Consider the following 90,222-nt stretch of genomic DNA (forward strand, 5'->3'; position numbering starts at 1 on the left):
TTATAATTGCTGTCCAAAAATTGTTTGCTAAAACAAAGTTTGGTACTTTGGTATCAATAAAAATGTCTATGATGATGAGGTCAAAATTCAATGTATTTTCATCTAAAAAATCAACAGCATCTTGACAAAATATCTTAAGATTTTGATCTGTTTTTAAGCTGAATTCTTCTTTAGCTAAATCAATAACTACAGGATCAATATCTACTCCGTAAATCTGTTTTTTATAGTTGAAATCTTTTCGTAATGTTTCAATAACACTTCCGCCACCAAGACCTAAAACCAAAATATTCTCTACGGTTTTTAGTTGGATTTGCTTTAATCCAAATTTCAAAATTTGCTGTAAACTACCGTAAGAATAGTTAGCATTTTTAGTATTTAAATGCTTTTTTCCGTTGTACCAAGTAATTTCTAAAGTATCGCTATACTTAGATTTTATTTTTTTAGTAATCGGGTAGAAGTAGCTTAAAAGTCTTTTCATTACTGGTAAAAGTAGCTTTTTTGCTTCAAATAAAAAACATTTACAAACGACAACAAACGATTACATTCGACATTAAATAGGTAACAACCGAATAAAATTTGCAAGCTGTCTGATCTTTGCACTGTCGAAACATAAGAACTCGATAGTATTAACTGTTTAACATTAAAAATTAAAATTATGAACGCATTAAAAAACAAAGTACAGTTGATTGGTAGATTAGGACAAGATCCAGAAATTGTAACCTTTAACGACGGAAACAAAATGGCTAAATTTAGTCTTGCAACAGATGATAGCTACAAAGACAAAAATGGTAACAAAGTAGAACGTGCGTATTGGCACAATATAGTTGTTAAAAACGGTTTAGTAAAAGTAGTTGAAGATTACGTTACTAAAGGTCAAGAAATAGCTATAGAAGGTAAATTAACTAACCGTACTTGGGAAGATAAAGAAGGTAATAAACGTTATGTTACAGAAGTAATATGTAACGAGTTATTAATGCTCAGCAAATAAGATTTAGATATTATATCAAATAAAAAAGGCTCGCTTAAAGCGAGCCTTTTTTATTGTTATTATTCTTTCCAGAATTCTTCAATTTCTTCTAAAGATTTTCCTTTAGTCTCTGGTATAAATTTATAAGTTAAAAATATAATCACTAGGATAAACGCGATAAATATAAAGTATGGCATTGATCCATTCCAAGGAGCGCTATTGTTAGCTTCACTTTCCATCACCATAGGGAATGATTGAGAGACTAAATAATTTGCAGCCCATTGTGCTGCTACAGCAACAGACATAGCTACACTACGGATTTTATTAGGAAACATTTCAGATAAAATAACCCATACAATTGGACCCATAGACATAGCAAAAGAGCCTATAAAAATTAAAACTCCTAATAAAGATATAAAGCCTACTGCATCTTGCTGTAATGATACTCCTAAAAGTAAAAATCCTAGAATCATACCTATAGAACCAATATACAATAAAGGTTTTCTACCAAACTTATCTACCGTAAACATAGCGATAAAGGTGAATACAAGATTTACAAATGCTAATAATATTTGTTGAGCTAAAACATCTTCTTTACCAAACCCAAGAGCTTTTTCAAAAATATCTGCACCATAATATAATACAGCGTTAATACCTGTAAATTGTTGTAAGACAGATAACGCTGTACCAATAACTATTATAGCTAAAATCCCTTTAGAAAAATAATTAACTTTTACTTTATTTTCAGTTTTTTCAAAAGAGTTTTTTATTTCAACAATTTCTTTTTTAGCTTCTTCTACACCATGTATTTTATTTAAAATTTGTAACGCAGCACTATCATTTCCTTTTAATGCTAACCAACGTGGGCTTTTAGGTACAAAGAATAATAGTATTAAAAATAAACCACTTGGGATTAATTCTGACCAAAACATACGTCGCCAACCAAAATCTATATTTTCGGCTTCTGTTAAATTATTTCCAATAAAATAGGTTGCTAAAAACACTACAAAAAAACCAACAACTATGGCTAATTGGTAATAAGTAACCATTTTACCTCTAATGTTACTTGGTGCTATTTCTGCAATATACATAGGTGCATTCATAGAAGCTATACCAATACCTAAACCTCCAATAATTCTAAAAATTACTAATAAGGTTACAGATTCTTCAAAAAATGACGGTAAACCTGATCCCCATGCAGAAATTGTAAATAGTATTGCAGAGATAATTAAAGAATACTTACGTCCTAGTTTAATGCTTAAAGGTCCAGCTACAATTGCTCCTACAAAACAACCTAAAAGGGCACTACCAACAACCCAACCTTTCATAGCTGCGTCTAATTCAAAATACTTACTTAAGTAAAATTGTGCGCCATTAATAACTCCTGTGTCATAACCAAATAGTAATCCACCTAAAGCAGAAACTATTGTGATTAGTAATAAGAAAACTTTTTTATTCATTTTAATCTATTAGTGTTAGTTAGTATCTTTTTTTAAAAACTGAAAAGTAATAAAAACAGGTAAATGATCTGAAGGATATTTTAAATCCCAATTATCACTTAAAACTGCATATTTTTTGACTAAAATAGATGATTTTGATACAAAAATATAATCTATCCTTCTTTTAACAGTTTTATCAAAATTAAATCCATTAAAACTACCTTCTGGTCCAAATGCTAATTTGGCAATATTTTTACTATCATCTAAAATAGATGTGATTGTTTGTATAGGTTTACTATCAGGCTCTAAGTTAAAATCTCCCATTAATAAAACTGGATAGTTTTTTGTGTTTAATGTGTTTATTTTATTAAGAATTAATGCCGCGCTTTTTTGTCTAGCAACTTCACCTACATGATCAAAATGTGTGTTAAATACCCAAAACGTTTCTTTTGTTTTTTTATGTTGAAATAAAGCATAAGTACAAATACGGTTACAAACTGCATCCCAACCCATACTTACTTTCTCTGGAGTTTCAGACAACCAAAATGTTGAAGATTGAAGCACTTTTAACTCCTTCTTTTTATAAAAAATTGCAGAAAACTCGCCTTCATTTTTACCATCATCTCTACCAACACCAACAAAGCTGTAATCTGTCAACAAACTATCTAAATTTTTCATTTGATTTGGCATAGCTTCTTGAACACCTAAAACATCAGGCTCATAAAACTTGATTTGATTCACCATGAATGGCTTACGGTTTGTCCAACTGTTTTTGCCCTCTTTTGGGTAATCTAATTTTATGTTGTAGCTCATTATTTTCAGGTCTTGAGATAAGACCGAAAATGAAGTTAAAACAACTAAAAGTGTTATAAAATTTTTCATCTTTATTCTACATAAATAGTTTCAGTTTGTTCCGAAATACCATTTTCATTATATGCTTCAATGGTAAAATAATACGGTGTATCTCTATCCAAACAGCGCATAAAATGCGTGTTGGTATCATATACTTGCCAAGATTGATACAATTTATCTGGTGCAATCCCCCAACGTATGTTATACCCTTGCGCGTCTTCAACTTTATCCCAAGAGAATGAAATGTCTCTACGGTCTTTTTCGCGATTAATTTTGAAGTTAGACACCTTGTTTGGTGCTTCACCTAAGCCTAAACCAAAAACTCTAACTTCTGACATGGCAAAGTTGTTTCCTGGTACTTTGATGTTATTATATCTAACGTATTTTGCTTTTACAGGTTCGTCTAAAACTAGGTAAGCGTTTGGTGCGTCAATATCTGTTTTACTTCTATCTACAACTGTTTTCCAATTTTTACCATCTATTGAAGTTTCAATAGTAAATTGATGCTTTAATCCTTCAACACGTGTGTAAATTCCTGTTTCGTGATCGTGGTAATTTAGCTGAATGGCGTGTACAGTTCCTTCATTTAACAATTCTATTGTGATCCATTGCTTATCATCATTAGCTTCGGCAACCCAAAAGGTTTTTGGGTTTTCGTCGGTTAAAACTTTTGAAGTTATTTGTCCTTCAGCATTGGTTTCCGTTGGAATTTCTTTCACTTCAACTTCATCATCATTAGACGTAAATTTCATTATTTGTTGAAGTGATGATGATACCGTTACATTTCCTTTGTAGGATAACAGCATCCAACCGTTATGCTCGCCAGCTTTTGTTGGGTGATTAGCACCATAACGTGGATAATCGCCATAAGAGGTATTGCTGTACATTAAACCGTCTTCGTCAAAATAGGTAGGGAACATGCATAAACGACGTTCCCATTGCGCATTAGATGCCAACGCCATCGTCGCAAAATGCCAGTATTGACCGTTGGTTTGCTTTACTGTAATACCGTGTCCTGCACCATTGGTAAATCCGCCAGGTTTAAAACTCATCGGATTATTTTTCATATAGGTGAAAGGTCCAAGTGGCGAATCGCCAACATACACACCATCTGCATAGACATTAAATTGCGTACCTGGTGCTGCATATTGTAAATAGTACTTTCCGTTGTGTTTAGTCATTGACGCGCCTTCCATATAACCTTCTTTTAAAGTTGGATGAAAGTTGTTTTCACCAAAACGTTCCCAACCGTGCTTTTCTTCATCTAAATTTATTAGCTCTTTTCTAACACCAGTTTCTAAGAAACGGTCGTCTTTATTCAACATTTTTACACGAATAGGATGCACGTTAGAACTTCCCCAATACAAATACGATTTACCGTCATCATCTATAAACAACTCAGAATCTTGTATGTTATTTGAAATAGATGCAGTTGGTGACCATAATCCTTTTTTAGGATCGTCGGTATATAAAATACTTCCGTAACCAGCAGGATCGCCAGCAAAATAAACTAAGGAATCTTTATAATTGAAAGCTGTTGGTGCATTGCTGCCTTCAAAAAACCATTGCTGTGGTTTGATAAATTTCCAGTTAACTAAATCTGTGGAATGCCAATAGCCAAACGAACGCGTGACGAACATATAATATTCGCCTTTAAACTCTATAACCGCCGGATCTGCACCAGAACGATAAGATTGGTTTCTGGCAGAATTGTAAACCATATAGGTATAATCAATATCTAACGGATTGATGTAGGTTTGCGTGGTATCTATTACTGTTGTTTCAGTTTTATTATCTTCTGAAACAATAGTATTTTCTTGTTTTTGTTTACAAGATACCATTGCTATAATTAGGAATGCGAGTTGTATGCTATGTTTTAATTTCATCTGTTAATTTTTATTGTTTTTCAATCGTCAGATGGAACATCTTATTAATATGTTCACTAAGTGACTTGAGATTAATCAGAGATGTTTCATTTTAATGATGATGATATTTTGATCCTGTGTTACCTCTTAATCTGTCAAATTGCTTGTAAGCATTATCTACACGTTGCTTTGGCGCCTTTTCAAATTCTTTTTCGGTAACTTTATATTGTTCTTGTAATTCGGCTAAACGTGTTCTTAATTTGGTTTCAATCTCGTCGTAATTTTTGTCATCGATAAGATTAGTTAACTCTTTTGGATCGTTTTGTAAATCATATAATTCCCACTCATCAATGTCGTCATACACGTGAATTAATTTATAACGATTGGTACGTACACCATACATCTTTTTTACCATATGGAATGCTGGATAATCGTAATAATGGTAGTAAACCGCATCTCTAAAATCTTTGTCGTTTTCAGTACCATCTAATAAACCTGCAAAGGATTTTCCTTGCATATCATTAGGAATGTCAACATCTGCAAAATCTAAAAAGGTTTCAGCAAAGTCTAGGTTTTGGGTTAAGCCTTCAACAACAGTTCCTGGTTTAATTTTTTCAGGATATTGAATTAATAATGGCATTTTTAAAGATTCTTCATACATAAACCGCTTATCAAACCATCCTTTTTCACCTAAATAAAAACCTTGGTCAGACGTGTACACAACAATGGTGTTTTCGGTTAAATCATTAGCATCTAAATAATCTAATATCTTCCCAATACCTTCATCTACCGAAGCTATCGTTGATAAATATTCTTGCAGATAACGTTGCCCTTTCCATTCCGCTAATGCCTTTCCTGATAAATTAGCATCGTGAAAGGCATCATTTTTTGGTTGATAGGCTTTATCCCAAGCAGCACGTTGCTCTGGTGTCATTCGCTCAAAATCGGTTTTCCAAGGGTTCCAAGCCAATTCTGGACTGCCTTTTTCTTTGGTCATTTTAAGGTCGTGACCTTCGTACATATCACGATAAATGGTTTGCAATTGCTGTTTTGATGCTGTTGAATTTTCGTGCTTTGTAAAATACGTATCAGGTAACGGAAATTGAACCGAATCGTACTTATTAACGTGACGTAACGCTGGCATCCAATTACGATGTGGCGCTTTGTGATGCACCATTAAAAAGAAAGGTTGGTCGCTGTTTTTCTTTTCATCTATGTAATCAATCGCGTAATCTGTAATTAAGTCGGTTGCATAACCTTTAACTACAGTGGTATCTGGTAACTTGGTTGTCCAATGCGCAGTAGTATCAATATGTTTTTTGTTGATGTGAATCGTATCTTGAATCTTAATAAACTGCGGATTGTAATAGTTACCTTGGTCGTTTAAAATATTCCAATGATCAAAACCTTCAGGATAACCGTGTAAATGCCATTTACCGACAATTGCAGTATTGTAACCTGCTTCTTTTAGTAATTTTGGAAGCGTTTGTTGTGAGCCATCAAAACGGTCGCCATTCATTCTAAATCCATTAATATGACTATGCTTTCCTGTTAACACTACAGCACGACTTGGTCCGCAAATAGAATTGGTACAAAAGTTATTTTTGAAAATTGCACCGTTTTTTGCCAATCTATCAATGTTTGGTGTTGGTGCCAGTTGACCAATAGGATGACCATACGCACTAATGGCTTGCGCAGCGTGGTCGTCTGCCATAATGTAAATGATGTTTGGTCTTGTTATGTTCTCGACTGTGCTCGAACTGACATCCTTTTTATGTTTATCTTTACAAGATAGGAGTGTCAATAAAAAAAATGATAGTATAAAAATAAACAGAGCATTACCAATACTCTTGTTCTCGATACATTTCGACTTTTGGGTCGAAATACTCGAACTGACGATTTTAAACGTATTCAAAAAATGCATTACTTTTTAGTTTTTATAATTTTAGTTTGAATGATTTCATCGTTAATTACTGTACGCTCTAAAAAGTTGAACACAATATCTAACTCTTCATAAGGAATTCTTGAAATTTCGTGACGTGCTTCTTTAACAATATTGAAATAAAAAGACGTTTCAAATTCCTCTAATTTATCAGCAATAATTTTAGAACCATCTAGCATTATATAACCGTCTTTTGTTGGTGCGCAATAATGGTGTGGCGCATTTCCGTAAGGTACCAATTGGTCTTTTGTACCGTGATACAACACAGTTGGCACAGCGTTTTCTGGTGTCATATAACTTGCATCTACAATAGCACCAGCGCACGAAAAAGCACCAGCAAATTTTACATTGCTGTAATCTTCAGCATTATCTACAAAATACTCGCGCATAAAAACTGCATTTAGGATACCTTCAGCACCAGCGCTACTACCACCAGCAATGATTTTTGTAGTATCGATTTGAAGTTTATTAGCGTGTTCAATTACATATTTTGCAGCATCCATATAATCGATAGCAGCTTGTTTAAAGGTCTCAAGCTTTTCGTCTTTTGTACAATCGCAACCAAAACCTGTTTTTGTACCTTTTCTTAGCAAACGGTACGAAATGGAAATACCAATGTAATTCTGCTCTTTGGCTGCATATTTTACTAAATTTTCATCGTCTATATATTCTCTATGACCACCTGAAAATCCACCACCATGCATCCAAAGCAATACAGGTAACGTGTCTGTTTTTTTGATGTTTTCTGGTGTGTAAACGTCTAGTTTTAATGTGTCTTTTCCTTTGATCGAGTAGGTGTAAGTCGCTTTGTTTTGTGCCGAAATTGTTAACACAAAAAAGAAAATAAATACTTTTATTACTAATTTCATTTAGTCTAGTTTTTCAATTAAAATACCGCTAATTACAGGTAAACCTTCAATAGCGTTGAGTTTTAAAGTTAATCCTTTTTTTGTTTGAATAGTTGCCTGAAGTGTTATACCATATTTTTCTGGATAAGCTTGAGCCAAATTCAATTGTTCTTCTATTAATGTATCGTTAATATACACATCAAAAATGCGCTGTGTTCTAGTATTTCTTGAAGTTACTTCTGAAAGGTTATAAATATTTTCAGTTGGTTTAATTTGTGGCTCTACGAAGTATAATTTCACCTTATAGTTACCTTCAGGAACGTCCAGTTGATATTCTGTGCAACCTTCCAATAAGGTTTGAAATAATGGTTCTGCATCGGTGTTCTTAATGTTATGTGGCAGACCTTGATTTTTATCTTTGGTCATCCCAAAAGCTGAACCATTTTTATACCCAAACCATCCTTTTTTATACGCTTGGTCTGGTACAAATGTGATGTTTTGTGTTTTATCATAAAAGTTGAAATGCGCACCTAAATTAATACCGAAACGTTTGAAGTTTTTAAAGTCATAAGCTTCAATACGATTAACTTTTATTGTTTTTTCTTCGGAAATAGTTTCAGTTGAAACTCTAATAGAATTATTTCCATTTTTGAAAGACATATCAATAGAAACAACACCGTTTTCAACTTTAAAATCGCCTAAATTTTGACCATTCAAACTGATATTGACGTCATTTTGATTGGAATATATTTGAATGGGAAATAGTTCCTCTTCAATCAAAGTCATTCCTTCTAAATCATCTGTTGCGATATGTATGAATGGTTTTTTATCGTCTAAAACAGATTTGTACCAATAGTAAATGTCTTTTGGTGTTCGGTCGTATTGCACAAGTCCTTTTTGGTTGACGTGCGGAATGGCATCACCACGAAATTCTGAACCAAAATCGGCAAAATTCCACGCTGTCATTCCTGTCATAAATGGTCTGTCTGTAATCTGTTTGTAATACGATTGATGCAGTTTTGCTTGATAATTGGTGGAAAAATCGAACTTTTTGGGTGTTTTGGTAAAAATTCTAACATCTGCACCAGGACCATATTCCGATAACAATAACGAACGTTTTGGATAACGTTGATGTTGTTGGTCCAAGAATTTACCTAAATCTTCAATCTGCCCATCATACCAACCAAAGTACAGATTCCAACCAAACAGCATTGGTAAATCTGCTATGCCAGTATCATTATAAACTTCGTTTAAATGACCAGCCATAACTGTAATATGGTTTGGCGCCAATTTTCGAGTTAAATCTTCTAGCTGGTTGGCCAATTTTAAAGTTGTGGTTTTTAATGCTTCTTTTTCTTTATCCGATGATTTTTTATCGAATGCTAAACGCAGAAAAATTTCGTTCATATATCCAAACATTACTACACTTGGGTAATTGTAATATTGTTTGATGTGCTCGTTTTGCATTGTATTTGAGACCTCAAAAAAGGTTTCAGAATCGGTCACTTTATTTACTATTGGTATTTCAGTCCATACCAAAATACCAAGTTCGTCACAAAGTTTGTATAATTCTCTAGAATGCGGATAATGTGCAAAACGTATCACATTTGCACCCATATTTTTAATGAGATGAATATCTTGTTTTTGTAATTCTATTGGTACGGCATTACCATAATCTTTATAATCTTGATGACGATTAACACCAATTAATTTTATTGGTTTTCCGTTAAGAAAAAAGCCTTTTTCAGGATCTACAGTTGCCCAACGAAAGCCTAAATTAGATTGTTTTTGGTCTAAAATGGTTCCGTTTTTATCACTTAAGGTTAGCTGTAATTTGTATAAATACGGATTGTCTGGCGACCATAATTTGGGGTTTTTAATTTCAGGAAACGTGACCTTAAAGGTTTCGGTTTTATTGGATTTTAAAGTTAATCCTTGATGTTCTTCTCTAACACGATTTCCTTCAGCATCTAAAATTTCAAGATATAAATGTGCATCGGTTTTGGTTTCAAAATTATCTATTAATACGTCAACTTTTACACCTGCTTTGTCGTTGGAAACGTTGTAATAATTGACATTAAAACCATCGGATGCAAAATCCTTTAAACTAAAATGCTGTTTTGGGACTTTTATCAATTCCACATTACGATAAATACCACCATAAAAGGTGAAATCTGCATCTAACGGCGGAATGTTGTCGTTGTGAGCATTATCGACTTCAACTTCAATTAAATTATAAGCATCAAAGTTTAAAAGCGATGTGATTTCAACGTTAAACGCTGTGTAACCACCTTTGTGATTGGTTGCTTTTTTTCCATTAATAAAAACAGTAGTTTCCTGATTTACAGCATTAAATTTTAGATAGAAAATCTGGTCTTTATCTTGAGAAGACACATAGATTTGCTTTTTGTAATAGCCTAAACCACGACGGTAACCAGACTCGTCATCAAAAGCATCTTTATCATTCCACGTATGTGGAATATTTACGGTTTGCCAATGGATTTTATCCTCGGAATATTGCCAACCCGAATTGATGATTTTAGATTGTGCGTGACTTAAAAAAAGGGAAGCCACACACGCCATTAAAACTAGGGAAAACGTCTTATATTTTATGTGTGGCATAATAATTAGCTATTAATCTAAAAGTTTGAATGAATTTTTTAATGCAACATCAGAGTTTGTTCCGATAGCAACTTGGAATTCACCAGGTTCTGCAACAAAATCTAAATTAGAGTTGTAGAATTTTAAGTCTTCAACCGAAATTTTAAAAGTAACTGTTACAGTTTCGCCCTTTTTTATGAATACTTTTTGGAAGCCTTTAAGCTCTTTTACAGGTCTTGTTACACTACCAACTAAGTCTCTTATGTATAACTGTGCTACTTCTTTTCCGTCGTAGTCACCAGTATTTGTAATATCTACCGAAACATTAATTGTATCGTTTTGAGACATCGATGTTTTATCTAGTTTAAGCTCACCATACTCAAAAGTAGTGTAGCTTAATCCGTAACCAAATGGATATAAAGGTTCGTTACGAACATCTAAATAATTGGTTTTGAATTTTTCAAAATGACCTTCGTCGTTTCCTAATGGACGACCTGTATTTTTGTGATTATAGAATAACGGAACTTGACCAACATTTCTTGGGAATGTTGCCGTTAATTTTCCTGAAGGGTTAACATCACCAAACAACACATCTGAAATGGATAAACCAGCTTCGCTACCAGGAAACCAAACATTAAGGATTGCCGGAACGGTTTCACTCTCTTCAACTAACGTTAAAGGTCTACCTGTAAACAGTACTAAAACAACAGGTTTTCCTGTTTTTAATAAGGCTTGTAATAAATCTTTTTGTACTTGTGGAATGCCTAAATCTGTACGACTACTACTTTCGCCACTAAACTCAGCAGACTCACCAATAGTAGCTACAATAACATCAGATTTTTTAGCGATTGCTAAAGCCTCATTAAGCATTTGCTGATCAGTTCTTCCATCTCTTGGGATATCTTTACCAAACATTGTAGCGCGCTTTTCTAAGTCTAAATCGTAATCTACGTTACTTCCTTTGGCATATAACAAATTAACATCGTTACCAACGGTTTGTTGTAAACCGTCCCAAACCGAAATGGAACTTTGATGATCTGTAGATACAGACCAAGTACCAGCCATATTACTATTAGCTTTTGCTAACGGACCAATAACAGCAATAGTACCAGACTTTTTTAATGGTAAAAGCTGATTGTCGTTTTTTAATAATACTGAAGATTCTGCACCAACAAGACGTGCGTAATCTCTATTTTTTTGTGTGTAGGTTTCGTTTTTAGCACGTTCTTCACTGCAATATTTGTAAGGATCGTCAAATAAACCTAATTGGTATTTTGCGGTTAACACACGTGCAACAGCAGTATCAATATCTTCCATAGAAATTCTACCTTGGTCTAACGCACCTTTTAAAGCATGCGTAAAAGAGGCTTTAATATTTGGCGAATCACCAGCCATATCCATATCTAATCCAGCTTTTAATGCTAGCGAGGTTACATCGTATTCGTCACCCATTCCGTGTGCACGCATTTCGTAAATACCAGTATAATCAGACACTACAAAACCATCAAATCCCCAATCATCACGAAGTAAATCTGTTAATAACCATTTGTTTCCTGTTGCAGGAACACCATCAATCTCGTTAAACGATGCCATTACAGAGCCAACACCTTCGTCTACAGCAGCTTTGTAAGGCGCTAAATATTCATTATACATTCGAATACGACTCATATCTACTGTATTGTAATCTCTACCTGCTTCTGGCGCACCATATAATGCAAAGTGTTTTACACAAGACATTAAGGTATTATTTGCAGCCATATCATCTTGCTGATAACCACGAACCATAGCGCGAGCAATAGCGCTACCTAAAAACGGATCTTCACCATTTCCTTCGGAAACGCGTCCCCAACGTGGATCGCGAGAAATGTCTACCATTGGCGAAAAGGTCCAGTTAATACCGTTTGCACTAGCTTCATTTGCTGCAATTTGTGCTGTTTTTTCAATCATGTCCATATCCCAAGAGGCAGATAAACCTAACGGAATTGGGAATGTGGTTTTAAAACCGTGAATTACATCCATTCCGAAAATAAGCGGAATACCAAGTCGGCTTTTTTCTACTGCAATTTTCTGAACGTCATAAATATTTTTTGGATCTTTAATATTGAAAAGACCACCAATTTTTCCGTCTTCAATCTTTTTTACAACATCAGTACTTTTTGAAGCACCTGTTGTAATTGGACCTGTAGCAGGAAGGTTTAATTGACCAATTTTTTCATCTAAAGTCATTAACCCAATGATAGAATCTACTTTAGTTTGATAAGGGTTATCGTTTTTTGTCGATGTTGTTTTTTTGCTATTGGTATTGCACGATATAGCAGTTAATAACCCAAAACCTATTGCTAAGGATTTTATGTTAGTAAGTTTAAGCGTTGTCATTATTTATTTTTTTGATTTAGAGAAAAGCCATGTTAATAATTCAGGTTCTGCAAAAGCAGGATCCCAACTGTTGTGATTTGCATCTGAGTATAAAGTGAAATTCGGTTTTCCGCCATTTTCTAGAATAGTATTAACCATTTTTATTGAACCTTTTGGGTCTACAACATCATCATTTGCACCATGAAACACCCATAAATCTACTTTTGTTGCGTAGTTTTTAGTTAGTTCGGCATTACCGTCACCGCAAATAGCGATAGCAGCAGCGAACATGTCTGGTTGTCTTGATAGAATTTCGAATGTTCCCATGCCTCCCATAGATAATCCGCCAACATAAACTTTGTCTGTATTTACATAGTCTTTGCTGGTAACTTCTTGCATTAAATCTATAACCAATTGCATTGGTTTTGTAGCTTCTTTATCTTTAGGAAACACTAATTTTATTGGAAAAGATGACCGATCTACATCTGCATTAGACCAGTAACTATCTTTTGGACATTGCGGAAAAATCACTATTGCAGGAAATGCACCACGATTGGTTTTGTCTGCAAATAATTTACTTCCGTGTGCTAACTGTCTTTGGTTATCATTTCCACGTTCGCCAGCACCATGAAGAAATAATACAACAGGATATTGCTTGTCTTCTGAAAAATTTTCAGGGTACATAATGCGGTACTTAAGCGTGTCTTCGCCTTTAATATGAACCTTTTCCTTATAAAGATCTTTTTGTGCAAATGCTAGTGATGTAATTAGTAGCAGACAAAAAGTAATTTGTGTTTTAATGTGTTTCATTCTTAGTGAGTTTAATAGGTGAATCCTAGTGTGTCTAATCCGTTTTGTACGTCTTCGTTTTGCATAAATAAATTCCATAGTAAACCTGTACGGTAATTTTCTATCATGATGATTTGCGGACCTTGGTCTATTGCCAAGTAGCGCTCTGTTACCCAATTATATTGCGGGCTAAATGCATCATAAAAACCAGCTGGTCCCATTAATTCATTTTCATAGAAATAATGCATTGCTGCTAAGGATTTTTCTGGTGTATATGGAATAGAGCTTATTGCTGCAGTTGGCGAAATTGTACCGTTATCATTTTCTGGTTCGTGAGCAGAATACCCTACAGAACCATCAGAATTACGTGTATAACTTGCTGTTAATCCCCAACAATCTGGACCATAGTCTGCAAAATTATTTGGATTACTAACACAATGCTGATAATTAATATTGGTGTGATTAACATTTAAATCCCAATAATTAGCATATTGATCGTTTAAGCCAGTTGGATTAAGTCCTAAATACGAATAATGTGCCCAAAATAAAGGACCAGTACCAGTGCCAGCATGATCTAAAATTAATGGAATACTATATTGACTTGATGATGATACTATATTACCATTACTTGCCCAACCTTGATGGTACACATCTGCTGAAATTGGATAATCAGGCGATGCTGCACCAAGGATAAATGCTATTAATGTTTCGTTATAGCCTTTTAATTCTAAGTTTATGGCGAACTCATCTGATGGACTCCAATGCCATAATAATTTGTTTTGGTTGTTGGTGTACCAATCCCACTCGACACCTTTCCAAAGTGTATCAGCTTGACTGGCTAAAGCTTGTTCTTCGGTAGTTCCGTTTTTAAAATATTCTTTCACACAAATTAAGCCTTGTACAAAAAATGCTGTTTCAACAATATCTCCTCCATTATCCTGTGTGCTAAATGGTATTGTAGCGCCAGAAGCATCATCTATCCAATGTGACCAAGCTCCGTGAAAACGATCTGCATTTTCGAAGAAGTTTAGTATTTGTGTTAAGCGCTGTACGCCTTCAGTTTGAGAAATATAACCACGTTCTATGCCAACTAAAATAACCATAAGACCAAAACCGCTTCCTCCAGTTGTAATTACATTTTGACTGTCTGACGGATTGTTAGGATGGTAACGCTCTTTTGCTGCTCCAGAATTTGAGCCTGCAAAATCCCAAAAATACTTGAAGGTTTCTTGCTGGGTTAAATCCAGAATTTCTTCATCAGTTAAGGGATCTATTACCACAGGATCGTCGTCATTTGGGTTGTAGGGTTCTTGATAGCCAGGACCATCATCGTTACCACAACTTAGAAAAAACATAATTAAAACTAGTAAACTAAAATTTTTCATCTAATTCTTGTTTTCGTGTTTAAAACCTAATTTTTTTAATCCTGTTTGTACATCGTTATTTTTCATAAATAATTTCCAGAATAAACCTGTTCTGTGATTTTCTATCATTACCGGAATTGGACCTTGATCGATTGCTAAATATCTTGGTAAATACCATTTATGCTCAAAACTAAAAGCATCATAAGGACCATATTTTCCAATCAAACTATCGTGGTTTTTATAAAGGTTTTTTAGCATTTGCATGCTCTCTTTTGGTGTGTAAGGAAAAGAGGACAACGCAGCTGTTGGTGATACAACACCAAGATCGTCTCCTGGTCTGTGACCAGCGTAACCTTTTACTGAATAGCTTGAGGTAAATCCCCAAATATCTTTACCGTAACCTTTATAGTTTTTTGGATTATCTATAGCGTATTTATAATGAATTTTTGCGTGATTTTGGGTTAATTTCCAATAATCACCAAATTGATCTGTTAAGCCTTTAGGGTTTAAGCCTAAGTAAGAGTAATGTGCCCAAAATAGCGGACCTATTGGTGCGTCGCTATGTTCAAAATAGTCTAAAACTAATTCTTCATCGTAATATGAATCTTTAGAAACGATAGCACCGTTTCTTGCCCAACCTTTTTCGTAAACTTCTTTTGATATTGGATGTGTTGGTGAGGCAGCAGCAAGTACATACATAATTAAGCATTCGTTATAACCACCGACAGGAAAATTCATATCCCAACCGTATTCTGGTGACCAATGCCAATACAATACGTCTTCGCCTCCTTTGGTGTACCAACTCCACTCAACATCTTTCCAAAGTTTATCTATTTTGGCTACTAATTCTTGCTCTTGTTTGTTTCCGTCTTTAAAATACTCTGAAACTGTAAGTAACCCTTGAATTAGAAAAGCTGTTTCTACCAAATCGCCACCATTGTCTTTTTTTCCAAATGGGTAAACTTTACCAGTTTCACCATCTATCCAATGAGACCATGCACCATGAAAACGGTCTGCGTTTTCAAGAAAGTTAACGATTTTAGTATATCTTTTAAAAGCTTGTTCTCTTGTAATCCAACCGCGTTCTACACCAACTAAAATAGCCATAAGACCAAAGCCAGTTCCTCCTGTTGTTACTGTGTTTTTAGGTGAGCTTGAGTAATTTTCATCTAAATGAATACGCTCTCTAGCCATCCCAGAATTAGGTTCGGCACCATCCCAAAAGTAATTGAATGTTTGATATTGAATAGTGTCTAATAGTTGATTTTCGGTTAATTCAACTTTAGTATTATTAGCTAAAGCTAACTCAGAGTTTTCTTTGTTTTTGGTATTGTTTTTACAGCTAAAAATTGATAATAGTATAGCTGTCAAAACAAGGATATTATTTTGAAGGTTTAATCTCATTATAAAAAATTAAGATAAACTTTAGCTGCATTTACGCGATTATAAATACAGCTAAAGAGTGAAAAAATAGACTAATCTAAAATGTTAATGTTTGCTATTAATTAATCTACGGTTACAACATGGCTTGTATTTCAGCCTGAGTAAGTGCTACGTTGTATAAGCGTAATTCATCCATTGGGCTAGAATCAGACAAGTGATTCCAATAGCTAAATGTTGGGCCACCTGCACCAATAGTTAAATAATCACAGTTAGTCCAGTCAATTGTGCTAGAAAGTGTATTTGTATTAACTAATACACCATTAAAGTACATTTTACATTCTGATTCTGAAACAGTAACGGCAACATGTACCCATTCTCCTGTAGCTACATTTATAACACCACCATCGTTCCAACTATCCCCAGTGCCAACACCAATATTTGCTTTAATGCGTTGTTCTGTGGCATTTCCTTCTCTGAATATTCTAAAACCTTGATTTCGGTCTGTAGCGTCATCACCAACAACAAGTATCCCAGAACGTGTTGGTTCTCCAGATACTTTGTACCAAAATGTCGTACTAAATTGATTAGTAAAACCATTATCGTCTTCAAATAGGCCTTGTGTTGGGAATGTTAAGTAAGCATCTGTGGTTCCTTTGTAAGCTTGACCTGAGTAGCCTTCAGAAATAATTTCAGGACTACCTATTATAGTTGGATCGGTTTCACTTATTAGTTCTGTGTATAGACCTTCAAAAAAAGGCATATAAAATGTTTCGCTATTTAGAATAGGAGTATACGTGTTGTCTAAAATAAAAGTAATACTATCTGTAGCACTGTTACCTACAGTATCTGTAACGATTAGCTCTATGGTGTGAGATCCTAATTGCATATTTTCAAACAAAAATATTTCGTTAAATATTCTGTAATCTAAAAAGCTACTTATTGATTTAAACATGCTACCATCTATCATAATTGTAACATTACTAATTTCAATATCATCTTGAGCAGTAATCTCTATACTTAGGTTTGCTTCATTATCTGTAAAAGGGATAATTACATTTCCGTTAGGAGATATAATTTCTGCTGTTGGTATTTCTGTATCAGGACCTGGATCTACTTCTGTTATTGGATCTATACCTTCATAACATGACGCAGTAAGCGCTAAGGTTAAAAAGGCTAAAATATATGTGCTTAGTTTTTTCATAATTTAGTGTTTTATTCAAGAGGTAATAAGTCTACTTGTGCTTGTGGATATGGTAAATACTCGTCGTCAGCAGTAAAAGTTCTTCCTTCGTAGCTTAATTCGTCATATCTATTTAATCTTATCATATCAAAGTATCTGATTCCCCATTCCATTGCTAATTCTGCAAATTTTTCGTCAATGACATCGTCTGTAGTTACTCCAGATAGAGCAGGCATATTTACTCTTGCTCTAACGCTATTTACAGCTTCGTCTGCCGTCATTACTGTTCCTGTAGCACCTTGGGTTAATGCTTCTGCATACATTAATAAGATTTCTGCATATCTAATAGCAATTAGGTTTTTACTAGAACCGTAGCTGTTTCTTCCAGGTGTTAATTGAGTAGAAGGAAGGTAATGTTTACCACTAGCAAACATTGCTCTTGGGTAGTCGTTAAAAATGTCTCCAGAAGGAGTTGTGTTAGATACATAGTTTGGAAGCGTTGCGTATGCTGGGTCTTCCATGATTTCGTCAATACCTCTTGGTGTGAAGCATACACTAGTTACTAATCTAGTTTGATCACCTCTATCAAGCATAAATTTGATAAATTTTAAACTTGGCTCATAAAATCCCCAACCTCCAGATGCAGTTTCTACAACTGGTGTCCAGCTAGAAGGACCAAAAGGCGCAAAAAGATGATTGTTAACATCTCCAGAATCGGTATTGTAATCTGAGAATTGTAATTCGAATAAGTTTTCGTTGCAAAGTTTTCCTGGTTTTTTAAATAATTCGTAATAATCTGGGAATAAAGAGAATTTGTTTGAGCTAATAATTTCTTCTGTAGCTTCTGCAACTCCTTGGTAATCTTCCATTTCTAGATTAGCTAAAGCTTTTACTGCTAATGCAGTATACTTTGTTACACCACCAGGAACATCTTCACGTTCGTTAGGTCTTGCATCTGGTAGATAAGGAATAGCTTCATCCATTAAATCTGATACGTACTGCATAACTTCCATTTTAGAATCAATTCCGTTATCAATATCTATTTGAGGATCTGCAGGGTTTTGGATAATATAAATATTACCCCAAAGACGCGACATTTGTAAGTGTTGGAAACCACTAAGTACTTTAGTTTCTGCAACATATTGGTTTGCTAGGTCTACATATGAGCCTGTAGCTAAATCACCGTATCTTTGTATTATTTCGCCAGCATTAAGTACGTCTACAATATCTCCGTAGAAGTTTTTCCAAACTTGGTTATACATCCAGAATCCATTATCATAATTGTATAAATCTGTTTCTGCAAATAAAGGTTGATCACCAAGTCCGCCAGCATTAACATCATCACCTCTAACACCAACTAATAATGGGTCTTCCCAACCTCTTGTGTAAGTTGTAGAGTATGCACCAATTAATGGTAAAATCATATCACTAGATATAGTATAATCTAAATCGTCTGTGGCTACTTGACCTTCAATTTCTTCTAATTTGTCATTACAATTGAAGAAAGTAAACCCAACTGCTAACAATAAAGTTAGTTGTTTAAAGTTTTGTTTTAAATTTTTCATAAAGCTTTTCTTTTTTAAATTTTTACGTTAACTCCAACGGTGTACACTGCAGGTACAGGATATGTTTGTCTATCTACACCATTTGCTACTTCAGGATTAAACCCATTGTAATTAAAGAAAGTAAATGGTCTGTCTGCAGTAAAGTAAACTCTTGTTTCTGGCATATTATCGCCTAGTAATGTTCCTGATTTTATAGTATAAGCTAATTGAATGTTTTGGATACGGAAGTAAGCACCATCTTCTATGAAAAATGAACTTAATTTTTGGTTCCAAGCTCTTCTTCTTCCTGCTGCAGAAGGGTATGAGTTTGTTGTACCTTCTCCGTGCCATCTATTGATAGCAAAATCTGCATCCATATTAGTATCGTTTGTAAAAATTACTTCACCTCTTTTTCTGTTTAGTATTTGGTTACCAGATTGACCTTGCATGTCTATTGATAAATCAAAGTTTTTGTAAGATACTTTTAGATTTGCCCCATAATTGAATGTAGGTAGATAAGAGCCTATGTTTACTCTATCATTATCGTCTATAACACCATCGTTATTTTGGTCTACATATTTAAAGTCTCCTGGTACTAATCCATTATCTACAGCAACAGGATCATTAGCAACTTCTGTGTCGTTTTGGTATACTCCAGCAACTTCTAATCCGAAGAAGTAGTTTACAGGTTCTCCTACCTCAATTCTTTGTCTAAATTCTGCACTACCAGTATCTATATAACCACGACCGTTATCTAGTTTAGTTACTTCGTTATCTAAAGTTGCGATGTTACCACCGATTGAGAATTTCCAGTTATCATTGATAGTTTGATTCCAATTAGCAGCAAATTCAAAACCTTTGTTTCTCATTTCTCCAATATTATCTCTTACAAAGTTACCAGTAATCGGTACTTCTCTTGATGCTACTAAATCTTTAATGTCTCTTATGTAATAATCAGCTTCAAGACTTAATCTACTATTAAATAATCTAGCACTAATACCTATATTGGTTTCTTCCATAATCTCTCTTTTAAGATTTTGAAAAGTTGTACTACCAATTATACCATTAGTTTGTGTATCGTCTATTGCTGTAACGATTGTGTTTATTGTGTTTGTTCCTGAGCTTCCTGATAAAGAACCGTTAGATAATTGTCCCCATGTAGCTCTTAATTTTAAGAAGTTTATAAAATTACTATCGTTTAAGAATTTTTCTTTTGAAACTACCCAGCCTAAACCAAATTGAGGAGTTGTTTTCCAAATTTCTCTTGGAAATCTTGAGTCTCCTTCACGTCTTACGGTTGCGTTAAATAAATATTTATCATCAAAACCGTATTCTAGTCTACCTAAATAAGACATGTAATAAAATCTGCTAGCACTTTCAAAAACTCTACCGTTAAAAGAATCTGGGTCTGCAAAGTTTAAATACCAAGAACTTTCAAAATCTACAGCGCTAATATCTTCTCCAGTTGCAGAGAAACTGTTAGAATGTAAATCTCTATATGATGTACCAGCTATTGCTTTTACAGAATGCTTTCCAAATGTGTCTGAGTAAGTTAAAAGATTGTCCCACATTTGGTTAGATGTTGTTAAATTAGCTCTTCTAATACTTGAAACTTGTCTTTGAGATTGACCAGATATGAAGTAAGGTAATCTTACATTTCTTTCTAATATTGTTGAATAATCATTGTAATAGGTTGTTTTAAACGATAATTTGTCAGGAATAAGGTAATACTCTGCATAGATGCTTGTAAGTAGTTTTCTTATTCTTAATTGATTATCATTAAACGTCATAGCCGGAAATGGGTTTTGTGATCCTCTATAACCAAGTAAAGTAGCGTCTGAAAAAGGTATTGGGTCTGCAGCTGTGTTTGCATAATCATATTTTGGTAAAATAGGTACTGCAAAATAAGCTTGAAACCATGCTCCGTTTTCTGGATTATATTTAGTAGCATTACTAAACGCACTATTTACTCCTACTTTAAAACGATCTGATACGTCTATGTCTATATTACCTTGAATATTAAAACGTTCGTATTCGTTTTTCATGTCTAAAATACCTTCTTGGGCAAAATAACTTGTGTTTATACCGTAGTTAGAGTTCTCTCCACCACCTGTAATACCTAAACTATGGTTTGTAATTGGTGCATCTCTTAAAACTTCTCTGTACCAATCTGTGTTTATGTTAGGGATGTTAGGATTAACACGACTTCTACCAAAACGTTGTATAGCATTTTCTACATATTGTATATCTGCAGCAGATCCAGACTCATAAACCATAGTTACAAACTGTTCTGCGTTAGCCATTTTTAATACGTTTTGTGCATGTTGAATACCTGTATATCCATTATAAGTAATAACAGGTTTGCTACCTTTTTTACCGCCTTTAGTTTTAATAATTATAACACCATTACTACCTCTTTGACCAAAGATTGCTGTAGAAGACACGTCTTTTAAAACAGAAACAGATTCTATTTGGCTATTATCTAAAAAGTCAATGTTATCATACCAGTTTCCATCAACTACGTAAAGCGGATTTTGGCTACCGTTTAAAGTGTTAATACCACGAATTCTTACATTAGGAGAATCTCCTGGTGATCCTGCACTTGTAATTTGCACACCAGGTACTTTACCTTGTAAAGATTGCATTACGTTACTGTTAGGTGTTTTTTCAATAACCTCTGAGTCTACAGTTGTTATTGCTCCGGTTAAATCTGATTTTTTTTGTGAACCATATCCTATAATAACAACTTCTTCTAAGTCTGAAACTTGAGTTTCTAAAGCTATGTTTAAAGTGTTTTGGTTTGCAACAGTTATTTCTACTGTTTTAAAGCCTATGTAACTAAATTCTATTACATCACCTTGTTTGGCGCTAATTGTATAATTACCGTCAAAGTCTGTACTTGTTCCTGTACTAGTGCCTTTAATTAGGACATTAGCACTAGGTATAGGCAATCCGTCTTCCATACTGGTTACAGTACCTGTAATAGTTCTGTCTTGTGCATATAAAGTAATGCCAAGAAGGAAGAAGAATAAAACGCTAATCTTTGTTCTCATTTACTTTTAGTTTTTAAATGTTAGTGAAGTAAAATTAACAGCTATTTAACTAAATCTTTTATTTGGAAATACATTTTGATTACGTCATGATTGTAAAAATGTTAAAAACACAGGTATGACGTACTGTTAAACTATTAAAAAATTAGCAAATACGCAACTAAAACGTTATAGTGACGTAGTTTTGACGTATGTTAAAAATGACTTATTTTGTTAAAAAAAGTACTAATTAAAACTGTGTAAATATTCGGTAAGAGAGTCTTCTTTATCTAGTTTTAGTTTTCTTTTAAGACGATATCTATGCGTTTCTACACCTCGTGTAGATATGTTCATTAGAGGTGCAATTTCTTTTGTGGTTAGATTCATTTTGATGTACGCTGAAAGCTTTAAATCTTTAGGGGATAATTTTGGATGTTTTTCTTTTAACTGATTGAAAAACTTTTTGTGTACTTGGTTAAAATTATATTCAAATATTTCCCATTGATCTTTGTTGCCAATGGTTTGATCTATTTTTTTCTGGATTCTTCTGTTAATTAATTTATTGCTAAACTGCCCTTCGTTAATTTGAAGATCTTTTTTTATTTCTAGTAAAGCTTCGTTCTTTTTAACTAGTGCAATTGCGGTATTTGCTAGTTGTTTGCTCTTTAATTGAATTTCGCTTTCTAAAGCTTCATTTTTAATTTCTACTAATTTGCGTTCGTTTTCTATGTTTTTTTCTCTTAATAAGTGCTGTTGTTCTTTTTTTAATTCAATTTCAAGTCTTCTTTGTTCTTTATACATTTTACGCTTGTGTAAAAAATAAAAAATAGCCGTAAGGATTAATGCTGCAATAAAGTATAGTATAAATCCAAGACTAGATTTATACCAAGGAGGAAGTACGTGTAATTTTAATGATTTTACATCAGATGTTTGTCCAGATTTATTAGTGGTTCTAAAAAGCACTCCAAAATCACCATTTTTTAGATTAGATAGTACCAGGTTTTCATTATCTACTTTTTCCCATTTATTTGGATCTGTAGTAAGGCTATATTCAAAACTATGGCTAGTTGAACCAGGTGATGATATAGTAATATTGATATTACCATTGTTGGGTATGTCTATAACTTTATTATCTAAACTCACATAAGTATCATTAACTTTTATTTGCTCTATAGCTGGAGTTTTTGGTGATTGAGCAGAAAAGTTATGATTAGGATTAAACATTAAAAAACCATCGTTAAGATTTAATGTGTATGTTGAGTCGTTTAATTTTGATACGTTTTCATAACCTAAGATAATACGGTTGTCATAGTAGTTTCTTGTTAAAATTTCTTTTACAGAATTATCTTCATCTAGTTTAATAATTCCGTTATTGTTTTTAAAAAATATACTGTTTGTTGACGCTTCTGAAATTACATCTGAGTTTTTGCCTATCTTTTCATTTAAAAAAGGATATGGTACTATGCTATCTAATAAGGGCTCGTATTTTTTCCAACCATTATTTGTCTTGAAACAAATGGTGTTTTTAAGTTTATAAACTCTTACGTTATAATCTGTTTCTAAACCTTTATGATTATAGTCTACAACTTTTGTTATTGAATCATGATTAGTATTAAAAACAACTTTACTTAATCCTTTATAAGCATTTGCAGCCCATGCTTGTTGTTTGTTTTCGTATTCTAAAAACCGTATAGGATTAGTCGTTTTGCCTAAATGGTTAACTTGCCATTTATTATTCTCTTTTTTAAATTTAACTAAACCTCCATAGGTACCTTGGGTATATATGTCTGTATCTGGTATTTTTTTTAAAGTCCAACCACCAGTGAAGTTAGAGATGAGTTCAATTTTGTCTTTTGTAACTAAATATGTGCCGTTATTGTGACCACAAAATAGTTGACCATCAATTATTTTTAAATCCCAAACTTGTCCTTGTGTACCTTCAATAAATTTAAGATTATGGTCTTGGTCTAGATAATAAAGACCAGTATTACTTCCTATATAGATGGTGTTATTAAAATTTATAACATCATAAACAGCTCCTAATTTACCCGTTACATCATTGTAATAAGAGATATTGTTTTTTAAGTTAATTTTAGAAAGACCATTATCTAAACACAGCCAAATGTTTTCATTTTTTTCAATTAAAATGCTTAAAACAGTATTGTTAGCAAGTCCATTTTCTTTGTTTATATTATAAACAACTTCACCATTATGATTGGTTATATAAAGTCCATTTTTGATAGTTCCAAAAACTAAATATCCGTTATCAAGCTGTCCAAAACGATTAAGTTGATATTTTTTTAAAGTTTCGTTTATGGGTAAGTTTAATGGTTCTAACTTTTTATTTTTAATAATAAAACAACCTTTTAAATCTGTTGTAAGTAGTAATTGATTTTTATATTTAGAAATAGATATTATTCTATCTCCTGCTATAATATCACTTTGTATAAAAGGAGTTAGTTGTAACTGGTTATTAAGTATAAACACACCTTTGTTTAAAGTTGAAACATATAAAGTGTTATTAACTATACTGCAAGAAATAACTGTAGATGGTAAATTAATTTTGGTGATTTTATCATTTTCATAAACGTAAATATTTTGAAATGATCTAAAAACGATCTTATCGTTGTAATCTATTATCTGCCAAAACTCTTCACTTGTTGATTTAGTTTTATTTAGTAAATGTGATAATGAATGATAGATAATTTGACCTTTGTCATTGTAAGTCCAATATCCAAATTCTTCATAAGAACCAGTGTAAATCTTGTCTTTTACCGCTAAAACAGATCTTATAGTTGTTTTATTAGGTAACGATTTAATTTTCCAATTTAATCCATTATAAATTAAAAGTCCGTTGTTGTTAGCAACATAAATTTTACCGTCATCTCCTTTAGATATTCCCCAATTTTGGTTACTTGCATTATATTTTGAAAGTGAATAATTTTCAAAATATGGTGTAAATTGAGCGTTAGCAAAAGGACTTACCAGAATACAAATAAAGACTAAAAGTGTTTTTAATTTCATTTTAAAAACTTATTTTTTATTTAAGATCAGATATACAGGAAAATGGTCGCTGTAACCGCCTTTATAATTTTTACCAACATAAGTTCGATAAGGACTACCTTTATACTTACCGTCATATTGTTTTAAAAAATCTGCATCATAAATATCTGCTTTTACGTAGCGCAGTGTTTTGGGTTTTCTTTCAAAAAAATTGTGCGTAATTATAATCTGATCAAATAAATTCCACTCAAAATTATGACTTGTTGTACCTCTATCAATAGATAATAATGTATCCATCGGGTTAAATAAACCTATATTATCTACCAACTGTTTTACGCTATTACTAAAAGGATCATCATTAAAATCTCCCATTACTACAATTTTAGGATTGTCATAATCTTCTTGTAGTCTTAAAATAATAGCTTGTACTTGTTCTGATGCTTTAATACGTTTAAATTCTGTAGCAACATCACCAGTTCTTCTTGATGGCCAATGGTTGACTATAAAATGTATTTTTTCACCAAAAAACAAACCAGATACTAATAAGATATCTCTTGTGTAGTCGGGTAATCCATCTTCATCGGTTAAAGTAAAGGTGAAAATTTCAGAATGTAAAACCTCAAACTTTTTACTATCGTAAATAAATGCTACGTCTATACCACGCTCATCTTGACTATCATAATGTACAAATTGATAAGGATACTCTTTAAGATGTTTTGAAGCAATTAAATCCTTTAATACAGCATCATTTTCTACTTCTGCTAAACCAATAATTGCTGGATGACTGTTGGTTTCTTTTCTACCTATGTTAGAAATAGCATAACCAATTTTACGTAGCTTATTTTTATAACGTTTAACTGTCCAGCGCTTTTTAGAAGTAGGAATAAAATCATCATCACGAGTAAATTCATCATCATAAATATCAAAAAGATTTTCGATATTATAAAAAGCAACAGTTTGTTTATTAGTTTTAGATTTAAATATATTAAACTTCAAAAGGGTAGAATTTTAAAAGTCTAAAAATAGCAAATTTATTGTGGCTACAATTATGTAAATTTGCAATATAAATATTTATATGCTAGAGAAAAAAGACATAGAATTAGAAAGCGCCGTATTAATTGGTGTAGTAACAAGAGAACAAGACGAAGCACAATCTAAAGAATACTTAGATGAACTAGAGTTTTTAACCTATACAGCAGGCGGAGAAGTAAAAAAACGTTTTACCCAAAAAATGGAGATGCCTAATCCCAAAACATTTATTGGTACAGGTAAAATGGAAGAGGTAAAGCAGTTTATTGATGATAATGAAATTGGGACAGCCATTTTTGATGACGAGTTAAGCGCAGCACAAGAACGCAATATTAGTAAGATTTTAGGTGTTAAAGTATTAGACCGTACCAACTTAATCTTAGATATTTTTGCACAACGTGCTCAAACCAGTTATGCACGTACGCAGGTAGAATTAGCACAATGCGAATACTTGTTACCAAGACTTAAAGGAATGTGGACACACCTTGAGCGTCAAAAAGGAGGTATTGGTATGCGTGGACCAGGTGAAACCGAGATTGAAACCGATAGACGTATTGTACGTGATAAAATAGCATTGTTAAAGGCTAAAATAAAGACTATTGATAAGCAAATGGCTGTGCAACGTGGTAACCGTGGTAAAATGGTGCGTGTAGCTTTAGTTGGTTATACAAACGTAGGTAAATCTACTTTGATGAACACCATTAGTAAATCTGAAGTCTTTGCAGAAAACAAACTATTTGCAACTTTAGATACTACAGTTAGAAAAGTTGTAATTCAGAATTTACCATTTTTATTAACCGATACTGTAGGTTTTATACGTAAGCTGCCAACACAATTGGTAGAAAGTTTTAAAAGTACGTTAGATGAAGTGCGTGAAGCAGATTTATTGCTTCATGTTGTAGATATTTCGCATCCAAATTTTGAAGAGCATATTGCTTCTGTAAATAAAATTTTAGGTGAAATTGATAGCGCAGACAAACCTACAATTATGGTGTTTAATAAGATTGATGCTTATAAGGCAGAACCATTTGATGAAACCGATTTAACTGCTGAACGTACCACAGATCATTATAGTTTAGCTGAATGGAAAAGGACTTGGATGAATAGAGTAGGAGAAGACAATGCTTTATTTATCTCTGCGCTAAACAAGAAAAACTTAGAAGAATTTAAAAAGCGTGTATATAATGAAGTAAGAGAAATACACGTTACACGTTTTCCTTATAATCACTTCTTGTATCCGGATTACGATTATGAAAATTTAGGAGAAGAAGAGTAAAATAACTTGGGCGTTACTCACTTTTGTTTTTAATGACAAAAGTGCGTCGGGCTTTCGCTAGTCGCAATCAAAGATGTGCTCCAACAATAGCTCAATCCCTAACGCATAAAAAAAGTGCTTCCTTTTTGGGAAGCACTTTTTTTATATCTAAATCTAGAGTGTTTATTATAGTTTATAGTTTAAACCAAATAACCAGTAAGATTGTAAATCATTATCTGCATTATCTAAACTTACACCTTGGTAAGCTGCAGCTTCTTGTTTGTTACTTCTTAAGCCAAAGTCAAAACCAACACCTATGTTTTTCCATAATGTATACCCAAAACTGTTAATCCATGTCCAGTTAGAGTAGTCACCGCTTTTATAGCTAGCAAAACCAGAGAAGTTAGATTTAAAGTTTACTTTACCAATTTGTCTAGTATAGTCTGCTACAAACTTAGCTCCTAAAGAAGATTCAAAAACAGTACCTTCATCAGCAAAAACAAAGTTGTAGTTTAATGGATGTATTACAACTACTAAGTTTTCTATTGGTGTCCAAGTTGCACCAACACCAAGGTCTAAATAACCAGGGTTGTTAAAATTGTTTAAAAGTGTTGTTCTGTATTCTCCTAATCCAGAAATTGCCCATTTATCATTTAATTTTCTACCGTAAAGCGAAGTAATGTTAAAAACGTCTGTGTTTTCTCTAAACTTATCGCTATCTGTAGGATCGTCTTTATCATCTAATTTTACCCAACCTAAGTTTACGTTTAAGTTGTTACGCCAGAAAAACTTCTCTTCAATTAAATTAGCATAACCATTTACAGTAAAACCAATATTACCAGAACTGTTGTTAGGTGCTGCTTGAGCATACCAATTGTTAAATTCAGAGATGCTTCCTCCAATGGTACCAAAAGCGCCAACTCTCCAACCAGGTAAAGCATCTATTTGAGCCTGTATAGCATCTGCTTCTGCTTGAAACTTATCAGCTTGTGCTTGTTTTTCAGCTTTTTCAGCTTTTAATTCTTCTTTTGTTTGAGCATTTACGGAAACGATTCCTAAAAATAAAGCCCCAATAAGTAATACTTTTTTCATTTCTAATTATTTTAGTTTTTAATAAAACGGATGCAAAGGTAAGTTTTACTTTTGATTTATATGAAATTACCAAAACAGATTAATAGTCTGTTATTCAGTAATTTAAATAATTAACAAAGTTATTAACGCTTAAATAATGGCACAGAAGAACATGCTTCTCCGTACATTATAGATTTGGCATGTTTTTTAAGCTTAGAAGTAAGCATAGTGTAAGCGTTTACGGGTACTGGCTTATTACTACAGCCTTTTATAATTACCGGTTTATCTTTATAAATAGCGGTGTCTATTTGATTGATTTTATCTTGATAAATTGAAGTTTCTAATTCCTCTAAAGTTCCAATATGGCACTTTTCGACAAAAGGCTCTAAATTAACGACCAACAACATAAATGCCCAATCGGGTATTATAGCATCTGTACTACAAGTTATTGCTACGTACTGGTTTTTATATTGAGACCAGTTATATGCTTTTACTTGTTCTCTAAAATCTTTTTCTCTAAGGACTAACCCTTCATAAAGCCAATCTTTAATGTCAAAAACTACACGTTTACCAGATGGATAATAATCTTCTAGATCTATTACTTGCAGCTTGCTATTGGCTACGCGGTTTATGATTTCGTCTGCCATTTTGATTGCTTTTATAGCATTCCTAATTCTAGTTTTGCTTCTTCACTCATTAAGTCTTGTGACCATGGTGGATCAAAAGTTATTTCTACTTCGGCGTCTTTAATATCGTTAAGAGATTTTACTTTTTCTTCTACTTCAAGAGGTAAAGTTTCTGCAACTGGACAGTTTGGTGTTGTTAAGGTCATTAGGATTTTTACTTCGTAATCTTCGTTTACTAATACATCGTAAATTAATCCTAATTCGTAAATATCTACTGGTATTTCTGGATCGTAAATGGTTTTTAAAACCTTAACTATTTTTTCTCCTAATTCGGCTGTATCTATAGTACTCATTTTCTTTTTCTTTTGTTTTTCCGCGAAAGCGAAATTATTTTAATTGTGTTTGATAAGCAATTGCATACATTTTTAGTTGCTTTATCATACTAACTAATCCGTTTGCTCTTGTAGGCGATAGGTGTTCTTTTAATCCAATTTTATCAATAAAATCGGTATCTGCTTCGATAATATCTTTTGGGTGTTGGTTTGAGAACACACGAATTAAAATAGCAATAATCCCTTTGGTAATTATAGCGTCGCTATCTGCAGTAAAGGCAACTTTATCTTCGTCCATTTGAGCATGTACCCATACTTTACTTTGACAACCTTTAATTATATGATCGTCGGTTTTGTATTGTTCGTCAATTAATGGTAAAGTTTTACCAAGGTCTATCATGTATTGGTAGCGCTCTTCCCAATCTTCGAACATTGAAAATTCGTCTATGATGTCTTCTTGAATTTCTTTTATACTAGGCATAAGTCTTTTCTGTCTTTTTCTGTTACAAAATTAATGAATATTCTTCTATTGTAAGCCTTGACTTGTCGTTAAACCGTTCTTAATTTTTTGGCACTAAGTTTAAAAGATAGTTAACTAGTTCTGCAATTTCTTTTGGAGGATTACCTGCATCAAAAGATTGAGAACCGTATGTTTTTTCTCCAACATAAATTTTTAAGCTAGCAATTGCAGCACCATCATATTGATGTGCTTTGCTTGGAGCTTCAAATTCATTAATTTTTGTAATGCCAAAATTACTAGCTAAGTTGGTTAAAGTTTCCCAATTCTTAGTCGTGCAATCTTTTGTTTTTTCTTTAGACGTGCGGGATAATTGATATGTAATTTTATCTTTATTAGCTTTTATCATTAAATACCCGCCTCTTGTAACTGCAGAATATTCAAATGACGAAATGTCTAATTGTGTTGTTTTAGCGTTTGTTGATATTTCTGTGTTACTTTCAGCTAAATTAGATGGTATATTTTTAGAAGCGTTACAAGCGTTTAAAAATAAGGTCAAAAATATAAGAATATAGGTTTTCATCTTCATTGAAATTTATTATTTACTATAATAATACAAAAAAGACGCCAATTTTTAACTTAACATCATCTTTGCTTTTTTTACAGCAGTTACTAAAGCGTCTATTTCTTCTTTAGTATTATAGAATGCAAACGAAGCTCTTACTGTACCTGGTATTTTATAAAAATCCATTATTGGCTGTGTACAATGATGACCAGTACGAACAGCAATACCCATTTTATCTAATAATGTACCAACATCATATGGATGAATACCATCTAAGTTAAAAGATATTACAGATGTTTTATTTTTAGAAGTTCCGTAGATTTTTAATCCTTCAATTTCTAAAAGCCTTTTAGTACCGTACTCTAAAAGTTTATGCTCGTAATTAGCAATATTATTAAAGTCAATGGTATTCATGTAATCTATTGCGGCTCCAAAAGCAATGCCTCCGCAAATATTTGGTGTTCCTGCTTCGAATTTATGAGGTAAACCAGCGTATGTTGTTTTTTCAAAAGTAACTTGGTCAATCATTTCTCCACCACCTTGATAAGGCGGAAGTTTTTTTAACCATTCTTCTTTACCATAAAGCATACCAACGCCTGTTGGTCCACACATTTTGTGAGCTGAGGTTACATAAAAATCTACATCTAATGCTTGTACATCTGGTTTTATGTGTGGACAAGCTTGCGCACCATCTATTAAAACAGCAGCGCCAACTTGATGCGCTTTTTCAATAATTGTTTCAATTGGATTAATGGTGCCTAATGCGTTAGATATATGATTAACGAAGACTAATTTTGTGCTTTTAGAAAGTAGATTAGTGTAGGCTTGCATATCTAATTCACCTTCATTAGTCATAGGAATCACTTTAAGTGTAGCTCCTGTTTTTTCGCAAAGCATTTGCCAAGGAACAATGTTGCTATGATGTTCTAATGCAGAGACTAAAAGTTCATCTTTTTCATTTAAAAGTGAAGCAAAGCCACTAGCAATTAAATTAATGCTGTGTGTTGTGCCAGAGGTTAAAATAATCTCGTAAGCATATTTAGCATTAAAATGATTTTGAATAGTCTTACGTGCGGCCTCATATTTATCTGTGGCTTCTTGACTTAATGTGTGTACACCGCGATGTATATTAGCGTTATAATTAGAATAATAATCTACTATTACATCTATAACTTGTTGTGGTGTTTGCGACGTTGCAGCATTATCAAAATACACTAAAGGTTTACCATTTACTTGTCTATTAAGTATAGGAAAATCTTGTCTTATTTTATTTATTTCTAACATGCTACAAATTTACTACTTGTAACGCTTAAAATGGAATTTTTATAATTTATTTAGTGATTATTTTTTGAAATATGTATATCTATATTCTCCATCATTAAAAGTAGATAAATTACCATATTCATCATACTTAGGATTACGATAGATTATCGATAATGGGTTGGCTTTGTAACCGTTTTCTTTAACAACTTCGTAGGTTAATGTTCCTTTACTATTATAGTCTTGGCTTATTTGATAATATCCGTTGTTTTTTAAAAATAGAATTTTCCCTTCATTAAATTTAGAGTAATCGTAGGTGTTTCTAAATTTTATATCTTCTTCATTATCGTACAATAAACTGGTTTGTATAAGCCTTTTTTTGTTATCGTATTTGTATGTTGTTATTTCGCTTTTAAAGTTATAGTTGTGTTTACTTTTATCTGTAGTAGCTTTTATAAGTAATTGGTCTTTATACTCGTATGTAATTGGATCTAAAATATAATAATCAGGAATGTTTTTAGTGTCTAATACTTCGTAATGAATGATATTTTGGTCATTGTTTAAGGTGTATTTAGAGTTTATTATACCGTTTTCTTCTTCATACTTTGTCTCTAATATTGTTGTTTTATTTGGATACTTATATTCTTTGGTTAGTTTTTTATCAGCATCGTATACATTGTTATATACTTTAACCAATAAACCATCTTCATTAAATTGTAACTGAAATGAGTTGTTAAGTGTTGCGGTTTCTATATTTCCTACTAAATTGAAATGTTCTAATTTGTATTTTAAAACTATTGGATTTAAAGGAGCTTCTTTAATTAAAGGATTGTTTTGCGCTATTACTAGAGAAGTGATGATTAGACAAATAAATGTGCTTAGATATTTCATGATATTGTTTTTGTCAAATTTAAGTGAAGAGAATATCATATAACATTAGGCAATTGTCGTATTTTTAAATTGTTGTATAAAAAAAGCAGCTATTTAATAGCTGCTTTTTTTTATAAATCAAATCCAATATTGACGCCTAATTTAAGGGCAATAAGTTTTGTTATTCTTTGTTTAAGTTCTGGTATTTTTACCGAACTTAATACGTTGTTACTAAATGCAAACATTAATAATCCTCTGGCTTCTTTTTCAGGAATACCTCTAGATTTTAAATAGAATAAAGCGCTTTCGTCTAACTGACCAATTGTACAACCGTGAGAGCATTTTACATCGTCTGCAAAAATTTCTAATTGTGGTTTGGTGTTAATTGTAGCTTTATCGCTAACTAAAATATTGTTGTTAGATTGAAAAGCATTTGTTTTTTGTGCTTCTTTTTCAACAACTACTTTACCATTAAATACGCCGGTTGCGTTATCGTCAAAAATACCTTTGTAATCTTGGTGACTTTCGCAATTTGGTTCTATATGATGTACTAATGTATTATGATCAACATGTTGTTTTTCACCAATAATTGTTACTCCTTTTAATGTAGAATCTATACGCTCTCCGTTTTGATAATAATTAAGGTTATTTCTGGTTAATTTACCACCAAAACTAAAGGTGTGAACAGAAGCAAAACTTTCTTGCTTTTGCTCTACAAAAGTGTTGTCTATTAAAGAAGCATTTAGATTATCATTTTGAATTTTATAATAATCAACAATTGCGCGTTTGTTGGTAAATATTTCTGTAACACTATTGGTTAATACAGGATTGTCTGTAAGACTTTGATGACGTTCTATAATTTGTACATGACTATTCTCGTCAACTACAATTAAGTTACGAGGTTGAAGCATAAGTGCAGACTCGTTACCTGTAGAAAAATGTACAATTTGAATAGGTTTGTTAACTACTTTGTTTTTTGGGACGTGAATAAACGCGCCTTCTTGAGAAAATGCTGTGTTTAAAGATGATAAGCCATCTTTTTCTGCTACTTTGTTAAAGTAATTTTCTATAACCAATTGGTATTTTGGTTTTGTTAATGCAGCAGACATTAAACAAACATCTAGACCTTCGTGTGTAGTTTGAGATAAATGAGATGAGTATTTACCGTCGATAAAAACAATCTTGTAAGTATCTATATCGTGAATAAAATATTGTTTTATATCACTATATTCTATAGCGTTTTCTTGTTTAGGGAATACGCTATAGTCATGTTTTAATATGCTGTTTAAAGATGTGTACTTCCAAGCTTCATCTTTTTTTGTAGGAAAGCCTTTATCTTCGAAAAGTTTTATAGCTTCTGTACGAATATCATGTATTTTAGTATCAACGTCTACATGGTCTTCAAAAGCCATGAAAGATGAAACTAATTTTTCTTTTAAACTCATTTGTTAAGTTTTCAGTATTCAGTCTTCAACGCATTTTAAATGCTGCTTAAAGCTGTATTATTCTACATAATTTTAATTTGCTAGAAAGTGCTTATGCACCAACTTCTTCTTTAATCCAATCGTAACCTTTTTCTTCTAGCTCGTGTGCTAATTCTTTAGTTCCAGATTTAACAATACGTCCATTTAATAGCACGTGTACATAATCTGGTACGATGTAATCTAATAAGCGTTGGTAGTGCGTAATTACTACAACAGCGTTATCTTTGTTTTTTAATTTATTTACACCGTTTGCAACAATACGTAAAGCGTCAATATCTAAACCAGAATCAGTTTCGTCAAGAATAGCTAATTTTGGTTCTAACATTGCCATTTGGAAAATTTCGTTACGCTTTTTTTCTCCTCCAGAAAACCCTTCGTTTAAAGAACGAGATAAGAATTTACGATCTATTTCTAGTAATTCTGATTTTTCACGAATTAGCTTTAACATCTCGTTAGCTGGCATATCTTCTAGCCCTTTTGCTTTTCTAGATTCGTTTATAGCAGTTTTCATAAAGTTGGTTACCGAAACTCCAGGAATTTCTACTGGATATTGAAACGATAAAAATACACCTTTATGTGCGCGCTCTTCTGCTGCAAGCTCGTTAATGTTTTCTCCTTCTAAAAAGATATCTCCATCCTCAACTTCGTAATCTTCTTTACCAGCAATTACAGAAGCTAATGTACTTTTACCAGAACCGTTTGGTCCCATAATGGCGTGTACTTCACCTGGTTTTACTTCTAGGTTAATACCTTTTAATATAGATTTGTCTTCTACGCTTGCGTGTAAGTTATTTATCTTTAACATACTGTTTATTTTCCTAATTTAATAACGTCGTTTTTATTCGGGTCTAGTGCTTTAACACTATGTATTTTTTCTATTTTTAGTTTGTATGGCCAGCCTTCTTCATTTTTATCTTTTGGGATAATTTGTGCCTCTACATCTGCTATAACCATATCTGTAGCTTCTTTTTTGTAAGGCTCTGCTTCTTTATTTAAAGCTTTAGATTTTTCATCTAAAATAACACCGTAAATATCATTTTTTACTTGAAAAACTGCTGCGTCTGCATAATATACAAACTCTCCAACTAATCTTTTGGTTTCAACTTTTTTATCTGTTGAAGTGGTTTCGGTGTGTTTCTTTTCGTCTTTACAGCCAAAAGCTAATATGATAGTACAAATAAGAATTATTTTTTTCATTTTTTACTATTGAATTGGTTCTGGTGCTGGATTTAAACTGTTATAATCTTTTGTTGAATGTTGTATAATAACACGTGCTCCTTTTTCTTTTGCAAATGTTTCAAAAACTTCCATTGATGCTAAAGTTTGATCAACATCATGATTAAAGATTGGTACTCTAGAGTTTTCTCTGCTTTCTTCCATGTGGTACATGTCTCCTGTAAGCATTAATGGTCCTTCTTGTTCTAAATCTACAAATAAAGACTGGTGACCTGGCGTATGACCTGGAGTTGATACTATTACAACTCTTCCGTCACCAAAAACATCATAATTACCATTTATTTTCTTTAAAGCTTTTAAGTTTTTTATCGCGTTAAAGTTGTCTGGACTTTGTTTTTTTTGTTCTTCGCTAGTTACAAAGTTATACTCGTTTTCTTGAACGATCCAAATGGCGTTTGGTAATTTAGATGCAGATCCAGAATGGTCAAAATGTGTATGCGATAGGGCAATATATTTTACATCATTGGTTGATAAGCCTATTGACTTTAGTTGTTCTTCAATTCCTGTTTTTCTACTTACAGTAAAAGCGCCTTCTGGAGTTGTAAATGGTTCTTTTCCTATTAAATCTTCAGATAATCCTGCGTCCCATAATAAGTTACCGTCTGGATGCTGAATTAAATAAAATGCATCTGCAAAGGTTTTTGATTGTCCTTTATAAGCATCATCTTGAGAAAAAATTTCAAGCATGTTAACTTGAACAGTACCACCATCAAACATAAACATTTTGATAGGCTCTTTTTTAACCTCTGTTTCTGTTTGCTCTACATTAGTTTCTTTTTTATCTTTTTTACAAGCAATAAATAAAGAAAGGGTAATAAGAAGAATGATTAGTTTTTTCATAGTTAAAAATTGATTATCCTACAGAACCTTCTAATGAAATTTCTAAAAGTTTTTGCGCTTCTACAGCAAACTCCATAGGTAATTTATTTAATACTTCTTTACTAAAACCGTTGACGATTAAAGCAATTGCTTTTTCGGTATCAATACCACGTTGATTACAATAAAAGATTTGATCTTCTCCAATCTTACTTGTTGTAGCTTCGTGTTCTATTTGTGCCGATTTATTTTTTGCTTCAATGTATGGGAATGTATGTGCGCCACACTCGTTACCCATTAGCAAACTATCACACTGTGAGAAGTTACGTGCATTTTCTGCGCGACCTGCTATTTGTACTAATCCGCGGTAAGAGTTTTGAGATTTACCTGCAGAAATCCCTTTAGAAATAATTGTAGATTTTGTGTTTTTACCAAGATGGATCATCTTAGTTCCTGTATCTGCTTGTTGGAAATTATTAGTTACTGCAATAGAGTAAAACTCACCAACAGAGTTGTCTCCTTTTAATACGCAGCTTGGGTACTTCCAAGTTACAGCACTACCTGTTTCTACCTGAGTCCAAGAAATTTTTGCGTTTTTCTCACATAAACCACGTTTGGTTACAAAGTTATAAACACCACCTTTTCCTTTGGCATTTCCAGGAAACCAGTTTTGTACGGTACTGTATTTTATTTCGGCATCATCTAATGCTATAAGCTCTACAACTGCAGCGTGTAATTGGTTTTCGTCACGACTTGGTGCTGTACAACCTTCAAGATAGCTTACATAACTACCTTGATCTGCTACAACTAATGTACGCTCAAACTGTCCTGTTCCTGCTTGATTAATACGGAAGTAGGTAGATAATTCCATTGGGCATCTTACACCTTTAGGGATGTAGCAAAAACTACCATCACTAAATACAGCGCTATTTAATGCCGCATAAAAATTATCTTTTTTAGGCACAACGGTACCAATATATTTTTTTACTAAATCAGGATATTCGCGAATAGCTTCAGAGATAGAACAGAAAATAATACCTTTTTCTGCTAATGTCTTTTTAAATGTAGTTGCAACAGAAACAGAGTCTACAACAACATCCATAGCAACACCTGCTAATTTTTTTTGTTCGTCTAAAGAAATTCCAAGTTTATTAAAAGTGTCTAATAATTCTGGATCTACTTCGTCTAAACTATCGTATTTAGGTTTGTTGTTTGGAGCCGAGTAATAAGAAATAGCTTGAAAATCTGGTTTTTCGTAATGTACGTTTGCCCATTCTGGTTCTACCATTTCTTTCCAAGTTTTAAAGGCATCAAGACGCCACTCGGTCATCCATTCTGGTTCTTCCTTTTTAACCGAAATGGCACGAACAATGTCTTCGTTTAAACCAACAGGAAAGGTGTCAGATTCAATATCTGTGTAAAAACCGTATTCGTATTCTTTAGTTTTTAATTCTTCTCTTAAATCGTCTTCAGTATATTTTGACATAGTAATTTTTGTCTTCTTTTTTTAAAGTGAAAAACTTTCTCCGCAACCGCAAGTACGGTTGGCATTAGGGTTATTAAACACAAATCCAGTTCCGTTTAATCCTCCTGAATATTCTAAAGTGGTACCTATTAGGTATAAAAAACTTTTTTTGTCAACAATAATTTTAACCTCATTATCTTCAAAAACTTTATCTTCTTCTGCTTTGGTTTTGTCAAACTTTAAATCGTAAGATAAACCAGAGCAACCACCACTTTTTACACCAACTCTTATGTAGTCAGTGCTAGGATTAAAGCCATCATCATTCATTAATTCGATGACTTTCTTTTTTGCTGTATCAGAAACTTTTATCATACCTGTTTATTAGAGTTTATCTAAATAGAATGCAAAGATACAATTTAAGTCTCTGTTTACCATATTTAGTAACATTATATTAATAAATAGGCAGATTGATTTTTCTTATTGAGGAAGAAATGCGGGATTGTTTATAAATGAAGGGTCAGAAAGTGATAACAAGAAAGCTTTTAAGTTGTTCTTGTCTTCTTCTGAAAGTTGAACGCCACCTTGCTCTACTTTTTTCATTAAAGGATCAATAGTTGAAGAATTTTGAAGACCGCTACTGTAGTGTTCTATAACATCGTCTAATGTTAGAAATCTACCGTCGTGCATATATGGTGGAGTGTAAGCTAAATTACGTAGTGTTGGTGACCTAAACTTACCATTATCATTAGGGTTGCCTGTAACTGCACCCAAGCCTAAGTCTGTAAAAGTAGCATCTAGACCATTGTTATGAAATTGATTGTCTGTCCAAAGCGGATTGTTAGGGTTGCCATGACAATGGAAACAATCACCACGTTCTTCATCCATAAACACATTTAAACCTTCTTGTTCTTGAGCAGTTAAGGTGGCTTCTCCATTTAGAAATTTATCAAATTTGGAATTACCAGAAATTAAAGTACGCTCAAATTGTGCAATTGCTTTTGTCACTAAGTCTTTTGTGATAGTTGAAGTACCAAACGCTTGGTTGAATAAATTTGGATATTCTGGATGGTTGTTAAGTCTGTCTTCTACATCACTCCATGAAGGATTTTCTAGCTCAATTGGATTGGTAACAGGTTCTAATGCTTGATGTTCTAGTCCTAATGCGCGTCCGTCCCAAAAGTATTTGTCATCAAAATTCCATGCTAAGTTAATTAAAGGCATACTATTGCGATTACCAAAATTTCCTGAAACACCTATGCTAAATTTATTAGAGTCTGAAAATCCATTTTGTGGCATATGACAACTTGCACAAGCTTTTGTATTATCTACAGAAAGAATACGATCGTAAAATAAGCGTTTTCCTAAAGAAACACCTTCTTCTGTCATTGGATTGTCAAAAGGAATAATTGGATCTATTAACAATTGGTCAAAATGTTGCGGTACTTCTAATTGATAAGGTATAGGTATATAAGCATCATTATTGTTTGTTATGTCTTCAGATTTTGAACACGAACAAATAATAATTGTTAATAGGCAATATGTAATCCAATATTTCATTAATATTTATTGTATAATTTCACCTAAGCTAAATACAGATAATACATTTTCTTGCATCATTTTTTGTGCAGTATAATTAGGCATTAGTGGTGTGTCTAATACGTTTAAATCCCAAGTGTTTGGATTGGTAAAAAATTGGGCAATATTCATTTTAACTTCAATTGTTGCATTGTTTGAAATAGTGAATGACTCTGAAAATATTATTGTTGCAAAATTTTGCTCAAAAACACCTTCGCTTACTCTTGCAGTTCCATTATGATAGTTAAAAGGTGCAGGGTTAGTTGTGTTAACATTATACATGCCATCAAATTGTAAAAAGTGATAACCGCCACCAAGCATGTCTGGCCAATTCCAAGAAGCAGTATTTAAATCTGGATAAGCACCGTTTATATTATCTTGTTCGTTAAATCCCCAAATAAATTTAAGTTGATAATTACCTAGTGGAACGGCATTGGTTTCTGGAGAGAAATCATATGTATCTTCGTTTGATAAATCTGTAAATTTATAACCATCAAATACATAATTAAGGTTGTTGTCGGTATTAATTAATTCAATACGAGAGATAAGGTATCTTACTCTGTCAATGTTTATTACTTCTCCGTTTTCGTTTGTAAGGTCTAAGTTTTCAAAGTTAGAGCTATCTAATGATTGGTCATTCCAATTGTGTGTAAATTTAAAACTAACACTAGCATTTGTTTCTGCTACAGCATTGTCGTCTGCATCTTCGCTACATGCAGTTAGAGTTAAAAATAAAGCTATTAATGTTGCTAATTTTTTCATTTAATTTAATGTTGTTATAATTAAGTCTTCAAAACCTTTGTTTTCTGGTATGTCAATATCGTTACTGCTAGAGACGCCAACAACTACAATTTTACCATTGTCTAATTGAGTAATTCCATGTCCGTAATCTATATTGCTTCCTCCAATTGATGTTTGCCAATTTAAATCACCATTAGAATTAGTTTTAAAAACCCAAACGTCGTTTTGTCCATTATTTTGGGTGAGTTGTCCTGTGCCACTTCTAGAGCTTCCGCAGTAAAGATATCCGTTTTCTAAATCAGAAATAACAGCCCGACCAACATCAAAACTTTCTCCTCCATAGTTGGTTTCTTGTAAAAGTTGACCAGAATCATCAATTATAATAGACCATACATCTGCCGCACCTAAACTGTTTGAGATATCTGCATCTTCACTTCTTGTGTCACCAACAATTAGATAATTACCATTATTTGTTTTTATTATCTTACGTGCTTCGTCTATTTGAGAGCCACCATAATTTTTTTTCCATTCTAAAATACCTTGACTATTTATTTTGATAACCCAAAAATCGTAAGAACCGATGTTGTTTGTAACGTCAAAATCGGTGCTGTCTGAGGATCCTATAATAATAAAGCCATTATCTTCTGTTTGTATCGTGTCGTAAGGCGTATCTGAGAAAGAACCACCAAAATATTTACTCCATTGGAGGTTGCCTGTTTCATCTATTTTTAAAGCCCAATAGTCGCCGCCAGCATGTAAGGTTTGATTGCTTCTGGTGTTACCTTCTCCTCCAGAAGCAGTAACGTCTAAAACACCTGTTAAAAAATAACCGTTGTCATTTGTTTGTATTATTGATAATCCGTAATCTAAACCAGAATAGCCATAAGTTTTTTCCCATTCAATATTGCCTTGAGGATCTGTTTTAAATACCCAAAAATCTTGTTGACCAGCATTATTACTTACGTCTCCATCGTTGCTAAAAGTGTATCCTATTACAATAAATCCACCATCGTTAGTTTGGATAATATCATTAGCTTTTTCATCATTACTACCTCCGTAAGTTTTGTTCCATAGTAAATTGTTGTTAGCGTCAAATTTTAATAACCATGCATCATAACTTTCGTCAGATTTGTTTGTAATATCGCCATTTACAGATTGTGTATATCCAACAACAGCGTATCCGCCATCAGATGTTTTTATTACTGCTTCTGCGCTATCATTTTTTGAACCGCCAAAAGTTGATATGTTTTCTATGCTACCTGTTGTTGTCACTTCTGGAGTTTCTTGTTCTTGTTGAGGTTGAGGTGTGTCATCTTCAGTTTTACAAGAAGTTAAAACTAATGCTAAAGCAATTATGATTAGATAAATATATTTCATTTAATTACTTTTTCTAACAATTAAAAGTCCAGCATCAATATCTCCTATTATTATATTTTCACTCTCAAAATAAGGATATACACTCCATGCGCCATTAAAATCAGGATTATCATCTGCAGGGTAAGTATCAAAAAAACCAGTTTCTACAAGAGCGTTGGATGCTGCAGACACATTACTAATGTCTAATACTCTTAGACCTGCACGATAGTTGGCTAAATAATATTCGTTTCCTTTTACATAGCCGTTATGATCAATTGCAGGAGTTGGTCCAAAATATGTTGAAGATAATGAAGGGTTATCTAAATCGTTAAAGTCAAAAACTAAAGTCTTTGTGTTAAAGCCATAGGTAATTTCGTCTACCTCATCACCTAAAATAAAATAGGCTTGATCCTCTGTAAACCAGCCTTGATGTGCATAAGCTGTTTGAGGATAAGATATACTGCTTATTTGAGTGATGTTAGACTTATCTGTAACGTCTAAAATTACAACTTGATCTGTATTGCCATTACTACCTATGTATATTTGATGTCCAGTATAGTCGCTGTCTGGTCCGTTATAAGTTACAACTTGCGCATCATGAGAGTAGCCTGCTGAGTTATATTCCCCTAAGTATGTCGGGTTTAAAGGGTCAGTAATGTCTACAAATATAGGACCTCCATTATTATTGGTACATCCAACAAGGTATGCTACACCTTCCTCTTCATTAATGACTATGTTGTGACAGCTATCTACACCATTAAAGGTTGTATCTGCAGTAAATGTTACTGGTGTAGAAGTAAGGTTTCTTAGCCTAGTAAGATCAAAGACCTGCATCCCATGCGTGCCTGCATTATCTGCAACAATAAAAGCGTAGTTATTATAAGTTTTAACATCTCTCCATATACTTGAAGTTGTGTTTGTTTCAAGTCTACCTAAAAATATAGGGTTTGTTGCATCAGTAACATCTATAAATGCTGTGCTGTTAGTTAAAGCGGCTATTGCATATTCTTTTTGGGTTGATGGGTCTGTCCATCCCCAAATATCATTACCTCTTGCTGCAGTAGATCCGCTTAAAGTTAGAACATCTATTTCTCCCATTAAATCAAAGCCATTACAGGGATAATTTCCTGCTAATCCATCAATACAGGGTGATTGAGAGCTTTGTGTACTGTTGTTAGGCTGTGTTGAGGTGAGCTCTTCATTTTCTGAACAGCTAAGGTTTAATAAAAGAAAAACTATTAAACTTAATGTTTTGTAATAGTGTTTTATTTTAAGCTTAAAGTTGTTCATTTTGTTATTTATTGATTATCAATTTTTTAGATGTCCTATCGTTTATTCTGACAATATAAATCCCATTGTTATAATTGTCTGTTGGTAAAACGAAGTTTCTGGCATTGATATTGTTTTTATCAAATACCTTTTTACCAAGTACATTAAATATTTGAACAGTCATTATTTTTTTTGTGCTGTTACTTGTTAATTTACTTTTACCCTTCGTTGGGTTAGGAGACATTGAAAAATTATTAGTAATTTCAAATTCTTTAGTATTTAATGCATTCTCACTTTCTCTAACCACAAATAAGCCTCTTTCTATATCACTAATAATGATATTACCGCTTGCGAAATAAGGGTAGATACTCCACGCACCATTAAAAGCTGTGCTGTTACTAGATGGGTAAGTATCAAAATAACCAATTTCTGTCATGGAGTTAGAAGTTGTGTTTACTGTTGAAATATCTACTACACGCATGCCAGCACGATAATTTGCTAAGTAAAACTTGTTACCTTTAATGTAACCATTATGATCTATTGCATCTGAAGGTCCATAATATGTTGATAATAATGATGGGTTATCTAAATCATTAACATCAAACACTAAAGTTCGTGTGTTGTTTCCAAAATTCATTTCGTCTGTTTCGTCTCCAAAAATGAAATATTTATGATCTTCTGTAAACCAACCTTGATGTGCATAACCTGGACTTGGATATGTAATTTCTGAAATAAACTGCGGATTGCTTTTGTCTGTAACATCTAAAAACACAACTTTATCATTAGATCCTCCATTACTAGCTGCTAAAATTTGTCTGCCTATATAACTAGAAACTCCAGTAACATTACTAGCGTTTGTGTCTGGTCCATTATAAGTTATAACTTGTGCGTCATGTGTATATCCGCTTGCGGCGTAACTACCACTAATAGTTGGTGAGCTAGGGTTAGAAATGTCTACAAATATAGGTCCGCCACTAACTGCGTTACAACCTACCAGATAAGCGGTTGCGTCATCTTCATTGATAACTATATTATGACAGCTGCCAATGTTAATTCCGTTATCGCCACTAAATACTACAACTCCACCATCATTTATAGCACTAGTAAATGTTAAATCCGGATTTGGACCATTTCTTAAATTGGTTAAATCAAAAACTTGCATGCCATGATTACCTACACCATCAGCAACAATATAAGCATGATTATCATATACTTTTACATCTCGCCAATAGGATGTGTTTCCGTTAGCGGTTTCAACTCTGCCTAAAAAAATTGGATTAATTGGGTCTGAAACATCAACAAAAGCAGTGCTATTTGTTGTGCTAATAATAGCATATTCTTTTCCGTCTAACGGATCTGTCCATCCCCAAATATCACTACCTTCTTCTGTACCTAATGTGGTTGCTAAGACAGAAATTGGTACTCTAGATAGCAAGTCGTAACCGTTGCAAGGGTAAGATGTAGTTACACCTTCCAATGTGTGTATGGCAAATCCATTTTCACATGGAGATTGTGCATGAGCTAAACAAATAAAAAGACTAAAAGCTAAAAATGGTAATTTTTTTAAATAATTCATTTAGGTTAAGTTCTGATATAGAGATTTTAGCAAATTTAACAGAAATACTAATAATTAAGTAAAATTTGTAGTTAATTTAGATTTATGCTAACTATTAATTATAACAATTAATCTTACTTTTTACCTACCTTTTAAAATAGCCTTAGTATTTTTGCACTATGATAGAAGATAAAAATCAACAACGTACAGATTTAGGTCAAATAGGAGAATTTGGCTTGATAGACCATTTAGCTAAAAATTTTGAAATCAAACAATCATCAACTATTAAAGGAATTGGCGATGACGCTGCTGTTTTAGATTTTAAAGGAGATAAAGTTGTAGTATCAACAGATTTTTTAGTTGAAGGTGTGCATTTTGATTTATCCTACATGCCTTTAAAGCACCTAGGTTACAAATCAGTTATGGTTAATTTATCTGATATTTATGCAATGAATGCACAAGCTTCTCAAGTTACTGTGTCTATTGCGGTTTCTAATAGGTTTCCGTTAGAGGCTATAGAAGAGCTTTACGCAGGTATACAAACAGCTTGCAATATTTATGACGTAGATTTAGTAGGAGGAGACACTACAAGTTCTACATCTGGATTAGTTATTTCTGTTACAGCAATAGGTCATGTAGATAAAGATAATGAGGTATATCGTAGTGGTGCTAAACCAAACGATTTACTTGTGGTTACCGGAGATTTAGGTGCTGCTTATTTAGGACTTCAAGTTTTAGAACGCGAAAAAGAAGTGTTTAAAGTAAACCCTCAAAATCAACCAGATTTAGATCAGTATACTTATTTGGTAGAAAGACAACTTAAACCAGAAGCAAGAAAGGATATTGTTAAGTTATTAAAGGATTTAGATGTAAAACCTACATCTATGATTGATATTAGTGATGGTTTATCTTCAGAAATACTTCATATATGTAAAAATAGTGACGTAGGTTGTGATCTATACGAAACCAAAATACCTTTAGATCCTCAAGTTATATCTACGTGTGAAGAATTTAATATCGATAGTACTACAATAGCTTTAAACGGAGGTGAGGATTATGAGCTTTTAATGACGATAAGCCAAGAAGATTTCCCGAAAATAAAAGCAAATCCAAATTTAACTGTCATTGGTTATATTACTGAAAAAAATGCAGGTGCACATTTAGTTACAAGAGCAGATCAAAAGATTGAGTTACAAGCTCAAGGATGGAAAAGTTTTAAATCTACAGAAGATTAAGACGTCATTTTAATTTGAGGGTAATCAATCCTTTGTCTAGATAACCTAATTAGTTTGTTGTTATGTATTCGTTTTAAAACGGAATTAATTTCTTTAAATTTAGGAGTTAATTCTGTTAAGTCACCGTTGCTATTAGTGGTCATTTCTTTTTTACAATTGCAACATTTGTACTCTTTAACATGATAGGTGATGTTTTTACTCACCTGAAAGTTGTGTCCAAAAATAGCGCAGTATAGACTACTGCGATTAGTTGTTTGGTTGTCTACTTTTCTCATCGGTATATGTTTGTTTTAGATAGCTTTGGGGCTAAAAGATTAAAAATGTAGTAGTTAACATTTCGAATGTAAATAATAAAATCTAAAACACCGACAAAAAGTTATGTTTTTTCGATGAAATGCACTATTTCTTGTAAGAAATCACTTTCATTTTCAATATAAGACATATGTCCGCCTTCTAAAATGCTAATATTTAGAAGATTAATAGGTTTTAAAGATTCAAGATTTTCTAAGCTTAAAATTGGGTCGTTTTTACCGGCAATAATTAGTTTTTTACAGTTAAGTTGTTTTAAAACTTCGGTTCTATCTTTTCTTAGCTTCATACCTTCTTGAGTGGCAATATAACCTTGCAAAGGTGTTTTTAAAGCTTCTGTTTTTAAGGCTTCAATGTCTTCACTAAATAATTCTCTATTTTTTTCGTAAAATAAATTACTAATAGACATACTAACCAAGCTTTCGTAGTTTCTCTTTGCTGCTTTTATAGCTCGTGTTCTAGTATCATAACGTAACAGGCTATCAGCAAATGGTGTCGAGTTCATTAAGCATAACCCATTAATGTATTCTGGATGTTTTTCGGCGAAAGCCAAAGCAACGTAACCGCCTAAAGAATGACCTATTACTGTAAAGTTTTTAATATTTAATTGGGTAATCAATGCGTGTATCATGTCTGCATTATCTTCCATAGTATGAATATAACCCAAGCAATCGGTTTGACCATGACCTAATAAATCTACAGTTATTATTCTGTTAGTATATTTTAATGTGTCAACTAAAGCATTCCACATGGTGCTGTTTTCTAAAAAACCATGGATTAATACTATTGTATCACCTTGACCAATATCGTTATAAGAAACCGTAATGTTTTTGTAGGTTGTTGTCATAGTTTGCAAATATAAGTTAAGAGCGTAAAAAGTAGCTCAAGGATTTATTATATTTGAAGACTTTCAACTTAAAATTTTTAAAATGAAAATTAATAAAATCACTTTCATTTTTGCCTTTTTTACATGTTTGTCTTTACAAGCTCAAATCGAAGAAAAGCAATTAGATAAATTAGTAGAAAAAACTTTAAAAACCTTTGATGTTCCTGGTATTTCTGTTGGGATTTTAAAAGATGGAAAAGTGGTTTACGCAAAAGGACATGGTGTTAGAGCATTGTCTAACCAAAAAGAAATGAATGAAAACACCTTAGTCGGTATTGCGTCAAACAGTAAAGGGTTTACCTGTTTTGCATTAGCAATTATGGTAGACCAAGGTAAATTAAGTTGGGACGATAAAGTTACAAAACACATTCCTGAATTTAGACTATACGATGCTTGGGTAACCCAAAATTTTACGGTTAGAGATTTGGTTACGCACAGAAGTGGACTAGGTTTAGGTGCAGGAGATTTAATGTTTTTTCCAGAAAACGACCATTTTGATGTGCAAAAAGTAATTGATAATTTAAAGTATATCGAGCCAAGTACCTCGTTTAGAAGTACGTTTGAATACAATAACAATATGTTTATCGTTGCTGGTGAAGTTTTAAAACGTGTAAGCGGATTATCTTGGGAAGATTTTATAGAAACTAAAATATTAAAACCTGTTGGGATGACTAACAGTAAAGCTGCTTACAGTCGCGTGACCGATAAGTCTAATATAATCGAAGCGCATACGATGGCTGATGGTAAATTAGAAGAAATTCCGCATGATTGGGATGATACTGCTAATGCTGCTGGTGGAATTGTAAGTAACGTTACCGATATGCTAACTTGGGCAAAATTTTTAATGAATGATGCTGTAACCGAAAACGGAACACGATTATTAAGTAAAGATCAATTACACGAGCTTTGGCAACTACAAACACCATTAAAAGTTAGAGCCAATGACAGTTACAATTCTAATTTTAGAGGGTATGGTTTAGGTTGGTTTGTAACCGATGTAAAAGGCGGATATAAACAAGTGTATCACACTGGCGGGTTATTAGGAACAGTGACCCAATTTACTATCATACCAGAACTAAATTTAGGAATTGTTGTCTTAACTAATCAAATGAATGGTTCTGCATTTACCACTATAACCAACACCATTAAAGACACGTATTTAGGTTACGAAGACAGACACTGGTTAGACAAATTAGGGCAAAGCAATGAAGATTGGTATAAGTACAACGATAGTATTAAAACCGAAGTGTTTAATAAAGTTGAAATGATGAAATCAAGCCCAATCATACCTAAACCAGAACAAATTACAGGTACATTTACCGATGCTTGGTTTGGTGATATGGTAATTAAAAAAGAAGGTGAAAATTTAAGAATTTCAGCTATAAATTCTAAAACTATTAAAGGTGAATTATTACCATATAACGCCACAACATTTGTTGTAAAATGGGATAATCGTAGTTATGATGCCGATTGCTTTATGCAATTTACTTTTGATGAAAAAGGAAAAGCACAAAGCGCTACCCTAAAACCAATTGCACCAATTACAGATTTTAGTTACGATTTTGAAGATTTGTTTTTAAAGAGAACGAAGTAGTTAATTCTTCAAATTTTTAATCACAGAAAACGCTTTATCTACCACGTGATCTTCAACCAATATAGTAAACTCATTGGTAGTAGAAACTACTTCGTAAATTGGGATGTTTTCCCAAGCCAAGCGCTTAAAAATTTGATAATACAAACCAGATACTTTAGAGTTGTCTTTAGGTAATCTTACACTAATAGCAGATAAACCTTCTTGCAGTCCTATTTGAATTTCATCTTTAAAACGTTTTAAAACTTGCTTGTTTTCTGAGCTAGAAATAATAATGTTACTCTCGTAAATTCCTCTAGTAAACGCATAAAAAATATCTTTATTTGTTTCGACTTGTTCTAAAATTTTGGTGTGACATTGTATTAAGGTTTCCGAGTTTTGAAACGTAAAATCACTAAGGTTAGAACGTACCGTAATATCACCAAGTTTTTGAAGCGTCGTTTTTAGTTTTAAAGAATGACGTAAATTATTTGGTGTATTGTAACGTCTTAATGCCATCATAATAGCGCCAGACTTTACGGGTTTTCTTAGCATATTGCTAATAGGTTCGCGTAGCTCTTCTGCTAAAGCAGAATAATTTATAATACTGCGTGTTAAAGCTTCTTCTAAAAATGGTTGAGCAATTAAGATATCTTCAACGCAAGATGAAATAGTTTTCATGATGTTAATTATTTAACAATTTGTGTAAAAGTAGTATAATTTTTTCATTTTTAAGGCTATTGCTAAGGTTAATAGTAGTTTAGCAGTCTAAATAATAAAAAAATGTTAGTATTAAAATTTGGCGGTACATCTGTAGGTAGTGTAGAAAGCATGATTAATGTAAAAAACATTATTAATGATGGTAAGAAAAAAGTGGTTGTATTATCTGCAATGTCTGGCACAACAAATGCGTTGGTTAATATTTCTGAGCTATTGAAGCAAAATAATGCCGAAGAAGCAGTAGTGTTACTTGATCAATTACATCAAACTTATAAAAATACTATAGATCAATTAATAACTAATCCAACATTTAATGCAGAAGTTAATGCGTATGTATCTAATATTTTTGAGGTTTTAACTCAAAATACCAATAATGAATATAATCGCTTAACATACAATACATTTGTAGCACAAGGTGAAAGATTATCAACCTATATCTTTACTAGATATTTACATCAAGAAGGTATAGATGCTTGTTTGATTTCGGCATTAGATTTTATGCGAATTGATAAAACTAACGAGCCTGATAATTTTTATATTCAACAAAATTTAAACCGCATCCTTTTTGAGAATTCCGAATCTCAAATCTATATCACACAAGGTTTTATTTGTCGTGATGCAGATGGTAATATTGCTAATTTACAACGTGGCGGAAGCGATTACACCGCAACTATAATTGGTGCAATATTAAAAGCTGAAGAAGTACAAATTTGGACCGATATTGATGGGTTTCATAATAACGATCCGCGTTTTGTAGAAAACACAACAGCAATCTCTAATTTGTCTTTTGACGAGTCTGCTGAGTTGGCATATTTTGGAGCCAAAATTCTGCATCCGCAAACGGTAATGCCAGTTAGTGCTTTTGATATACCTGTGCGATTAAAAAATACCATGTCGCCAAATGCACACGGTACATTAATTACTAACCAAGTACATGGCGAAGGTATTAAGGCAATAGCTGCAAAAGATGGCATTACGGCAATCAAAATTAAGTCGGCAAGAATGTTATTAGCGCACGGATTTTTAAAGAAAGTTTTTGAAATTTTTGAGCGTTACGAAACGTCTATAGATATGATTACCACGTCTGAAATTGCAGTATCATTAACTATAGACAACACTACCTATTTACAAGACATTGTAAATGAGCTTAATGCTTTTGCGCATGTTGAGGTAGACGATTTTATGAGTATTGTATGTTTGGTAGGAAACGCAATTGTTTATCATCCTGATACACCTAATCTGTTTCAAATTTTACAAGATGTTAATGTAAGAATGATTTCTTACGGCGGAAGCAATAATAATATCTCACTATTAATTAATACTAGCGATAAAGTAGAAACCCTTAAAAAACTACAACGCTATGTCTTTGAAAATAACCAAGTTTTAGTTTAAGTTGATTTAAAAAAAAACGAGCTTTTGGGCTCGTTTTTTATGGGTTTTTATATTTTAAATAGTTTGTTTTCTTGTGATAATTTCAACACTTCATAAATACTAGTATCTATGTCAGTTGGAAGTTTGTCACGAAGAACAGGTGCTATATATTGACAATTTATTTCATTAATGATAGTGGTCATTAAATTCAAAATTTGGTTTCCATGTACTGTCTCTATTTGGTCATGAATGATGAAATGTAGCGATTCAATGTCTAAAGAATCGGCAAATTGAATATATGCTAAATCAAACGCTGCAATCTGCCCTTTCTTTTTGCCTGTTCCTAAATTTCCACTAATACTAGTTATATTTAGTTCATAACCTTTTTCGGTTTTTTCTGAACTCATAACAAATTGTTCCCCATATAACTTATTAGAAATTGAAGAAAAATATTTATTAAATTCAGAAATTCGTTCTTGAATTAAACCATCTTTATCAGTAATAGATTTATCTATCTCACTTAATTGAGTAGAAATGTCGTCTAATTTATCCATTGAGTTTTTCCATAATCTTTTTAGCTCTTCAAGATTACCTTTTTTCTCATATGCTACATTTAGATTTGTAATTATTGTTTGAAGTTCTGAAACAGCACCAGATTTTTTTAGTTTAGTTGTAAATTTTTCCTCATTTATTAATAATTCTTGTAGTTCTCTCCTCTTTAATATAATTGACTCATTTAAAACTGGAAGTTCTTCAGTTATGAAATTAATTTTTTCTAAAAGCATTGAATTATGGAAATTCAATGTTTCTTCAAATGATTTTTGAATAGAAGGGTTTAGAATTTTTGCTTCTTTATACAGAAATTGAATTTGATATACATCAATATTTGAATATTCTTTTTCAAGTTCAGCTTTACTCTCTTCAATAAGTTCCTTGCGTATTTCGATTTGACTTATTTCAGTAGAAATTTTATTGATTTGAGATTTAATTAAATTTAAAGAAGATAAGTCACCATCATAATTTTCATTAATGTTGAAATTTTCTTTTGTAATTTCTAAATCGGAAATAGTACGATTAATTACAGTTAGTGACTGTTCAATTTGTGAAAGGTTACTTTCTTTTCTCAACCTTTTTTGTAAATTTTCTTCAATCTTTTTTTGAGATAGCAATCGTTGTTTTTTGTCAGCATCATCTAAGTCAATACCTAGCCAAAAAAGATATAGAGGTTCATACTCATCTGCGGTTGTGTTAAAGTGTAGAACTTTTACAGCATTGACTAATCTGTTTTTCTCATCTCTAATATTCTTTGCAATAAGTTGTCTGAAAGTCGGTTTTGGTTTATCAGAATCAAAAATTAACTCCTTTAATTTTATTTTAAAATTCTCATCATTAAACTGTTCTCCATTAATTTCTTGAATTTTGTCTTTTCTTGTTAAAAAATTTCTACGAATAGTAATTTCCCTTGAATTATCGACATCTAAATCTTCTTTTAAAATTAAGGTGATAATTATATTATTGTTTTTAAGAAAGTTTTCAATGATATTGTTTCCTTTATTTTTAAATTCTTGGTCTTGGTATATATTTTTCCCTTTGCCGCCTAGACAAAAGTCTATTAGACGAATTGCAGTTGTTTTTCCAACATTGTTGCCAGACTCTTGCTCATTATCAGTATTAGTTTCATCAACTATTAAATTTATCCCTTTATGAAATGGAACTTCTCTTATGACGTTTTTGTCATTTTCTATTTTTAAAAGTTTTAGAAACATTTTTTAATTTTTCCTTTGTCGATGTCAACTACACCATTTAAATATAACCAATCTAAACTAAGAGTGAATATGTTCATTGAAACCGTTTGACTATTTTGAATACCACGATATAACTCTAGAAAATCAAATTTTTCATTTCTAGAATTTGTTAGTTCACTAATTATTAATGAACCGATAAAGTATAAAGAATGTTCTGGATTTATGTCTTTATTTAAAATCATATAGGCTCTTCTAAAATTTTACAACGAACAAATGCATCAACGATTATAATCTTCATGCCAATATTAACAGCTTCAAAAGGAATGTCTTCCTTTGCATTTGGACTTTTTTCGAATAATTCCCATAAATAGTTTTCGACAAGCTCAATTAGTTTGTCTGCATTTTCTCGAACCTTTTCAATAGTCGAAACTTTTCCGAGAATTTCTCCTTTAGCTCTTAAATAAAGGTTATTGATATTTTGTAAAAGTAATTCTTTTTTAAAAGAACCTTGTTTTTCAATTTCTGAATAAATTTTATTCAATTTTCCATGATAAACTTTATACTGTTCAAGAATTGGTCTGTAAACTATAACATTATTATAATCGACTTTTTTATCTGGGCTGTAAGTGTTTGTTGAAGTTAATGTTTCAACATTATCTAGGCTTATAGAGCTGATATGATTAATAACTACAGCTAAAGAGGATGGATATTTGTTTAAAATATCAGTTGTTCCAATTTTTTTTAAAATATCCTTTTCATGATTTTGTTTCATTAGTTTCAAAGATGAAACTGTGTGTTTTAAAACATCATTAGTTGCGATATGATGATTTGCACATAACAAAATTAAATTGTCGTAGCTGGCTCTTTCCTTATCTGTCATGTTTGGGTCATATCGTTCACCTCCTTTTTCTGCTCCAGAGATATGACATATATTAGATAAATTTGTATCGTTTTCAGGACTTGTAAAAGTAGTGGTACACCCTGGAAATGCACATTGATTTCCAGATAAACTATACAGTCTTTTGGTAGTCAGTTGGCTATAATTTCTTGGTCCTTTTCCCACTCAGCAAATATAGGATTTTAATATTCTAGTTTAGAATATGAAAACAAAATGAAATTAAAAAATCAAATTTTCAGTTTAACGATGATTTTTAAACGAATATAGAATAAAAATTCAAACTCACAAAAAAAAGCGAACCATTTGGTTCGCTTTTTTAATCTCATTCAAAGACTATTATTTATTCATAATCTCCTCAATTTCATCTGCTTCAATTGGGATATTTCTCATTAAGTTAAAAGGTTCTCCAGTTTCTTGGATAACTACATCGTCTTCTAGTCTAATACCAAAACCTTCATCAGGTATATAAATACCTGGCTCTACAGTAAAGACCATGTTAGCTTGCATAGGCTCGGTTAAAATACCGTAATCATGTGTGTCTAATCCCATGTGGTGAGACGTACCGTGCATAAAGTATTTTTTGTAAGCTGGCCAATCTGGGTTTTCGTTTTGTACATCGGCTTTATCTAATAAACCTAAACCTATTAACTCGCTAGTCATTAATTTACCAACTTCTACGTGGTAATCTGCCCAAATGGTTCCTGGTGTAAGTAGTTTTGTAGCTTCTTTTTTTACACGGTTAACAGCGTTGTAAACTTCTTTTTGGCGTGCTGTAAATTTACCAGATACAGGTATAGTACGTGACATGTCACTACTGTAATTAGCATATTCTGCACCAACATCTAATAGGATTAAATCACCTGCTTTACACTCTTGATTATTTTCAATGTAGTGTAATACGTTAGCATTGTTTCCAGATGCAACAATTGGTGTGTAAGCAAAACCACGAGAGCGATTGTTTAAAAACTCATGCATAAACTCGGCTTCAATGTTAAATTCCATAACACCAGGTTTTACAAACTCTAAAATACGTCTAAAACCTTTTTCGGTAATGTTACAAGCGTTTTGTATTAAGTCAATTTCAATTTGATCTTTTACAGAGCGTAAACGTTGTAAAATCGGGTTGCTTTTTGCTACACGATGTGCAGGAAAACGGTCTTTAAGTTTTTTTGTAAAACGATCTTCGCGTGTTTCGGTTTCAACATTAGCACGGTAATGCTCGTTAGTATTAATGTAAACAGTATCGCATTGCGTCATGATTTCGAATAAAATTTTATCTAAATCTTGTAACCAGTATACGGTTTTGATACCGCTAGTTTCAAACGCTTTTTCTTTGGTTAATTTTTCGCCTTCCCAAACAGCAATATGGTCGTTAGTTTCTTTTAAAAATAAGATTTCGCGATGTTTTGGGTTTGGGCAATCAGGAAAAATAACAAGTATACTTTCTTCTTGATCTACGCCGCTTAAATAAAAAAGATCTCGGTTTTGCTGAAACGGTAACGTGCTATCTGCACCAATTGGATAAATATCGTTAGAGTTAAAAACTGCTAAACTGCTAGGAAGCATTTTTGCAGCAAAATTTTTACGATTTTTTATAAAAAGTTCTTTCTCTATTTTATGGTATTTCATTGTGATATTGTTTTACTTTCCGCGAAAGCGAAAAGTTATTATCTATTTATTTACTTCAAAAATAAGAAGATTAATTATCTTTAAAGAAAAATATACTAACTATGAAACTTAAACTTCTGTTAATCTTAACAGCACTTTTTACTTTTAGTGTTGAAGCACAACAAAACTTAACGACTTCAAGAGAGGTACAACAAGCTTTAATTAATAAAAAAGAACTTGTAAACGCTTCTTTAGTTAAAAATGTACCTTTTGAAAATATTGGACCTACAGTTATGAGTGGTCGCGTGGTAGATTTGGCTGTAAATCCAGAAAATCCAACCGAATTTTATGTTGGTTACGCATCTGGTGGCGTTTGGCACACTACAAATAATGGTACGTCTTTTACACCTATTTTAGACAATGCGCAAACCCAAAATGTTGGTGATATTGCTGTAGATTGGAACACTAGAACTATTTGGGTAGGAACTGGGGAAAACAATGCCTCACGATCGTCTTACGCTGGTATAGGAATACTTAAATCTACTGATAACGGAAAATCTTGGCAACATGTTGGTTTACCAAACTCGCAACACGTTGGACGTATATTAATTAATCCTAATAATCCAGAAGAAGTGGTTGTTGGTGTAACGGGTAGTTTGTATTCTAAAAGCGTAGATAGAGGTGTTTACAAAACTAAAGATGGAGGTAAAACATGGACCAAAACATTATATATAGATGATGTTAGCGGAATTATTGACATGCAACATGCTCCAAACGATTATAATATCATGTTTGCTTCGTCTTGGACTAAGGATAGAAAAGCTTGGAATTTTGATGGAAGCGGAAATAACTCGGCAATATATAAAAGTACCGATGCAGGTGAAACTTGGCAAAAAGTATCTACAGAAAAAAGTAGTTTTCCTACTGGGAATGGTGTTGGTCGAATAGGATTAGCAGTTTACGACAGTAATATTGTTTATGCTATACATGATAGTCAATTTAGAAGACCATCTGAAGGTGAAAAAGATGAAAGTAACGGATTGCAGAAAGACGATTTTAAATCGATGACTACAGATGTGTTTTTAAAATTAGAAGATAAAAAGTTGAATAATTTTTTAAAGACTAACGGATTTCAAGAAAAATACAGAGCAGAAAACGTTAAACAAATGGTGCGCAGCGGTAATGTAAAACCTGCAGATATAGCAACATATCTAGAAGATGCAAACTCTATGTTGTTTGATACGCCTGTTATTGGCGCAGAAGTATATAAAAGTACTGATGGAGGAATAACTTGGAGTAAAACTCACGATGATTATATAGACGATTTATATTATAGTTACGGATACTATTTTGGACATATTTATGTATCGCCTGCTAATAAAGAACATCTATATATTTATGGTGTGCCTATTTTAAAATCTAAGGATGGTGGTAAAACATTTACTTCGATTTCTGCAGAAAATGTACATGCAGATCATCATGCGCTTTGGATTAATCCAAAGAATCCAAATCATTTAATTAATGGTAACGATGGTGGAGTAAATATTACATATGATGATGGTGATACTTGGATAAAAAATAACTCACCATCCGTTGGGCAATTTTATGCTATTAATGTAGATAATCAAACACCATATAATGTATATGGAGGTTTGCAGGATAATGGTGTATGGAAAGGTGCAAACAACGCACCAGAAGACAGAAGTTGGCAACAATATGGACAATATCCTTGGGAAATGATTATGGGAGGAGATGGTATGCAAATTGAAATTGATAACCGTAATCCAAATATTGTTTATACAGGTTATCAGTTTGGGAATTATTACCGTCTAAATCTAGATACCGAAGAGCAAACTTACATACAACCAAAGCATCAATTAGGCGAAAGCCCTTATCGTTTTAACTGGCAAACTCCGATACAGCTATCAAGTCATAATCAGGATATTTTGTATCTAGGAGGTAATAAATTAATGCGTTCTTTAGATCAAGGAAATACTTGGGAAGCTATTAGCGACGATTTAACTAAAGGTGGTAAAAAAGGAAACGTAGCCTATGGCACATTAACTAGTATTAGTGAATCACCATTTCAATTTGGGTTAATTTATGCAGGTAGCGATGATGGTTTACTTCATATAACAAAAAATGGAGGAGCATCTTGGCAAAATATTTCTACATCTTTTCCTAAAGATCTATGGGTAAGTCGTGTTATAGCATCTTCGCATAAAAAAGAACGTGTTTATGCTACATTAAACGGTTACCGTTGGGATGATTTTTCAGTCTATATTTATAGATCTGATGATTATGGTCAAACATGGAAAAATATTTCTTCAAACGTACCAATGTCTCCAGTAAACGTGATTAAAGAAGATCCAGTAAATCAAAATATATTGTATTTAGGAACCGATAACGGTGCATATGTATCTTTTAATAAAGGTGAAACTTGGCAAGCGTTTTCTAAAGGTTTACCAGCAGTTGCTGTACATGATTTAGTGATTCATGAAGACACTAATGATTTGTTGTTGGCAACACACGGAAGAAGTATTTATAAAACCAATGTGGCTAATCTTCAAAAATATGATGATGTTGAAAGTGCATCTCAAAACATTTCAATTTTTGATATAAATAATATTAGATATTCTGGACGTTGGGGAAGTAGTTGGAATAAATGGGCTAAACCGTTTGAACCAAAAGTAGTTGTCGAGTTTTATAGTAATAATTCAGGTCAAGCAGATTTTAATATAGTAACAGAAAAAGGTACAGTTCTACATAGTGACAATGTTAAATTAAATAAAGGATTTAATTATGTAGATTATGGTTTAGAGATTACAGAAAAAGCAAAGAAAAAGCTTTTAAAGGAGAACACTTCTCTTGTTATTAATAAAGCTAAAAACGGAAAATTTTATTTGCCTAAAGGTAAGTATTTTGTAAAAATCAATAATACATCTAAAACGTTTGAAGTAAAGTAAAACTCAGGTTAATTAAACTCATTCTAAATAGCGTAAATAAAGCTTTTAATTTGTTATAAATTGCTCTGAGGCTTATCTTTGTAAAAAGAAAAAATAACCATATACACAATGAGCGGAATTTTAAATTCTTCAATAGGAAGAAAGGTTGCTATGGCACTTTCGGCATTCTTTCTTATGATTTTTATTCTTCAACACTTCGCAATCAATATCTTATCTGTTTTTAGCCCAGATACGTTTAATGAAGTATCACACTTCATGGGTACGTTTTGGTTAATACAGTTTGTATTGCAGCCTGTTTTAATTTTTGGGGTAGTTTTTCACTTCATCATGGGATTTGTTTTAGAAATTAAAAATAAGAAAGCACGTCAAATTAGCTATGCTAAAAACAATGGTAGTGCAAATTCTACTTGGATGAGTAGAAATATGATCTGGAGCGGAGGCTTCATTTTAGTATTCTTAATTATTCACTTTATCGATTTTTGGTTTCCAGAAATCAATACTAAGTATATTGTTGGTGATATGTCTGGAACATTACCTAATGGTGAGTTTAGATATTACGAAGAGTTAGTGCATAAATTTGAACCAATCTGGAGAGTTGCTTTATACTGTCTAGGTTTTGTATTCTTAGCACTGCATTTACTTCACGGTTTTAACTCGGCATTTCAGTCGGTTGGAGCTAACAATAAATATACAAAAGGATTAAAAGGTTTTGGTAAAGCCTATGCTATATTAATTCCGCTAGGATTTATTTTTATCGCATTATTTCACCATTTTAATCACTAAAAAATAGTTGACTATGAGTTTAGATTCAAAAGTACCTAAGGGTCCAATTGCAGACAAATGGACTAATCATAAAAATAATATTAATTTAGTTAACCCAGCTAACAAGCGTCTTATTGATGTTATTGTTGTTGGTACTGGATTAGCTGGTGGATCTGCTGCTGCTACTTTAGCAGAGTTAGGTTATAACGTAAAAGCATTTTGCTTTCAAGATTCACCAAGACGTGCGCACTCTATTGCAGCACAAGGTGGTATTAACGCTGCCAAAAATTATCAAGGAGATGGTGACTCTAACTATCGTTTATTTTACGATACTGTAAAAGGAGGAGATTACCGTTCTAGAGAAGCAAACGTATACCGTTTAGCAGAAGTTTCTGCAAATATCATTGACCAATGTGTAGCTCAAGGAGTACCTTTTGCTCGTGAATATGGTGGATTATTAGACAACCGTTCTTTTGGTGGAGTGTTAGTATCTCGTACATTTTACGCAGCAGGACAAACAGGTCAGCAATTATTATTAGGAGCTTACTCTGCAATGAACCGTCAAATAGGACGTGGAAAAATAAAAATGTACAACCGTCATGAAATGCTAGATGTAGTAATTGTAGACGGTAAAGCAAGAGGTATCATTACTCGTAATTTAGTTACAGGTGAAATCGAGCGTCACTCAGCTCACGCAGTAGTTTTAGGTACTGGTGGATACGGTAATGTATTTTTCTTATCAACAAATGCAATGGGTAGTAACGTAACAGCAGCTTGGAAAGCACATAAACGCGGTGCATACTTTGCAAACCCATGCTATACTCAAATACATCCAACCTGTATTCCTGTTTCAGGTGATCATCAGTCTAAGCTAACGTTAATGTCAGAATCATTACGTAATGATGGACGTATCTGGGTACCAAAAAATATAGAAGATGTAAAAGCAATTAGAGAAGGACGATTAAAACCAACAGAAATTGCTGAAGAAAATAGAGATTATTACCTAGAGCGTCGTTACCCAGCATTTGGTAACCTTGTACCTCGTGATGTTGCCTCTCGTGCAGCTAAAGAACGTTGTGATGCAGGTTATGGTGTAAACGCAACAGGAGAAGCAGTGTACTTAGATTTTGCTTCTGCAATAACACGTTACGGTAAAGAGCAAGCACACGTTAAAGGATTAGACGAAAACGATGCTGCTTTAGTAAAAAAATTAGGGCAAGAAGTTATCAAAACTAAATATGGTAACTTATTCCAGATGTACGAAAAAATTGTAGATCAAAATCCATACGAAACACCAATGATGATTTATCCTGCAGTACACTATACAATGGGTGGACTTTGGGTAGACTATAATTTACAAACAACAGTACCAGGATTATATGCAATTGGTGAAGCTAATTTCTCTGATCACGGAGCTAACCGTTTAGGTGCATCTGCATTAATGCAAGGATTAGCAGATGGTTACTTTGTATTGCCTTATACAATTGGTGATTATTTAGCAGACGATATTAGAACAGGACCTATATCTACAGAATCTAAAGAATTTGAAGAAGCAGAAAAAAACGTACGAGAGCGTATAGAGTTTTTTGTGAATAATGAAGGAAAGCACTCTGTAGATTATTTCCACAAGAAATTAGGAAAAATCATGTGGAATAAAGTAGGAATGGCACGTAACGTAAAAGGACTAACTGAAGCTATTTCAGAAATTAAAGCCTTACGTGAAGAATTTTGGAAAGAAGTTAAAGTACCAGGAACTGCTAACGAATTTAATGAAGAGTTAGCTAAAGCTGGTCGTGTAGCAGATTTCTTAGAGTTAGGAGAGTTATTTGCTAAAGATGCGTTACACCGTGAAGAATCTTGTGGTGGACACTTTAGAGAAGACTTTGTTGAAGAAAGTGGAGAACAAAAAGGTGAGGCAAAACGTGATGACGAAAACTTTGCTTATGTTGCTGCTTGGGAATACAAAGGGCAACCAAGTGAGGCTCAACTACATAAAGAAGAATTAGAATTTAACGATATTGAGTTAAAACAAAGAAGTTATAAATAGATTAAGTATTGAGGTAAGAGATGTTAGACACAGATTTAAACGCTCAATACTCAATACTCAATACTAAAATCTGAATATATGAATTTAACATTAAAAATATGGCGTCAAAAAAACGCCAACGATAAAGGAAAAATGGTTGACTATCAGGTCAGCGATATTTCTCCAGATATGTCTTTTTTAGAAATGTTAGACGTATTAAACGAACAGTTGATTAACAAAGGTGAAGAGCCTGTAGCGTTTGATCATGACTGTCGTGAAGGTATTTGCGGTATGTGTTCTTTATATATTAATGGAGAAGCACATGGACCAGATAGAGGCGTAACAACATGCCAATTACACATGCGTATGTTTAAAGATGGTGACACAATCTTTATAGAGCCATTTAGAGCAAAAGCATTCCCTGTAATTAAAGATTTAGTTGTAGATAGAAGTGCTTTTGATCGTATACAGCACGCAGGTGGATTTATCTCTGTAAATACATCTGGTAATACTATAGATGCTAATGCTATACCTGTAAATAAACATGATGCAGACGATGCATTTTCTGCAGCAACATGTATTGGTTGCGGTGCATGTGTAGCTAGCTGTAAAAACTCTAGTGCAATGCTTTTTGTTGGTGCTAAGGTGTCTCAGTTTGCTTTATTACCACAAGGACAAGTAGAAGCTACAGACCGTGTTATGAACATGGTAAAGCAAATGGATGAAGAAGGGTTTGGTAACTGTACAAATACAGGAGCATGTGAGGTAGAGTGTCCTAAAGGAATCTCTTTAGAAAATATAGCTCGTATGAATAGCGAATACTTAAAAGCAAGTCTTAAAGGTTAATTTATAACCTAAAACAAGATATATTTTGTAAAATCTCAAGAGGCTAGCTTCTTGAGATTTTTTTGTTTCTTTACTTTTTAATTTTGAATATGCAACAACCTTCTGCTTTTTACCAAAAAAATATTACAAACTATTCTAATCAGGTATCAAAACTAAGTAAGCAATTATTTGGTTTAAGTCTATTACGCTTCTCTATTTTTATTCTTACCATAATTGGATTGTATAGTTTTTTTGGAGAATGGATAATGTTTTCAATTATATCTATACTTGGTTTAAGCTTGTTTTTATTGTTATTATCTAAATATACCAATATAAAAAAACAACTGTTATTGTATAAACAGTTAGTTTCAATTAATGAGGAAGAAATTAGAATAATATCAGGAGATTTTTTCTACAAAGACAAAGGGGAACAATATCAAAATGTTAATCATAATTATGCATTAGATATTGATTTGTTTGGTAGAGGATCATTTTTTCAGTTTTTAGATAGAACAGCAACAAAAGAAGGACAGGAAAAATTAGCAAATGCATTAAAAGCTAATCAAATAACAAATATAAAAGATAGACAACAAGCCATAAAAGAGTTAGCCAAAAAACCTAGTTGGCGTCAAGAATATCAAGCAACAGCAAGTTTAATACATGTAGAAACCGATGTTAATCAAGTTGTTTATTTTTTAAATAATCATAAAAGTTTTTTGCCAAAATGGATGAAGCATATTCCATTAGTTTTCGGAATTTCATCTTTAGTATTATTAACATTAGTCATTTTTAAAATTCTAGAACCACAATATTTTGGATACTGGATTTTTGTAGGCTTTTTTATTACTGGTAAATATTTAAAAAAAATAAGTGGTTTAGCTTCAAACACTGATAAAATAAGAGATACGTTTAGACAATACGCGTTGCTACTTAAGTTAATTGAAAACGAAAAATTTAACGTCTCTTTACTAAAAGATAAACAACAAAAAATAAAACAAGAGTCAAAAAAAGCTTCTGAGATTTTAACAGAATTATCTAAAGCAATGGACGCATTAGATAATCGTAATAATTTCATTTCTGCCATTTTTGGTAACGGTTATTTTTTGACAGATATTAACCACAGTTTTTCTATAGAAAAATGGATAGAAAATTATCATGATACCGTAGAACAGTGGTTTGAAGTGGTTAGCTTTTTTGATGTTTATAACAGTTTTGGTAATTATACTTTTAATAATCCAGATTATATTTTTCCTGAAATATTAGATACCAAGCAAACGACTAAAGTTGAGCAATTAGGTCATCCTTTATTAAAGTCAGAAAAGCGAGTTGATAATGACTTTGAAATTAAAAATCAACAATTTTTTATAATTACAGGCGCTAATATGGCTGGTAAAAGTACTTTTTTGCGCACTGTTTCTTTGCATATAGTAATGTCAAATGTAGGTTTGCCAGTTTGTGCAAAGTCAAGTCTATATAGTCCCGTAAAGTTAATAACAAGTATGCGCACAACAGACTCTTTAACAGATGATAGTTCCTACTTTTTTAGTGAGTTAACCAGACTTAAATATATAGTTGAAGCTATTAAAACCGACGATTATTTTATCATTTTAGATGAAATATTAAAAGGAACAAACAGTACGGATAAAGCTATTGGTAGTAAAAAGTTTGTAGAGAAATTGGTGGCAAGTAAAGCAACAGGAATAATTGCTACACACGACTTAAGTTTGTGCGAAATAGAAAAAGAGTTACAAGCAGTTAAAAACTATTATTTCGATGCTCAAATTGTTAATGATGAGCTATTCTTTGATTACACCTTTAAAAAGGGAATTTGTCAAAATATGAATGCTAGCTTCTTGTTAAAGAAGATGAATATTGTTTAAAAAAAGCCGAAACTTTTAGTTTCGGCTTTTTTAAAATTAGGATTATTTATTTTTAGGATGTACTAATTCCATCTCTTCAATTAAGTGTTTGGCACCAGCAAATTTATCAATGATAAATAAAACATATCTAGCGTCTACCATTATGTTACGACAAATTTCAGGATCATAATTAATATCACTCATTGTACCTTCCCAAACGCGATCAAAATTTAGTCCGATTAAATTACCATTTGCGTCTATTGCAGGACTACCAGAGTTTCCTCCAGTGGTATGATTGGTACCTAAAAAGCAAACAGGTACTTTACCGTTTGCATCTGCATATTGTCCAAAATCTTTTGCAGCGTATAGGTCTAAAAGCTTTTGTGGTACATCAAACTCGTAATCACCAGGGACATACTTTTCAATCACACCATCTAAGTAGCTTACTGGCATATAGTAAACAGCATCTTTAGGCGAATAGCCTTTTACCTTCCCGTAAGTTACACGCATTGTACTGTTAGCGTCAGGAAAATATCTAGCATCGGGTAACGCTTCCATCAAAGCTTTCATGTATTGTTTTTCTAAAGCAGTGATAGGTGCGTTTTTAGTTTCAAATTCTGGGTTTATTGTGCTGTAAAACTCATCAATAAATGGTTTTGCATATTTATAAGCAGCGTCTTTATTTAACTTTTTAAGGACGTCTTTTGGTTTACCATCAAGAAGTTTTAATGCTTCATCTAAATCTGTTAGAGCTGTTTTATCATAAACAGAAGCATCTACTTTTTGTGTGTAAAAAGGCATAACGTTTTTAAAAACACCTTTATCTACATTTACATCATAATTTTTATGAATACTTTTTAAAGTTGAAGCAAAACGCGCTTTAGCTTTTTCAAAATTATCAGGATTTTGTTTAATAGCTTGCTCCATTTGATAAGCTCTAAGCGTCATGGTCATTAACTCGTTGGTAACAATAAATACTTCAATAAAATTTCTTCTTTTAATATTTATTGCTGCAAAATCTTTATAAAGTTGATCAAATTCAGGAAGAATGTTTCCGTATTTACTTTCTAAATTTTTGTCTTTTAAAGCTTTTGTAAATTCAGCTTCAAAAGCACGTCGTTCTGCTATTGCATTACTTTTTTCGATACCAAGATTTTCTCCAATCCATTTTTTCCACGCGTTAGCAATTCTTGCTTGTTTAGAGGCGTATTTAATACGTACCTCATCGTTAGCTTTCATATTAGCATCAATAACTTTTAAAGCAGCTTCGCGAATTGCAATATTGCTTGGGTTATATTCTTGTGTGATGTGTTGTATAGCTACTGCAGGAAGATATTCGTTTGTACGACCAGGAAAACCAAATACCATGGTAAAATCGTCTTCTTCTATACCATCTAAAGATATTGGTAAATAATGTTTTGGTGTGTATGGTACGTTGTCTGTACTATATTTTGCTGGTCTGTTATTTTTATCTGCATAAATACGAAATAAAGAAAAATCGCCTGTATGTCTCGGGAAAACCCAATTATCTGTATCGCTACCAAATTTACCTATGCTTGCTGGTGGCGCACCAACTAATCTAATATCTTCAAAACGTTCTGTAATAAATAAAAAATATTGATTACCCTTATAAAACGCCTTAACTTTAGAGTCTTGCCAAGGTTCTTTATCGTAATAAGTCTGAACTTTATTGCTGTTTTTGTCAATTATAGATTGCTTTTCTTTTTCAGACATTTCATCAGTTACACCAGCTAAAACATCGTTAGTAACATCTTCAATACGTATAATAAATTCTACAAAAAGACCTTCGTTTGGCAATTCTTCATCTAAATTCATTGCCCAAAACCCATTTTTAATGTAATCGTTTTCTAAAGAAGAGTGCGATTGTATCTGACTGTAACCACAATGATGATTAGTTAAAATTAAGCCTTTTGGAGAGATCACTTCGGTAGTACAACCACCATTAAAATGACCGATAGCATCCTTTAAACTAGATTTGTTAACGCTGTATATATCATCAGCAGTAAGCATGCTTCCAAGGTTAGCCATTTCGGTTTCATTCATTCCATCCAAAAGCGAAGGAATCCACATACCACCTTGTTGTGCAGATACACTAAAAGTGATAAAAAGTAGTAAAAATTTTATAAGTCTCATTGTATTTAGTTTATTAAAACTCAAATATAAAAAATTAGTTAAAGGCGTAAGCCAGCAAACATCAATTACTTATATTTAGGTATTAAATATTTTACAAATGAAATCAATAATTACTTTAATTATTATCCTATTAGGTATAGGTTTTACTTTTGCGCAAGAAGTAACTTTAGACGATAAAAAATACCAAGTAGATGATAAAACAATTTTATCTAATGGTACAGATGTTACTAATGCTTTAAATGAAGAGCAACAGCAAAAAATATATGATTTAGCTGAAGAAAAGCAAAACGCATTAAAACAAATTGAATTAGAGAAAAAAGCATCTGAAAAAGCTAAAAAACAAGCCGAAAAACAGGCAAAGCAACTAAAAAAGCTTGAAAAGCAACAAAAAAAGACTCAAAAAGCATTAAAGAAGAAAGAAAATGAAATTGCCAAAAAAGCTAAAGCCGAAAAGCAATTAGCAAAAGCCGAAAAAGAAGCTAAAAAAGCGCAATCTAAGTACGAGAAACTTAGTAAAAAAGGAAAATTAAGTACAGAAGATGAAGCTAAATGGCTTAAAAAAATTGAAAAACTCAATGATAAAGTAGCTAAAGCAGAAAAGAAATTAAAAAAGTTGTAATGGAAGAAAACAGTCTACATGTTGCGATAATCCAAGCAGATTTGGTATGGGAAAATCCTAATCAAAACAGAGAAAATTTCACCAAAAAAATTGAAGAAATTACACAAGATGTAGATCTAATTGTATTACCAGAAATGTTTACTTCTGGTTTTACAATGACGCCAGAACATATTGCCGAAACTGAAGAAGGAGAGACCATTATTTGGATGAAAAAAATGGCTTTTCAAAAAAATGCAGCTATTGTTGGAAGTGTTGCAATTAAAGATAATAGCGATTACTACAATAGATTATTTTTTGTGCATACAAATGGTTTGATAGACACTTACGATAAAAAACACACGTTTACTTTAGCAGGCGAAGATAAGGTTTACAAAAGAGGAAATTCTAAAGTCATTGTAAATTATAAAGGTTTTAAAATACAACCTCTAATTTGTTACGATTTAAGATTTCCTGTTTGGTCAAGAATAGCAGAAGAGGATTATGATGTATTAATCTACGTTGCTAATTGGCCAAAAATAAGAGTACATGCTTGGAATACTTTGTTACAAGCTAGAGCAATAGAAAACATGAGTTATTGTATTGGTGTTAACCGTGTTGGTTTAGATGCTAATAACTATGAATATTCTGGTCACTCTGCAGTCTATGATGCTTTAGGTAAAAAACTTTCAACCATACAGCCAAATTTTGAAGGTGTAGAAGTAATAGTTTTAAACAAAAAACATATTGATGATGTAAGAAGCAAACTTCGTTTTTTAGATGATAAAGATAGTTTTAGTTTAGAATAAACTCTTCAACATTACTCCAACCAACCCTAATTTCGACTTCTTTTTTACGGTAGCTTACACGTTCTGGCTGAATTTTTCTTAAAAAATCACCTGTGTCATATTTTCCGTTTTTATTGCTGTCAAAAACAACTCTTAAATAGTATTTTCCTGGTTTTAAATAGAAAAAGTCTAATGGTTCTGGTTTTGTACTATACTTTTCGTATTTAACTTCACTTTTATCATTAACAAGTTGTACTAAAATAGGATAAGTTGCATTTTTTACTAAAACTCTTGCTTCTCCTAAAGCTTCAGGATCTGGAGTTTGCAAATTGTAATTTAAAGAGTCGTTAGTGTTTTCAAAAAAGTCTGTTACTGTTTCTGGTAAAATTGTTATTTTATATTGGCTTTTATCTTCTTTTGCAAATTTGATTTCCAGATGGTTTAATAATGTGTCAAGCTTAGTATTAAAGTCAATAAAAACAGAGTCTTTATCCATAATGCTAATGTTATCCTTATTTACTTTAGTAATAGGGATATTAGCTTTTAATTTAAAACTTTCGTTTATAGCAATAGTATTTATAGGTTCTGCTCTTAGATTTAAAGAGTCTTTTAAATTATCCTTAAGCTTTACAGTAAATGTGTCTATTATTTTATCGTTTTGTACTTTAAAAATTAAAGAGTCTGTGTCTTCTAATTTTGGATAGTAAAAATAATTTAAAGTATCTGTGTCTTGCTCTTTTACAATTCTAAATTTAAAATCTTCAGGTACTTTAGATAATACATCTATTTTAGTTTTTGTATAATCACCTTGATAACCAAATGCTATTTTTTCGCCTGCAACTAATCTTGGTTTAAATGCTTTATAATCTAAATCTTCTTTAAAGACCTTAAGTTGATAATTAGCAGAAGTATCTGGTACGGTAATGTAATCTTCAAAAAAGCCAATTTTATCACTTTTTTGCTCGTATAAATTATTGTTGTTATTGTCTTTTAAAGCAATTAAGCGGTATGTTCCAGCTTTTAAGTTTTCGATAGTAAAGTTTGTTGTGCTATCTAATGTGTTGGTGACGTATTTAGGTTTTTCTTTATATATGATTGAGTCTGTGTAAGTAGAATCTACTTCGTAAAGATGAACAGATATAAAAGATTCTGTTATTCGGTCTAATCCATCTACTACACTTCCTTTAACGTTTAAAGAATCAATATAGTCTCCGGTAGAAAAGACGTAACGATAATACTCGTAAGGGTTTTCTTCGTTGTTATCTACAATACTATTACCAAAATTAAAGGCGTATGTAGTATTAGGTTTTAAAGTGTCGTAAATTTTAATTTTTATATACTCACTAGCAGAACTTAAAGGTGTTATTTCTGGTTGAATATCCATTGGAGGCGAAATAATTAACTGCTTTTGTAAATTTTTAACTTTTACATATTCATTAAAGTAGATTCTTATTTCGTTTGCGTTAAAGTTAGTCGAGTAATTTTCTGGTACAGTTTTTACTATTTCAGGTGGAGTCACATCTTTTGGTCCGCCACCAATAGATCCACGGTTGGCACAGTTAATAGCAGTAAGTGCTAGTATTAAATAAAAACTAAAATTTATCCAACGTTTTTGCATAAAAAATCAAATAGAAGCACAAATTAACAACATATTTATGTCTTAACGAAAAATCCTTTATGCTATTGCCATACAAGCAATGCTTATTTTTATATTATTTGCTTTTTGAAGTTGTATGCAGCAAGACTCTATTGTATTTCCTGTAGTAATTATATCGTCAACTAATAGAATGTGCTTATTGTTTAATTTTTCTATGTTTTTAGTAGAAAAAAGTTCGTTATTAAGTTGCCATCTTTCAAGACGTTTTTTTGATGCTTGAGATTTTGAAGAACCACTAATTTTTATCAAAATATCATCTATAAATTCAGCTTGCAATGCGTAAGCAATTTCTTTTCCAAATTTTTCAACTTGATTATAACCACGTTTTTTTAGTTTTTTAGGGTGTAATGGTACTGGTATTACAACATCTATATCTTTATAGTTTATTATGTTTTTAAGTTCTGTGCCTATCCATTTACCAAAAAATTCACCTACTTTTTCATTGCCACCGTATTTAAGTTGATGTATTAAATATTGTACCGTACCTTGTTTTTCAAATCTTAGTAAAGCAGTACCGTTTTCTATAGCAACACGACCGTATAAAACATTATCAATACTTTTATCATTATTAAGATGAAACTCTGTAATAGGTAATTTATGTCTACAATCTGTACATATAAAATCTTCATTATCAGAAAGTAAGTTTTTACAAGCATTACAAACTGAAGGGAAGAAAACATTAATAAAATCTCTTATTAAATTTTGCATCGAATATTCGTTTTATTCTTCAATGAAAATAATGAATAAATGTTTAATATTAAAAATCTATGATTAAACATATTTCTAAATTTAGGTTTTAATAATTATAATTTGATAATCAATTAACATAGTTAATCAATTATTTTTTCGTTTTATCGATAATTATTGATGGTCTTTATTCTTCTTGTTTACTTTGCAAAAAAAATTAACAATGATAGTTTTCCCTCAAACATACAACTACAAGTTAATTATTGGTTCATTGATAATAGCGTTATCCGTTTTAGGAGTATTTACATTTCAAAATCAAAATAAGTTAGAAGAGTATAATGCATACTTAGCTCAAGAAAAAAGCTTAATTCAAAATGAGTTGTCAGAGATGATATCTAGATTTGATACTTTAGATATTGAAAACGAAGAATTAAGTTTACAATTAGAAGCTTCTAAGCTAAAATTAGAACATGCGTTAGACTCCATAAAAACACTAGAAGTCACAGCCAATTTATTAACTCATTATAAGTCCAAAGTACAATTACTTAAGGAAGAAAAGGCACGTATTCTTAACTTAGTTAATAGCTTAGAGACTAAAAATAAAACTTTACAAACAGAAGTTACTCAATCTAAACAACAATTAAGCAGTATAAAAGTTAAAGCCAATACATTAAAAGAAACAAATGTAAAGCTTAAAAAACGCAATGAAACCTTAAATAAACACATTGTTAAGGCAAGTCAAATGCAAATTACCATGTTAGATGCAAAAGCAGTAAAACGTGTTAGTAAAAATAAGGTTGTAACAACAGATAAAGCAAAAAGAACAAACAAACTTTTAGTCGAATTTGTAATACCAAAAAATGATTTAATTACTAAGGGTAAAAAAGATATTTATATACAAATAGTTAATCCAAATAATAATGTGGTGTCAAATAAAGACGAAGCTAAGTTTGGTAAACAATCCTTAATTTACAGTAAAAAACTAGATGTTAATTTTAACAATAAAGATTTAGCAGTTTCAACTTTTATAGATGCTGATAAAGATGAACCTTTTAAACAAGGTCTTTATTTTGTAAACGTTTTTAACCAAGACAACCGTTTAGCTAGTACTTCAATATTGTTAGACTAATTTTCTTCTTAATTATTAGGCTTAAATCAGCCAAAAATTATATTGTAAACTTTTTATAAACGTTTATCTTTGCTGTATTATGGCAAACAACGACGATCAATTTAAAAAAGTAATCTCTCACGCAAAAGAGTATGGTTACGTATTCCAGAGTAGCGAAATTTACGATGGATTAAGCGCAGTTTACGACTACGCACAAAACGGTGTAGAATTAAAGAAAAACATACGCGACTATTGGTGGCGTGCAATGGTGCAAATGCACGATAATATTGTAGGTATTGATGCTGCAATTTTTATGCATCCAACCACTTGGAAAGCGTCTGGACACGTAGATGCTTTTAATGATCCGTTAATTGATAATAAAGACTCAAAAAAACGTTACCGCGCCGATGTTTTAGTTGAAGATTATTGCTTAAAAATCGAAGCTAAAATTGAAAAAGAAGTTAAAAAAGCCAAAAAACGTTTTGGCGATGCTTTTAATAAAGAAGAATTTTTAAGCACAAACGGTCGTGTTTTAGGTTATCAAGAAAAAATTGATACCATCCTAAAACGTCTAGGTAAATCTTTAGAAAATGAAGATTTAGCAGACGTAAAAGCCTTAATTGAAGAATTAGAAATAGCATGTCCATTAAGCGGAAGTAAAAACTGGACAGACGTTAAGCAATTCAACTTAATGTTTGGTACCAAATTAGGAGCAAGTGCAGACAGCGCAATGGATTTATATTTGCGTCCAGAGACAGCACAAGGTATTTTTGTAAATTTCCTTAATGTGCAAAAAACAGGACGTATGAAAATTCCTTTCGGAATTGCTCAAACAGGAAAAGCATTTAGAAACGAAATTGTTGCAAGACAATTTATCTTTAGAATGCGCGAGTTTGAACAAATGGAAATGCAATACTTTATCAAACCAGGAACACAAAAAGAATGGTTTGATTACTGGAAAGAAACACGTCTTAAGTGGCATAAATCATTAGGTTTAGGCGAAGATAACTACCGTTTCCACGATCACGAAAAATTAGCACATTACGCAGATGCAGCTACAGATATTGAGTTTAAATTTCCATTCGGATTCAAAGAATTAGAAGGAATTCACTCACGTACAGATTTCGATTTAAAACAACACGAAGAGTATTCTGGTAAAAAACTTCAGTATTTTGATAACGAAGATAATACAAGTTATACACCTTATGTTTTAGAAACCTCAATTGGTTTAGATCGTATGTTTTTAGCAGTGTTTTCTAACAGTTTACAAGATGAAACATTAGAAGACGGAAGCGAAAGAACCGTTTTAAAATTACCAGCAGTTTTAGCACCAACAAAAGCAGCAATTTTACCATTAGTTAAAAAAGACGAAGGCTTAACTAAAATGGCAAAAGATATTGTAGACGATTTAAAATGGGACTTTAACGTTACCTATGACGAAAAAGATGCAGTTGGTAGACGTTACCGTCGTCAAGATGCAGCAGGTACGCCATTTTGTATTACAGTAGATGGCGAAAGTCTAGAAAATAACACCGTAACTATACGTCATAGAGATACTATGGAACAAAAACGTGTTAAAGTTGAAGAGTTACGCGACATCATTAAAAAAGAAGTTGATGTAAAAGAATGGTTAATGAAGATGTAAAATTCCTGTTAAAGCAGAAATTTATAAATAAAAAAACGCCCAAAACTTTTCGTTTTGGGCGTTTTTAGTTTAATGACTATGTCCACCTTCACCACTTTCTTCAAGTAACATTCCAATACCTTTAACTAATATTTGTTTGTTTTGTAAAATGTCAGGATTTAAAATTTCTGTAGCATTTTCGTCTTGTTGTCCTATGTTTACTTTTAGCTTTTTAAATTGATAGCCATCAATAGTTGTTTCATCTAAAACAAGCACATAATTATTTTTGTCTTCACTTACAATAGCTTCGTTTGGCAAGCCAAGACCTTTTTTACTGTCTGTAATAATGTTAGCTTCTACAAACATACCAACAATAAAATTAGCTAAGTCTTTATCTACGTGTCCGTGAACTTTAACACGTCTTGTAGTTTCATCAATGGTAGTGCCAACTAAATGCACGTCTGCTTCAAAAGTTTTTTCTGAAGCTTCAGGAATTTTAAACTGTATTTTTTGACCTTTTTTAATGTGCATAATGTCTTTTTCAAATACCGATAATTCCAAATGAATATGGTCAATATCTACAATTTCTAATATCACATCGTTTGGCGCAACATAAGCGCCATTACTTACATTTACTTTAGTGACATTTCCGTTAATTGGTGCGTACAAATTAATGGTTGAAGTAATATTGCCTTGTTCTACAGCAGCTGTACTAATATTCATCATTTGTAATTTTTTCTTTAATCCGTTGTAAGTCGCCAAACTACTTTTGTAAGTGCTTTGCGCTTTTAGGTAGTTTTTTTCTGAAGTTATTTTTTCATCAAACAACGTTTTTTGTCTGTTAAATTCAGCTTTCAAATAATTAAGTTGCTCTGCGATTTCTAAATAGTTTTGCTGAATTTCAACATACTCAGGATTTTTTAAGCTTACTAAAAGTTGTCCTTTTTTAACTTCGTCACCAACTAAAAGCGGTGTGTTTGTAATATATCCACCAATGAATGTCGTGATACTAGATTTGTTTTTTGGTGGCACATCTATCATTCCGGTAACGGCAATTCCTGTTGAAAAATCAAGTGTTTTTAAACTATCTAAAACCATTTGCTCGCTTTCAAATTGAGCTTTAGTTACTGTTATTCCATTGTTTTTGGTTGTTGAGTTTTCAATCGTTTCTGTGTTGTTTTCTTTATTTCCGCAGGCTAAAAATAAAAGCGAAAAAAGAAGTATATATATGTTTTTCATCTTAGTTAATATTTAATGTCAAGTGATTAATTTGTATTACGGTTTGATTGTAAGCGTTTAAATTTTCTAGGTACGATAATTCAATTTCGCTAGCGGTTTCAAGACTTTGTATGTATTGAAAAAAGTCAATTTCACCTTCTTTAAACGTACGATTTGCTGTTTTTATAATTTGATTTTTAAGGTCTTCACCTTCATTATTATAGTAATTTACAGCTTCTTCGTATTGCGCTAAAGTCGCCAAAAGCGCATTGTACTTAGTGTTTAACTTGGTTTTGTAATCCTGTTGTTGCTCTGTAATAATGTCTTTAGCAATTTTTGAGGCTTTTATTTTTGAAGCATTACCAAAAAATAACAACGGAATTTTCAACCCTAATTGATATCCTTTTATATTGGTGTTTAATTGGTCGTTTGTACCTTGAAAATACTCGACGCTAATGTCGGGTAATAGGTTTTGTTTTTCTTGTTGATAGATAGCGTTTTGATAGTTTTTAGCTTGTTCGAAGTATTGAAAACCAACATTGTTTTGTGTTGAAATAGTTTCAATTTGTAACTGTTCAAGCGGTTGGTCTACTATATCTAAACTATCAACTTGTACAATACTTTTTAATTGCTCTTTAGAAAAAGTAACTTCTTTAAGTGCCTGTTTGTATAAGGTTTCTAACTGTTTTTGTTTGGATTTGGCGGTAATCATTTCTAAATAATTGGTTTCGCCAAGTTCAAAACGGCGTTTTGATTTACTGGCAAAATCTTGATATAAACTATCCAAATATCTGTAGGTTTTTGCCTTGTTTTTAGCATAACTTAATTGGTAATAGTTGGCGTAAACCGCTTGCTGTAATTGCAGAAACCGAAGATTATAATGTATTTCTTCTAAACTAGCTTTTACTTTGTTCGTCTTCTTTTCAGCAAAATAAACTGTTGGAAACTTAAAATCTTGAGCAATACCAAACACCTTTAATGGTTGGTTGTTTATGGCTAAATTATTTTCGTCATAACTGTAATAAATCGACGTTTTATCAAAACTAAAAGCGCTTCCTATTAAAGCATTACTTTTATCTACCTTAAGATTTGAAGCTTTTAAACTAGCGTTATTTTCTATAGCTAACGCTAAGGTTTCTTCAATAGTTAATGGATTTTGAGCGTTAGCATTCATCATAAAAAAGAAACCGAGAATGGTAACAATTGCAGTTTTATTCATTTTAATTTCTTTTTTAGTTTCAAACCACGCATATAAAACGGGTAATACGATTAGGGTTAATACGGTTGCAGTGACTAAACCACCAACAACTACGGTTGCTAACGGACGCTGCACTTCGGCACCAGCATTGGTGGAAACCGCCATAGGTAAAAATCCTAAAGCTGCTGCTGCTGCTGTTAGTAAAACAGGTCGCAAACGCTCAGAAGTACCACGTTTTATGCGTTCTTCTATATCATCCATACCGTGTGCTTTTAGTTCTTTAAAATGCTCTATAAGTACAATACCATTAAGTACTGCAATACCAAAAAGTGCAATAAAACCAACACCTGCCGAGATACTAAACGGTAAATCGCGTAACCATAAAAGCAATACGCCACCAACAGCAGATAATGGAATAGCAGAGTATACTAATAAGGCTTCTTTTACTGAGCCAAATGCAAAATAAAGCAGTAAGAAAATTAAGGCTAAAGCAATTGGTACCGCAATCATTAAACGCGCTTTGGCACTTTGTAAATTTTCAAATTGTCCGCCATACGTTATGTTGTAACCAACAGGTAGTTTAAGTTGTTGGTCTAGAATGGCTCTGACATCATCTACTACCGATTGCAAATCGCGGTTACGAACATTGATCCCAACGACGATACGACGTTTGGTGTCGTCTCTTGAAATTTTTGCAGGTCCAGTGGTGTATGTGATTTCTGCTAATTCGCTAAGCGGAATTTTTGTGCCACTTGGTGTATCGACATATAAATTTTGAAGACTGGCTAGGTTTTTTCTATTGTTTTGGTCTAAACGCATCACCAGATCAAAGCGCTTTTCGCCTTCAAACACTTGACCAACAGTTCCGCCAGCAAATCCCATTGAAATCATTTGGTTAACATCTGAAATATTAAGTCCGTAACGTGCAATTTTACTTCGGTTGAAAGACACACTCATTTGTGGTAAACCTTCAACTTTTTCGATGATGATATCTGAAGCACCTTCTACATTTTTAATTAGTTCTTTGACTTCGTCTGCTTTATTGGCTAAAATGGATAAATCTTCACCAAATATTTTAATAGCCACATCGGCTCTAACACCAGTAATTAGCTCGTTAAAACGCATTTCGATAGGTTGGGTAAATTCCACTTCCATACCAGGAATGATACTTAGTGCTTCTTTAAATTTATCCGCTAATTCGTCTTTACTTTCTGCGCTTACCCATTCGTCCTTTGGTTTCAGTTTTATAATCACGTCACTTTCTTCCATAGACATTGGATCTGTTGGGACTTCGGCAGCACCAATACGACTAACAACTTGGTCAACTTCTGGGAAATTTTCTAATAGAATATTCTCGATTTTAGTCGTGATTTCGATGGTTTTTCCAAGTGATGTTCCTGTTTTTAAAACAGGTTGAATTACGAAGTCGCCTTCGTCTAAAGTTGGTACAAATTCACCACCCATTTTACTAAATAAAAAGATGCTGATAGCGAGTAGAATTCCGGCTATACTTACTACTGTTTTTTTACGATGTAAAGCCCAATTAATAGTAGGTCTGTACCAAGAGTTAAGCACTTTCATTAACCTAACGGAAACATTTTTTTCGCTTGGTGCTTTAGGTTTTAAAAACAATGATGATACTACTGGAACATAAGTGAGACAAAGTAACATTGCACCAACTAACGCAAAACTGAATGTTAATGCCATAGGCTTAAACATTTTGCCTTCTACACCGCTTAATGATAAAATTGGAATGAAAACAATTAAGATGATTAATTGTCCAAAAATGGCAGAATTCATCATTTTTGAGGCACTTTTTAATGTAATTTGATCGATTTCTGACTGTTTTGCTTCTTTTGTGAGTGATTTTAGTTTTTCACTTTCCGTAATAATTCTAAAAGCAATAAACTCGACAATAATCACTGCACCATCAATAATAATCCCGAAATCTATCGCGCCAAGACTCATTAAATTGGCATCTACACCAAAAATATTCATCATTGAAATAGCAAATAATAAACTCAACGGAATAACAGACGCAACGACCAAACCTGAACGCAAATTGCCAAGCAATAACACTACAACGAATATGACAATGAGTGAGCCTAAAATTAAATTTTCGGATACAGTAAAGGTCGTTTTGCCAATTAGTTCGCTACGTTCTAAAAATCCGTTGATGTAAACACCTTCAGGTAAACTTTTTTCAATGCTTTTTACGCGTTCTTTTACAGCATCAATAATGGCTTTAGAGTTACCATCCTTAAGCATCATAATTTGCCCAAGCACTTTTTCGCCTTCGCCATTACCGGTAATAGCACCAAAACGCGTGGCACTTCCAAAACCAACTTTAGCAACGTCTTTAATATAAATTGGCGCGCCTTCATTTTTGACTACGATTTGCTCAATATCTTCAAGGTTTTTAACCAAGCCTTCGCCACGAATAAAATAGGCTTCGTCAGTCTTTTCAATATATCCGCCACCAGCAACACTGTTGTTTTTTTCTAATGCATTGTAGATTTCGGATACCGAAATATTCATAGCATTTAGCTTGTTTGGGTTAATAGCAACTTCGTATTGCTTTAAAAATCCGCCCCAAGTATTAACCTCTACTACACCAGGAATACCAGAGAGTTGTCGTTTTACAATCCAGTCTTGGATGGTGCGCAAATCGGTAATGGAATATTGGTCTTCGTAACCAGGTTTTACATCTAAAATGTATTGGTATATTTCGCCCAAACCAGTGGTAATTGGTCCCATTTCTGGCGAGCCAAAACCATCTGGAATTTTCTCTGAAGCTGACTTGATTTTTTCTGCAATTAATTGTCTTGGTAGATATGTGCCCATTTCATCTTTAAAAACAATGGTGACTACCGAAAGTCCAAATTTTGAGACAGATCTGATCTCTTCTACGCCTGGTAAATTTGCCATTTCTAGCTCAACAGGATAGGTGATAAATTGCTCAACATCTTGGGTTGATAAGTTGCGAGATGTGGTAATCACTTGGACTTGGTTATTGGTAATATCTGGTACAGCGCCAATAGGAATTTGGGTCAAAGAGAAAATTCCGAAACCAATAATAAATGCTGTAAAAAGGAAAATAATAAGCTTATTATTTAAGCTTGATTTTATGATTTTTTCTAACATAATTCATAATAATAAAATTGAAAAGTACCTGTCCATAATTGAAAACAGGATGAATTTTAAAATGAATTATGCGTGTTTTGGTGGTTGAAAAACAGATGGTTTTACAAATGAAGTAAAAGATTCTTTGTAGAAGAAATTGAAAGGGATTTCAATGAAGACTTCATTGCTTATTTTAAATGAAATATTAGGACTTATAAAAGATAAATTAACGTGAGTACACATATGATGGTTGTCTTTAAAAGGCAAGTCTTCATGCTCTTTATGCTCGCTTTCGTGATTATCTCTAGCTTCTCCATAATGTTCAGCTAAAAAGTCAAAAAAAGAATCGCCATACATTTCTTTATGAAATTGAGCATGATCAATCAAGGCATTAATCTTAGAAATGTCGTCTAAGTTAATATTGAAACTTTGAATAAGAATCAGAAACGAATATGTTAATGCCAATATTTTGTTCATGCCTTACGAAATTACAAAATTAAAGGAATTAAACTGTTACAAAAGTTACATATGACTGTTAATATAGAATGTTTTTAATTAAGGATTTTTATTTATAAAATATTATTAGCTAGGTAATTAGCGTCTTTTTTTATGCCGCCTAAAGTAGCAGATCCACGTGTGTGTAACCATGGTAAACCAATAAAATATAGTCCGTTTGTTGTGCTAATACCACGATGATGTTTTGGATAACCATTTTGGGTTAACTCAATATTTTTTATCCAATTAAAGTTGGGTTTATAACCGGTTGCCCAAACAATATTTTTTACATCGTTAAGTGTTTTTTTTGATGTTTTAATAGTGTTTTTTTCGGCGTCAAGTGTGTATCCGACAGGTATAACGTTATCTCTTTTAATTATAGATTTTACATCTGTGCCAATAATTGGCTGTTTAGATTTACTAATCTTTTTTCCAAGCCAAGAGTCCTTACTAAAACTTAAAAAGCCTGTTATAGTAAACCACCACCAAAGTGTTTTTCCTAAGATTTCTTGTGGTAAAGTTTTGATATCTGTGTTTCCTGAGAAATAAGTTTTATTATTGGTTTGTTTTGAAATTTCATCTAAAATCTGAAATCCGCTATCACCGCCACCAACAACCATTGTTGCGCCATCTTTAAGTTGTTCCGGATTTTTGTAGTAATTACTATGTATTTGAAAAATATCTTCGGAAAGATTATTATGAAATTTTGGCGTGTAAGGAATATGAAACGGTCCAGTTGCTACAATAACTTCTTTGCACTTTAAATCACCTTTATTAGTTTTTACAGAGAAATGATTGTCTTTCTTTTCAATGCGTTCTGCAAGCGTGTTTAATTGTAGCGGGAAATCAAATTTTTCTACATAAGCTTTAAAGTAATCTGCGACTTCGTATTTGTCAGGATAATGTCCTTTAGGTGCAGGAAAAGGCATTCCTGCAAGATGATTAAACTCGGTTGGTGTAAAAAGTTTTAACGAGTTCCAACGGTTAAGCCAAGAAGCACCAATTTCATCCTCTTTATCAATTATTAAAAAATCTTTTTGATTTTTCTTTAAATGATAAGCCATAGATAATCCTGCTTGAGCTGCGCCAATAATTATAAAATCTTTCATTAAAACGTATTGTGGTTATTGTCATAGTATACGTTTTTTAAAGGGTTTTAGCAAATGTAAGTTTTTAAAATACGTAAATGCTTAAAAATAAGCTTTTAGCTGAACGTTACCGGTATGAATGGTTTTGGAAGTTTCGGTTTTTCTGCCAAAATAATTAAGGTTTAAATCTAAAAATTTAGTTAGTTTTTTTTGCGCTAAAAGTGTCCAAGTGAAGTTTTTTCCTGGTTGTAAACCTTCTAATAATTGATAAGCTACAGGACTGTTGGCGTTACCTGTAAAGTCGTTATTGAATACGTTAAATTCAGCAGAAATTGCGCCAGATTGTGCATTGTTTTTAGGCGAAAACGCAAAGGATAAACCGTATTTTTGCTGCTGTAAAGTTTCTAAATTATTAATTGTGTTTTCTTTGTTTGTATATTGATAAAACACGTCAAATTGAACATTATCATTTAATAAATATGATAATTTAGGGTTGAAAGCTTCAGTATCTAAATCGAAGTTTTTACTGCTAAAGTTTAGACTTCTGTTAAATTGATTTTCTAAAGTAGAGGTTAAAGTAACTAGCCAACTATTAGCTATTTTGTGCGTAAAATTTAATTGGTGACTTTTCAATTTGTTTTCTATAAACCCAAAACTTAGTGTGCTTTTAGATTGATTGTTTAAATACGTGTAAGACGTTGTATAGCGTTGCTTGCCTCGGTTAAAAAACAGTACATTTCTAAAGTTTTGGTTAAGTCCCAATTGATTGTCTTCGTCTTTTTTAAAAGGATTTAAATCAAAATTATCACCGTTTCTTCTAATTTTTCTATCAATTAAATAACTGGTTTGATTGTAAAATTTAGATAATAATTTTTTTCCTTTTTGCTCTGAATTCACCCAATTTATTGGGTTTAAAGTTAGGGTTTGACTCAATCTGTTTTGATGTGTTTTTATATAAACTTGATTAGGTAATAACACACGAATATATTCACCTTGATCGGTAAATTGAGCAATTTCAAATTCTTCTAATTCTTGTATACCGTTATTATTATAATCAATCCAAGTGTATGCGCCTTGACCTGGTTCTACTTGCACGTAAGTGAAATCTTGTTGAGGTAAAGAGCCAGAATTAGTCTCGAAAGCAGTATTCCAAATAACACCATTTTTTAGAAACTTTTGATTGAATAATATACGCGAGTTTAGAGAGTTTTCGTCTGCAATGTCTTCATCTTCATAAGTCAGCGTACGGTAATTAACATACATTGATAAATTGGTGTTTTTGTTACTTATCAAACGCGAATCTAAATAGTAAGTATTTGAGGTGTTAACACGAGTTAATTTTTGATTTTGAATACTGTCATTAACTCTAAATTTATAACCAACTTCAGCAAAAACATTGGTGCTATCACCAATTCCTGTAAAGGCTTGATAAGCTGTGAAACGTTGGGATAAGTTTGTAAAAGCTTGAGTTTCTTTAATACGTTCTTTGTTTTCTTCAGCAGAAAAGCCAGCACCAAACCATTGTTTTTTTAAAGCGTAAATGGCTTTGTTGTAACTTCTGAAAAATCTAGATTTGTTAAAAGTTGCATCCGAATTTAATAGACTTGTTTGTGATGAAATATTAAGTTTTTTAAGTCTTAAATTGGTGTTTAAATTGTGTTTGCTTCCGCTAAATGTTCCTGAGTAGTTTAAATGTTGAAAGTTGTAGCTTGCATTTCCTTTTTCGGGATGAAAAGCCTCAAAACCTGCCGAAATTAAAGCTTGATTTCCTAAGGTTGTATTTTGAAGATTGGTGCTATTTTGACTTAAATTCCAGTCGCGATTAAATTCTGGTCGGTATAAACGTTGTATAGTTTTAAAATCTTGATTGATGTAATCTATATCTGCAATTGCATTAAGATTCCAAAGACTATCTTGTTTGATTATGGACTGTTCTACGGTTAATTTACCTGCATAACCATTATTGTTTTTATCATCTAAATTAGAAAACAGGTTAAGGTCGTTTTTGCTACCGGCTAATTCAAAACTAATGTTTGTTTTTTCATTTGGTGTGTATTCACTATTTACCACAGCAATTTGTAAAAGTGTTGGCGCTACTAATTGTACCACTGGTGAGTAATTACCTTGTCGTATGCCATTTATTGGCGCAATGTATTCATAAATATTATTAATGGCATTTGACGATGATAGTATATAATTACCTTGGTTATCTCCAATTAAAGTAAAGGTAACGCTGTAAAGCTCGTCATCTGGGTTGTTGGAGAATATGTAAATCTCTTCTCCATTAATAATCTCTTTTCTATATAAAATTCTATTTTCATTATATGCTTCTAGGACTTCAGAAGGCGCTATCATTAGGTTTTGATCATCACCTGCGTTGCTTAAAATTTCAGCTTGTGCTTGAGAGATATTTTGTTGTAATGGATTGTTTTTAGAATCGTTTTCAGAATAGACAGAAGCGCCAATTTTCAGTTTTTCGCTACTGTAATTTCCACCTCCAAAAGCGACAATTCTAGAATAATTTCGTTCAGAATATTGAAAATCAACACTAATTCTCATTTCTGAAGTTACAGGATACGTAGGGTTGAAAATAATTTCACCTGCATTGTAATCTATAATATAATCTTCGTTTTCTCCTCTTTTTAACGGTACGCCATTTACGTAAACGGTTTCACTTCCAGAAACAATAAGTACAAACAACTCGCCACTTGGACCTTGCAGTTTGTACGGACCTTGATTACCTTCTTGAGCGGTGAATTGGTAGTTGGTAAATTGTCCGCGTACCAAAGCGCCTGACGCAAAAATATTGGTTTGATGGTTGTCGTCACCCAAGTTAGCTCTTATTTGTAAGCCTTGCACTCGCTTAGAAAAATTAGCAAAATAAGAGTTGCTGTTTTGTAAGTCGATATCTCCAGCACGTATCGCCCAGCGGTCACTAAAAAGCTCTAAAAACACTTGGTCAAACTCGTCTAAACGTTGTGAGTAACCACTTTCTTGTAATGGTATGTTGGCATCTTGTATACTGGCACGCAGTGAGACTTTATCGTTTAATTTACCGGTAATTTGTAAATCTAATTCGCTATTCAAAACCGAATTTTGGTTGTTACCAATAGTCACACCACGACTTATACTACCTGTAGTGGTTAAACCATCAAAAGGTGTAAAAGTGTTGGTAATATTGGGTTGTTTAAGTTGTACAAGTTTATCAACGTTTGCAGTACTTTCTACAATAACGCTTTTGTCAAATTGTTGGTAAGTTCTAGTTAAAAATTCAGGATATTTTTGGTAGCTTACTATTACAGAATCTCCTTCAATAGGTTTTAAGAGTTGAAGCGTTGACGTTGCAAAATCAATAGTGTAATACGTAGTATCTAAAATCTGATAGCTTTTAGTTTTTAATTCAAAAAAATTAGAATTTATACTTACGCTATCTACTTTTATAGTGTCTTTGACAGCGATGGTTTTCTTTACCAATAAAGCATCTTGGTCTTGCCCAAAAGCAAAAAAGACTGACAAGAAAATAAAAAAGGTAAAGCAATTTTTCATCTACAACTATAACAGCAAAATTGTTACTTTATTTTGTTAATATTTTTTAGTTAAAAAGGCTATAATTCATCTTGTAAAAGTAACGCATTATTTATTTTAGCAGAAATTAATAATTAAGATGAAAATTATCTCGTACAACGTTAACGGAATTAGAGCTGCAATAAACAAAGGATTTATAGATTGGTTAAAAAGTACAAATCCAGATATTTTGTGTTTGCAAGAGATAAAAGCAATGGAAGAACAGCTAGATTTAGACTTGTTTAAAGACGCTGGTTACCATTATAATTATTGGTTTAGCGCACAAAAAAAAGGCTATAGCGGTGTAGCTGTGTTGTGTAAAACCGAACCAGACCATGTCGAGTTTGGAACAGGAATAGAATCTATGGATTTTGAAGGTAGAAACCTGCGTGTAGATTTTGGACATTTATCGGTGATGAGCATGTATTTGCCTTCTGGAACAAACGATGCTAGATTATCTCACAAATTTGAATATATGGACATGATTCATCAATATTTAAATGAATTACGCCAAGAACGACCAAACCTTGTAGTTTGCGGAGATTATAATATTTGTCATGAAGAAATAGATATTCATAACCCAAAAATGAAAGGCGTTTCAGGTTTTTTACCCGAAGAACGCGAGTGGTTAACAAGCTTTATAGATAGCGGATTTATAGATTCTTTTAGATTTCTTCATCCAGAAAGACAAGAATATTCGTGGTGGAGCTATCGCGCCAATGCAAGAGCAAACAATAAAGGTTGGCGTTTAGATTACGCAATGGTTAGCGAGCCATTACAACAAAAAATAAAAAGAGCAGTTATATTACAAGAAGCAAAACATAGTGACCATTGTCCAATTTTGCTAGAACTAGAAAACTAATAAACAACAATCCCAAATAAATAAAAAATGAAAAACACCTTTTTAACTTTAATGCTTTCAACTTTTGTATTATCAAGTTGTGTATCGCCAAAAGTGTACAAAGAGCTAGAAAGTAAATATGCAGACTTAAAAAAAGAAAATAGATCGTTAAAAGATCAAAATAAGGATTTACAAAAAGCAAAAAACCAAGCTGAAAATGACTTAGCTTCATTACAAGCAAAATATGACGAAGCTGTAGCAAAACGCGACCAATTACAAGCAGATCTAGCAGCAACAAAAACTAATTATGATACTTTAAAAGCATCATATGACGCTTTAGAAGCTAATAGTAGTTCTGCAATTGCGGCAAACACAAAAAAGAACAGAGAATTATTAGCGCAATTAGAAGCTAAAGAGCAAGCATTAGCTACAGAAAACGCTAGATTAGAGCAGTTAAAAAAAGAACTTGAAGCAAGATCGCAACGTGTAGCAGATCTAGAGGCTATAATATCTGCAAAAGAAGCCGAAATGAATGCGTTAAAAGACGCCATTTCAAGTGCGTTAGTAGATTTTGAAGGTAAAGGATTAACCGTAGAAAAACGTAACGGAAAAGTTTATGTATCTATGGAAAATAAACTGTTATTCCAATCAGGTAGTTGGGCAGTAGGAACACAAGGTAAACAAGCAGTAAAGCAGTTAGGAACAGTGTTGGCAGATAATCCAGACATTTCAGTATTGATAGAAGGACACACAGATAACGACCCATTTTCTGGTAACGGAAACGTAAAAGACAACTGGGATTTATCAACTAAACGTGCTACAGCAATAGTAAATATCCTTCAAGAAAATAAAAATATCAATCCAGAAAGTTTAACAGCTGCAGGTCGTGGCGAGTATGCTCCTGTTGCAACTAACGACACAGCTGAAGGAAAAGCAAAAAACCGTCGTATAGAGGTTATTTTAACACCAAAATTAGACAAAATCACAGAGTTGTTAAATAATTAGGGCGTTAGCACAGTCTTGAGTTATACTTAGCGCAAATTGTTAAGTTTTGAGTATAAAATTCTTAACAAACATTTAGACCTTTAGTTAAATTATTTAATTAAAGGTCTTTTTATATTTGTTAAAAAGTAAACTATCCAAAAAATGAAATATACAACGCTTCCAAACACAGATATAAAAGTGAGTAAAATTTGCCTAGGTACTATGACTTGGGGAAATCAAAATACAGAAGAAGAAGGTCATGCACAATTAGATTATGCAATAGAACAAGGTGTGAATTTTATAGATACAGCAGAATTATATCCTGTACCTGCTGAAGCAAGAACGCAAGGAAGAACTAGTGAAATAATAGGGACATGGCTTAAAAAAACAGGACATAGAGAAAAAGTTGTTATCGCATCCAAAATAGCTGGGCCAGGCGATTATACCGCACACATACGTACATCAGGATTTCAAAAAGGATCAATTAAAGATGCTGTAGAAAAAGAATTAAAAAGACTACAAACAGATTATATAGATTTGTTTCAATTACATTGGCCAGAACGACAAACTAATACGTTTGGGGTAAGAGATTATAATCATAATCCAAACGACAAATGGGAAGATAATTTTAAAGACGTTTTAGAGCAGTTAGAGGCTGTAAAAAAAGAAGGAAAAATTCGTTTTGCAGGACTTTCTAACGAAAAAGCATGGGGAACAATGCGCTATTTAGAAGAATCTAAAAAGCATAATTTAATAAGACCGATAACCATTCAAAATGCATACTCTTTAATTAACCGAGTTTTTGAAGGAGACATGGCTGAAATTTCAATAAGAGAAAATATAGGATTATTAGCTTATTCGCCTATGGCATTTGGTGTGTTATCTGGTAAATATATTAAAGGAACTGCAGGAGAAAACTCTAGATTAAAATTGTTTCCAAGATTTGCTAGATACAGTAGTGAAAATTCAACAATTGCAACAAAAAAATATCTAGAGCTAGCAGAAGCTAATAATCTTAGCTTAGCGCAAATGGCATTGGCTTTTGTTAATCAAAGACCATTTATAACTAGTAATATTATTGGAGCAACTAATTTAGAGCAACTTAAAGAAAATATTTCAAGCATTAATATTGAATTATCTTCAGAAATTTTAGAAAAAATAAATCAAATTCATTCCATAATACCTAATCCTGCTCCTTAATCGATAGTCATTAAGGGATTAGTCGCTGTTTTCTTTTAAACGATAAATTAAAACATTTTATCTATATTAACTATTTAGGGTAAGTAGTAGTAGGTTTTTTTTAATAGCTTAGATGTTTCTAAAACTAAACATCTCATTAATTAATATGAAAAAAACTACTCTACTAATTTGTTTGATTGCTTTATTTTCGAGCATACAATCATTTTCACAAATTACCAGTTATCCTTACTCAGAAGATTTCGAATCTGGAGATGGTGGCTGGACAGCAAACGGTACAGGAACATGGGCTTTAGGAACGCCAGCAGCTACTATTATAAATAGTGCAGCATCTGGTAGTAACTCATGGGTAACAAATCTAACCGGAAATTATAATAGTAATGAGGACTCTTTTGTAAGTAGTCCAATTTTTGATCTATCAACATTGTCATCACCAAGCATTGAAATGAGTATTTGGTGGGAATCAGAGTTTAGTTGGGATGGAACTGTATTACAGTCATCTATTGATGGTGGAGCAACATGGCAAAATGTTGGTGCTTTTGGAGACCCTAACAATTGGTATACAGATACTACAATTAATGGTAATCCAGGAGGGCAACAAGAAGGATGGACAGGACGAAATGGTTCTGGGTCTAATGGATGGGTAACTGCACGTCATGCTTTAGTAGGCTTAGCAGGCGAAAGTAGTGTTCAGCTAAGAATAGCTTTTGGATCAGATGGATCTGTTCAGGATGAAGGATTTGCTTTTGATGATGTGTCTATTTTTGATGTGATATGTCCTGAACCATTAACTTTAACAGCAACAACGACAGGAGACAGTACAGCAGATGTTACATGGTCAGCAGGTGGATCAGAGTCTGAATGGCAAATTTGGGTGCAACCAGCAGGAACAGGAGAGCCAACAACAGATGGCACAACAACATCGACTAATAATCCTTATCCAGCAAGTGGTTTAACACCAAGTACAGCTTATGAAGTTTATGTAAGAGCTAATTGTGATACTGATGGGTTTAGTAACTGGGTAGGACCAGTAAACTTCACAACGTTTAACACACCACCACCAGCACCAGTAGGTGTAACATGTTCTTCTGGAGGATCTACTTTTGTGTTTACAGAAACTTTTGGAGCAACTTCAGGAACAGCACCAGCAGGATGGACAGGAACAGGTTTTGATGGTTCTAATGGAAATTGGCGTATTACAGAAGAAAATGGAAACTCATTTGGAACGGGACCAAACGTAACATGGGATGGTAATGCAGGAGCGCACTTAGAATATGAAGCATCTGGTAGTGCTTCAGATATAGCCTCAGCCATTTCACCAGCAATAGATTTAACATCAGCAGTAGATGGTGCAGAGTTATCATTTTATATGCATGCATTTGGTGATGATATAGGAACTTTAAATGTAGGTGTGTCTACATCTCCAACAGGACCATTCACAACAGAATATACTTGGATAGGAGACTACCAAACAGACGCTACAGAAGCATGGGTACCAATAGGTATAAACTTAGATACTTATTTAGGACAAGTAATTTATGTAGAATTTAGCTACGGAGGCGCAGGAACAGGATTTGAAGGTGATATAGCTATTGACCAAATACAAGTAGAAACTTGTGGAACATTCTGTATTGCACCAACAAACTTAATAGCTTCGAATATAACAGCAACTTCAGCAGATATTTCTTGGACACCAAGTGGGCCAGAAACACAATGGAACTATGTAGTACAACCAGCAGGAACAGGAACACCAACTTCAGGAACAACAGTTGGAACAACAACAGTTTCAGAATCAGCACTAACACCTCAAACAGATTATGAAGTATATGTACAAGCAATCTGTGGAGCAGACACTAGTGTATGGGCAGGACCTTATTTCTTCACAACACCAGCACAAACCAATTTTGTATTAGATTGTGTTAATGGTGGACCACAAACACTAACTTATTGTTATGAGAATAACGATACTAATGTATTCACATTTACAAGTGCAGATGGTACAACACCATTAAACATAACGTTTAATGCTGGCCAAGTAGAACAAAACTTTGATGAACTAGTAGTTCTGGACTCTGACGGATCAACAGATTTAAATGCAGCTACACCTTATGGTAACGGTGGAAACTTAAGTGGTCTAACTTATCAATCAACAGGATCTACAATTTCATTCCAAGTTCAGTCAGACGGAAGTGTAAACTGTCAAGGTAACAACTATACATCAATTGATGTAACTGTAAGTTGTGCTACTTGTGTTAATCCAACTGCAACTTTTGTTGTGGTAGATGATTGTGCAAATGGAGATCAATTCTTAGTAGATGTAGATATTACTTCTTTAGGAGATGCAACATCATTATCTATTCAAGATAACCAAGGTAATCCTCCAGTAAGTGTATCGTCTACAGGTTCTGTAACTCCTCTATTTGGGCCTTATCCGTTTAATACAGATATTATATTTACTGTTTCAAATGAACAAGATGGAAACTGTGTGATTACAAGTCAAGCAATATCATTAGCTGCTTGTCCACCGGTTAATGATAACCCATGTAATGCTACTGTGGCTTCTGTAAATTCAGATGAAAGTTGTACAGTAGTTAATTCAGGAACATTATTAGAAGCTACAGATTCAGGTTATCCAAATGGATCATGTACAACCAGTGCAGATGATGATGTTTGGTTCCAATTTACAGCAGTTGGTGATCAACAAATTATACAAATACAAAATGTTGTTGGTGGCTTTAATGTAGACCATGCTGTTTATGAAGGAACAGACTGTAATAATTTAACTCAGTTATATTGTACAACAGATGACTTCAGTTTAACGCCTACGTTAATAGTAGGTAATACATATTATGTAAGAGTATTTTCAGCTGGATCAACACCAACATCAATCACTTTTGACTTATGTATACAGACTCTAGGTGCACCTACATATTGTACAGATGCCTTACCTATTTGTGCAGATCCAACTATATTTTACCCTAGTATTGTAGGAGATCAAACAGCTCCTCCATACTTAGATTATGATTGTTTAGGAAGTCAACCAGATCCGCAATGGAATACAATTCAATTTGATGATCCAGGAGATTATACTTTCCAATTAGCTCAAACAAACGACGCGGGAACTGGTTTAGATATTGACTTTATAGTTTGGGGACCATTTACAGGACAAGACACGGGTTGTTTTGAATTATTATCTCCTAATATTGCAGATTGTAGTTTCTCTGCTACAGCAACAGAAACTATTACATTAACAGGAGTTCCAGCGAATTCAACATATGTTATTTTAATAACTAATTACTCTCAACAATCAGGTACTTATAACTTTACTCAAACTTCTGGACCGACAGATGGTACAAATTGTGATGTGGTTTGTGACGTTACTTTAGATTATGATGGTATAGTTGTAGAACAAGGAACAACAGCTCCTGATGGAGAAAGCGATGATATTAACTTATGTGGTTATACATCTGTTACCTTAACAGCAGATACTGCTTATTCTGTAGATTCTTATGATTGGTACATTGACGGAATATATCAAGCAGGAATTAACTCTCCAACTTTAGTCGCTACCCAGTCAGGTAGTTACCAGTGTGTTGTTGGAGGAGGAATTTGTGATGATTTTACATCATCTATAATAGCTAATATTAATTTCTTTGACGATGCTATTGCTAATCAAGCACCAGATATGGAAGCTTGTGATGAAGGTGCTGGTAATGCTAGTTTTGATTTAGAATCTCAAACAGCAACAATTCTAGGTACTCAAAGTAATGCAGATTTTGTTGTTACTTATCATGAAACATTATCTGATGCTCAATCAGGTACATCAGCTATTTCTTCACCTTACGTAGCAGTAGATGGTACTGTAATTTATGTAAGAGTTGAAGATATTGATGCAGTAGGATCAATGTCTGGATGTGCATCTACAAATACTAGCTTTAACTTGGTAGTTAATGATGCACCAGAAGCATATGCAACACCAAATCAAGAACTATGTGATGATGGTAGCGGAAGTAATATATTTGACTTAACGCTTAACGAAGCGGTTACAATAGGAACACAAACCAATGTGTCTGTATCTTATTATACATCTCAAATTGATGCTGAAACAAGTACAAATGCAATCAATAATCCAACTGCATATTCTAATACAAATAGTCCTCAGACAATTTTTGTTAAAGTTGAAAATTCTTCAGCAAGTGAGTGTTATGCAATTACAAGTTTTGATATAGCACTTTATGAAACACCAGAGACTCAATTTGGAGATGTAGTTTACGAGGTATGTCCAAACGCTACAACACCTATAACAGTAACAGCGATACCGGATAATTACACATCTAACGAGGTAAGTATTGTATGGTATGACCAAAATGATAATATAATATCAGGCGAGAACAGCTTAGATTTAGATACCGTATTAACAGAAGGTACTTATACCATTGAGGTTACTTTTAATGATACAGGATGTTCAAACACTGCAACAGTAGATGTCTTTGAGTTAGAGAGTTGTGTTATCCCACAAGGTATATCGCCAAATAATGATGGGTTTAACGATAACTTTGACTTAAGCAGTTTTGATGTACAACGCTTAGAGATTTATAACCGTTATGGTACGTTAGTATACTCAAAAGATTCTTACAGCAATGAGTGGCATGGTCAATCAAACGACGGAGAAGAGTTACCAGTAGGGACTTACTACTTTGTCATGAAGTATCAAGGAAGCAAACAAAAAGCCGCTTGGGTATACATAAACAGATAATAAACTAATCATACAACCAATACAGATATAATGAAAAAAATATATATCCTATTCGCTTTGCTCTTTGCATTGCAAGCACAAGCACAGCAAGATCCACAATACACACAATACATGTATAACATGAATGTGGTCAATCCAGCTTACGCCGGTTCATACGAAGGTGTTGCCATAGGCGCACTTTACAGAAGCCAATGGGTAGGTTTAGAAGGAGCACCATCAACAGGAACCTTAACCATACACTC

At 32.7% G+C, this 90,222-nt stretch carries 68 protein-coding genes (1 of these 68 running past the window's edge); 19 read left to right on the forward strand and 49 right to left on the reverse strand.

Annotated features, from left to right (window positions below; translation table 11 throughout):
• Positions 1 to 478, reverse strand: partial view of a fused MFS/spermidine synthase gene (locus FHS04_RS04430; protein WP_106680328.1) — the 5' portion only. It extends 173 nt beyond the left edge of the window; only the first 478 of its 651 coding nucleotides appear in the window; it begins with the start codon at positions 476 to 478; its stop codon lies beyond the left edge, outside the window.
• A gap of 177 nt (positions 479 to 655) precedes the next feature.
• Between FHS04_RS04430 and FHS04_RS04435 the strand changes: the two genes are divergently transcribed.
• Positions 656 to 988 (forward strand): single-stranded DNA-binding protein, encoded by a 333-nt coding sequence (locus FHS04_RS04435; RefSeq protein ID WP_106680326.1) that lies wholly within the window; start codon positions 656 to 658, stop codon positions 986 to 988.
• A gap of 59 nt (positions 989 to 1,047) precedes the next feature.
• Here the strand turns inward: FHS04_RS04435 and FHS04_RS04440 are convergent, their stop codons facing one another.
• The 15 genes from FHS04_RS04440 to FHS04_RS04510 all read right to left on the reverse strand — a co-directional run bounded on the left by FHS04_RS04440 (position 1,048) and on the right by FHS04_RS04510 (position 26,157).
• Entirely contained in the window at positions 1,048 to 2,427 is a 1,380-nt protein-coding gene (locus FHS04_RS04440) for a sugar porter family MFS transporter (protein WP_106680324.1), read from the reverse strand.
• A gap of 15 nt (positions 2,428 to 2,442) precedes the next feature.
• A complete protein-coding gene (locus tag FHS04_RS04445) occupies positions 2,443 to 3,288 on the reverse strand; it encodes an endonuclease/exonuclease/phosphatase family protein (RefSeq protein ID WP_106680323.1) in 846 nt (281 codons plus the stop codon).
• A 2-nt stretch (positions 3,289 to 3,290) separates the two neighbouring features.
• A complete protein-coding gene (locus tag FHS04_RS04450; RefSeq protein WP_106680321.1) occupies positions 3,291 to 5,144 on the reverse strand; it encodes a family 43 glycosylhydrolase in 1,854 nt (617 codons plus the stop codon).
• A gap of 91 nt (positions 5,145 to 5,235) precedes the next feature.
• Positions 5,236 to 6,957, reverse strand: a complete 1,722-nt coding sequence (locus FHS04_RS04455; RefSeq protein ID WP_260155842.1) for a sulfatase family protein — start codon at positions 6,955 to 6,957, stop codon at positions 5,236 to 5,238.
• An 89-nt stretch (positions 6,958 to 7,046) separates the two neighbouring features.
• Entirely contained in the window at positions 7,047 to 7,934 is an 888-nt protein-coding gene (locus tag FHS04_RS04460; RefSeq protein WP_106680317.1) for an alpha/beta hydrolase, read from the reverse strand.
• Entirely contained in the window at positions 7,935 to 10,487 is a 2,553-nt protein-coding gene (locus tag FHS04_RS04465; RefSeq protein ID WP_181256138.1) for a glycoside hydrolase family 2 TIM barrel-domain containing protein, read from the reverse strand.
• Positions 10,488 to 10,547: 60 nt separating this feature from the next.
• A complete protein-coding gene (bglX, locus tag FHS04_RS04470; RefSeq protein ID WP_106680313.1) occupies positions 10,548 to 12,890 on the reverse strand; it encodes a beta-glucosidase BglX in 2,343 nt (780 codons plus the stop codon).
• A gap of 3 nt (positions 12,891 to 12,893) precedes the next feature.
• A complete protein-coding gene (locus FHS04_RS04475; RefSeq protein ID WP_106680311.1) occupies positions 12,894 to 13,679 on the reverse strand; it encodes a carboxylesterase family protein in 786 nt (261 codons plus the stop codon).
• An 11-nt stretch (positions 13,680 to 13,690) separates the two neighbouring features.
• Positions 13,691 to 15,043 (reverse strand): glucoamylase family protein, encoded by a 1,353-nt coding sequence (locus tag FHS04_RS04480; RefSeq protein WP_106680309.1) that lies wholly within the window; start codon positions 15,041 to 15,043, stop codon positions 13,691 to 13,693.
• Positions 15,044 to 16,426, reverse strand: coding sequence for a glucoamylase family protein (locus FHS04_RS04485; protein ID WP_106680307.1), 1,383 nt, complete (start codon positions 16,424 to 16,426; stop codon positions 15,044 to 15,046). It abuts the gene before it with no gap.
• A gap of 112 nt (positions 16,427 to 16,538) precedes the next feature.
• The gene (locus FHS04_RS04490; RefSeq protein ID WP_106680305.1) at positions 16,539 to 17,606 is read right to left on the reverse strand and encodes a LamG domain-containing protein; all 1,068 of its coding nucleotides are present in this window, start codon (positions 17,604 to 17,606) and stop codon (positions 16,539 to 16,541) included.
• Between the two features lie 11 nt (positions 17,607 to 17,617).
• On the reverse strand, positions 17,618 to 19,150 hold the full coding sequence (locus FHS04_RS04495; protein ID WP_027879158.1) for a RagB/SusD family nutrient uptake outer membrane protein: 1,533 nt from the start codon (positions 19,148 to 19,150) through the stop codon (positions 17,618 to 17,620).
• A gap of 14 nt (positions 19,151 to 19,164) precedes the next feature.
• The gene (locus tag FHS04_RS04500; RefSeq protein ID WP_106680303.1) at positions 19,165 to 22,182 is read right to left on the reverse strand and encodes a SusC/RagA family TonB-linked outer membrane protein; all 3,018 of its coding nucleotides are present in this window, start codon (positions 22,180 to 22,182) and stop codon (positions 19,165 to 19,167) included.
• A gap of 222 nt (positions 22,183 to 22,404) precedes the next feature.
• Positions 22,405 to 25,182 (reverse strand): helix-turn-helix and ligand-binding sensor domain-containing protein, encoded by a 2,778-nt coding sequence (locus FHS04_RS04505; protein ID WP_106680301.1) that lies wholly within the window; start codon positions 25,180 to 25,182, stop codon positions 22,405 to 22,407.
• 9 nt (positions 25,183 to 25,191) lie between these two features.
• The gene (locus FHS04_RS04510) at positions 25,192 to 26,157 is read right to left on the reverse strand and encodes an endonuclease/exonuclease/phosphatase family protein (protein ID WP_106680299.1); all 966 of its coding nucleotides are present in this window, start codon (positions 26,155 to 26,157) and stop codon (positions 25,192 to 25,194) included.
• A 79-nt stretch (positions 26,158 to 26,236) separates the two neighbouring features.
• On the opposite strand from FHS04_RS04510, the gene hflX reads away from it, so the two are divergent.
• Positions 26,237 to 27,466: a GTPase HflX gene (hflX, locus tag FHS04_RS04515; protein ID WP_106680297.1), complete on the forward strand. Its 1,230-nt coding sequence runs from the start codon at positions 26,237 to 26,239 to the stop codon at positions 27,464 to 27,466.
• 165 nt (positions 27,467 to 27,631) lie between these two features.
• Here the strand turns inward: hflX and FHS04_RS04520 are convergent, their stop codons facing one another.
• The 18 genes from FHS04_RS04520 to FHS04_RS04605 form a co-directional block, all read right to left on the reverse strand.
• On the reverse strand, positions 27,632 to 28,537 hold the full coding sequence (locus tag FHS04_RS04520; protein ID WP_106680295.1) for a DUF3078 domain-containing protein: 906 nt from the start codon (positions 28,535 to 28,537) through the stop codon (positions 27,632 to 27,634).
• Between the two features lie 122 nt (positions 28,538 to 28,659).
• Positions 28,660 to 29,163: a DUF2480 family protein gene (locus FHS04_RS04525; RefSeq protein WP_106680293.1), complete on the reverse strand. Its 504-nt coding sequence runs from the start codon at positions 29,161 to 29,163 to the stop codon at positions 28,660 to 28,662.
• Between the two features lie 11 nt (positions 29,164 to 29,174).
• Positions 29,175 to 29,495, reverse strand: coding sequence for a DUF59 domain-containing protein (locus FHS04_RS04530; RefSeq protein WP_027879151.1), 321 nt, complete (start codon positions 29,493 to 29,495; stop codon positions 29,175 to 29,177).
• Between the two features lie 34 nt (positions 29,496 to 29,529).
• Entirely contained in the window at positions 29,530 to 29,955 is a 426-nt protein-coding gene (locus FHS04_RS04535; RefSeq protein WP_027879150.1) for a SufE family protein, read from the reverse strand.
• Positions 29,956 to 30,034: 79 nt separating this feature from the next.
• Positions 30,035 to 30,514 carry a hypothetical protein gene (locus FHS04_RS04540; protein WP_106680291.1) on the reverse strand — a complete coding sequence of 160 codons (480 nt, stop codon included), beginning with the start codon at positions 30,512 to 30,514 and terminating at the stop codon, positions 30,035 to 30,037.
• Between the two features lie 51 nt (positions 30,515 to 30,565).
• The gene (locus tag FHS04_RS04545; RefSeq protein ID WP_106680289.1) at positions 30,566 to 31,780 is read right to left on the reverse strand and encodes an aminotransferase class V-fold PLP-dependent enzyme; all 1,215 of its coding nucleotides are present in this window, start codon (positions 31,778 to 31,780) and stop codon (positions 30,566 to 30,568) included.
• Between the two features lie 57 nt (positions 31,781 to 31,837).
• Positions 31,838 to 32,647 (reverse strand): hypothetical protein, encoded by an 810-nt coding sequence (locus tag FHS04_RS04550; RefSeq protein ID WP_106680287.1) that lies wholly within the window; start codon positions 32,645 to 32,647, stop codon positions 31,838 to 31,840.
• 110 nt (positions 32,648 to 32,757) lie between these two features.
• Positions 32,758 to 34,071, reverse strand: a complete 1,314-nt coding sequence (gene sufD, locus FHS04_RS04555) for a Fe-S cluster assembly protein SufD (protein WP_106680285.1) — start codon at positions 34,069 to 34,071, stop codon at positions 32,758 to 32,760.
• A 91-nt stretch (positions 34,072 to 34,162) separates the two neighbouring features.
• Entirely contained in the window at positions 34,163 to 34,915 is a 753-nt protein-coding gene (sufC, locus tag FHS04_RS04560) for a Fe-S cluster assembly ATPase SufC (RefSeq protein WP_027879144.1), read from the reverse strand.
• 5 nt (positions 34,916 to 34,920) lie between these two features.
• A complete protein-coding gene (locus FHS04_RS04565) occupies positions 34,921 to 35,307 on the reverse strand; it encodes a hypothetical protein (RefSeq protein ID WP_027879143.1) in 387 nt (128 codons plus the stop codon).
• A gap of 6 nt (positions 35,308 to 35,313) precedes the next feature.
• Positions 35,314 to 36,186 carry a quorum-quenching N-acyl-homoserine lactonase MzmL gene (gene mzmL, locus FHS04_RS04570; protein ID WP_106680284.1) on the reverse strand — a complete coding sequence of 291 codons (873 nt, stop codon included), beginning with the start codon at positions 36,184 to 36,186 and terminating at the stop codon, positions 35,314 to 35,316.
• A 13-nt stretch (positions 36,187 to 36,199) separates the two neighbouring features.
• A complete protein-coding gene (gene sufB / locus FHS04_RS04575; RefSeq protein WP_106680282.1) occupies positions 36,200 to 37,648 on the reverse strand; it encodes a Fe-S cluster assembly protein SufB in 1,449 nt (482 codons plus the stop codon).
• A gap of 21 nt (positions 37,649 to 37,669) precedes the next feature.
• The gene (locus FHS04_RS04580) at positions 37,670 to 37,999 is read right to left on the reverse strand and encodes a HesB/IscA family protein (protein ID WP_027879140.1); all 330 of its coding nucleotides are present in this window, start codon (positions 37,997 to 37,999) and stop codon (positions 37,670 to 37,672) included.
• Positions 38,000 to 38,104: 105 nt separating this feature from the next.
• On the reverse strand, positions 38,105 to 39,184 hold the full coding sequence (locus FHS04_RS04585) for a cytochrome-c peroxidase (RefSeq protein WP_106680280.1): 1,080 nt from the start codon (positions 39,182 to 39,184) through the stop codon (positions 38,105 to 38,107).
• A gap of 6 nt (positions 39,185 to 39,190) precedes the next feature.
• Positions 39,191 to 39,964, reverse strand: a complete 774-nt coding sequence (locus FHS04_RS04590; protein ID WP_106680278.1) for an MbnP family protein — start codon at positions 39,962 to 39,964, stop codon at positions 39,191 to 39,193.
• Entirely contained in the window at positions 39,965 to 41,320 is a 1,356-nt protein-coding gene (locus FHS04_RS04595; protein ID WP_106680275.1) for a hypothetical protein, read from the reverse strand. It abuts the gene before it with no gap.
• Positions 41,321 to 42,589, reverse strand: coding sequence for a choice-of-anchor B family protein (locus FHS04_RS04600; RefSeq protein ID WP_106680274.1), 1,269 nt, complete (start codon positions 42,587 to 42,589; stop codon positions 41,321 to 41,323).
• A gap of 4 nt (positions 42,590 to 42,593) precedes the next feature.
• Positions 42,594 to 44,144: a choice-of-anchor B family protein gene (locus FHS04_RS04605; protein WP_106680272.1), complete on the reverse strand. Its 1,551-nt coding sequence runs from the start codon at positions 44,142 to 44,144 to the stop codon at positions 42,594 to 42,596.
• A 158-nt stretch (positions 44,145 to 44,302) separates the two neighbouring features.
• Here FHS04_RS04605 and thiL point away from each other — a divergent pair, with 158 nt between their 5' ends.
• Positions 44,303 to 45,358, forward strand: coding sequence for a thiamine-phosphate kinase (gene thiL / locus FHS04_RS04610; protein ID WP_106680270.1), 1,056 nt, complete (start codon positions 44,303 to 44,305; stop codon positions 45,356 to 45,358).
• On the opposite strand, the gene FHS04_RS04615 is transcribed toward thiL, so the two are convergent.
• Positions 45,355 to 45,633, reverse strand: a complete 279-nt coding sequence (locus FHS04_RS04615; RefSeq protein ID WP_106680268.1) for a hypothetical protein — start codon at positions 45,631 to 45,633, stop codon at positions 45,355 to 45,357. The two genes, thiL and FHS04_RS04615, sit on opposite strands and share 4 nt — an antisense overlap.
• Before the next feature lie 101 nt (positions 45,634 to 45,734).
• Complete coding sequence (locus FHS04_RS04620) at positions 45,735 to 46,514, reverse strand: alpha/beta fold hydrolase (protein ID WP_106680266.1); 780 nt, start codon at positions 46,512 to 46,514, stop codon at positions 45,735 to 45,737.
• An 82-nt stretch (positions 46,515 to 46,596) separates the two neighbouring features.
• Here FHS04_RS04620 and FHS04_RS04625 point away from each other — a divergent pair, with 82 nt between their 5' ends.
• Positions 46,597 to 48,147 (forward strand): serine hydrolase, encoded by a 1,551-nt coding sequence (locus FHS04_RS04625; RefSeq protein WP_106680264.1) that lies wholly within the window; start codon positions 46,597 to 46,599, stop codon positions 48,145 to 48,147.
• On the opposite strand, the gene FHS04_RS04630 is transcribed toward FHS04_RS04625, so the two are convergent.
• Positions 48,148 to 48,804, reverse strand: a complete 657-nt coding sequence (locus tag FHS04_RS04630) for a hypothetical protein (RefSeq protein ID WP_106680262.1) — start codon at positions 48,802 to 48,804, stop codon at positions 48,148 to 48,150. It lies immediately after the preceding gene.
• Between the two features lie 102 nt (positions 48,805 to 48,906).
• Here FHS04_RS04630 and FHS04_RS04635 point away from each other — a divergent pair, with 102 nt between their 5' ends.
• Complete coding sequence (locus FHS04_RS04635) at positions 48,907 to 50,235, forward strand: aspartate kinase (protein WP_106680260.1); 1,329 nt, start codon at positions 48,907 to 48,909, stop codon at positions 50,233 to 50,235.
• A gap of 47 nt (positions 50,236 to 50,282) precedes the next feature.
• Here FHS04_RS04635 and FHS04_RS04640 read toward each other — a convergent pair whose 3' ends face one another.
• The 4 genes from FHS04_RS04640 to FHS04_RS04650 form a co-directional block, all read right to left on the reverse strand.
• Positions 50,283 to 51,980 carry a DUF2326 domain-containing protein gene (locus FHS04_RS04640; protein ID WP_106680258.1) on the reverse strand — a complete coding sequence of 566 codons (1,698 nt, stop codon included), beginning with the start codon at positions 51,978 to 51,980 and terminating at the stop codon, positions 50,283 to 50,285.
• On the reverse strand, positions 51,971 to 52,201 hold the full coding sequence (locus FHS04_RS14430) for an ABC-three component system middle component 6 (RefSeq protein ID WP_106680256.1): 231 nt from the start codon (positions 52,199 to 52,201) through the stop codon (positions 51,971 to 51,973). The genes FHS04_RS04640 and FHS04_RS14430 overlap by 10 nt, the downstream gene beginning before the upstream one ends.
• On the reverse strand, positions 52,198 to 53,022 hold the full coding sequence (locus tag FHS04_RS04645) for an ABC-three component system protein (protein ID WP_106680254.1): 825 nt from the start codon (positions 53,020 to 53,022) through the stop codon (positions 52,198 to 52,200). Before FHS04_RS04645 ends, FHS04_RS14430 begins: the two co-directional genes overlap by 4 nt.
• Before the next feature lie 171 nt (positions 53,023 to 53,193).
• Positions 53,194 to 54,486 (reverse strand): aminopeptidase P family protein, encoded by a 1,293-nt coding sequence (locus tag FHS04_RS04650; RefSeq protein ID WP_106680253.1) that lies wholly within the window; start codon positions 54,484 to 54,486, stop codon positions 53,194 to 53,196.
• A gap of 101 nt (positions 54,487 to 54,587) precedes the next feature.
• Between FHS04_RS04650 and FHS04_RS04655 the strand changes: the two genes are divergently transcribed.
• The 5 genes from FHS04_RS04655 to FHS04_RS04675 all read left to right on the forward strand — a co-directional run bounded on the left by FHS04_RS04655 (position 54,588) and on the right by FHS04_RS04675 (position 62,924).
• Positions 54,588 to 57,431, forward strand: a complete 2,844-nt coding sequence (locus FHS04_RS04655; protein ID WP_106680251.1) for a WD40/YVTN/BNR-like repeat-containing protein — start codon at positions 54,588 to 54,590, stop codon at positions 57,429 to 57,431.
• 108 nt (positions 57,432 to 57,539) lie between these two features.
• Entirely contained in the window at positions 57,540 to 58,214 is a 675-nt protein-coding gene (locus FHS04_RS04660; protein WP_027879127.1) for a succinate dehydrogenase cytochrome b subunit, read from the forward strand.
• 13 nt (positions 58,215 to 58,227) lie between these two features.
• Entirely contained in the window at positions 58,228 to 60,240 is a 2,013-nt protein-coding gene (locus FHS04_RS04665) for a fumarate reductase/succinate dehydrogenase flavoprotein subunit (protein ID WP_106680249.1), read from the forward strand.
• A gap of 78 nt (positions 60,241 to 60,318) precedes the next feature.
• Positions 60,319 to 61,065 (forward strand): succinate dehydrogenase/fumarate reductase iron-sulfur subunit, encoded by a 747-nt coding sequence (locus tag FHS04_RS04670; protein ID WP_027879125.1) that lies wholly within the window; start codon positions 60,319 to 60,321, stop codon positions 61,063 to 61,065.
• An 89-nt stretch (positions 61,066 to 61,154) separates the two neighbouring features.
• A complete protein-coding gene (locus FHS04_RS04675) occupies positions 61,155 to 62,924 on the forward strand; it encodes a MutS-related protein (RefSeq protein ID WP_106680246.1) in 1,770 nt (589 codons plus the stop codon).
• 42 nt (positions 62,925 to 62,966) lie between these two features.
• On the opposite strand, the gene FHS04_RS04680 is transcribed toward FHS04_RS04675, so the two are convergent.
• The gene (locus FHS04_RS04680) at positions 62,967 to 65,057 is read right to left on the reverse strand and encodes a S46 family peptidase (RefSeq protein ID WP_106680244.1); all 2,091 of its coding nucleotides are present in this window, start codon (positions 65,055 to 65,057) and stop codon (positions 62,967 to 62,969) included.
• A 97-nt stretch (positions 65,058 to 65,154) separates the two neighbouring features.
• Here FHS04_RS04680 and FHS04_RS04685 point away from each other — a divergent pair, with 97 nt between their 5' ends.
• Positions 65,155 to 65,676, forward strand: a complete 522-nt coding sequence (locus FHS04_RS04685; protein WP_106680242.1) for a hypothetical protein — start codon at positions 65,155 to 65,157, stop codon at positions 65,674 to 65,676.
• Entirely contained in the window at positions 65,676 to 66,461 is a 786-nt protein-coding gene (locus FHS04_RS04690) for a nitrilase family protein (RefSeq protein WP_106680240.1), read from the forward strand. Before FHS04_RS04685 ends, FHS04_RS04690 begins: the two co-directional genes overlap by 1 nt.
• Here the strand turns inward: FHS04_RS04690 and FHS04_RS04695 are convergent.
• On the reverse strand, positions 66,448 to 68,058 hold the full coding sequence (locus FHS04_RS04695) for an Ig-like domain-containing protein (protein WP_106680238.1): 1,611 nt from the start codon (positions 68,056 to 68,058) through the stop codon (positions 66,448 to 66,450). The genes FHS04_RS04690 and FHS04_RS04695 overlap by 14 nt on opposite strands.
• A 57-nt stretch (positions 68,059 to 68,115) precedes the next feature.
• Positions 68,116 to 68,805: a ComF family protein gene (locus tag FHS04_RS04700; RefSeq protein WP_106680236.1), complete on the reverse strand. Its 690-nt coding sequence runs from the start codon at positions 68,803 to 68,805 to the stop codon at positions 68,116 to 68,118.
• 202 nt (positions 68,806 to 69,007) lie between these two features.
• On the opposite strand from FHS04_RS04700, the gene FHS04_RS04705 reads away from it, so the two are divergent.
• Positions 69,008 to 69,913, forward strand: a complete 906-nt coding sequence (locus tag FHS04_RS04705; protein ID WP_106680234.1) for a hypothetical protein — start codon at positions 69,008 to 69,010, stop codon at positions 69,911 to 69,913.
• 79 nt (positions 69,914 to 69,992) lie between these two features.
• Positions 69,993 to 71,537, forward strand: a complete 1,545-nt coding sequence (locus tag FHS04_RS04710; RefSeq protein WP_106680232.1) for a glycine--tRNA ligase — start codon at positions 69,993 to 69,995, stop codon at positions 71,535 to 71,537.
• A gap of 69 nt (positions 71,538 to 71,606) precedes the next feature.
• On the opposite strand, the gene FHS04_RS04715 is transcribed toward FHS04_RS04710, so the two are convergent.
• From FHS04_RS04715 to FHS04_RS04735, 5 genes are all read right to left on the reverse strand, one after another.
• Positions 71,607 to 72,755, reverse strand: coding sequence for an efflux RND transporter periplasmic adaptor subunit (locus FHS04_RS04715; RefSeq protein ID WP_106680230.1), 1,149 nt, complete (start codon positions 72,753 to 72,755; stop codon positions 71,607 to 71,609).
• Position 72,756: 1 nt separating this feature from the next.
• A complete protein-coding gene (locus FHS04_RS04720) occupies positions 72,757 to 77,076 on the reverse strand; it encodes a CusA/CzcA family heavy metal efflux RND transporter (protein ID WP_106680228.1) in 4,320 nt (1,439 codons plus the stop codon).
• Positions 77,077 to 77,142: 66 nt separating this feature from the next.
• The gene (locus FHS04_RS04725; protein WP_106680226.1) at positions 77,143 to 77,532 is read right to left on the reverse strand and encodes a hypothetical protein; all 390 of its coding nucleotides are present in this window, start codon (positions 77,530 to 77,532) and stop codon (positions 77,143 to 77,145) included.
• Between the two features lie 92 nt (positions 77,533 to 77,624).
• The gene (locus FHS04_RS04730) at positions 77,625 to 78,659 is read right to left on the reverse strand and encodes a flavin-containing monooxygenase (protein WP_106680224.1); all 1,035 of its coding nucleotides are present in this window, start codon (positions 78,657 to 78,659) and stop codon (positions 77,625 to 77,627) included.
• Positions 78,660 to 78,740: 81 nt separating this feature from the next.
• Entirely contained in the window at positions 78,741 to 82,184 is a 3,444-nt protein-coding gene (locus FHS04_RS04735; RefSeq protein ID WP_106680222.1) for a hypothetical protein, read from the reverse strand.
• A gap of 118 nt (positions 82,185 to 82,302) precedes the next feature.
• Here FHS04_RS04735 and FHS04_RS04740 point away from each other — a divergent pair, with 118 nt between their 5' ends.
• The 5 genes from FHS04_RS04740 to FHS04_RS04760 form a co-directional block, all read left to right on the forward strand.
• Positions 82,303 to 83,064 (forward strand): exodeoxyribonuclease III, encoded by a 762-nt coding sequence (locus FHS04_RS04740; protein ID WP_106680220.1) that lies wholly within the window; start codon positions 82,303 to 82,305, stop codon positions 83,062 to 83,064.
• Positions 83,065 to 83,091: 27 nt separating this feature from the next.
• A complete protein-coding gene (locus FHS04_RS04745) occupies positions 83,092 to 84,048 on the forward strand; it encodes an OmpA family protein (RefSeq protein ID WP_027879110.1) in 957 nt (318 codons plus the stop codon).
• 141 nt (positions 84,049 to 84,189) lie between these two features.
• Positions 84,190 to 85,227 (forward strand): aldo/keto reductase, encoded by a 1,038-nt coding sequence (locus FHS04_RS04750; RefSeq protein ID WP_027879109.1) that lies wholly within the window; start codon positions 84,190 to 84,192, stop codon positions 85,225 to 85,227.
• Between the two features lie 145 nt (positions 85,228 to 85,372).
• A complete protein-coding gene (locus tag FHS04_RS04755) occupies positions 85,373 to 89,980 on the forward strand; it encodes a T9SS type B sorting domain-containing protein (RefSeq protein WP_183408365.1) in 4,608 nt (1,535 codons plus the stop codon).
• 30 nt (positions 89,981 to 90,010) lie between these two features.
• Positions 90,011 to 90,222, forward strand: a 212-nt coding sequence (locus tag FHS04_RS04760) for a type IX secretion system membrane protein PorP/SprF (RefSeq protein ID WP_183408366.1), incomplete at its 3' end; no start/stop codon positions are given.

The sequence above is a fragment of the Mesoflavibacter zeaxanthinifaciens subsp. sabulilitoris genome, from assembly GCF_014191595.1.
Classification (GTDB): Bacteria; Bacteroidota; Bacteroidia; order Flavobacteriales; family Flavobacteriaceae; genus Mesoflavibacter; species Mesoflavibacter zeaxanthinifaciens.

Bases quoted from the DNA above. Each gene is read 5' to 3' on its own strand.
- FHS04_RS04435 (WP_106680326.1), top strand. From the start codon at position 656: ATGAACGCATTAAAAAACAAAGTACAGTTGATTGGTAGATTAGGACAA.
- FHS04_RS04440 (WP_106680324.1), bottom strand. From the start codon at position 2,427: ATGAATAAAAAAGTTTTCTTATTACTAATCACAATAGTTTCTGCTTTA.
- FHS04_RS04445 (WP_106680323.1), bottom strand. From the start codon at position 3,288: ATGAAAAATTTTATAACACTTTTAGTTGTTTTAACTTCATTTTCGGTC.
- FHS04_RS04450 (WP_106680321.1), bottom strand. From the start codon at position 5,144: ATGAAATTAAAACATAGCATACAACTCGCATTCCTAATTATAGCAATG.
- FHS04_RS04460 (WP_106680317.1), bottom strand. From the start codon at position 7,934: ATGAAATTAGTAATAAAAGTATTTATTTTCTTTTTTGTGTTAACAATT.
- bglX (WP_106680313.1), bottom strand. From the start codon at position 12,890: ATGACAACGCTTAAACTTACTAACATAAAATCCTTAGCAATAGGTTTT.
- FHS04_RS04475 (WP_106680311.1), bottom strand. From the start codon at position 13,679: ATGAAACACATTAAAACACAAATTACTTTTTGTCTGCTACTAATTACA.
- FHS04_RS04480 (WP_106680309.1), bottom strand. From the start codon at position 15,043: ATGAAAAATTTTAGTTTACTAGTTTTAATTATGTTTTTTCTAAGTTGT.
- FHS04_RS04485 (WP_106680307.1), bottom strand. From the start codon at position 16,426: ATGAGATTAAACCTTCAAAATAATATCCTTGTTTTGACAGCTATACTA.
- FHS04_RS04490 (WP_106680305.1), bottom strand. From the start codon at position 17,606: ATGAAAAAACTAAGCACATATATTTTAGCCTTTTTAACCTTAGCGCTT.
- FHS04_RS04495 (WP_027879158.1), bottom strand. From the start codon at position 19,150: ATGAAAAATTTAAAACAAAACTTTAAACAACTAACTTTATTGTTAGCA.
- FHS04_RS04500 (WP_106680303.1), bottom strand. From the start codon at position 22,182: ATGAGAACAAAGATTAGCGTTTTATTCTTCTTCCTTCTTGGCATTACT.
- FHS04_RS04505 (WP_106680301.1), bottom strand. From the start codon at position 25,182: ATGAAATTAAAAACACTTTTAGTCTTTATTTGTATTCTGGTAAGTCCT.
- hflX (WP_106680297.1), top strand. From the start codon at position 26,237: ATGCTAGAGAAAAAAGACATAGAATTAGAAAGCGCCGTATTAATTGGT.
- FHS04_RS04520 (WP_106680295.1), bottom strand. From the start codon at position 28,537: ATGAAAAAAGTATTACTTATTGGGGCTTTATTTTTAGGAATCGTTTCC.
- FHS04_RS04525 (WP_106680293.1), bottom strand. From the start codon at position 29,163: ATGGCAGACGAAATCATAAACCGCGTAGCCAATAGCAAGCTGCAAGTA.
- FHS04_RS04530 (WP_027879151.1), bottom strand. From the start codon at position 29,495: ATGAGTACTATAGATACAGCCGAATTAGGAGAAAAAATAGTTAAGGTT.
- FHS04_RS04535 (WP_027879150.1), bottom strand. From the start codon at position 29,955: ATGCCTAGTATAAAAGAAATTCAAGAAGACATCATAGACGAATTTTCA.
- FHS04_RS04540 (WP_106680291.1), bottom strand. From the start codon at position 30,514: ATGAAAACCTATATTCTTATATTTTTGACCTTATTTTTAAACGCTTGT.
- FHS04_RS04545 (WP_106680289.1), bottom strand. From the start codon at position 31,780: ATGTTAGAAATAAATAAAATAAGACAAGATTTTCCTATACTTAATAGA.
- FHS04_RS04550 (WP_106680287.1), bottom strand. From the start codon at position 32,647: ATGAAATATCTAAGCACATTTATTTGTCTAATCATCACTTCTCTAGTA.
- sufD (WP_106680285.1), bottom strand. From the start codon at position 34,071: ATGAGTTTAAAAGAAAAATTAGTTTCATCTTTCATGGCTTTTGAAGAC.
- sufC (WP_027879144.1), bottom strand. From the start codon at position 34,915: ATGTTAAAGATAAATAACTTACACGCAAGCGTAGAAGACAAATCTATA.
- FHS04_RS04565 (WP_027879143.1), bottom strand. From the start codon at position 35,307: ATGAAAAAAATAATTCTTATTTGTACTATCATATTAGCTTTTGGCTGT.
- mzmL (WP_106680284.1), bottom strand. From the start codon at position 36,186: ATGAAAAAACTAATCATTCTTCTTATTACCCTTTCTTTATTTATTGCT.
- sufB (WP_106680282.1), bottom strand. From the start codon at position 37,648: ATGTCAAAATATACTGAAGACGATTTAAGAGAAGAATTAAAAACTAAA.
- FHS04_RS04580 (WP_027879140.1), bottom strand. From the start codon at position 37,999: ATGATAAAAGTTTCTGATACAGCAAAAAAGAAAGTCATCGAATTAATG.
- FHS04_RS04585 (WP_106680280.1), bottom strand. From the start codon at position 39,184: ATGAAATATTGGATTACATATTGCCTATTAACAATTATTATTTGTTCG.
- FHS04_RS04590 (WP_106680278.1), bottom strand. From the start codon at position 39,964: ATGAAAAAATTAGCAACATTAATAGCTTTATTTTTAACTCTAACTGCA.
- FHS04_RS04595 (WP_106680275.1), bottom strand. From the start codon at position 41,320: ATGAAATATATTTATCTAATCATAATTGCTTTAGCATTAGTTTTAACT.
- FHS04_RS04600 (WP_106680274.1), bottom strand. From the start codon at position 42,589: ATGAACAACTTTAAGCTTAAAATAAAACACTATTACAAAACATTAAGT.
- FHS04_RS04605 (WP_106680272.1), bottom strand. From the start codon at position 44,144: ATGAATTATTTAAAAAAATTACCATTTTTAGCTTTTAGTCTTTTTATT.
- thiL (WP_106680270.1), top strand. From the start codon at position 44,303: ATGATAGAAGATAAAAATCAACAACGTACAGATTTAGGTCAAATAGGA.
- FHS04_RS04615 (WP_106680268.1), bottom strand. From the start codon at position 45,633: ATGAGAAAAGTAGACAACCAAACAACTAATCGCAGTAGTCTATACTGC.
- FHS04_RS04620 (WP_106680266.1), bottom strand. From the start codon at position 46,514: ATGACAACAACCTACAAAAACATTACGGTTTCTTATAACGATATTGGT.
- FHS04_RS04625 (WP_106680264.1), top strand. From the start codon at position 46,597: ATGAAAATTAATAAAATCACTTTCATTTTTGCCTTTTTTACATGTTTG.
- FHS04_RS04630 (WP_106680262.1), bottom strand. From the start codon at position 48,804: ATGAAAACTATTTCATCTTGCGTTGAAGATATCTTAATTGCTCAACCA.
- FHS04_RS04635 (WP_106680260.1), top strand. From the start codon at position 48,907: ATGTTAGTATTAAAATTTGGCGGTACATCTGTAGGTAGTGTAGAAAGC.
- FHS04_RS04640 (WP_106680258.1), bottom strand. From the start codon at position 51,980: ATGTTTCTAAAACTTTTAAAAATAGAAAATGACAAAAACGTCATAAGA.
- FHS04_RS14430 (WP_106680256.1), bottom strand. From the start codon at position 52,201: ATGATTTTAAATAAAGACATAAATCCAGAACATTCTTTATACTTTATC.
- FHS04_RS04650 (WP_106680253.1), bottom strand. From the start codon at position 54,486: ATGAAATACCATAAAATAGAGAAAGAACTTTTTATAAAAAATCGTAAA.
- FHS04_RS04655 (WP_106680251.1), top strand. From the start codon at position 54,588: ATGAAACTTAAACTTCTGTTAATCTTAACAGCACTTTTTACTTTTAGT.
- FHS04_RS04660 (WP_027879127.1), top strand. From the start codon at position 57,540: ATGAGCGGAATTTTAAATTCTTCAATAGGAAGAAAGGTTGCTATGGCA.
- FHS04_RS04665 (WP_106680249.1), top strand. From the start codon at position 58,228: ATGAGTTTAGATTCAAAAGTACCTAAGGGTCCAATTGCAGACAAATGG.
- FHS04_RS04670 (WP_027879125.1), top strand. From the start codon at position 60,319: ATGAATTTAACATTAAAAATATGGCGTCAAAAAAACGCCAACGATAAA.
- FHS04_RS04675 (WP_106680246.1), top strand. From the start codon at position 61,155: ATGCAACAACCTTCTGCTTTTTACCAAAAAAATATTACAAACTATTCT.
- FHS04_RS04680 (WP_106680244.1), bottom strand. From the start codon at position 65,057: ATGAGACTTATAAAATTTTTACTACTTTTTATCACTTTTAGTGTATCT.
- FHS04_RS04685 (WP_106680242.1), top strand. From the start codon at position 65,155: ATGAAATCAATAATTACTTTAATTATTATCCTATTAGGTATAGGTTTT.
- FHS04_RS04690 (WP_106680240.1), top strand. From the start codon at position 65,676: ATGGAAGAAAACAGTCTACATGTTGCGATAATCCAAGCAGATTTGGTA.
- FHS04_RS04695 (WP_106680238.1), bottom strand. From the start codon at position 68,058: ATGCAAAAACGTTGGATAAATTTTAGTTTTTATTTAATACTAGCACTT.
- FHS04_RS04700 (WP_106680236.1), bottom strand. From the start codon at position 68,805: ATGCAAAATTTAATAAGAGATTTTATTAATGTTTTCTTCCCTTCAGTT.
- FHS04_RS04705 (WP_106680234.1), top strand. From the start codon at position 69,008: ATGATAGTTTTCCCTCAAACATACAACTACAAGTTAATTATTGGTTCA.
- FHS04_RS04710 (WP_106680232.1), top strand. From the start codon at position 69,993: ATGGCAAACAACGACGATCAATTTAAAAAAGTAATCTCTCACGCAAAA.
- FHS04_RS04715 (WP_106680230.1), bottom strand. From the start codon at position 72,755: ATGAAAAACATATATATACTTCTTTTTTCGCTTTTATTTTTAGCCTGC.
- FHS04_RS04720 (WP_106680228.1), bottom strand. From the start codon at position 77,076: ATGTTAGAAAAAATCATAAAATCAAGCTTAAATAATAAGCTTATTATT.
- FHS04_RS04725 (WP_106680226.1), bottom strand. From the start codon at position 77,532: ATGAACAAAATATTGGCATTAACATATTCGTTTCTGATTCTTATTCAA.
- FHS04_RS04730 (WP_106680224.1), bottom strand. From the start codon at position 78,659: ATGAAAGATTTTATAATTATTGGCGCAGCTCAAGCAGGATTATCTATG.
- FHS04_RS04735 (WP_106680222.1), bottom strand. From the start codon at position 82,184: ATGAAAAATTGCTTTACCTTTTTTATTTTCTTGTCAGTCTTTTTTGCT.
- FHS04_RS04740 (WP_106680220.1), top strand. From the start codon at position 82,303: ATGAAAATTATCTCGTACAACGTTAACGGAATTAGAGCTGCAATAAAC.
- FHS04_RS04745 (WP_027879110.1), top strand. From the start codon at position 83,092: ATGAAAAACACCTTTTTAACTTTAATGCTTTCAACTTTTGTATTATCA.
- FHS04_RS04750 (WP_027879109.1), top strand. From the start codon at position 84,190: ATGAAATATACAACGCTTCCAAACACAGATATAAAAGTGAGTAAAATT.
- FHS04_RS04755 (WP_183408365.1), top strand. From the start codon at position 85,373: ATGAAAAAAACTACTCTACTAATTTGTTTGATTGCTTTATTTTCGAGC.